Below are 115,343 nucleotides of genomic sequence, written 5' to 3'. Positions count from 1 at the left end.
GGTCTTACAAATTTTCAAAAAATCAGTATGGATATTTCAAGCTCAAATCTTTACAATCTCGAGACAATCAAACCCTATATCAAAAGACTCAATAATGCGACTTTAAATAATTGGCTTTTCAGAAATGTTCGTTACGATTCGTTAAAAATCAACTCATTAAAGTTTTACAGCACGCTTGATTATCGTTTTTTAAAGAATCTACAAAAATCCCTCGAACTTGATGCGGTGATTGTGTCTCCCAAAGTTTATCTTTCTCCGAATCTTGAGCCTATCAAGGCTACAAACGCACTCGTTTATGTCAAGAATGAAGATATTGTCTTTGCACTCAAAGAACCCACATTTACAGATATTAAACTTGATGGCTCCGAAGTAAGATTAAGTAATGTTTTTGCCCAACCACTAAGCGTCAAAATAAATATCCTCTCAAACAATGTCAAGATTAATGATGCTTTGGCAAATCTGCTAGGAAATTTCCAAATTCCGCTGCCCATTCGAAGTGTAGATTCAAATCTACGCGTGAATCTAGGGCTTGATATTACACCTCAAAAGGCAAATACACAGGTATTAGTCAATGGTCATATCATCAGCCCACAATCAACGCTTCAAATCAGTCAAGGGCAGAAAATCGATGTGAGCGGACTAAATATTGCATTTAAAGCTGATAGTAAAAAAAGGAGTATTTCTGTCAATCAAACCAAAGTCAATTATGCTAATAGCATCAAAGGCACTCTCAATGTCGATTGGGATCTGAATACCCTCGCTTTAAAAGCAAATCTTGGCATTGATACTTTCGCACTCTCAACAAAAAATTTTACTACCTCATCAGCGACTCTGCCCAAAATCCCCAAAGATGCCGATGAGACCACACAACGCATCATCAAAGCGATTCATCAAGATTCACAAGGAGGGGCAGGAATAGAGATTCTAAAAATTGATAAAAAACAGATTGCTTCTATTGATATTGTCGGGGATTTAGCTCACCAAACAAAGATTCTTAGCATACCCATATTTGGCGTTCAAATGTCCATTGCTGATAAAAACAATACTATCACATTGCAAGATTTAGACAAGGTCTATACATACTCTCCTCTTTTGCAATATGTCGGTATCAAAAAAGGCTCTATCAGCCTTAATACGCAAAATTTTGATACTATTGATATTGCCATAGATGTTGATGACTTAGCATATCCTATTTATCATAAAGATTCTCAACGTTTAAAACATATCAGTATGGAAGGAAAAATCGGTGCTAATGGTATTTTAATGGCTTCTAAAGATAAAAAATTAATATTTATTAAAACCAATAATACGATAAAAATTATCCTTAATGATTATAATTTGAAAATTGATGAAATCTTTAGTAGCTCTATCCCTGTGCTTGCCCAACTCAACGAAAAAAGTGAAGAAAAACAAAAAATCACTCCAGAACAATACCAAGCAGAACAAGATTTTATCCAACTCAAAAGACGTTACGAAAGAGAGCATAATATCCAACCCTACCTTACCTATGTCGAAGCGCGTAATATGAATTTTTACTTGGATAATTTTATGATCCCTACCGACATTGTCGCTATATCATTGCGTGATGGCATTATTCGTGCTGATGCGACTTATGGCAATGGTGTAGCAAATGTGGATATTTTTCACTCTATCGCACAAATTAAGCTTAATAATTTTAGTGATAAATTTTTGAATCAAGTATGGGATAAAGAAATTTTTTCAGGCGGTTTGTTTAACTTTAGAGGCGTCTATGAAGAAGGTGCATTGCGTGGCAAAATCTCCATGCAAAACACTATTTTTAAAGATTTTGCTATTGTGCAAAACATTTTGGCTTTGATTGATACAATCCCCGCATTAGTTACTTTCAGAAAGCCGGGTTTAGGCTCAAGTGGCTATGAAATCAAACATGGAGAAGTCTTTTTCTCTGTAAAAGATCAATATTTTGCATTAGAGACAATCAATCTTATCGGGACTTCTATTGATGTGAAAGGCGAAGGTTTTATTAATCTTGAAGATAAAACGCTTGATATTGCCCTTGAAGCTTTTACAATCAAAACACTTGCAGATATTATTAGCAAAATCCCTATTGTTGGTTATGTGATTTTGGGTGAAGATGGCAAATTCTCGACAAATATTGCCATAAAAGGGACACTTGATGATCCCAAAAGTGAAGTGGGTATTGCAGAAGATATTTTGACTGCACCCTTTAAGATGATTGAGCGTATTTTCAAGCCGCTTGATGATCTTGCTCAAATGTTTATTGGAGATGAACAATCTAGTGAATCCTTACCGCAACCTTCATTTTCAGAAGAGAATCTTCCCATTCAAGACTTTGACACACCCGAACATTTAGAGCAAGATTTTCAAAATCAAAATGAAGTTACGCCTACTCCACAAGAAACAGAAGACACTGATTCTGATGCTTCCAGCGATCATTCCGATAAAGAAAAAAATAATCAGATTCACTGAAATTTGATATAATCAAAAATAAAAAGGATAAAAATGACACTTTATGACGCCCAAAATGGAAAAATGTATCAAGTTTTATCATTAAACACACAAGATAGCGTTTTAAAAAATCGTTTTATTACTTTAGGCATTACAAAGGGCAAGACATTCCATGTAACTGCGCGTTCCATAGGTTCATTAGCCATCGCAATTATGATTAATGGTGTGCAAATTGCCTTGCGTGATAGCGAAGCACAAAAAATCGAAGTGCAAGAGGTCAAAACGCAAGAAATTGCCCAGATTCAAAGTAATGATGATTTGCTACCCGCAGTATAAATTTTTAGAATTTTTTAGGATTAAATAAATGCCAAAAGTTCCACAAAAATCCACAAACACAGAATCTGTTTTACCCAAAAAATCCCAAAGGACAGCAAAAAAATGGAACAAACAAGACATAGAGCAGATTAAACAATTATTCCTAGAGCATTACAAAGACGCTAAAACAGAGTTGCATTATCGGAATCTCTATGAATTACTTGTTGCTGTTATGTTGTCGGCTCAATGCACTGATAAGCGTGTCAATATCGTTACACCTGCGCTTTTTGAAAAATATCCAGATGTTCAGTCTTTAAGTCAAGCCAATATTGAAGATATTAAGATGATAATTAAATCTGTTTCGTTTTTTAACAATAAGGCTTCACATTTACACAAAATGGCGAATCAAGTAATGCAAGAATTTAACGGCGTCATTCCCACCACACAAGCAGAGCTAAAAACATTAGCGGGAGTTGGACAAAAAACTGCCAATGTTGTCTTAATAGAGTTCTTTGAACAAAATTATATGGCAGTGGATACGCATGTTTTTCGCGTATCTCATCGTTTGGGATTAAGCAACGCAAAAACCGCTCTACAAACAGAATCAGAGCTTGCTAAACTTTTTGGTGATCACTTGTGTATTTTGCATCAAGCCTTTGTTTTATTTGGTCGCTATACTTGCAAAGCTCTTAAACCAATGTGTGAAAGTTGTTTTATTGCTCCATTTTGTCAAAATAAATCCAATTTTAAACCTATTTAAGTTAAAAAATATTATATAATTACATAGACTCTTAGTTTTTGTGGTGAGGTGAAGTTATGGACATTATTCATAGTAGCTTTTTTGATATTATTAAAAAAAGTATCAATCAAGTTCCACGAGATTCAATTATGCCTCTTAAAAAAGGTTATTTGACAAAGATCAGTATGCTAGGCACACACAACGATGTTTATTTGCTTTTCAATAAAGAATTTTTGCAGATTATGTGCAAATACTTTCTTGATGAGCATGATCCTGATGAATTGACATTAGAAGATATGGCAAGAGAACTCGCAAACTTAACCGTTGGACGAGCAAAAGTAATGGTGGAGGAAATGGGAAAACATTTTAACATTTCTACACCCGAATATTTAGGACATCGTTTGATTAGCAATTATGACCATGGTTTGCATTTTAGACTTGAAGAAGGAAGGTGTAGCATCTATATGAGAAGGACAAACTAAAATGGCTAGCGAAAGCATTTTAGACAAACAAAGAATCCATACTGCTAAAGAAATTGAGCTTGCGACCTATTTAGAAGATATGATGAAAAACTATACCGGTCTCTTGGATATGGAGGTAGTTTTCAATGCAGAATTAGGCAACACAAAGATTCCTTTGGGTGAAATTTTACGCTTTGAAAAAGGCTCAATCATTGACTTAGGCAAACCTGCAGGGGAAAGCATCGAAACTTTTATCAATGGACGAGTGATTGGTAAAGGTGAAGTGATGGTGTATGAGCGAAATCTAGCCATTCGTATCAATGAAATCCTCGATTCTAATGCGATTGTTTATTACCTCACTCGTGAGAATAACAAATAGCTTCTTTTATAATGAGATTATTAATTATACTTTGCCTGCTAGGTTGCCATATCCTATTTGCCAATACGCAAGTTAATCATATTGATTTTACCCAAAATCCCGATACTTTCGAGCTGACAATCCATACACAAACCCCTTACAATCACAATCCCAAACTCACAGAAAAAGAAAACTACAAAGGTATTATACTGCCACAGATTCAAGCTGCCTCCAAAAATCACCCTTTAAAAAATTTTTTCCTAAGCGAAGTGCAAATTTTTAATATTCAAGACAATCTCTATATACTAGGCATCGGCGACCCACAAACGATAAAAGTAACTATGCGAAAATCTTCAAAAGGTGATATGATTAAAATCATCTTCCATGCAACTACCCCGCCCAAATCACAATTAGACCTCTTGGTCGATAAATCCCTCAATGAACCTCTCATCGCCCCTACCCTTGAATCTGTCAATCCACCCATACCCACACATCAAAATCCGACAGATTCTGTAATCTCCAATACACAAAATCCACAGCTTCAGACAACCCTACCACTTAAAAATGATCTAGGTATTGACACATGGCGTTATATTGCTGTGCTTGGCGTAATGGCACTTTTAGTGTTGGTTTTATGGATTGTCAAAAAATATATTGTGAGCAAGAAAAATTTCCCGGGCTATTTGGGTAAATTTAACACCAAAAAAGAACATTTTGACCCGACAAAAGTCGATATTGTCTCGCAAAAAAATATTGATTCTAAAAATCGGATTCTCACCATTGAATCCAATGGCTACCGCTATTTGCTTCTGATTGGTATGAATAGCACTACACTTATTGATCGCTATCCGATTCCTCAAGATATTAGCACACAAGAGCAGATTATGCTTGATGATCAATTTGCAAGACTCTTAGAACAAAAAAAAGAACGTTTATCCCAATACCTACAAGATGATGAAAAACCTTCAAGAAGAAAATAACTCAAGGCTTTTTGTATGCCTTATTTTTTCGCTGATTGCGCATTTTTTAGTATTAAGCATTCTTTTTTTTCAGATAAATCAACTACAATTCAAAAAAGGCACTTCCCTTGATCCAAAAATGAAAGTAGCAGGATTCCAAATTATTGGCAATGATGATATTTTCTCACCGCCTAGTCAATCTTCCAACTCTTCTCAAGCATCTTCTTCTCAAACAATCCCAACACTACAAGATTCTTCACAACCCCATAGCGAATCACCACTTCAGACACCAGAAACACCGCGTTCTATTGATCTAAACTCTCTTAGTCTTTATGATGGAAAACACACAAACAAAAACAAACAAGATACACCTAATCCCAATCCTAGCCATATCAAAGCTTTAGCAAAATTCCCTAAGGTCGATAGCACCACTAGAAGAGATATTGAGGAGCTTTATGGTGAAGAGTTTGGCGACTACGGATTAGCCGAACAAGAATTTCTGATTAATAATCTACGCGACATCGGGCGCATCACACAACGTTATTTACAATACCCTCCAAGCGCGATTCGGCTAGGACAAGAAGGCTTGAGTGCGGTAGAATTTTTCCTCTATCCTAATGGCGACATTAGCGATTTAAAAATCATTGTTTCTTCAAACTATATGCTGCTTGATCGCAATAGCGAACGAACGATTGAAATCGCCTATAAAGATTATCCACACCCTACTACCAAAACGCGCATCAGAATCTTTGTCAATTATGGAATCTACTATTATGGGTATTAACTATCTTCTATAATTTTTATCTCTTCTTCATTTAAATCATAAAGCGCATACACCAAACTATTAATTTCAGATTCTAGCTCGCTTGTGTTGGTGGTGGAATCTTTTGCTTTGATTGCTAGAATCTCATCGACTAAAGCAATAATAGAATCTGCGATGTTTTGGTTTTGTTTTGTGATTTTGGGGATTGGGATTTTATTTATTGCATAGCTGTTAAGGTGCATTGTTCGGATAGAGTTTGAAAAAATAAATTTATAGCAATACCAATTAATAAGATTTGAATTCAAAATAGCCCAAGCTAATTTCACATTTATATCCTCAAAAACAAGCTGATTAATAGTATTTAAAACTAATACCTCACGATTTGGAATACAAGCAATAATTTTTATATGATTCTTAGGTTTAGTGATATGAGCTACTATGTCTTGTGTCAATAAAGCATTTGGCAGTATCTCCCCTGCATTGTGTTTTTTATCGCAAAAACCTTTGATGCCCACAATCCCAAAACGATTGATTTGTTTGCCTCCTATGTAGGCATAGCAACCCTTTTCTTTGAGATAAGACTGCATAGAACAACCCTTTATGTTTTTATGATATTTCTCAAGCTTATAGTGTGATTGTGCCATTTTTATCCCTAAACAAATCTCTTTTTCGCTAAGTCCATTGATAAATATTCCCCCAAACTTCTCAATGAGTTTTTTATCAATCACTATGGGAGCAGTGGTGGTTGTGTTTTTCATATTTTGGGCATGGCTAGAATCTTCTTGATTCTTCTCTATTTGAAAAGATTCAAAGTTTTGTTTATTGTCTTTATTTCGCAAAAAGGGGTTTATCCCCTCCTCACTCCCCTTAACCCGCGAAAAAGTCTCCGCTTTTTCGGCAATCAAGGGGAGAGCCTCGCTTGATTCCGCTTCTAGCTTCAATCGTGCGGAGGCACTACTGCCTCCTTTTTCCACGATTTCCGCACCACGAATCGGGCGAGATTCTTCACTTTGCTCAGAATGACAAGGGATTTGAGACTTACTCGCATTACTTAAAAAATGTGTTTTATAGGTTTGGGTTATGATGCCCTTTTGTCTAGCAAAAATTACCATTTCAAGTAAAACATAGCTCCACGCCTTGCCACAATCTGCAAGTAGATACATACTAGGCTTGATAAATTCCCTTACATCTTCCCATTTAGCGACATAGTTGAGTGATTTTGGCACGATAAGAGTATTAATGCCTTGAGTGCTTAGGATTTTATCGCTAAGATATATAAACAAAGCTGCGGTGTTGGTTTGTGAAGTTGAATAAGTCTTTTTATACATTTCTCTTTCTTGTGAGGTAAGCTCTACACCATACGGCGGATTCCCAATCACCAAATCAAACCCCATAAAGTCTCCATTACTATCTAACACTTCAGGAAATGCAAACCGCCATTCAAAGGTGCTTTGGTTGCTTTTGAGATTCTCATATTTTTGCAAAGATTGCACAAGCTCTATAAGCTCTTTTTCTACAAATCCCGCAGAATCTTTGGGGATTTCAAGGGTTTTGTGGAAGTTAAAGGCGACAATATAATCATTGAGCTTCTTTTTGATGTCAGAATCTAAAGGTTGATTTTTAATTTTACCCTCATCAACACCACAATATCCAAAGTTTTTGAGGTAGTTTGCGAGATTTTCTTTAAAGATTCTGTATTCATTGCTCATTTTATAAAAAAGCTCTATGATAAACTCTTGGCATTCTTTGATTGTCTCTTTGTGCAGTGCCTTAAGGTCAGCGTTGGTCTCGTTTTTGTAATTATTTACTGCATTTTTGTAGTCTTCTATCTTTTGGGGGAGTTTGTTTTGCAAATCATTTGCAATAGCCTGAACTTCACTTGAAAATTCCAAAGTCGCCTTTTTTGATAAAATATTTTTAAGCCTTTTAATCAATGCGTCTTTAGTCATATCCAGTGTAATATTGCTCACAAGACTATTCCCACACTTGATATTAATATCAATATTGGGCAAAGTTTCTAGCATTTTATTCGGAATGTCTTTATAATAGCTAGATTTAAGGAGCTCAATCCACAGGCGAAGCTTGGTAATCTCGCAAGAGTTTGGGTTAATATCTACACCAAAGAGGCAGGATTCAATGAGTTTGCGTTTGGTATAAAAGATAGTCTTTTGAATCGTATGAAATTCTATATTTTCATGCGCTGGGAGTGTGTAGGTAAAAAGCGCGTTATTAGAATCCCTAATCACAATTTCATCATTTATCACTTCTAGCACAATGTTTTTTAAGAGATTAGAATCTTCATCGCAAAGGATTCTAAGCTCAAATTTAAGGGCTATCATTTCATTAAGTGCAGAGACGAGAAAATGCCCGCTACCCACAGCAGGGTCGCAGAGCTTGATACTATCAAAGATTGCATTTGCTTCTTTGTAGCCCTCTTTAGAATCTGTGAGCTTATCAAGCCTTGTTTTAAGAGATTCTAAGTCTTTACAATCCCAATTCTTAGCAGTATTAAACTTCTCAATCACTACTCTTTGTAAAGATTCCTTGCACATAAAGCTAGTGATAAAGCTAGGGGTGTAGAAGCTCCCCTCTTTATAGCCATTGAGCTTTTCAAAGACAAGCCCAAGCACAGCTGAATTGATAAGTTTGTCATAGTTAGTCTTAATGTGATTTTTTATATCGGCTTGTGTGGTAGTAAAATCATAAGCTTGCAAAAAAGCAAACAGATATTCTAAAAGTGGGAGTTTAGTAAATTGATAGGATTTATCCTTATAGAGGATAGAATCTTTATACACAGCCAAAGGCTTAGAATCTAAAAGCTTGATTTCTTTGCCCTCAATCTCAAGCGATGTTTTATCAAAAAGGCTTGAGTTAAGATAAGGGATATTTGCAAGAGCTTGTGGAATCCCTGCATCTCTTTTGTCTTCTAGCTTTGCTAAGACATCAAAAAAGAGCGTGTCAAGAGTGCTAAAGTTAGGAATAGATTCAATGCTTAAAAATGGCTTGCTGATATGCTTAAAACTAAGGAGCATTGAATCTAAAAGTCTTAAGAATAAAAGGCGGTTATTCCAAGTGGTAAGGAGGCTGAAAATCTCCTCAAAATGACTCTTTCGCTCATAATTAAAGACATTGCAAAGTGCGTCTAAAAGGGTATTTGTCGTGTGGCTAGGCTGGATTAGGATTTTACCATTTTGACTTATTTCTTCCAAACCCAAGATATAGAGCAACTCATTATAGAATCCAATATTTAGCGTATTAGCATCAATATAGCTTTTGGCTTTGAGTAGCACAGCAGGGCTTAGGGCTTGATAAATGAGTGCTAGAGTGGAGGCATCGGGGATAGATTCTAAGCTAAAATGCGTATAGGGTATATTGTAGTCAAGTTTAGGTAAAATCGATTTTAGTTCTTCATAAAACGCCCTTGTGCTGATGTCATTACCCCTACCCTTTTCGTGATTAGTAAAGGCTTTTTTGATAGCACTTTCTTTGCTTAATGGTAGGTAGGCTTTAGCATCAATCAGATAAAAATCATTATAATTGGTTAGGATAATATGTGTTAGGTTGTTGTTTTTATGCGTAAGATGCTCTTTGAGATAATAAAGGATAGACTGATAAAAGGCTTTAGATTCTAAAGTTTGAGTATTTTCTTGGGTTTGTATGGGGCTAAAATCAAGTGGCAAAGTAGGCTGAAATAAATCTACTAAATCTTGCTTACCCCCCCCCCCCGCTAGCTACAAACTCTTTGCTGTTTGGATTCTTACATTCTATAATCACTCGCACTTCCCCTTCCTCATAAATGGCTAAATCAATTTTATCTTTCGTATTACATTCATAACCAAAACAATTTTGCAACACATCGCGTAAGATATTTTTCGCAAAGTCTTCTTGAGAAGAGCTAGAATCTTTGGCAGATTCTAACTTTGTGCGGTAAGATTCTAGACTCTTTGTAAAGCTAGAAAGTAACTCTGTAGTGGGAGACAAGGGCGTGTATGAGGCGATAAAGCTTTGAAGTGATAAAGGCGTGTAAATCATTTGTATCCTTTGTTAGGGTTAGTCAAGCCGGTGTAAAAATGCCTTTATATGAGTAAAATCATACTTTACAAAAAGGCTTAAAGCGATTTTAGAGACAATTGCTTTTTATTTTAGGTGTGTTCGCTTCAAGAGATTCTAAAATGGCTTATTCTTTCTTTGAGTTTCTAGCTTATAGAGTCTAGAATCTGCATACTTTGTATTGCATTTGTCATTTATTTGTCTGTCATTGTTCTAAAAACGATGTTAAAATCTCCGCATGCAAAACAGGCTCAAATTCAAAAATACGATATTCTGCAAGATTCTGTAAGCAAAAAGGATCTTGCTTTGAAAATGCTAAAGCATCGGCTTTGTCTTTAAATCGTCCGATGATAATCCCGCCATCTTTAGGGTTTCTTGGACCAGAAGCAAGCAAAATGCCCTTTTCATAGCCCTTTTTGAGATATTCTCGATGAGAAGCAAGCACTTCTTGCACTTTTTCATAAGGCTGAAGATAATCCACCATACACACAAATAATGCACTCATTTTCTACTCCTTAATATTTAGATATTGGATTTAACTATTTTGAGCTAATGCTTCATTATGAGTTTGCTCGCCTTGAGGCTTATTGTATGTCTTAAAAATCTCTTGCGTGATTTTATAACTGCAAAATTTTGGACCACACATTGAGCAAAACTCGGCATCTTTAAAAACTTCTTGAGGCAAGGCTTCATCGTGATATTCACGCGCTCTTTCAGGATCAAGAGCTAACTCAAATTGTTTGTTCCAATCAAAGCTATACCTTGCATCACTCATCGCATCATCTCTGTCTCTTGCACCAACACGCCCTCTTGCAATATCAGCAGCATGTGCAGCAATTTTATAAGCGATAATCCCCTCACGCACATCATTTGCATTAGGCAACCCCAAATGCTCCTTAGGCGTTACATAACACAGCATCGCGACACCTTTCCACGCCGCCACACATGCTCCAATCGCACTTGCAATATGGTCATACCCAGCCGCAATATCTGTAACTAAAGGTCCTAAAACATAAAAAGGTGCTTCATTACAATATTCTTTTTGTAGTTCCACATTGCGTTCAATCTGATTGAGTGGCACATGTCCGGGTCCTTCAATCATCACCTGCACATCAGCATCATAAGCCCTTTTTGCTAATTCTCCCAATACTTTTAACTCCGCAAATTGTGCTTCATCACTTGCATCAGCCAAACAGCCCGGACGCAAAGAATCCCCCAATGACAGCGACACATCGTATTCTTGGCAAATTTTTAGAATCTCATCAAAATACTCATAGAAAGGATTCTGTTTATGATAGTGCAACATCCAACTTGCCATAAGACTTCCTCCACGCGACACAATACCCATCTTGCGTTTAGAAACTGCAGGCATATGTTCTAATAAGAATCCACAATGAATAGTAAAATAACTCACGCCCTGTTTTGCTTGCTTTCTTAAGACATTAAGCATCGTTTCAATATCAAGCTTTAAGACATCATTTTTGACATCGTGAAGAATCTGATACATCGGCACAGTGCCAATAGGCACACTTGAAGCAGCAATGATTGCCTCTCGAATCTTGTCTAAATCTCCTCCTGTGCTCAAATCCATCACGGTATCTGCACCATATTTGATAGAAACTTTAAGCTTTTGCACTTCCTCGTTAATATCCTCTACGATTTGCGATGAGCCGATATTGGAATTGATCTTTGTCCGCAAAGCGACACCAATACCCATAGGTTCAAGGTTATGATGATTAATATTTGCAGGGATAATCAGCCTGCCTTTTGCGACTTCTTTCATAATGAGTTCCGCAGGAAGATTCTCAAGATTTGCAATATAACGCATTTCTTCTGTGATAATTCCCTTTTTAGCATAAGCCAATTGTGTCTTGATGGGATCATTTTGCCGATGAGCAATCCATTGTTTTCTCATTTTTTTCCTTATTGATTTTATTTCTTACGCACTAAAACTATCAAAAATAGCAAAATATACCTCAATTTATTTAAGAAAAAGTTAAATAATGAGTATATAGGTAACAATTTTAGCTAAAATTTTGATTTTTTGTGCTAAAATAACGCAATTAAAAAATTTTTTTAAACATAAACACAGGAAAAAGATTTGACTTTAGATGATGTATCGTTAGTAATGATGGCAGCAGGAAACTCTACAAGATTTTGTGAAGCATATCCTGTCAAAAAACAATGGTTGCGCATCGGCGATGATCCTTTATGGCTTTTTGCCACACGCAAACTCGCAACTGCTTTGCCTTTCAAAAATACCTTTATCACCGCTTCACCTGAAGATTTTTCTTATATGCAAAAAATCAGTGAATATCCTATTATTAAAGGTGGTCAAACGCGTTGCCAATCATTGAAAAATGCTCTTCAACATATCCAAACACCTTTTGTCTTAGTCAGTGATGTGGCAAGGTGGGATACTGATATAGCAGTCGTCAAAACGATGTTAGAATCTATTGATGATGATGTGTCTTGTGTCGTGCCTTATATGAAAGTAGCAGACACGACTTTTTATGAAGGATCATATCTCCAAAGAGAATCTTTAAAACTTATCCAAACCCCGCAACTTAGCAGAGTAAAAGACTTAAGAGAATCTCTTAGCGTTGATAAAGATTTTAGCGATGAAAGTTCTGCTTTGCACCATTTGGGTAAAAAAATCGTATTCGTGCAAGGCAACGAACGAATGAATAAACTCACTCACAGAACAGATATATGGCAACACCAAAAGCGTTTAAATCCCCCTTGTGCAAAAATTTTTGTCGGTAATGGCATTGATATTCACGCTTTTGAAGAAGGGAAAATAATGAAGCTAGGAGGTGTCAAGATAGATTCTCCTCTTGGCTTCAAAGCTCATAGTGATGGCGATGTCGCTTTACATGCTTTAAGTGATGCGATTTTGGGAGCAATCGGAGCAGGTGATATTGGAGAGTGGTTTCCTGATACAGATGATGCTAATCGCAATGCAGATTCTAAAAAAATGCTCCAAAAGATTTATAATTTTGCCCAAAGTGTGGGATATGAGATTATTAATACAGATATAACTATACTTGCTCAAACGCCCAAAATCACACCCTATAAAATAATGATGCAAGAGTGCATCGCTAAAACTTTAGGGATTAAAAAATCCTGCGTCAATATCAAAGCTACGACAACAGAGAATCTTGGCTTTATTGGACGCAAAGAAGGCGTGTGTGTGCAAGCTAATGTCAGTATGCGATATATTGATTGGAGATTTCAAGAATGATTTTGTCAAGGAGGTTTTTTGTGAATGGTATAAGAGATTCTATCAAAAAGGTGAAAACACAATGAAAGTATTAATTATCGAAAATGAAATTTATCTAGCTCAAAGCATTTCTAATAAACTAAGTGATTTAGGGCTTGAATGTGTGATTGCTCATTCCCTCAAAGAAGCACAAAAAGATCGCTATGATGTGATTCTGGCGTCCTTTGGGACGATTAATGAAGGCTATATCGAACTAAGCAAACAATACCCAAACGCGATTATTATTTTAATGATTGCTTATATCAATGATGACACCGTCATTAAACCTCTCAAAAATGGCGTAACAGATTACATTGTCAAACCTTTTATCGTTGATGAGCTCATTCGCAAAATCACGCATTACAAAGCTTATCGCGAAATCAACGAAGAGATTAAATTTTATCGGAGCTATTTTAATTTTATTGAAAAAGAGCTTGGCACTCCCGAACCTTTCTTATACAATCCTCCCTTTGTTATCAAAACAAATTCTCAACGAGGCGCAGATATTTATGCGATGAAATATGCTCGCGAGAAACATATCCAATTTTCGTTTTTTTCCCTCAAAGAAGAATCATGGAAAAGCATTTTTAAAAACCCACCAAAGAAAAATGAAATCTTCTACATTACCAATCTTGAAGAGCTAAAAAAGAGTGATCGTAAAGATTTTTTAGAAGCAGCCCTCAAATGCAATGTAATTGTTTCTATTGTCTCTACTGAAAAAATTGCATTCCCTCAAGTCATTGACATTTCTCAACAAACAAGCAATATCGTGGAGCTTAGCGGCGAGATTCTCTCTGTCAAAGATTATGAAAAAATCATCATTACGAAATTTGAAAGCCGTTATCCCGATATAGAGCTTGCCAAAAAACTCGGTATGAGTCGCAAAAGTCTATGGGAAAAGCGTAAAAAATACGGCATTATCCGTAAGAATAAAAATGTCCAACAATAAGCAAGACTTGATTAAGCACCTGTTTTTAAGCGTGCTTTATAGTGGGTATTCTCCCAAAGCTCCCGGAACTGCTGGAACTATTGTAAGCGTTATTTTGGGATTGCCGATTCTGTATTTTTCACAAGAGACATTATTTTTACTTGCTATTTTCATAGGGCTTTTAGCGATTAAACACATTGATATTTATGAGAATCTCACGCATACGCACGATGACAAAAGTATCGTAATTGATGAACTTGTAGGCGTATGGTTGGCAATGGCTTTTGCAGGTTGGGGGATTTTCAATATTTTATGCGCGTTTGTTTTTTTCAGAATCTTTGATATTTGGAAACCTTCTTTTGTCGGTAGAATTGACAGAGAAGTCAAAGGCGGACTAGGTGTCGTTGGTGATGATGCGCTCGCAGGTGTGCTTGCAGGGATTGTGAGTTTATTGATATTATGGGGTTTGAGATTCTTAAATGTGGATTTAGGGATTTAACAAGCTAGATTCTAAACCTTACCAAACTACACGACTTCAAGCCATTGAGGAAGATAAGCAACGAAACGATCTTGTATTAAAAGATTTTCCATCAAATCCCCTTTGAATGCAACACGCTTAAGATTCTCTTGTTGGCACACCTCAACAAGTGCGCGTGATAGAATCTCACACATTGAGCTTACCACACTATAAGCCATACCCTCGATTTCTAATCCTCCTAAAAGGTAGCATAATGGCAAACGCAAGGATCGTTCAATCTCAATGCCCATTGTATCCGCATCTGTATGAATGACCTTAAAATCTAGCTGACTGACATGGGGGAAAAGATAATTTTGCGCATACTGCAAAAATTGTTCTTTACACTCTTGTGTCCAAGAAATCTTACCGCCAAACATCGCATTCACCACAACAAAAATATCGCTAAAATTGTGGCTAATGCGTGAGTGAGAATCTGCAATGCTCATCTGATGAGATTGAAGATATTGCTCATAATTTTTAATGAGTTTTGCACCGAGTTTATTTTTGCTTGCAATTTGCGTGAGTAAAGTAGAAAGATTGGATTCAAACTGCAGATTCAAAAATTGCTTACAAGAATCTTGGGTATAAATTTTTGTCGGAGCATCGTAACAAAGCTCAAGGCATAATGTCTGCGCCATTGGCTGATCATCAAGCTTATCAATACGGCGAAGAGTTTGGAGGGTTGGAAGCTCTTTAATATAAGCTTTAGCATTATTCAAAGGCTCTTCTATGCGTCCAAAACTATCCCAAAAATACGGCTCACTACAAGCGATACAGCCATGCCCTGCACGGACAGGCCAGCTCGTCTTAGCATTAAACTTGATTTTAGGGCAATTATTAAAAACATAAGGTCCTTTGCAGCCAACTTTATAAAGACAATACGCATTTTCTAGATTCGGATCGTCAAAGCTTTGGGCAAAATCACCGGATTCAAATTTTGCCTTGCGTTCGCACATATCGTGTAGATTCTTACCATAGCTCCACAATGGACGATTGAGCCTATCTAGTGGCGGAATCTCTTGTAAAAGGATATAGTAAAAAATACTCCCTATAATGTTTGCTTCACTCGGTGGGCAACCCGGGATATTAACGACAGGCTTTGAAAGAAATTCTTTAATACCCACTGAACGAGTAGGATTTGGAAAAGCTGCTTGCACTCCGCCAAAACTCGAACAAGTCCCCACAGCAAAAATTGCTTGGGCTTTTTGTGCAATATGTTTGCATTCTGTTTCACCCGTAACACTATCCGCTCCAGAAGTCATAAAATACGCATCTTTGCCTAAAGATACGCCTCCTTCAATCACCAAAATAAAATCCTCTTTGCAAGCATCTTGGAGAGATTTTTTTGCTCCAAAACCACAAGCACCCATAATCGTTTCATGATAATCAAGGCTCATATATTCAAAGATTAGAGAATCTATCCCGGGTTTATCAAGTCGCAATAAACTTTCACTGCAACCTGTGCATTCTGCCATATGCAGCCAAACGAGCTTCATAGGTGGCTTGCGCAAGAGAATCTCTTTGCATATTTCTACGCCCTCTTTAGGGATTCCAATCAAAGTGCAAATTTGAGCAACCCACTCTTGGTTAGTATCATGCGTAATCACGCGAAGAGGATATTTTTGAAGTGATTTGAGATGAGTAGAGAGTTTTTCTAAAATAAGCATCTTATCCATAAGGCAATCCAAAAAAGAAAATATTTCATTGTATCTGATAATTTCTAAAAATGGCGTTAATTACTTTATGCAGATTCTGACTTCTCGTGATATTCAATCCTAGCACAACATTAAAATAACCACGATTGACAGATTCTAAAATCAAAAAAAGAGTATAATTGCCTCTTAATTTTAAGTCAAAAATCCAACAATATTGGAAATCTATGCTATATATGATAAGACGACTCACACAAACAATCAGATTCTATAAAAGGCGTATAATTTACAAGCTAATAGCACGCAAAAAATGTAAATTTACCACACTTCGTGAAAAAAATGGGAAACCATCTTATAAGTTTTTTTATGATGATGCAGATGAATTTGTAGAAGATTTTGTTATGCGTTTGGGCTATACCAAATACCATTATGACGATATTGATTTGCTGATGTTTTTACAAATCCCCCATATCACAAAAGAGGATATTTTAGAGTTATTTAAATGTATTATATTGTGTAGGATTTGGGCGGTAAAAACCGAAACTGATGAGATTATAATAACAACAGAGATTATGATTGATAAATGTGATGAAAATCTCTCTCTAGATTCTTCCAAGCCCACTTACATCAAAGAATACTTTAATGCTATGGGGCAGCTTTTCCTCGCAGGATATATAGACTTTGGCTGCGATTGGGACGATGATTACAAGAGACGCGACTACCCGACAAACTTATCTTACTACAAGGAAGACAAATATCAAGCGTGGATTTATTTTCGGGATCATTTTCTCTACAAAGAAGCATACGCAAAAGGGTGGGAAGATGATATTTTCATTTATGAGGATAAAGAATATACAGAAAAAGACTGCCCTCGTGGGACCTACATTGATGAAGAGGGCAAAGAAGTAGCTTGCTACAAAGGATATAGCACGATGTATTCTCCGACTTCTTGGGATACACCTAAATACTGGTCGCAATACAATATTTGGGCGACAATCACTCCCAAGGGCAAACGATACCTTTATGACATTTTACAACCAAGAATCCATGACAAATACAAAGACTTAGAAGTAGAGATTAATAATAAAGGCGAGATTCTACAATGGTTTGGAGAAATTAACCGATAAAACTCTATAACTGCATATTTTGGGCTTTTGAGCAGAATTTTATAAACTTTTACCCTAAGTTTGATACGAGAATCTTAATCCTTAGTTTCTACTTCTTCGCGGTATTTGCATTTAGGACATTCGTAAATGTGTTTTTTGCGATAATCTCTTTCGCACATCATTTCTCCACATTGCGGGCATTTTTGATTGACAGGCTGAAATTTTGAGATAAAGTTGCATCGCGGATAATTACTGCACCCAAAGAACGCGCCTCTTTTACTGAATCTTTGCACGATTGCTCCGCCACATTGTGGGCATACAACTCCCTCCACACTTTTAGGCTCTTTGACTTTGAGAGATTTAGTATTTTTACAATCCGGATAACCGCTACACGCGATAAATTCACCATTGCGTCCAAACTTTTTCACCATTGGCTTACCACATTTTTCACACACACCTTCTTGAGAAGAAGATTCTAAAGATTGGGGTGATGGCTTGATATATTTACATTTAGGATAACCGCTACACGCGATAAATTCACCATATTTGCCATTTCGTTGCACAAGCTCCTTCCCACACTTTGGGCATATTTCACCCGTAGGAATGGCAACTTTTTGCGAGGCGATATTACTTTTACCTTTCTCAATCTTTTGCATAAAAGGCTCATAAAAATCCCACAACACCTCTTCCCAATGTGCGTTTTGTTGTGCAATTTCATCAAGCTTATCTTCTAAGGCTGCACTAAAATGAGAATCCACAATCTCATCAAAATGCTGCTCAAGCATTTCGGTAACCTTAAATGCACTTTCTTGCGGGATAATTTGCTTTTTCTCAATCTTAATATAATCCCGCGCGACAAGCAATGCAATAGTCGGAGCATAGGTCGAAGGACGCCCAATCCCCAATGTTTCAATCGTCTTAATAATACTTGCTTCAGAGTATCGCGCAGGAGCTTCAGTAGATTTTTGATGAGATTCTAATTGTTGGATAGCGACTTCATCGCCCTCTTTGCATTCTGGCAATAATTTATCCTTATCATCATTTTCAATAATTTTATAGAATCCGTCAAATATCAGCTTGCGCCCATTTGCTTTAAATTCGATCTTATGCGGACTATTTGGAGCACTAAAAAGAATACTTTGCGTTTCAAAGAGCGCATCTTGACTCTGTGAAGCAAGGAAACGATAATAAATCAGTTTGTAAAGCTTGTATTCGTCTGGCTTAAGGTAACTTTGAGCGATTTGAGGCGTGAAGTCAAGATTTGTCGGTCGTATCGCTTCGTGCGCTTCTTGAGCGGCTTTAGATTTATTGGCATACACTTTAGGTTTGCTAGGAATATATGCTTTTCCATACATTTTTTCGATCACTTGTAATGCAGCCTTTTGAGCCTCTTTCGCGATATTGAGACTATCTGTCCGCATATAAGTGATAATCCCCATAATACCATTATTTGTTTCGACACCTTCATAAAGCCTTTGGGCAAGACTCATTGTGCGTGAGGGAGAATATCCTAATTGACTTGAGGCACTTTGTTGTAAAGTAGAAGTCATAAAAGGCGGAGGAGTGGGAATCTTTTTATTTTTTTTGCTGATTTGAGCAATGATAAAATGTTGCGACTGAATATCTTGGAGTATCTCTTGGACTTGATTAGAATCTTGCAAAGAAAGCTTTTCAAGTTTCTTTTTATAAGTAATCAATTCAGATTCTATTAAATGCTCACCAAAAGCTGCAGTAATCGTAAAATAAATCGTAGGTTTAAAAGCAAGAATCTCTCTTTCTCTATCTACTATAATCTTTAATGCCGCGCTTTGCACTCTTCCAGCAGACAAACCTCTTTGAATCTTTGAAGAAATCAATTGTGAAAGCTTAAAACCTACGATACGATCAAGCAACCGCCGAGCTTGCTGTGCATTAACCTTGCTCATATCAATCAAGCGTGGATTCTGTAGTGCTTCGTCAATCGCACTTTTTGTGATTTCATGAAAAACAATGCGCGGAAAATCTTCATAAGACTTGCCAATAGCTTGTGTAATATGGAATCCAATCGCTTCACCCTCTCTGTCTTCATCGGTTGCGATATAGGTAACTTTTGCCTTTTGACTAGCAGACTTGATTTTAGAAACAATCTCACTATGGTCTTTATCAATTGCATATTGAGGGATAAAAGAATGATCTTTAATCTCTATACCCAAAGTGTATTTAGGCAAATCTCTAATATGCCCCTTAGAAGCAAGAACTTCATATTTATTTCCTAGAAAATTTTTAATCGTTTTAGCTTTAGCGGGCGATTCAACGATAATCAGATCTTTCATAATGCTCTTCCATAAAACAAGGTATCAATCATTTAAGATCTCAATTCTAACATAGAATCTTGAAATTTAGTAACAATCTACTTAAAAAAATTGGAATGCCTTTTGCTTTATCGGCATTAATAAAAAAAGTTTTAGCAAAGGATGCAAAATGAGTTTTAGGATAAACACTAACATTTCAGCCCTTTCTGCACACACAATCGGTGTTCAGAATAATCGGAGTTTGCATAGCTCTTTAGAAAAGCTTAGCTCTGGATTAAGATTAAATAAAGCGGCTGATGACGCTTCAGGTATGGCGATTGCAGATAGTTTGAGAAGTCAAAGCGAAAGCTTGGGACAAGCGGTAAGAAATGCCAATGATGCAATCGGTATGATACAAATTGCTGATAAAGCAATGGACGAACAAATCAAGATTCTTGATACTATTAAAAATAAGGCGATTCAAGCCGCTCAAGATGGTCAAAGTAACGAAACAAGAAAGGCATTGCAAAGTGATATTATCCGTTTATTAGAAGAGCTTGATAATATTGCAAATACTACAAGTTATAATGGTCAGCAAATGCTTTCTGGTGCATTTTCTAATAAAGAATTTCAAATTGGTGCGTATTCTAATACCACTATTAAAGCCTCAATCGGACCAACAAGCTCGGACAAAATCGGACATGTGCGTATGGAAAGCAGCTCATTTGGTGGTATCGGTATGCTTGCTTCTGGGGCAGCCTCGAATCTTAGCGAGGTTATGTTGAAGTTCAGACAAGTTGATGGTAAGCATGATTTTGAGATTGAAACCGTTAAAATTTCTACATCAGCAGGCACAGGACTGGGTGTTTTAACAGAAGTTATCAATAAGTATGCTGACACACTCGGCGTGCGTGCATCTTGGAATTGTATGGCGACAGGCGATGTGCCTGTGCTTTCTGGGACGGTCAAAGGCTTGGTCATCAACGGCGTAACAATTGGTAATGTCAATGATGTGCGCAAAAATGATTCAGATGGACGATTGATTAATGCGATTAACTCTATCAAAGAACGAACAGGTTGTGAAGCTTATACCGACATCACCGGGCGTATTAATGTCCGAAGCCTTGATGGACGCGCTATCTCTATTCAAACCGAAGGAGATAGTGGAAAAGTCTTTGGTGGAGGAAACTTCGCGGGAATCTCCGGCACAGAACATGCAATTATCGGACGCTTAACGCTCATACGAACAGATGCGAGAGACATTATCGTCAGTGGTGTTAATTTTAGCCATATTGGATTCCATTCCGCACAAGGTATTGCAGAATATACTGCCAACCTCCGATCTGTCCGTGGAGAAATGGACGCAAACATTGCATCAGCTTGCGGAGCTAACCCCAATGTCGCTCAAGCAAACTTGCATTTTGATGGTATCGGGGCTGGGGTTACAAGCCTTAGAGGTGCGATGGTCGTTATGGATATGGCAGAATCTGCACGGATTCAGCTTGACAAACTCCGCGCAGATATTGGTTCTGCACAGATTCAGCTTGTTACGACAATCAACAATGTCTCTGTTACACAAGTCAATGTCAAATCTGCAGAATCTCAAATCAGAGATGTGGATTTCGCTGAAGAATCCGCTACATTCTCTAAGCACAACATTTTGGCACAAAGTGGTAACTTTGCAATGGCACAAGCTAATGCTGTCCAACAAAATGTGCTTCGATTGCTTCAATAGTCTAAAGCAAGCAGGATAGAATGCAAGATTTTTTTAGCCTTAATCTTTCTGCTTTGGGGGTGCGCTCTCCTAAGCTCGCCCTTAAACTACATAATTTCATACCCAACCAAAACTTTGAAGTCTATCAAAGCAATGACCCGCTTAATATCAATATCATTGACAAACGCACTAACACGCCTCTTTTTCAAACTAACCCCATTGAAGAGACAAATGCAAAAATCAAAGCATTTAGCTCTTACTCGCATTATCCTTATTTGTATTGCTTTGGGATAGGCAATGGCGTATTTTATAAGGTTTTATTGCAAAATGAGCTGCTAAAGCGCATTGTTTTATTAGAACCTGAACTTGAGATACTTTTTATCGTCTTGCATCTAATGGATTTTTCTGATGATATACTTTCTGGACGCATTATTTTTTTAGATGCTAATGATTGCGATTTTAGTCGTATTGATCTCCTTTTTGCGACAAATCGTGATGCAAAAATTTACTCCAAAGTCTATGATTTGCATATTTTTAATACTTACTACGATAGATACAACACGCTTTATATTCATATCAATCAGCTTTTTATTCGCGCGATTGAACATAATGTCGTGAGTGTTGGTAACGATAGTCGTGATTCAATCATTGGCATCTCTCACCATATACAGAATCTCCCTGATGTTATCAAATCCCCGACTTTAGTAAATCTCCTTGGACAACTCAAAAATAGAGAAACTGCCATCATTGTTGCAACAGGACCGAGCTTAAATAAACAACTCCCTCTCCTTAAGCAGATTCAAGATTATGCTACGATTTTTTGTATTGATGCTTCATTTCCTATTTTGGCAAGAGAAGGTATCAAGCCTGACATTGTTTTCTCACTAGAACGCGTGGATCTCACAGCTAGATTCTATGAGGATACGCCAAAAGAAGCACACAAAGGTGTCATCTTTGCTATCACTTCAATCGTGCATCAACGCCTTAAAGACGCCCTTAAGGGAGATGAGATTCAATATAGTTTGCGTCCTTTTGGTTACACAAATTATTTTGATATTGCCGAATATGGCTATATTGGAATCGGAATGAGTGCAGCAAATATGGCGTATGAACTTGTCGTGCATTCACGCTTTAAACGTTGTATTATTATCGGGCAAGATCTTGCTTTTGGAGAAGATGGCACATCACACGCACAAAATGCAGTGTATGGCACAAATGAAATTAACCCTAAAACAATGGAAGAAAAAGGGCAAAAAGTAATGGTGGAAAAATACGGCGGGGGTGGAATGGTCGAAAGCACTCGCATTTGGAAACTCTTTCTTACATTTTATGAGCGTGATATTGCCAATACGCCTTATCCGATTGAAGTGATCAATGCCACAGAAGGCGGGGCAAGGATCAATGGTTGTAAAGAAATGCCTTTCGCACAAGCTATCACTCTTATCAATCAATCGCAAAAAAAATCCCCTATAAAACTCTCTCCACCCACACCTGAAGAATATCAAAAAAATCTTCAAAAAATCACAGAAAAAACGCAGCATTGGATTGCATTTGGCACAGAAAAGAAGGCTTTGATTGAAGAAGTATTCTTAGAAGTTGCCGCTCTTACGGAGAGATTCGAACTTCTCAACAAAGAGGGGCGTTTGGAAGAGCTAGAAGCAAAAGAATTGCAAGATTGTATTGACAGAATCCAACAGGTAAAAGAACTCTTTGATCAAAAAGAATTCCGAGAGTGTTTTATGGACGCGCTACAATCATATATTTTTCATCAAGAAATGGACATTGCGCGCATTTTAGTAATGCCTACTTACAACGAAGAAAGCAAACTTGTCAAACAAGCAGAGCTTATTTACGCGCACAAATATTGGCTTTTTTCACTTGCAGGTGGAATGGATGTTGTCATTGAAATGGTAAAGCAAGCTTATGAAAAATGGGAAATTTGAGAGTAGATTAATGATAATTTGATTGCATTATTGCATCAAGTCATTAAAGCTAATGAAGATGTAGGCGACATAGAAGTTGGGGAGGAGATAGGACTTCATTTAGCCGTGATGGCTTTTAAACCGACAAGATTCAAAGTTTGTTTGCTCATCAAGCTCCCGCCACGCACATAAGGATTTTGATAATCATAGACCAAAAATCCCGCCTTAATCGCATTTTGACGAATGGGAGAACTTTGCGAATAAGTAGTCAAAATCCCTTGTGGCTTCAAAAGAGAAAAAAGTTTGTAAAAATACTCCTCGCTCCATAAGGTGGGATTTTTCGTGGGACTAAAGGCATCTTGATAGATGATGTGGAAAAAATCTGATTCGAAATATTGCAGATACTCTAGTGCATCGCCTTTATATAATTCAATGCAAAATTCCATATTGTGAGACAAACATTCATCATAACGCGTAATACGAGAATCTTGCCCTAAAGTTTCTAAAATCTGACATATATTAAGAGATTCTCTAAACATTTCAGGATAAGTAAAATCTAAAAGCTTTGTGAATATTTTTTTGTCAATTTCAGGTGTATAAATCTTGAGCAACCCCTTAAAATGATGCTGGATACAAAATGCAATAGTTGCAAAAGTATTATAACCCAAACCAAAACAAATATCCAAAATATGAATCTGTGAGGGCAAAGGCTGCCAATGCTCAAAAGCAGGAGTGATGTGCTTGTATATCGTCTCACTCAATGCTCCATCTTTAAGGCTATGGTAACATTCACTGAAAGTTTCATTATAAGCACTCCAGCTCCCATCAGAGCTTTCTCTCTGCCACTTTTCACTCAATATCTTTCACCTCATAACCATGAGTGAGAATCCACCAACTCAATGCAGTCGCTTGTTGCAAACGCTTGTATAGACTTGAAGCCAGCTCTTCATCATTATTGCGTGCTATTCCGTCTTTAAAATATTCTAGTTTGCCATTTTTATCATACATAAAACGATCCGTAGCAATTGTAAAATACCCCAATGCTACATTTTTCTCGACCAATGCAATCACTTCATTGCTCACCAAAGGTCTCCCAAAGCTTGGATAAGCATAACCATCAGGAGCGACTATTTCAACGATAGTTGGAGTAATATCAATATGTGAGCCAATGTTGTTTCTTTTCTTTAAATCAAGTGCTGGTGAATAAACAATCAAAGGTATAGTTTTACTCACTTTGGCACTCATATCAATCTTAGGAAATTCACGATCATAGTGATTACCCGTGATGACAAAAAGAGAATTGGGCATAGTCTTTGAGAGGTCTTGTATAAATTTTGTAATCACCTTATCTTGATACCAAATGCTTCCAATCAACCTTGAATCTTTCTTTTCATACGAAGTGTGTTTGAAAAGATTCTCTATCTCTTCAAGCGGAACATTAAACTGCTCCAAAGGAATATCATAAGGCGGATAATGTGGAGAGGTAAGTATCATATTAAAAGTTGGGCGATAACGTTCTTTAAAAATATTTCCACGAACAAAAGCGAATAAATGATGATCATAAGCCCCCCATGCACCTTCGTAAGGCAATGGATAGCCATTGAGCTTCGCATTATGGACAATATGTGTGCTGTCATAAACTTCATCAAACCCTTGCAAATGGGCATATTGCTCAAGGTTTTGCCACATACCCAATCCGCTATAATAAAAAGTGTTTTGATAGCCTAAATCCTTCAGTATGATGCCCGGGGCAGTCGCAAAAGATTCTAATTTGCCCAGCATTGATCCAATGGGTAATTCAGTCTGAAAAAGCCCTGTAAGATAAACATCGATATTTTTCATTGTTGTATTGGCATTTTCTAAAAACACACCTATTTTGACTCCATGGGAATCTTCGAGCAATGACTTCAATCCTGATGTCAAGCCTATCTCATTATATTCTTCACTGAAATGATATTCACTCAAACCATCTACAATAATATAAAATATATGTTCGATCTTCACATCTGAATGATTATTTACCTTCTTCGTCAAAAGCTTTTTAAGATCATAACTTGTATTTTGATTATCCAAATGAAAATACTCTCTTGTCGCTTCTAAAGGAGTTTGAGATACATAATCACTGAAATGAGAATTAGAAATTTTACGATGATCTTTATAGATTAAATACAAATTTCTAAATGCCCCTGTGCTGACTTTACTTAAAAATTGATTATCAATAGGTTTGATAACTTGACTAAAATCAACCCTTTTAAAGCTAAACCCTCCATGAAATGAAAATACCATCATCAATGCAAAAATAACAAATAAAATAAATGCTGCAATCGATGATTCTCTACGAGTAGAACGCGAATGAATTGAGCTTAATGGGTCATAACCATAATCGCGCACGATTTTAAAAAAAATCTTGCTGTATATTGCTATAAAAAGAATCCCCAGAACAATACCTATCAAAACTTTGGGTGCGATAGTGTATTCTTTTTGAATCTGCGGATTCGCAAAAATTTTACCATTACCAAACAATGCGCCATAAAGATTAGCATTAAACACATCGCCATATATTTCAAAAAAGACAATCTCATACATTCCGACAAAAATACTTAAGCCCAACACAGCTAAAACATAAAGCCATAATATCACCCATCGGAATTCTGTCCAAAATAAAACTAAACCCAGTGCAAAATAACCTAAAGTAAAAATAGCAATACTGCTTGAATCATACCGCAAACTATTGACAAATGTTTTCCAATATTCATAAAAATCTTCTACATTGCCTATATCATCATAATAAATATTGCCATATATGATAAAAACCACATTAAGAATAAAAAAAATAAAATATAAGAAAAATGCAAAAAAGATTGATTCTACAAGCAGTTTTTCAAACCACTTTTTTTTCATTGTTTCCTCCAAATAAAATAATTTAAAATAACACAAAAGCTTGCCTTCCATAAAGATTTGGAAAGCAAACAAAAACCAAGATTCTAAACCTTGCAAAATAAATTTTCAGTAAAAAATAACTTAAAAAATATTTTTTAAAACTTTTGAATCCGTATTGACGCATACAAGAAACCGGAGCATCAAGAGGGACAAAAAAGATTCGATAGAATATGGCATAAAAATAGAAATAATATTTTAATGGGGGGGGGGGCAGCAAAATCTCTTTGTGTTATTGTCATAAAATAACATTCCTTAGATTCACTACCACTCCCTTAATCAACTTGATAATTTGCAATCTTAACAGATTCTAAAACACTTATCTAAAGTGCTTTAGTAAAATTTACAATACGTGCAACGCCTTCTTTAAGCTGCTCTAATGAACAAGCAAAAGATAAACGAACAAAACCTTCCATACCAAACGCACAACCGGGCACGAGAGCCACCCCTTGATCTTCAAGAATCTTATGGCAAAACGCCATTGAATCATTGCCATATTGTGGGAGCTGTTGAATATTGATAAAAAGATAAAACGCACCTTGAGGTTTATTGACACTCAAACCTTGAATATTATTAATCGCATCGCAAGTAAAATTCATACGCTCTTCAAAAGCTACACGCATTTCTTCAATTTCATTATCCGCTTCACCCTTGAAAGCTACCACTGCAGCTTTTTGTGTGATAGAATTAATATTTGAAGTGCATTGACTTTGCAAATTATTGATAAGCTGAACAAGTTTTCTGTCTTTGCTTGCAAGATAGCCTATTCTCCAACCTGTCATAGACACAGACTTGCTTAAACCATTAATAGTGATTGTGCGTTGCATCATATCATCACTGATTGCTGCAACCGAATAAAACTTCACTCCATACACAAGCTTTTCATACATTTCATCACTCACCACCCAAATTTTCGTCCCTTTAAGCACCTCGGCAAGAGCGGCAATCTCTTCTTGCGTATAAACCATTCCCGTAGGATTTGAGGGCGTATTAAGTATGAGCATTTTGGTTTTAGGGGTGATTGCCTTTTTGAGCTGACTTGCTGTAATCTTAAAATTACTTTCTTGTGTTGTTTGCACAATCACAGGCTTACCACCACTATAAATGACAAGCTCTGGATAAGTAACCCAATAAGGCGAAGGAATGATCACTTCATCACCCACATCGACCAATGCTTGAATCACATTGAAAAGCGAATGTTTTGCGCCATTACTCACGAGAATCTCATTCTTTTCATATTTTAAGCCATTCTCACGCTCCAACTTTCCCTTGATAGATTCTAAAAGCTCGGGGATTCCAGCCACAGCGGTATATTTAGTGAATCCGCTTTTTAAAGCTCTTATTGCTTCATCTTTAATAACTTGTGGAGTGTCAAAATCAGGCTCTCCTGCTGAAAAACTTAAAACATCTTTCCCTGCTTGCTTAAGCTCTCTTGCCAAAGTGCTGATAGCAATTGTGGTCGATTCTCCTAAAGATTCTATCCGCCTTGCGTATGATTGCCCCATTTTTATGTCCTCCATTGTTTTTAAAGTAGCAAAACCGCGAAATTATAGCACAATTTTAAAGTATTGATTATTCTTTAATATCTGCAAGTTTGAGTGTAAATTCAATTTCACCTTTGCTTAGTCGCATTTCTTTAGCAATCGCATCAATACTCCAACCATCACGAAACATTCCGATAATACGCTTTTCATCGATATTTGTGCTTGATGTCGGAAAATAACCAAACTCACGAATCTTTTCTTCAATATGCACTAATCTTTCTCCGATATAGCCCTGCTCTTTATTGACTTGTGCTTCGAGAATCTCAATCTGACGATACACATTGACCAAAGCATTATTCACCGCATCAATAGATTCTGTTTTAATGCGTGTGTTTAAGGCAGCACTACTAAGCTGATTTTCAAGTTCATTGTCCTTGACCCATTTGTGAATCTTGAAAATCTCATTATTCAAATCTTCAAATCCCTTTTCAAACCGCCTCAAACGTTTGTTTAAATCAAGACTGCGCGTATAGCTAAAGAAAGACACGAGACACACAATACCAATAGCGATTAAGCCAAAAATCATTCCTATACTGCCCATTGAAAAGCCAAACAACATAACTTATCACTCCTCTTTAAATCTATCTTAAACTTTTAGAATCCAAAATCATCAGCCGCTCTCTCTCTGCAACCAAACTATCAAAATCGCCTGCATCATTTGTATGAATGCGTTCTATTCGCATAACTTGTGGGTGCAAAGCCAATCCAAAAAGACCAATATATCGCTGGGGAAAAATAGGCAAGAAAAGCCGCAAATAATAAGCTTGCTGCTCATTAAAAGTTGGCTTAGGCATACACAATACGCTATGCCCTATATGGCTTATCATCTCTTGAGATTCTAATGGGATATAAGTTTTGGTTTTTTGATCAAGGATTTGTTCCAAGCGATCAATTTTTTTATAAATTTCAATCAGTAGCTCTAAAAGCACTTCATCAGTCTCTTGCATACGATTTTTTGATTTTAATTTATTAAGCCATTGATTCAAAACACCCTGTTTTTGTTCTGCAAGCGTAATAAACTCTTTTCTAAATTGCTCTTCATTGGCTTCATTGACTTTTGAAAAATCAATTTCTAGCTCACAAGGAGCGATTCTTGTTTGGATTCCCAACTCGTCAAGCAACTTTTTAAAGTCCATAAATCCGTCCTATCGAATCAAACAAAATAAAAAAGAAAAACAAAACACCCAAATAACCATTGGTTACAAAAAATGCCTTAGGAATATTTTTAAGATTTGTATGGACGAGATATTGCTCATAGCAGAGCATTAAAGCAGAGCAAAAAACACCCACATAAGCTATGATAGAGAGTTCAGCCTCCCAGACAAACAAAAACCAACTGATTATAGCAATAATATGACACAGACGAGAAAAATAAAGTGTTTTGCGTTCGCCAAATTTCGCAGGAATTGAATGAAGATGATGTTGTTTGTCAAACTCAATATCTTGCAAAGAATATAATAGATCAAATCCAGCCACCCAAAACATCACTCCGACTGACAAAAACAAGCACCAATACGGAATCTCTCCTAGTATGGCAATAACGCCAGCAATCGGAGCAAGTGCCAAGCACAAGCCCAATACCCAATGAGCCAACGCACTAAAGCGTTTCATATAAGAATATAATGCCAAAATGAGCAAAAATGGAACAGACAAATAAAAGGCTAAGGAGTTAATATAATAAGACACCACAATAAAAACAATAATATTTATAAGATTAAAGCATATCAAAGAAACTAAACCTATGCGCCCATCGACACTAGGACGATTACTTGTGCGGGCATTACGAGCATCTATATCTCTGTCTTTCAAACGATTAAAACCCATAGCAAAATTTCTTGCGCTAATAAGTGCCAACGCGCATAAAAATAGGGTTTTCCAACCAAACCAAGGAATACCATGAAGCTGCATACTTGCTACTATCATCGCAATCAAAATAAAAGTGCTTGAAAAAATAGTATGCTCAAATGCAACTAATTCGCTAAAATCTTTTAATGTCCCTTTGAATCTTTCCAACATTTACCCTATCCATTTCTTAAACTGACTTAAACTTTCTCCCAAAATATTCATCATAATTTGATAAATTTAAAGCTTTAATGACCAAAGATTCTAAGACATATAACCAAAAAATAAGCTAAAACTCCGCAAAAATCATACAAAATCATCAGATTGTGTTATTGTTTTGTGCGTTTTTTATGATAGAATCTACTTTATTCAAAAGCTTAAAGGACAATCATTGCTCGCATTGCTCAAAATGGAGTCAATTTTTGTTCTTGCAAGATTCTAATGAGGACTAAAACAAATGGACAAATTAAGCTATATTGACATCGGCATTTTGGTGGTGCTTATACTGCTTTCTATCAAGGGTATTTGGCAAGGGATTATTCGTGGGCTTGCGAGTTTTTTAGGAATCTTGCTTGGGATTTTTTTTGCTTCAAGATATTATACAAGTATGGGAGATTGGTTTGCCCGCACACTTTATGACTTTAATACACCCGAGATTAATGCACTCATTGGATTTCTTATTACTATCACATTGATTTGGGCAATCTTTTTGTTACTCGGAGAATTTCTTTTTCGGATACTTAGATTTACACCATTAGGAGTGCTTGATGGAGCATTAGGCTTAATTTTTGGCTTTTGTAAGGCATTTTTGATTATCTCCATTATCGTCTTTGGTATTACACAAATCGAATGGCTTAAAAACTTTTCACAAAATATGGAGCAAAACAGCTCATTATTTCCCTTGATGAAAAAACTCTCGATTCAAATAATGAATCTTGACCAAGTGCAAGAAGTCAAAGAGAATCTTGGAAACATCAATACACAAACGCTTACCGATACGATTCAAGAAAGTGTAGAAAATGTTAAGGATAAAGTCGAGGCAACCGCAAAAGAAGCGCAGGATACAATCCAATCAAAAATCAATCCTAAAAAAGAAGATTGATTATTCGTAATTTAAAAAATAATTTTTCTAAAGGAAGGAATCGCCAAAACAATGTTTTCAAACTTTTACACACAACAAAGAATCAAAAAACGAGATCTTTTGCGTGATAATGGGGCAAATCCCTATGCTAATAATGTCGAGCGCACACTAAAAAACGCTGCATTTTTAGAAAAATACGCTTATCTCTTAGCAGATACAGATTCTGAAGCTCATACCACAGGACAAGAATCTCCCTCGCAACCCACAGAATCAATCGTAGGGCGTGTGCGTTTTATCCGACTTATGGGCAAAGCTTGTTTTATGAAGATTCAGGACGAAAGTGGGATTCTTCAAGCATATGTATCTAAAAATGATATAGGTGAAACCTTTGAGATTGTCAAAAAGATTCTAGAGGTGGGAGATATTGTCAATGTCAGTGGCTATGCTTTTGTAACTAAAACAGGTGAGCTTAGCATTCACGCTCTATCATGCCAGATTCTCACTAAAAGTATTGTGCCTTTGCCAGAAAAATTTCATGGCTTAAGTGATATAGAATTACGCTATCGCCAACGTTATGTAGATTTGATTGTCAATGAAGAAGTAAAGAAAACTTTTGAATTGCGCAGTAAGATTATTTCTTGTGTGCGCAGATTCTTTGAACAAAAAGAATTTTTAGAAGTCGAAACTCCCATGCTCCACCCTATACCCGGTGGAGCAAATGCACGACCTTTTATCACACATCACAATGCGCTCAAAGTAGATAGATATTTGAGAATTGCTCCCGAGCTTTATTTAAAGCGACTTATTGTTGGGGGATTTGAAGCTATCTTTGAGCTCAATCGTAACTTTCGTAATGAAGGAATGGATCACTCTCACAACCCAGAATTTACGATGATTGAGTTCTATTGGGCATATAAAACTTATAAAGACCTCATTTGTCTTACTCAAGAGCTTTTTAAATTTATCCTTGATGAGCTCAAACTCCCCTCTACTTTAGAACACAATGGGCAGTGTATCGATTTTACACACTTTACAATTTTGACTTACACACAAGCTCTTGAAGAAATAGGCGGGATTCCCAAAGCAATCATTGAAGATAAAAATAAACTTTTACAATTTCTACAAGAAAAACATCTTCAAATAGAATCAAATGCACCTTATGGCAAACTTCTTGCCGAAGCCTTTGATGAGTGTGTCGAGCATAAACTCATTAATCCTACTTTTATTGTTGAATACCCTATCGAAATTAGCCCTTTAGCACGGCGCAACGATCAGAATCCAAACATTGCAGATCGTTTTGAGCTTTTTATCGGGGGTAAAGAGATTGCTAACGGATTTAGCGAATTAAATGACCCCTTAGACCAATTTGAACGTTTTAAAGAACAAGTGAAAGCAAAAGAAGCAGGCGATGAAGAAGCTCAATATATGGACGAAGACTATGTATGGGCATTGGCTTATGGTATGCCACCCACAGCAGGAGAAGGGATTGGTATTGATCGCTTGGTAATGCTTTTAAGTGATGCAAAAAGTATTAAAGATGTGATTTTATTTCCTGCATTAAAGCCAAACTAAAACAAAGTTTAAATATAATGATACAAAATCATCATAACTAATAACTACTTCAAGATTAAGGAGAATAATACATAATGGCTTATTTGATTGAAAAAGAAGATGCACAGATTTTTGACCTTATCAATCAGGAATGGCGACGTCAAAATGATCATTTAGAAATGATTGCAAGTGAAAATTTTACTTTTCCTAGCGTGATGGAAGCAATGGGCAGTATATTGACTAATAAATACGCCGAAGGTTATCCCTTTAAACGCTACTATGGGGGTTGCGACTTTGTCGATCAAATCGAAAATATTGCAATTGAGCGAGCAAAAAAGCTTTTTGGTGTGCAATTTGTCAATGTCCAACCTCACTCTGGTAGCCAAGCAAATGCGGCTGTATATGCAGCTTTGCTCAAACCTTATGATAAGATTCTCGGTATGAATCTAAGCCATGGCGGACATCTTACTCATGGGGCAAAAGTCAGCACGACAGGGCAGCTTTATCAAAGCTTTTTTTATGGAGTTGAGCTTGATGGACGTATTGATTATAATAAACTTGCCCAACAAGCAGAAGTCGTCAGACCTAATATCCTTGTGTGTGGATTTTCAGCTTATACACGCGAGCTAGACTTCAAACGACTCCGAGAAATTGCAGATTCTGTAGGGGCATATTTAATGGGTGATATTGCCCATGTAGCAGGATTGGTAGTTGCTGGTGAATATCCCAATCCCCTTCCTTATTGTCATATTGTTACTACTACGACACATAAGACTCTCCGCGGTCCGAGAGGAGGGTTGATTATGACCAATGATGAAGAAATTAATATTAAAATCAATAAAGCTGTATTTCCGGGTATTCAAGGCGGTCCTTTAATGCATGTCATTGCAGGAAAAGCTGTAGGATTCAAAGAAAATCTCAAGCCTGAATGGAAAACCTATGCCAAACAAGTCAAAGCCAATATCCAAGCTCTTGCAAAAGTGCTTGTTGCAAGAAAATATGATCTTGTCAGTGGAGGCACAGATAATCACTTAATACTAATGAGCTTCTTAAATAAAGAGTTTAGTGGTAAAGATGCTGACTTGGCTCTGGGCAATGCAGGCATCACGGTTAATAAAAACACCGTTCCGGGCGAACACCGTTCTCCATTTGTAACGAGCGGTGTTCGCATCGGTTCTCCTGCATTGACAGCACGGGGTATGAAAGAAAAAGAATTTGAATGGATTGGGACAAAGATTGCTGATATCCTTGATGATATAAACAATACTGCCCTGCAACAAAAAATCAAAACCGACATTAAAGACTTTACTAAAGATTTTAATATCTATGATCAACCAATTTTTTAGGGAGGGTGGGCTATGACTGAAATGGATTTGAAACTTATCAAGATGGATACATCGCATTACTACCAACGCGTAAATGGTCTAGGGGTAAAAGTAAATTTTATGGGACGGATTCTCTACGACAAATACGAAAGAGTTGATGCAATGCTCACCTCGATGTTAATCAACAAACATTTTCGTAAAGAGATCACTATTGCCCACTCTCTCTTACTTGCCAATGGCAAAAAAGTTGAAAATATTGTGTTTGATTATAACGGACGCAATCCAGAAAGATTCTATCATCGCGCTCAATTACTATTGCGTGAAGAAGGTTTCTTAAATTTTACAGCATTCAATAGCAAGACACCCGGTCATTTGCATTTATACATTCACAAAGGACATACAGAAATTGGCGAAGGAAAAAGATTAGGTAAAACACTTTCAATGAAACTAGCCCAACACTGCCCCAAAGAATGGAAAGTCTTTCCCAATGACGAAATGCCCCTTAATTTTAATATCTTAACCTTGCCCTATGATGTCTATGCGAAAGAGCGTGGGGCTTCTTGGGCAAGGCATATGTAATCAAATATATGTAAGGAGTAAATTATGGAAACAAAAAGAGAACTTAATGATATTCTAATCAACGATGAAGAATTCCAAAAACAAAATCGCACCAAAAAATTGATTATGATGATTGCAATGGCACTCATCTTTTTGAGTATTTTAATTGCCGTTGTATTCATCATCACACGCGAAGAGGAAGATTTAACAGAACAAACCATTGCAACTGAAGGAGGGCTTACCCCTATCAATAAGGATTCTGACCAATTTGTAGATGTCCCACTAGAAACAAATGCTTCTACCGAGGATCCTTTCCAAAAGATACTTGATGATATTCGCACACGCAATAGTGGCAGTGATGCAGCAAATAACACACAAGTTGCTAGTGTTGATAAACCTCGCACAGATTCTAAGCCTCCTGTCGTTTTGCCTCCTAAAGATGTTAAACCTGCGCCCGTTGTCAAACCTGCAGAATCTAAGCCTACGCCACCTCCTGCAAACAAACCGGCAACGCCAACAACTCCTCCCGCAAAACCTGCGCCCGTTGTCAAACCTACAGAATCTAAGCCTACGCCACCTCCTGCAAACAAACCGGCAACGCCAACAGCTACCGCTCAAACCAATCCTCCTGCTACACAAACAAATACACAGCCTGTGAGCATTACAAATGTTTTCAATGATATTTCTACGCCCACAGATACCTCCAAAAATGGACAAGTAGCAGAAAAAGGATTCTATATCCAAGTAGGATCATTTGCCAACAAACCGAGCGATGAATTTCTCAAAAAAATCAGCAATTACAGCTACCGCGTCTATGCAGGCACTTCAAATGGTCAAGCTACGACAAAATATCTCATCGGTCCTTATAATTCTCGTATTGAGGCAGGACGTGATTTACCAAAATTTACCACACTCGTTACCGATCCTGTGCATTTCGAGGTTAAATAATCCAATCTTCCGATGAGTAAATCATTTGGTATTATCGGTGTAGCGGGCTTTATAGCCCCTCGTCATCTCCAAGCAATCAAGCAAAATGCTTGTGAGCTCCGATGCGCAATGGATTTGCGTGATTGTGCCGGAATCCTTGATTCATATTTTCCCCAAGCAGATTTTTTTGTCGAACCTGAACGTTTTGATCGCTATCTTGACAAACTAAAACGCAACCACACACCACTTGATTATATCAGTATTTGTTCGCCAAACTACCTTCATGACAGCCATATCCGCCTTGCTCTAAGAAACCAATCAAATGCCATTTGTGAAAAACCTATCGTGCTTAATCCTTGGAATCTTGATGCTTTAGAATCCCTTGAAGAAGAAACACAAAAACACATTTACACGATTTTGCAGCTCCGCCTCCACCCAAGCATCATTGCATTAAAAAAACAAATCCAACAAGATTCTCAAAACAATCCTCACCAAATCTACGAAATTGATTTAAGCTACATTACCGCTCGTGGCAAATGGTATCATATCTCTTGGAAAGGTGATGAGAGCAAAAGTGGAGGCATTGCAACCAATATAGGAATACATTTTTTTGATATGCTGATTTGGATTTTTGGCACACCCAAAATCAGCATTGTGCATCATCTTGATGAAAAAAATGCAAGCGGTTATTTGGAGCTTGCATCAGCAAAGATTCGATGGTTTTTATCTATTGATGAAAATCTTCTTCCGCCGTCCTTACACGAAAATGAGAAAAAAAGAGTCTTTCGATCCCTCACACTCAATCAACAAGAATTTAATTTTAGTGAAGGATTCACTGATTTACACACAAAAAGCTATGAAGAGATTCTATCAGGTAGAGGATTTAGATGTCGTGAATCTCGCGCAGCGATTGAGCTTGTCCATCAGATTCGCAATGCCACTCCCATAGGATTAAAAGGGGATTATCACCCCTTTAATCAAAGGCTAGGCTTATGATTTATATCCACGATACAAGTATTATTGATAGTAATGTAAGCATCGGAGAAAACACTAAAATTTGGCACTTTTGCCATATACTTTCAGGTGCTGTCATTGGAGAAAATTGCTCTTTTGGGCAAAATTGTATGATCGGGACAAATGTCAGAATCGGAAACAATGTCAAAGCACAAAATAATATCAGCATTTATGAGGGTGTAACTATCGAAGATGATGTATTTTTAGGTCCTTGTGTCGTTTTTACAAATGTTATCAACCCTCGCGCCTTTATTTCACGCAAAAATGCGTTTAAACCCACACTTCTCCAAAAAGGTTGTTCGATTGGGGCAAATGCGACTATTGTTTGCGGAGTAAAAATCGGGCAATACGCCTTAATAGGGGCAGGAAGCGTAGTAACCAAAGATATAGCAGATTTTGCCCTTGTCGTAGGCAACCCCGCTAAACAAATCGGCTGGGTAGATAAAGCTGCCAACCGACTGCATTTTGACAAGAATCATATCGCTTATGATAGCTATGACAATACCAAATACCTCTTGCAAGACGAACAGCTGATACTCTGTGATGAGGATTCTCAATGAATACTTCTGCACCAAAAGCCCCCTTGCCTACGCTTGAAAATATACAGATTGCAATCATAGGCTTAGGATATGTGGGGCTTCCTCTCGCTCTTGAATTTGGCAAACACTATCGCACATTAGGCTTTGATACTTCACAAAAACGCATTAGCGACCTCCGCACTCATATTGATCGCACACGACAAATCACAGAATCTGATTGGGACCAGTCTTGCTATCTTAAATTTTGCGATGACGAGCAGGATCTTAGCACTGCAAATATTTATATCATAGCTGTTCCTACTCCTATCGACACACATAAAGTCCCCGATCTTTCTCATTTGCTTCACGCGAGCGCAATCGTTGCAAAATATCTCAAAAGGGGCGATGTCGTGATTTACGAATCGACAACCTACCCCACTTGCACGCAAAATGAATGCGCAAATGTCCTTGAGCAAATTAGTCATCTTAAGCTTAATAAAGACTTTTGTCTCGGCTACTCACCCGAACGCATTAATCCTAGCGATCGCACTCACACACTCACATCAATTAAAAAAATCACTTCAGGCAGCACCGATGAGGCAGGAAAATTTATCGATAAACTCTATGCGTCTATTATCACTGCAGGCACACATCTTGTCTCATCTATCGAAAGCGCGGAAATGACAAAGATTATCGAAAATGCTCAACGCGACTTAAATATCGCCTTTGTGAATGAAATCTACATCATTTGCGAACATTTAGGAATCAATGCGCTAGAAGTGCTTGAAGCTGCAAAAACAAAGTGGAATTTTTTACCCTTTTCTCCCGGTCTTGTAGGCGGGCATTGCATCAGTGTCGATCCTTATTATCTCACACACAAAATGAATGCAATGGGCTATCACCCACAAGTGATTAGCTCTGGACGCTTGATTAATGACGCGATGCCTCAATTTGTCGCACAAAAGATTATCAAATTAATGATTCAAAATCGCATTGAGATTCTAAACGCACAGATTCTGATACTTGGCATCACTTTTAAACCAAATTGCCCAGATATTCGCAACTCACAGATTCCCATTGTCAAGACACAGCTCGAAGATTTTGGTGCAAAAGTCAGCATTTATGACCCTCTTGCAGATTCTCAAGAAGTAGTAGAATCTTATCACATCTCACTTTTGTCGGTATTACCTTCACATCAATTTGATGTGATTTTTCTTGCTATCGCACATGATGAATTCTTGCATCTCTCCCACAATACACTCGGTAAAACTCATCATATTTACTACACACTTACTCCCCACAAACTCGAACCACTCGCATAAAATTGCCAACATAAATAGGCAAAAAATCCTGCACAAACGACACAAAGCAAATAATAACACTCCTTACGCCAAATCGAGCCAAAACACAGCCCGATATAGCACAAAAACAACCATTGAGGTGTATAAAACTCAATCGCATCTAGTTTTAAGTCTAATGCCCAAATAAATACAGAATCAAACACACCGCCTACTCCCACTAAATGCAGAATCAAACTTAAGGGGAAAAAGATAACAAAAATAAGCGTAAGCGGGATTGAAACAACACTCAACGGAGTAAAATAAGGGAAAAACCAATGCACAATGAGCTGCATATTGAAATACAGATTCGTATTAAACACGATAGGCAATACCACCCATTGTGAGAATCTATCGTGTGGTAGGGTGATATATTTTACAAAGAGAAAAATAAAAAATACGCCCATGACAGACAACACAAACCCTATACTAAAAAATAAATGCGGAAAAAGCACGAGACACAGGCAAACAACCACCAAAAGAAACTTAAAGCTTAAAAGTCTTATACCACTATAAAGCATCAAAAATCCCACCAAAGCCATCACAAAAGAGCGCAAAAATGACGGCGAGAAATTAAGCACTAAAAGATATAAAAACATACAACTAAGCGTAATGAAACCAATATCGTAAAACTTATTGCGATAGCTAAAATGCCGATGATACCACCCATAAAAGATTCCCAAGAATCCCCCTATGACGATGCTTAAGATTCCCAAATGAAAACCGCTAATAGCAATCAAATGCGCCACACCGAGTTTGTTACTCAACATTCGCAAATCATAAGGCAAAAAATCCGCAATAAAAAGCGTTTGATATAACCGAGCCAAAAGATTCTCTGTGTGTTGAGAAGCAATCCAAGAACGAAAAGTATCGCGATAGTCTCTTTGAGATTCTAGGCTGATACGATAGGAGATAAAAAAACAGCTTTGCAGATATTGCCTAAAATCGCATTCTAACGGTTTGCCATAGATTCTCACAAAACGATGAGAAAGGTCTCTAATGTCTTCCTTACTTGTTGTATAGAAAATCGCCCCTTTTTCATCACGCAATTTCAACACTTGATAGGGAGGCTTATTATCCTTGCTCTTTGTGTATTGTGCGATGACTTGTGCATTAATGGCTTTGGGATAGGGCAATGACATATAGTCTTGATAATGATAATAACGCAAAGTCAAACTACACATCAAAATAAACGCACAAATGATAAAAAACCCTATCCACTGCAAAGGAGAGCTAAGTAGCTCCACACCAAAAGGTGAGGATTTATCTTTTTTGATATATGATTTTTGCACTAAAATATATCAGGCATATCAGGTGCGCGCTGCTCAAGTTGCTGCATAAATACCTCTCCGTCAATGCGCGTCTCATTCATTTCGTGGCTTATCTCTTGTGGCATATCTTCAAAACGCGTAAAACGTTTGTTGAAGCGGATTTCAATCGTTCGTGTTTCTCCATTACGATTTTTTGCGACAATCAATTCCGCCGGTTCGACTTCCCGCTCTTGATGCTCGGGTTTAAAATCCTTTTCCTTGCCTTCTTTTTTAAGCCTTGCATATCGTTCTCTGTCTGCGCGTTTTTTATACACATCATCACGATACAAAAATAATATCACATCTGCATCTTGCTCAATCGCTCCAGAATCTCTCAAATCAGAGAGAATCGGGCGTTTATCATCACGCGCTTCCACAAGGCGATTAAGTTGAGAAAGTGCAATGATTGGCATTTCAAGCTCACGCGCCAAAGTCTTGAGACCGCGTGAAATATCTGAAATCTCATGTTGTTTATTCTCACTCTTAGCACCAGCCATTAATTGCAGATAATCTATAATAGCAATATTGACTTCAGGGTGCTTACTCTTAAGTTTTCTTAGCTTACTGCGTAATTGAGAGATAGTGAGCAAACTCCCGTCCTCGACAAAAAAACTTGATCCAGCCATTTTATCTGCCACTTCGGTAAGTTTGCTCCATTCGCTATCAGTCAGATTCCCTACACGCAGATTCTGCAGGGCAATAGAGCTTTGCGCACTCATCATACGCAATATTAACTGCACAGCAGGCATTTCCAAGCTAAAAATCGCCACCCCGCAACGCTTATTTAAAAGATGTTGGGCAATATTCAAAACAAGTGTGGTTTTTCCCATTGAAGGGCGCGCGCCGATGATAATCAAATCCCCTTTATTGAATCCAGTCGTGCATTTATTGAGTTCTCTAAAACCTGTATCTAAGCCCACGACAATCTGATTACCCCGATTTTTCAAATCTTTCAAAAAATCAAGTGCATTATTGACCATCATTTTGGCATCTTGAAACTCTCCTTGTGCCTTGCCCAAAGAAATTTCATAAACCTTTTTTTCAATATCTTCAATCAATGTTTCCACGCTGTGTGTGCTATCCATAGACTTTTCACGCAACAAGTTCGCCAAAGAATGCAAGTCGCGTTTCATACTTGCTTCTTTAATTTCACTCACATACGCTTCAATATTTGCAATCGGATTTGTCGCAAGAATACCAACCATTTCCTCTTGTGTGATTTGCTTTTCTTTTGGCATTTTCTGCATAATCAAATCACTATCAATAGGCAAACCACTATGATGCAAATACAGACAAGTCTCAAAAATATCACGATGTAGGGCATAAATAAAATCGTGAGATGTCAGCTCTGAAGAGACAGATTCAAAGATTTCTGGTGAAAAAATAATCGAAGAGATTACTACTCGCTCAATATTGATAATATGCTCTTGCACAATACCCCTTTGTATTAGAATCTAAAAAGTCCAAAAGGATACAATGTTTTTGGTTTAAAAGTGCTAAATCTGATAAAATGCTACGACCATTGCAAACAAAATCGACTTCCCACATCAATCGTGCTTTGCACATCAATCTCAATGTGATATTGCTCACAAATGCGCTTTACCAAAGTCAAACCGATACCAAAACCGCCTTGAAAATCATTGTAACGATGATAGCGATCAAAAATCTTATCCAAATGTTCTTGGGCTATGCCACAACCCGTATCGGCAATACTTAACTGCCCTTGCTCAAGATTCACAATCACTTCTCCACCTTTTTTATTATATTTGATTGCATTATTTAAAAGATTATCCACCACACAAGTGATTTTCTCGCGACTTGCTACAATCGTGCTTGATTCAATACTTGCGCGTAAATGGAGGGATTTTTGCTCAAAAAATGCAGCAAAATACTCCAAACGCTCTGAAAGCAGCACATCAAGTGCGATAAGCTGCGGATTATCATCAATGACATGGGGGAAGTTATACACAACAAGATCTTTGTAAAGATGGCTCAAACTCTTTGATGCGAGCTTGATGCGTCTGATTTTTTGTAATTGTGAAGCATTGAGATTCTGTGTGCCAAAAGTCTCGATACTCATTAAAATAATACTCAAAGGCGTATTGATTTCATGCGTAGAATCTTTAATAAAAGCATTCAGAGAATCGATTTTTTCTTGCAAGGGTTTGAGTGAAAAACGCACCAAAAAATACGCCACCACGCCTGCTAGGGTAATAGATAGAATCAAATAAACAAAGATTTTAAATTGTAAAAATAAAATTTGAGAATCCAAAGCATCAGTTTGGATAAAAACCTTATAACGCAGATTCTCACGCGTCTTGGAAAGCGGGTATTTGTTTTTTGTCTTAGTTTCTTTGACTTCTTTTGAATCTTTGGATTCTTTATTTTCTTTAGAATCTTTATCTTGCACATTTTTATCATTTGAAACTCTAGGCTCTGGGGAAACTCTAGGCAATCTCTCGTGCATCGAAGGTTCAATAATCACCTTATTATCTCTTTTGGCAAAACCCTGTGAAACTTCTTTTGGTGTGAGTTCAATACCGATATTATCAAAAATAATCTTGCCTTGCTTATCGTAGATTCTCAAAGGTTGGGTGATTTCATCACTAATGTGTCTCAAAGCTAGAGGAATATCATCTTTATAAGTATGCAAAATCTCATAAGCTTCGATGCTCACTTCGCGTGCATTGCTTACTTGCTGGACAAAAAGATGTTGCTTTTCTCTGACATAAAAAAATCCAAAAAAAACACACAAAAAAACGCTTGTCGTCCCCAAATAAAGACAAAGAATCTTGATAATCGCCTTTTTGGAATTATCCGACATAGCAATACCCTCTCCCGCGTTGATTGAGGATACAATCTTTACCCAATATTTTGCGTAGATTCTTGACATAAGCGCGCAAACTCATTTCGCTTGGCTCTTGTTCATATTCCCATAATGTTGCAAAAATCGTTTCTTGGGAGACATAAGTATTTTTGTTTTGTAGAAGCAATGCAAGCAAAAGCGTCTCTTTTTGAGTGAGTGTAACCACTTCTCCTTGAGCATCATAAAGCAACTGCCGAAGAATCCCAAAACGAAAACCATTAGGCAATGCGACAAAATCATCATCTTTGTGAGCAAAAGAGCGTTTTAATAATGTCTCAATGCGATATTGCAGCTCTAATAATTCAAAAGGTTTCTTGATATAATCATCACACCCCGCCTTGTAGCCATTCTGCAAATCCTCAATGCTATCAAGCGAAGTGATAAAAATTGCGGGTGTATTTTTTCCACATTCTCTTAACTCTTTAAGCAAAGAAAAGCCATTGCCTTGAGGCACTTTCACATCAAGAATCCACAAATCAAAACTATGTTCATAAGCAGTCTCTAACGCTGTATTTGCATCTTCACAAAGGGTTACTTGATAATCTCGCTCTTGCAAAAATTCCATTAAAATTTCAGAAAGCACAAAATCATCTTCTAATAATAAAATTTTTGTTGCCATTTTTCGCTTCCTTCAATCGGTCGTATGATGAAACTTTTCAGATTCTAAAAATCACAGAATCTGAAAAATCTCATTAATCCCACAAAGATTCTATCAGATATGTAAAACTTAAAAGGTGAGGAATCCCCCACCTTGAGATTATTTTGTCTTAGGATCTTTTTTAGAATCTTTCTTGGGATCTTTAGAAAATGGACATTTTTTATTTCTATTTTTAAATTTATCCAATCCCGATTCTTTGAGCTCCTTAACGGTCATTGTATCAATTTTCTTTTTCATTGCTTCACGCGCTGATTGCTCATAAGCTCGTAATTCTTTTACTTTCATATTTTCAGTGGCTTTTTCATATTGCGCCTTGAGCTTTTCTTTAAAACTTTGTGCATCTTTTTCTTTCATTTGTTTAGCGCGTTTGATGATTTCAATCTTATAATCCGGATAATCTGCTACTTTAACGCTACCTGAAAGCTTGATTAGTTCATCTTCTGTGTGCTTGCTAAAATCTGCTGCATTGAGCCAGCCACATAGACAAACTCCCATTACACTTGTCAATAATATTTTTCTTATATTCTTCATTTTATCTCCTTTGTAAGAATAATTTTTTGTCTCAATTGACAAGGGAAGTGTATAACGATAAAGTGAATTAAATATGAAACTTTTAAAAATATTGTTTATAAAGTAAATTTACACACGCTGCCAAAGATACACAAACCACCAAAGGCTTGATAATCTTTACACCATAACCTATAGCGATTCTTGAGCCAATATTTGCTCCGACAAACTGCCCTAGAGCCATTAATAAACCAACGCTATAAAGAATCTCTCCGCTTAAAGCAAATATCAAAGTAGAAGCGATATTTGTCGTGAAATTAAACATCTTTGCTTGAGCCAAAGATTGGGTAAGACCAAATCCACCTAAAACAATCATGGCTAACATTAAAAATGAACCTGTCCCCGGACCAAAAAATCCATCATAAAAGCCAATCCCTCCTAACACCAATGCTAAGGGAATAACTCCTATCAAGCGATGAGAAGAATCTTCTGTGATTTTAGGAGAAAATAAAAAATAAAAAGCGAAAATAATAAGCAAAAAAGGTATGCACTTACTCAAAAAGTCTGCCGAAAAGACTTGCACACTCAATGTCCCAATCATAGCAAATACAAATACGACAGCAATAAAGGGTAGATTCTCTTTGATCTTTAAATGTCCCTTTTGATAAAAATGAAAACTTGCCGAAAAGCTCCCAAAACAACTTTGCAATTTATTTGTGCCAAGTGCCTGCAAGGGTGGAATCCCCACAGCAAGTAAGGCAGGTATGGTAATCATACCTCCACCTCCTGCAATAGAATCAATAAAACCCGCCACGAAAGCTGCCGCAATTAAAAACATCACCACAGATATATCAAGCTCTATCATTTACACACCTAAATCTAATATGCGAGGATTAATAGAATAAAATTATAACGTATTGTTGTCAATTACAATAAAAATAAAGAAGATAAAAAGAATAAAGGAAGAAGAGAACCTCCTCCCCCAAAGAGAGGAGGAAAAGGAGTGTCTCAAGAGGCTTTTAGTTAAGCAATCTTAAAATATTTTGTTGGATTGCATTTGCTTGAGAAAGCGCATAGCTTCCAGATTGAGCAAGGATATTAAGCTTGCTGAATTCTGAACTTTCAGCTGCAAAATCCACTTCACGGATACCAGATTCAGCTGCTTTAACATTCACTTGAGTAATAGTGATGTTGTTGACTGTGCTCACCATTTGTCCTTGAACAGAACCGAGGTCAGCTCTAATCTTATCAAGCATTTTAATCGCAGATTCTGCAATATCCATTGTAACCATCGCACCTCTAAGGCTTGTAACACCAGCTCCTAAGTCTGCACCACCGCTAGCGATTACTGCATTGTAGTTTGCACCTGAAGCAGATTTTACATCAGCATTAAACACACCTGTTACATCTCTTAGGTTAGTTGTTGTTTGAGCGACTTTCAAATCATCGTCATAACCTGTCGCAGAGATATTAATCCCTGAAACCACAACATCTCTCGCATCAGTTCGAACAAGTGAAAGACGTCCATAGTTTGTAGAACCAGCTGTAATATCTTGCCCACCATTAAGTGTAGTAAGAGCAGCTTCATCGTTGCCCACAGCACCTTCTGCACTCAAATCAATACCGCGTCCGTCTGTGCTTCGTAGATTCAATCGACCAAGATTATCTGTATAAGCTTCTACACCTGTATGCATTGTCGCAGCGTTGAATGCTTGCACCAAACGACCATCGCTATCGTTTTTCTTAATCCCAATCACATCACCGATAGAAATACCATTAATCATCACACCTTTCAAACTACCAGAGACAATGAATGTGTCTGAAGTTGTAATGGTATTTGCTTGAGCACGGATACCTGTTTTGTCAGAGTTTTTGTTAATTACTTCAGCTAAAACACCGATACCTGTTCCTGCAGAAGATGAAATCTTCACAGATTCTAAAGTTACATCATTAACACCATCAACATTTTTAAATGTCATAGTAACTTCACCAGAGCTTGTAATAAGCGCACCTGTTTCAATTCGGATTTGTCCGATCTTATCAGATGTAGTTGAACCAATTGATGCTTTAATAGCTTGGTTAGAATACGCACCTACTTGGAACTCTTTATTTGTAAAAGCACCAGAAAGCAAAGCCATACCATTGTAAGTAGTAGTGTTACCAATGTTGTCCAAACCTTCAATCAAACGTTTAATGTCCATTTGAATCATTGAACGAGATTGTGTGCTTTGTCCATCTTGAGCAGCTTGCACAGCTTTTGTTTTGATAGTATCAAGAATCTTGATTTGTTCGTCCATCGCTTTATCCGCAATTTGGATAATCCCCATACCATCATTTGTGTTTCGGATCGCTTGTCCCAAAGCACTTGCTTGTGATCTCAAGCTGTCAGCAATGGTCATACCTGACGCATCGTCTGCTGCCTTGTTGATTCTAAGACCTGAACTCAATTTCTCCATTGAATTCTTAAGAGCATATTGAGTAAAAGTAGATTGAGCATGCGCATTAAGCGCGTTAATGTTTGTATTGACTTGGAAAGCCATGATTAACTCCTTTTAAAGTTTTCCTTACGCATCCTTGCGTTTGGTTAAGATACATATCGACTATGACAAAAAAATTTTAATCCATTTTTGAGTATTTTGTGCATATTTTCTTAATATTTTTTGATTTCGCTCGCAAAATAGGTTACTTTTAGAGACAAATAATCCCTAAATACGACATTTTTTATATTTATTTACTCTTGTGATAGCATAATTAACTCTACTAACTTCACTAAAAGTTAATTAAAATTTAACTTATACTCAAGGAGACTTTGTTATGGAAGATATATTCGATCCTAAATCTTTAACAATGAGTGTGCTTGCAGCACCTAGTATGGCAAATTTTAGCGGAGTGATGCATGGGGGAGAATTAATGAGACTCCTTGATCAAGTTGCATACGCGTGTGCTACTCGATATTGTGGCTGTGGGGTTGTTACTATTGGTGTTGATGATGTTGTTTTTAAACACCCTATTCCTATTGGCTCATTAGTCATTTTTCTCGCCAGAATAAATTATGTCGGTAGCACAAGTTGCGAAGTAGGCATCAAAGTAATCAGCGAAGATATTAAAAATCGTTTTGTTACACATTGCAATAGTTGTTATTTTACAATGGTTGCCATTGATCCCACAGGTAAAAAAGTCAAAATCCCACCTTTAGAGCCTACTACTGAAGATGAAATCCGTCGCTTTGAGGCAGCAAAGAAACGCAAAGAATTCAAAAAAGAACTAAAGAAGAAAAACTCGTAAGCTTAAATACTTAAACAACATTAATAACAATGAATATTCCCTTCTCGGGAAATCAACGCTTGGGCTTCTTGCACCGAAGAGCGTTGCTGTAAATATGCCGACATAGAAGGGAAAAAGTGAATCAAATAGCCTATAGTTTTACTTTTATCATGGGCTTGAATCAATGCCTTAAGACTTTTTTCATCATTTTGAAACAACAACCGATTGAAAAGAAACTCATTTCTGTTTAAACGAAAATACACCCTACCATCTGACATTATTTCAAGAGATTTTGTAGGGCTAAGATCACTTAACACCAAAGCATTTTGCTTATCAAAAATCACATTTGCTCCGCATATTTTTTGCTTCGATTGCAGTGTTTGAAACATTCTTTGCATCATTTCAAAATTTGTATAACAATCCCTATCTGCGATTCCTAGCACAATAAAACGATCAAAATCAACTAAATGCTGACCTAGCCACCTTTGGTCATGAATATCTATGCGCCTTTCTTGAAAATCCAAAGAACGAATATCAAACACCTCATCAAGACGAATATTAAACATTTCAGAAGGGACACCTGCATAACCCTGCGACTTGAAAGCTTGATAAGCCAAAGACAACATAAAATCAATATCTTCAGGGAGCAAACATTCTTGCTCTAGCGAAGCAGCATTATCACGATCTCTTTGTAAGCGACCATTAATATCTTGAATCTGTTGATATTCTTGTGGAGACAAAGCCAAAAGCACTTTGGTATAGCCTTCTTCCTCTATGGGTTCTTTTTCAACCAATTCAATAGTGTTAAACTTTCTACTATCTGGATTCTCAAGCACAGCAACCGCATCTTGATAAAGCTCAAATTCATTAGAATCAATCGCATCACGATATTGAGTAAGCTCTGATTTGACTAAACGCACAATATCATCGAATTGATCTTGATATTTTTGCACATTCAAAAGCGCGTAGGCAGATAAAAGCATTGAAGTAATATAGTTCTTAAAAGAAGGCGCATCAAAACGATGCTCGACAATCTGATAATATTTAAAATCTTTTTGCAAATAAGCCAACGCATCACGCACAGAATCAATCAGCTCATAATCCACAAATGCCAAACTCAAATAATCCAAACCATAACAATAATAACCCATTGATTGCGTTTCAAAGACATTTTTAAGCGGATTATGACTAATCTCAATGATTTGTCGCGCCTCATTTTGTGAAGTTACAAGTGCCTTGTCTTTGGAAAGATCATAAGCTTGTCTTAAACGCTCAAAACGCTCATACATATTGCTTTCGTTATCTGCAGACATTTCAGTAACACTAGGATACTCAAAAAGTTTGGATAATACCCTATCCATAGGTGCTTCATTAGATAAACTAGCTTCTAAAAGCAATGCTAATACTCTACTATAAACTTCATAATGTTTTTTAGGTAAAAAGTCTTTATAGGATTCTAAGTCTTTCTCAACAGCTGCACGAAAAACTTTTTTGACATCTTGTTGGGCTTGATTGGGTGGCTGATTGGCATTTTTTTCAAGCTGATTTAATCCAAACAACGCAATAAGGCGATGTTGAATCTGGGATTCTATAATAGCACTAAGCTCTCCTGTGCCTTTAGCAGCTTGATATTGTTGAGTGAGCAAAGCTTCAACATTTTGCGTATCACCCCCTTGATAACCCAAAAATAATGCGGCTAAGGCTAGTTCAATTTGTATGCGGAGATTTTCTAGCGCAACGATACCTTGATATTCTTTTGAAGAATTAGTCAAAATTTCCCATTCTTTTTTCAGTCGCAAGACAGATTCTAAAGTCGCAATCTGTATCGTGCGGGTTTTGTTTTCTCGATAGGCTGCCTCATAAATTTGAGCAATCTCATGTCGTTTTTCTTCCACGACAGGAAGAGAAGAGATTTGCGTATCCAAATAAGGAATACTTTGAGAATCTGCCTTACTATCATCTGCAGGCAACATCGTTTCGATAAATATTTCTTTAGAGGTAATCAATATTTCTTTAGGAGGGTCATACATATTATGAATAAATATCTTATCCATAAGAGTTTCTAAAGTATCATTCTCTTCTAATACCAAAGGGATTTTTGTAGGGATTTGAGAATCTAATGCTTGTGTGTCGTTTTCTTGATTCCGTCTATCACAGCCACTTATTACGCACACACTGATGATCCCGATGATACCTAATCGCACCTTTGCCCACAAATCAAACTTAATCCTCATAATATTCCACCCTGATAAACAAACTTACTCTATATTTTAAAGCTTTAATCATACCCCTAAATTCTTAATCATTGTAGCTTTGCAAAGGATTTTGCTGTGAGACTTTTAGTCTTTAAGATTTATAAACAGAATCTAGGACATCGCGATAAATGGCTTTCCCCACTTGACTTTTAGCAAAAGCGACAAAATGATGATTTCTTACACTTGGTTTATTGTATTCCAAAGGTTTTTTAGTGAGACAATCAAGAATCACTCCACCTGCCTCTTCTAGCACGATTTCACACGCAGCTATATCCCATTCACTCGTGCCATTAAAACGCGGATAAATATCAGCCCTACCCTCTGCAAGTGCGCACACTTTGAGTGAAGAGCCGTATTTTTGCACCTTAAGCTGATATTTTTGCATAAACTCTTGCGTCTCTTTTGTGCTATGAAACATCGAATCACAAGCAATGATTTCAGAATCCTCAATGATTCTCTCTCCTGTAAGTTTGCATTTATTTTCTTCTAGCCACATCAAAGTGAGATTGTCAGATTCCAACGCAACCTTAAGTGATTCTTGCTCATAAGTAAAACTCCCAAAGCCTTTTAGAGCGATAAAAAGCTGATGAAACACAGGCGCATAAACGACACCAAGAATCGGACGCTTTTTATGAATTAAAGCGATGTTGATTGTCCAACCGCCATTTTGCGCTAAAAAATCTTTCGTGCCATCAAGCGGGTCAATCAGCCAATAATATTCTAAATCTTTGCGTTTTTCATAATCCAAAACCGCCTCTTCAGAGCAGACTTGATAGGGCGAATGTGCTTGCAATTCTCGCATAAGCAGTGCGTTAGATTCTAAATCCGCTTGAGTGATAGGCGAAGAATCACTTTTAAGTTTAAAATCCTCCAAACCATAATATTGCAAGGCTACCTTCCCGGATTTAACCGCAATCATAGCGCATTGATAGAGTAAGTTTTTCATTGTTCCACCTTGTGTGTTTATCGCATATTTGTATCATATTTATACTTAAAACAACGCGACACCGCACAATCAATGTTCGCTTTAAGCTTACATAATTATTATTTGGATATGCTTTAGATTCTCTTCAAAGTTACGAAGATAAACCTCCTTTTTCCACGCCTTGTTACATAGTGAAAAAAGATCTTCATTGTGCCACTTCTCATAAAGCAAAAATCTCTCAAATTCATCAATACTACAAGTCTTGCTCTTATCAAAGAAGCTATCCCTTAAAGTTTCAATCCCTTCTGTTAGAAATTTAAATTTAAAAATACACAAGTCAATATCATCACTCGCAAATGCCTTTGCGACCTCTTCGCAAGCATTCACTTCTAGGGTATCATCACTATCTAAAAATAGAAGTATACCCCCCCCCCCCGCTTCTATTGGCATAAATGACGCCATTATTCCTAGAGGCAAAAGTCCCCATATTGCTTTCATTATATAAAGGGTGAATCCTATCATCAAGCTTTGCAAAAGATTCTATAACTTCTCTACTTTTATCAGTTGATTTATCATCTACGACAATAAACTCTATATTTTTATAACTTTGTGCTATACAGCTTTCCAAACATCTAGCAATATATTTTTCATTATTAAAATTTGGAATAATGATAGAAATTTTCAATGACTTCACTTCTCAAATCTCCAAATCACTTTTAAAGTCAATCTCACACCAACCTCCTTTAATCTCCACCGCTTTAGCATTATCAAACTTATCAATCAAGCCTTGCAAAAAGCTTGTCATATACATATTTGCAAAATCTTTGCTATCATACATTGCACCCCTATCCAAATCATCATAAAATGCCAAAACTTGTGGCAAAAACTCATATGAAAACTTAAAAAGCCCGATATACTGCCCCTCTATTTCCTCATAACTCATAGGTTTTTTGCCAAGCTCTTTGATTTTTCCAGATTCAAGCTTCAATGTCTCCGCATCATCAAGAGGATTTTCAAATCTCTTTTCCCACAATGTGCGCCAGTCCTTATCCACAACGATATTTAAATCTCCTTGTGATTGCGCTAATGCCCGCGCAATATCCGCGCTATACACAATATCCGCATACGAAATCACCAAATCCTGCTTTTCCCTCACGCAAGATTCTAAAAATTCTCGCGCGCAAAAAAGCGTTTGCACCATATTGGTTTTATCATATTGAAGATTTTGATAAATTTTTTTGATGCCAAATTGCGATTGCACATAGCCTTTCAAGACCTCAAACAAATACCCGCCAACTACTGCAATTTCATCAATCCCCGCTTCTCTTAGCGCACTAATCTCATAATCAATAATTTTCTTTCCGCGATATTCCACCATACATTTTGGATTCTCTTTAGTTAATGGCATCAGCCTTGAGCCAAATCCCGCAGCTAAAATCAATGCTTTCATTTATCCTCCTTTGTCAAATCTCCTTAGCTTTCAATGCTTTATGATGCTAAAAATTCCTCTATCGCCTCACAAAGTTTCTCTACTTTCGAATCTAACTTATCCGCGACATTATTTTCCAGCACATAATGCGCTTTAGGCGTATCATAAGACAAATCCACTCCTACGACATTCTCTATCTCCCCTTTCATCGCACGAGAATACAAAGATTTTTTATCTCGTCTTAGTAATTCCTCCATAGAACACTCCACGAATACCTCAAAATAACGCGCAATATGCGAACGATTAAAAGCATAAATCTCATCAAATAACGAAATAGTCGCACATACTACGATTAATCCATTCTTTGAAAGAAAAACACACAATCGTGCTATCAATCGTGCGACTTTCAAACGCTCCTCTTTGCTGAATCCTCCTTGCCCAAAGATTTCTCTTATCTCATCGCCATCAAGCAATATGACATTGGGGTGTTTTTGTCTTAATTGAGTGCATACTTCTTTGGCAATAGTCGTCTTTCCCGCTCCGGCTAAGGCACAAATCCAGACGACTGCTCCTTGTTGTGTTGTGTTATCTTGCATCATTACTCCTTTGTGTGGGTTTGTTCTTTTTTATTCTCATCACTCATTTCTTCGCATATCTTTAAAAACGCTTGATAATATTGCCACGATTCTATAATATCCGGACGCACGGAGCGCAAAAAGCTTAGGTGTTTATCAAAAACTGCTTTTGCCTTTAAGGCTATTTGTGTGTGCTGCGTAAAGTATGCTAAGATGTCAGATTCTTTGACTTGCTTAGAAACTTCTAATTTTCTTTGTTGCTCCAAGCGTGGGATAAACCTTAAAAAATACTCTCGTATTTCAGCGCAAAGTGTTGTGTGATTTTTAAGAATCTCAAAGTCTTCTTTTTCCACACAAAGAATAATGCGTCCTAAAAAACTTTCTTGCTGAAAAATAAATGATGTGATGTCCAAAAAATTTCCTAAAGCATTTTGATGCTGGTCAAGATAGACTTCATCGACAGGCACTCGCGCATAAATCCTCTTATCAATGCAATAGACATTATCCATCAAATGCAACTTAATCATTCCGCTTGGGGTTTGTATCTTAAAAACAAGCGGTAAAAAACCTTCATAATGGGATACACTCATTGCCAACTTCTCTTTATCTGAAGCACTGGGGGGGGGGAAGTCAAATGTATTAGCCAAAGCATTCATTGTCTCAAAGGCTTTTTCACCGACAATTTCAGACATATCAATGCAAGTGATAGAATCATCTTTGAGATTTATGAGACTTTTTCTTAATGCTGTATCGTGAAAATCTGTAAAAATATATTGAAGCATACCTTGCACGACATCGAGACAAGGTGCATCTTCATTGCCAAAAGTCGATTGCTGCACAGACACATCAAACCCATTATAGCCGACTAGATTCTCACAAATAAAATCAGGTTCAAGCATAAGATTGAGATTCTCTTCTTGCGCCTCTTTGAGCCGCTTTCTTCGATAATTTATCCCGCTTTTGATGACACTGATAGGATCGCGGACAAGATTTAGAGCTTTCGTGCTGGGGATAAGCGCATAAAGCTTTTTGCCCTCTTCGTTATCAAGGTATTCTCTCACACTCACATATCCAAAATAGCAAGGAGCAAAAGTGCAATGAGTAAGAATCTGATTCCAATATTCTTGATAAATGGTTTTCACATTTGTCGGAGCTCGCACATAGTCCATTCCTCCGCAAGTTAAGACACAATGATTAAGTCCTCGATTGCCGCTTGCATGGCTACCAAAATACATAAATTTATAATAGGGTGGCAATGGGATATTAAGCTCCCATGCTACTTGTGGGCTAATGCGTGTATAATCTAATGTCTTAGGGTCAAGCAATGGAGGATAAGGGTGATTAGCGTATGTTTCGTGAAAACTTGATGAGCCAACCCATTCTTTTATCTTGTCGTATTCATTGATAAAATATGTGAGAAAATCAGAATCTGTAGTAGCAATATGATATTTTTTCAAAAAATCATACATTTCTCCTCGGCGAGGAGAAGCAAGGGAAACAAACATCATATAGTTTTGCACTCTGCGATAAATTCCACCTTTATGCGCCTTTTTATCCACAACATATCCTAAGGCACTTTTAATACCTTGCTGTTTAAGAATCTGAAATGTTTTGCTCAACGCTTACTCCTTAGTGTTAATTTGCCACGCAAACTATTTATTACCCATTAGCCAACTTTCCTTGCGCTCCAGCACCTTGTCGTGTATTTGATGTCAAATTCTTTGGGCAAAGCTTCTTGCATTTTGGCTGTGATGTTGGCAAAAATCTCTTGCCCCTCTTTGGTTTCCAAATCCCAATAAGGATTCTTGACGCTTTTCCACGCATTGAGATAATTCTCTAAACTTTGGTGAAAATAAAAATCCTCTTCAAGATAAAGGATATTATCAAACAGCTCTTTATGCTCTTCGATAATCGGTCTTTGGTCTTCTCTTCTTACACCTCGTGTGTAGTTTGGCACGATTTCCATAATCACATTTTCCGCCGCTTCTTGAATCTTATCTTTCAAATCCCGATGATTCCACATACAAGAAAAATAACAATTCTGCTTAAGCAGTCGGTGCGCTTCTTTGAGGGCTTCTACCCTATCCATGACATTAAAGCTACTCCCAAAAGTTACCCAATCAAAACTCCCACTCTTCAAAGTAGAATCCACACCTGTAGCCCTCACCCACTCTATCTTTTGCCCTTTAGTGCGCTCTAATCCAATCTCACGCATTGCGTCATTTGGCTCGACACTCACGACTTCACACCCACGCTCCAAAAGCATAATGCTTAGATTCCCTGTGCCTGCGCCAATATCGGCTACTTTTATGGACTTCGCACCCTTGTCAGAGGCTAAAGCTATGAGCATATCAATACTTTTTGGTGCGTAATTAGGGCGATAGCTGTAATACTTTGCATGTTTTGTATAATCCCAAACTTGTTCTACGATTTTTTCCATTGTTGTGTTCCTTATCACTCTTAAGGCTAGAGCGATAAGGAATCACATCATGCTTTCCTCACACTCCAAGCCCGAATCTTATAGGGGATTTCTATGATGTCTAATCCTTTGATTTTAGATTCAATCATTACTAGAATCTCCTTCCACCTCTGCTCTCCCGCTTGAGCTTGAATATCATTGACAGAATGCCACGCTCCAAGATAACGCGCTTTGTCCATTACCTCAACATAATCACATTCCATAAAAAAATAATCCTTAAAATCACCCGTGGAGAGCAGAATCTCTTCCCATTTTTTTACATTTTGTGTCCCGCTGCTCACTCGAGCAAGCTCTGGAACAATATGTTTAATCTCTTCTTCAATTTCATAAAAGATTGAGCCTTCTACAATATGGCGTGGATTCCACAAACAAGTGAAATATGCCCCCCCCCCCCCGCGGGATTCTGAAGCCTTAGAATCTTTTAAGATTCTCGCAAATTCTGGCAAAGATTTTGCAGGGTCAGTCCAATGGAATGAGCTTGCCATAATCACCCAATCCGCGATTCCACTTTGCACACCTGTTTCCTCTCCGCTGCCTTTTTGCCATTTGATATTTGTGCCTTTGGTGTAGGCAATGCCCTCCTCGCGCATATTGTCATTTGGCTCTACGGCAATCACTTGCATTCCAAACTCGCTTAACATTTTGGTGAGCTTCCCTGTGCCTGCGCCGACTTCTACGATTTGTAGATTTTCCAATGGCTTTTGCGTATCATTGATACAAGCAATCAATTTTGACAACAGCATCGGACTATAAGCGGGGCGATTATGATAATGTTTCGCCACTTGCGTAAAATCACCTTGTTTCATTTCAAACCTCCTAAAGATAAAATTGCAGATTCTCTAAAATCTCTCTGCGAGATGATATGTCGCTTCATTATGTGCATTCTTGCTCCTTACAAATTGATAAAAACTCTTGATAATAGCTCCAAGATTCTATAATATCCGGACGCACGAAACGCAAAAATTTCAAATGCTCATCAAAAACATCTTTTGCTTTTACGCATAAGTCCTTGTGCGCTTTGAGATATGACAAAATATCCCTTTCAGTGATTGTTTTTCTTTTTTGTGCTTCGATTTCTTTTTGCTGCTCTAAACGCGGGATAAAACGCGAAAAATATGCCCTCGCCTCATCACACGCTTGTTGGTGATTCTTAAAAATCTCAAAATCTTTCTTGTCCATACAAAGAATAATGCGCTCATAAAAGCTCTCTTGCCCATAAAGAAATTGTGTGATGTCTTGATATTTTTCAAAAGCCTCTGTGTGAAAATTTTCACGAGAACATGTCATACCTTGATCAATATAGATTCTTGTATCAGTGCTCCACACCTTATCTGTGCAATAAATTTTCATATCTAGCCCACAAGTGCAGAGCGAAAATGTGAGCGGTAAAAGCCCTTCATAGGCAGAAATATAAGCTTCAAATCGCTCTTTGTCTTGTGGATTAGGCGGAGGGAAGTCAAACTCTTTGGCAAGCGTATTCATCGTTTCAAAGGCTTTTTCACCGACAATTTCAGACATATCAATGCAAGTGATAGAATTATCTTTGAGATTCACCAAACATTCTCTTAACTCCGTGTCATGATATGTGCATGCTTTCTCCCACTCATTAAACAAACGAGGTCTTATCGCGTTAAGTTGCGGATAAGAGGGAAAATCTTCATATTTTTTTGATAAACCTGTTTGTTCATCGCATGCTACATATCCGATAAGATTCTCACAAATCTCATCAGGATTACACGAAAAATCCAACACTTGAGTTTTGTCTGCATCTCTTCTGCAAGGATAATTGACAAGATTCTTAAGTGAGCCGATAGGATCTCGCACGATATTCAAGGCTTTAGTTTGTGGAATCAAAGCAAAAAGTTTTTCAAGATTTTTATCGCTATACATATATTCTCTCGCTAATAAATACCCAAAGTATTGCGGGGGGGGGGAGCAGAAATATAAGCATAGTTTCTCATAATCTCCAAGAAATAGCAAAGATAAGCTTGTTTTGCCCAAGAATCCCATTGATTAGAATATTTGATGAGTGTATAATCCAACCCTTTGCAATACCATAAAAAGGTTTGGAATCCCCTATTTCCTGTCGCATGACTGCCAAAAAGAAGAAATTTATAATAAGGAGGTAATGGCAGATTCAAATCCCATGCTACTTGTGGGCTAATGCGTGTATAATCCAATGTCTTAGGGTCAAGCAATGGAGGATAAGGGTGATTAGCGTATGCTTCGTGAAAACTTTGAGATTTGAGCCACGCTTTAATAATATCATAGTTTTGTGTGATAAATTCTACACTTGCCTTACTCTCTAATAAAATATGATATTTTTTAAGCATAAAATAAAAAGTCGGGTTATAACCGGCTTTGATAAGAGAAACAAACATCATTAAAGATTGATAATTATGATTGCGTCTTATCTTGGGCTTGATTTTTTTGATTTGATGAGCAAGAGCATATTTGACACCTGCTCTTTTATAAATCCTTGTAGTTTTGGATTGTTTCATAAAATTCCTTACTTTGAATAACTTTGTAATAATCTTATCCAACAGGTGATTGCCTCATCACTTGTCATCTTTGGAGTGCGTTCAATATGCCACATCACGCCAAAAATAGGGCTTGTGCGATGACGAAATGACTCTATACTGCAATCTCCCGCCTTGCTTAAAGATTCTAATGCTTCCCCTAATCGCGTGATTCCGTAGCGGTGGAAGGAATTAACTCGCAAAGATTGTCCTTTTGAATCCACGACATTATGTGGCTCAATGTGTCCGTCCAAAGGCTCTAACTTTGAATCAAAATAATGCGCAATCATCTGCGCCCCGCGACAGATTCCAAGCAGAGGCAAACTATATCGCAAACAATGCGTAATAATCTTACTTTCATATTCATCACGCATTAAAGACAGGGCATTAGGATTAAGTGCGTTTAAGTCATTCCCACCGCTTAAAATTACGCCACTTAAATGCGGTGCGTATCTCTCAAATGCAATTTCATAGCTTAATGGTAATGGCAAAAATGCCCCTAGAGATTCTCTGAATAATTCCCCCCATTCCACACTTAAAGCTTCGCGTATTTCATAATAACTCGTATTTTCAAGCAGTCTTTGTGTGATGCCAATCCATTTTAGAGACATACGATTTGCTCACTTTGACATTCAATCAGAATCTTATGCGCTTTTGAATATTTTTCAAAAGCTCTCTCCCCCACACCAATCACTGCAGGCAATCCAAGCTCACTTGCGCGAATTGCCATATGAGAATTTGCACCGCCATAGCAGGTAATCAATCCTGCGATTTTTTGCGCAAATAAATAATCATAGCCCGGATCTGCGGCATAAATCAGCACGATTTTCCCCTCTACTTCTTGCTCATTTTCTAATGCAATATCAGCCATAACGCTTTTTTGCGTGATAAAATTTGGGGAAATATGAAATTCAAAGAAACTAAACACTTCATCAGGATTACGCAATAAAGGAGGGAGCTTCAAAGCTAAAGTGAGATTATGCTCCTCTTTGTGCAAGGCAATCTCACCCAAAAGCCTATCTTTAGGGCTTTTGGAATATAAAGAAGAATAAAGTGTAAGGATATTTTTAATATCCAAATGCGCCATATCTTCTTTATCAATGCCATAATGCACACCCAATTCACCAATCAATGAAATCACATAAGAGAGTAGTTTTGTAAAAGCAAATTTAGCAGATTCTCGTCCCTCAATAGCAGCTTTTAAGAATGCAAAGAATCCTTTTGCATCAATCTTTAAGCCATTTTCACTTAAAAGCTCATTGAGCTCTTGCATTCTTGCATCATCTAAAGAAAATTCACTCTCTATGACAGAATCTGGCGCAAAATGCAAATGACCAAAATAAGATTCAAAGGCTTCATCATAACGAGGCGAGAGGATATTATAAGTCCCTGCACGCAAATGCCCAAACTCTCTCAAAAACTCCTCTTTGTTCTCCTCATTCAATCTTTTTGTAAAAGAGCTTAATTCCTTGCTCACGGTTTTGAGAGAATGTAAAAAAGAATGCTTTTCTTTCTCACTCAAAAAACCAATTTCAACAAGTGAATTAAGCATCTGCATTGCGACAAATCCCGCCCTAGCGATACCCGCAAAAGGCAGTGTGCCATATCTTTTACAATTCTCAATCAACCAATAAATCTTATCAATCAAAGAAAGATGAGAATCTTTAAGCCTTTCATAGACGCTTTTTAGATTCTCAATCTTTGCTAAATCCTTGACATACAAACCCGAAGAGGGATTGATAATGGTATTAGTAAGATTCAGCAAGGCAAATTCGATTCGTTTAGTCTCATTTTCACTAAAGCCCTCATTAAGAAGTTTTTTAAGCTTTTTAGCAATATTGAAGTCATAGCAAGAAAACACAATGCCAAATTCAATCTTGTCGTGCAATTCTGGACGATTAAGTAAAGAATCAAGATAATAATTCATCAACTTTCTTGCGATTTTTTCATCTAAATCTTTAGGAATAAATGAATTAAAAGAAAGCCGCACATCAATGTAGGGCATACCCAAAAAAGAGTGCATAAGCGGGTGAGAGCGTAAATTGCGATAGCCATAATTATCTCTTTGATACGCCCAAATATTATCCGTGATAATCTCTTTATATAAGCTAAGAGCTAGTCTTTTAGGGCGAAGCCCGATGATTTCGGCAGGATTCCAATCAGGCATCACACCAAAAATCGCCCTATCTCCTAACACATCAGGACTAGCATAACAAAAAGTAGAAAGCCTCTTATGCAAACGCACTAAGGCTTTTTTATCAATTGTATGAAAAAAATTACTTTTATTACACATCACCAAAGGACGCACTTGCAGACAAAACAACATCTCTTGATTAGCATAAGTGCCAAAGGCAAACTCCACATCAAGATGATAGCAAGAAAAAAGCGATTCTAGCTCTTTCATCATCACGATAATAGCCTTAAATCGCTCATCTTTAGGCAAATCAGCCTCACGAAAATGAGTGAAAGTAAAATTTTGCTTATTACTCCCGTCTGTTACTAAATGGCTTTGCCCACTCACATCATATTGCACACAAAAATAAGGTGCGAAATTATCCTTATCCACGCTAAATGCCACGCCACACAAGCTAATATTCTCAAGCATAGGTTGGATTAGAATCTCATCATCACTGCAAGGCATAGAATGCCCAACGGCTTGTAACGCCTCTAAAATCGCCTCATCAGATTCTAACGATACATTTGCAATGCTTAAAAATGCGCCGGCATTTGAGTGAAGCTTGCTGTCTTCATTACACGAGGAGCTACGAACGATAAGTTTCTCACACGCATTTTCTTGACTAAAAAAGCTCTTGATTTTCTTTAAAACTCCTACTTCATTGGCTTTCAACTCATCAAGGGAAGTGCGCATTAAAGGCAAGATTTTTGCACTTTTCAATACATCTTGTAATGCGATAAGGTTACGCGCTTTGGTTTGGAATGCAATAGGCGACATCACTCATTCTTCTTTAAAGTAAAATAAAAGAGAGATTTTAAACACATTTCTCTTATCGCAAAACAGCGACTAAAAGACAATAGCACGAGCAAATCTCAACTTGATGAGCCATTCTACAAAAAAAAAAAACGATTCAAGGGGCGCAGATTCTGATATTTCAATGGATAAAAAGCATCAATTAATAGGAATATTTAGAATCTATTACAATGAGCAATATTAAAAGCACACTAATGATTTGAGGCAATCACTTGCTTAAGAAGAATAAAAATCTAGGGTTACTTACTAAGAATCTTTATTATAAAATGATGAATGTCCTGTCCTACACGCACATTAATCTCTAAATCTCCGGGTTTGATCAGAGAAGGCTTGATGAGCAAGAATCCTCCACGTGGGGATTGGGAAGATTGGAGTGTATTTTTTTGCAAATAGCTTGAGACAATAATAGCCTTTTTCATACGATCATCTTCTAGCTGAATCTGTTGTTGCAGACTTCCACGCGCTGAAATAGCCCAATAATCACCAAAAAATGCTCCCGCCCCATAGCCACGATACACAAAAGGGACAAAAACATTTTCAGCGACAATAGGTCTCGGGGGGACATAAAGATGATAAGATTCAACAATGAAGCCATAATCCAAATAGCTCTCTTTCACCTCATTGCTACTTAAAATATGTAAAGGCTTGCCCTCTTGCGAAGCTTCCACGCAGGTTTGATCAAAATGCACGGGTTGTGCGGAAAGATTCTGTGCGGAGACAAAAAATGCAAAGGGTATGCTATTTGCCCCGCCAAGCTTTTCTTGAGCAATTTCTAAGCGCACCTTTGAATGAGGCTTTGCCGAATCTATAATTTGCACACCTTCTTGATAAGAGCTTACAGATGGGACTTGAACCCGATAAGTCGTGCAGCCACATAGCAACACGCAGACAATAAAAATTCCGCATTTTAGCATTGTATTATCTATACCTATCAATATCCACTTTCTTTGCTTTTTGCTCCTTCAATGCACATCAAGATGACAGAAAATAGATTTGCCACCACTGCACCAATAACAAGCGCGGTAGCAATTTCAATATCTCCAAAAACTTGCAAAAACACAAAAGCAGGTATCAAGTGAAAATCCGCCACAAGAGAGCTTGCAAACATTTCTGCAGAAAGTGTATTTTTCACGCCTACACGAATAGTCGTTGCGATAAAATTAATTGCTGTGGCAATAAATAAAATCACAATATTGCTTTCATACAAGAATCCTAGTGTGAAAGTCAAACTCATAATACTAAAAAAGACGAAAAATACTTTACCCCAATCCATTTTTACTCCTTATAAACGTCCTTGCTCATACATCGCACGCAAACGCTTTTTCTCTTCTTTCTTTTTGAGCTTCTCAACTTCTTTTTGATAATATTTCTTTATGTCAAAGCCAAACATCAAAGCCAAACGAGGCGCGACAAACATTGAGCTACAAGTTGCTACAATCACCCCTACAAGCATTGGCAAAGAAAAGCCGACAATAATCTCTCCGCCAAAAAGATACAAAGTCAGCACAACAAAAAACACCGTCAATGAAGTGAGTATCGTCCTTGAAAGTGTGCAAGAAACAGCCTCATTGATTACATACTTCATATCATCTTGCCGTTTGCGCATCATCTGCTCGCGGATTCTATCAAAGATAATAATCGTATCATTGATAGAATATCCTATGATTGTAAGCAATGCAGCCAATACATCGAGATTAAAATCAATCCCCGCTAGAATCACAGCACCCGATGTGATAATCACATCATGCACCAATGCTAAAACGCCCGCTAAAGAGAATCTCCACTCATAACGAAAAGAAACATAAAGCATCATTGCAATAAGGGCAAAAGTAAGCGCAATGATACCATTTTGTTTGAGTTCATCACCGACTTTTGGACCAACGGTATCCATTCGCCTAAGCTCAAATTGTCCGCTGGGAGAAAGTAAATCCATAATATACTGCGATAAATCCTCATTCACAGCGGTTTGGATATAGGGGATTCTGATTAACACTTCTTCTTTTGCACCAAATTCACTAACTTGAGAGTTTTTCAAACGCTCATCTTGAGCAAGCAATGTCCGAATCTGTGCTAATGGAGCTTCTTTTTCATATTGAAGCTGCACGATTGTGCCGCCTGCAAAATCAATCCCGAGATTAAATCCCTTCACGCCCAAAAGTGCAAAAGATGCAATAATAAGCAACAGAGAAAGGATTAAACCATATTGGCTGTATTTCACAAAATCATAAATTTTGACTTTTTTAAAGATTTCCATTGGATACCCCTTGAACCTGCTTATCAAGCTTAACACCAAACCACAAAGACACATTCCCACTTTTATTGATGCGATTAAGCAATGCTTGATAAATGCCATGTGTGCCGACAATAGCTGTCAGAATCGAAGCGGTGATACCAATACCCATTGTGATTGCAAAACCTTTAATCGCACCACTCCCAAAAGCATAAAGAAGAATCGCTGCAAGCAATGTCGTAAGATTCGAATCAAATATTGCTCTTGAGGCATTAGCATAGCCCATTTCTATTGATTTAGAAATAGAGAATCCTCCGCGCAATGCCTCTCTGATTCTCTCATTGATAATAATATTTGCATCAACTGCCATACCCACCGTGAGGACGATGCCCGCCATACCCGGCAAAGTGAGTGATGCTCCCAAAAATGCCATTACTGCAACAATCAACAAAATATTTACAAAAAGCGCGACAACAGCAATCACACCCGCAAAAGCATAATAAACAATCATAAAAATAACAACCAACGCAAAACCGCTTATCAGAGCCAACAAAGAAGCTTTGATGCTATCCTCGCCTAAACTTGGACCAACGCTGCGTTTTTCAAGCACTTCCATTGGTGCAGGTAATGCCCCACTCTTTAAAGCAATGGCTAAATCACTTGCTTCAGCCACACTGAATCCTCCACTGATTTGTCCGCTTCCTCCACCAATCCTTTCTCTAATTACAGGTGCAGAAAATACTTTACCATCGAGCACAATTGCCATTCTTTTACCCACATTTGCGCCCGAAAAATCTCCAAAAATCTTCGCCCCTTTTGAATCAAGACTAAAGCTTACAATAGGTTGATTATTTTGATCAAAGGCTGCCCGTGCATCAACCAGCATCGAACCATCTAAAATGGGGATTGCTTTAAGCAAAATGGTTTGGTTGGGCTTAGTTTTTTCTTGCTCTATTTGGGATTTAATCTCTTCAATCTCTGCTTCTACCTCTACTTGCTTCTGGGCAGAATCAGAATCTTGAGATTTCATAAGCTGCTCAAGTTGCCTTTGGTGAGAAATAAGCAAAGATTCAAGATTAGCAAGATTTGAAGCATTTACGAAAGGTAAAATCACATCGCCGTATTTTTGCGCCTCAATATCACTCATAATGCTCACACGAGCATTACGCTCTTCATCGACTGCCATCATTTGCAGATGAGCGGGTTTTGCGATTAAATCCCTTGCTCTTTGCTCCTCTTCAAGCGTCTTGATACCCGGAAGTTGCACAAGAATATTATCTTTGCCTTGTTGTGTAACGCTTGGCTCAAGCAGCCCAAATTGATCCAAACGATTGCGTATTGTTCCGATGGCTTGTTCAATCGCACTCCGCTCAATCATCTCAATATATGTCTGTGTGAAACTAATCGTATAGAATCCTTCTCTTTCTTCAATATATAAGCCTTCAATTTTATCGAGAATCTTTTGCATCTTTGGTTTTTCTTCAGTATCCAAGAGTTCAAAACTGATACGATCATCAAAAGCTTTGAGATTATCAATCAGAATCTTATCGCTCTTTGTGTCAAAAACGATTTGAGAAGCTAATGATGAAAATTTCGCCTTTACTGCCTCTTCGGTTTTCACACCCAAAAGAAGATTTAGCCCTCCCTGTAAATCTAACCCTAGAGAAATCTTATAACCCTTAGTGTCAAAAAAAGAGGGAAAGGAAAAAATAATCCCAAAAAGCGCGGCACAAATTAACGAAAAAAGTTTGTAATTAAAGCCTGAAGAAGGCTGTGTGGATTGTTTTACCATTTTATGAAGCAGGTGTCAAGTCAGCATTAACTTTGTAGGCAATAAATTCTTTTGATAATTTTACCACCGTATCATCATTTAAACGCACGCTAAAAAAGTTTTCTTCAGGCTTTACAATCTCGCAAATCAATCCGCCCGTTGTGATGATTTTATCGCCTTTTTGCAAAGCATTAATCATTTCTTGATGCTTTTTGCGTTTCACATTCGCTGGACGAATGAGCAATAAATAAAAAATAGCGATAAAAAATACGATAGGGAGCAACGACATAAGTGTTTCTTGCATTCCTGTTCCTTGCATGTTAGTCCTTTGTGTTAAAATTGAATTGAGATTCTAACTTAGAATAGTTAAGATTTGGCTTTTGAATGCGTTTTGATTTTGTCATAAATGATCAAATAAACCGAACCTAGAATCCCTGCAATACTTGATGAAAGTAAAATTGCTATTTTAGAAACATCCATAGCTTGTGCTTCGTCAAAAGCAAGGTTGGAAACAAACATTGACATTGTAAAGCCAATCCCAGCGAGCATTCCTGCACCCAAAATATGACTCCACGAAACACCTGCAGGTCTTGAAGCGATACGAAATTTTTCGCACAAAAATGTCAAACCCAAGATTCCAATAGGCTTACCAACCACAAGTCCTAGTATAATACCTAACATAATATGATCAATATGGAAATTAATCTCTCCGCGTATATCCACACCTGCATTAGCAAACGCAAACAAAGGCATAATAAGAAACGCGCACAGAGGTTGCAATGCGTGTTCAAGTCGCAAAAGAGGATTTTGCACTTTGATGAAATCTTGCCCGATAGAATCAATCGCATTCACCTGCTCGGTATCAAGCAAGATATTTTTACGCTCTTTGTCCTTATTTGCAAACACTTCTACCATACGATTTACAAGCGGGATAAATTCACTCGTCTCAATCTTTGGCTTGACAGGGATACAAAATGCCAAAAGCACTGCTGCAATCGTGGCATGTACTCCACCATGATGCACACAAAACCACAAAAAGACTCCTATAATCAGATAAACACCCAAATGACGCACACCCAAACGATTGATAAAAGCTAAAAGGGCGACAATCACCCCTGCGGCGATCAAATAATCCACATGCAATCCCTCCGCAGAAGGATAGAAAACCGCAATTACGACAATTGCCCCTAAGTCATCAGCCACCGCGAGAGTTACAAGAAAAACCTTTAAAGCTAAAGGGACGCGTTTGCCAAGCAACAAAATCACACCTAAAGCAAATGCAATATCAGTCGCCATTGGAATCCCAAAACCATGATAAGAAGGTGTGCCCATATTAAGCACATAATAAATCACGCCCGGGGCGATCATTCCACCCAATGCGCCAATCACTGGAAAGGCTGCTTTTTGGAATCCTGACAAATCACCAAAAAGCACTTCGCGTTTGATCTCAAGCCCTACCATGAGAAAGAAAAGTGCCATTAAAACATCATTGATCCAATCATGCAATGTGAATCCATAAAATGTGCCATCAAAACTAAAACCAAAAGGTTTTTCCCAAAAGGTTTTATACAATTCAGACAAGGGGGAATTTGCAACGATCATCGCACACACAGCGCAAAAAAACAAAAAAATACCACTAAAACTTTCTGCCTTAATAAAATCATTTAAAGTTTGTGAAATCCTTTTAGAATAAGGTTTTTTCTCGCCCATTACATCTCCTTAAATTTTTATCACATCAAATCGCATCAGTAGCAGATTCTTTAAGTTTTTGTATCTCTTCATCTTCGGATACACTAGCCACTTCGTTAGTCGTTTTCATCGTGCTAAAATACATGGCTAAAATCCCCAATACTACTGCAATGCTTGAAGCAATGAGAATGGCAATTTTTGATAAATCAATGCTCATTATATCATTTTCATAAGCAAGATTTGCTACAAACATTGACATTGTAAAGCCAATCCCTGAAATAACGCCGACAGAAAAAACATGCGAATAATTCAAACCTTTAGGGCGTGTAGAGAGTTTTAACTTTTCACCAATAAATGAGAAAAGCAAGATTCCAATCGGTTTGCCCACAACCAGCCCAAGCACTGTTCCAAGCACAACGCTATTAAGGCTTAAATCAAGATTCTCACCAATATGCACACCTGCATTAGCAAATGCAAACAAAGGGACAAAGAAATACGAACACAATGGTTGCAAGACAATTGTCAAATGAATAAGTGGATTCTTAGCATAGTGCGAATATACACCAATCGCGTCAAGCATATGCACTAATTCTGATGTCTTGGCAATATCAATCTTTTTTTCAATATTTTCCGAAGAAGCCATAAAATTCTTGATATTTCTGATACAAGATTGAAAAAAAGTTGCTTTTTCTTCTTCAAAAGTATGTAACACATCAGAATAATTGTTGGTTGCAACCTTGATTTTATCAAATTCTTTCACCATACCTAAGAAATATTTTTTCGCCACTCTCGTTCGACCCGGTATTGCCATTGCCAAAATAACAGCTGCAATAGTTACATGAATCCCACTATGATGGACACAAACCCACAACAACGCGCCGACTAAAAAATACAAAGAGAGATATTTATTATCGCGATAATTCAAATAAATCAAAATGCTCACAAAAAATAATGAAGCATAAATCCACTCCATTTGAATATTTTCAGAATAAAAAACCGCAATCACGACAATTGCCCCTAAGTCATCAGCCACTGCAAGAGTCGTAAGAAAAATTTTCAGAATCTTAGGCACACGATCACCCAAAATCAAAATCACACCTAACGCAAAAGCTGTATCTGTGCTCATCGCCACACCAAAACCATGCTCATAAGGAGTGCCCATATTAAAATACAAATAAATCAAGACAGGACAAATGATCCCGCCTATTGCTGCAAAAACCGAAAAACTTACTTTTTTGAATCCTGCAAGCTCTCCATAGAGCATTTCCCGTTTCATTTCAAGCCCAACAAGCAAAAAGAAAAACGACATCAAAACATCATTAATAAAATCTTTAAAACTGATTTTTAATATTTTATCGCCCCAAAATCCCCCAAATTCAGTCTGAAACAATGAAAAATACGCCTCGCTATAAGACGAATTAGCGATAATCATCGCCGCAAAAACACTTACTCCGAGTAAAATCCCCCCAAAAGATTCGTGCGTGATAAAGCGGTTTTGCCCCTCTTGAAGCCTTTCTTTAACATAAGCGTGTCGATTGGAATGGGATAAATTTCTCTTTTCTGCCATTTTCATTGTATCAAGATTCCTTCAAATTGCGCTATGCTGCCTAAAAATAGACTTAAGTCTTATTGAGACTTTATATTATCTTATTTTAATAAACTTTAAGGAAACTTTGATATTTAAAACATAAAAATTTCATAAAATGAACGCTGATAAAGAGGATAGACAACATAACCTCTACATTTTACATCAGCCTTTGGATTCCCTTTATCTAAAGAAGATAAAAATTGCATATAGCCTTGCACTTGTGTTTGATGATTTTCATGCCCTTGAAGGCTACTTTTGTAATCTAATACAATCCGTTCTTTATCATTATATAAAAGCGTATCCATACGATACAACTTATCTTGATGGATAAAACTCACCTCACACAGAATCTCCTTATCACGGCTGATTTGCTTAAATTCTTCACTTTGCAAACACGCGTTAGCTTTGGATAAAGCATCACTAAGCGCGGAAGAATTGCAATAGAATCCGTATCGATTAAGAAGTCTTGTGTGAACATCATCATCTGACATATTGTAGGCAAGCTTCATTTCAAAGACACTATGCAAAGCTTCGCCAAACTTAATATTATTCCATTGGGCAGCATTTAATATGCTTGTAGTCTCTTGTTCATTCCTAATAAATTCACTTTGCTTCCCATGATAGGACATTTCTACAACCTGTGGCATAGAGTGAGATTCTAATTCAATCATAGAATCTTTTGAAATCGGCGTTATCACCCCTTGCAATGTCGGCTTTAATGACAATCTCTCATAAGCACTTTTCTCATTTTTTTGCAAAACGATTAACCCCTCTTTTGCTCGTGTAAAGGCGACATAAAGCACATTCAGTTCTTCTTGTTGTTTGCGCTTTTTTTCCTCTTCAAATACATTTTTATATTCTTCATCAAAGTCTTCACGCCCTTGCATCTTGTAATAAATTTGATGCAAAGAAACCTCTTGATATTTGTAGAGAAATTTTTGTCTATCACTTTGTGAGCCCGAGAAACGATCGACAAGAATCACATAAGAAAACTCTAGTCCTTTGGATTTGTGAATCGTCATTATTTTCACCCCACGATTGCTTTGTGCAGGAGCAGAACACATCATCACGGGTAAAGATTCTAAAAACTCATCAATCGATAAAAAATCACAACTTAGCTCTAAAAATTTTAAAGACACATTATTTGCGATATTAAATTCCTCAATAAGCGTGAGAAGTAGCTCTGAAGGTTTGCGTGTTGCTTTTAAAGTATAAAGAGCTGATTGGGGTGAAAAATCATCGTTATATGCCTTCCCCAAAAGCTTCAAGAGATTCTTAAGATAAAACGCACTATCCCTGTTTTGAATAAACAAAAGAGCGTTTAACAGAATCTTTACTTCTTGTTTGCTAAAAAGCGAGGAGCTCATTTCGGTAGCAAGCTGGATAGAAGGATTCTTTGTGTTGATAAACTCTTTCAAGAGCTGAATATCATCGTTTTTAAATACCAAAATCGCAATATCATCTTCACTAACGCCAGATTCTAAAAGTGTATTAAGCTCCTCATACACAGCGGCTTCTAACGGATATTCACCGCAATTTTGCACTTTCACATATCCTTCTGAAGAGGCAGATTCTTTAGGATATTTGCTTGGGACAAATCCCTCATAGCAAGGTGCAAAAGTCGTGTTATTAAAAGCAATCACAAGCGGGCTTGAGCGATAATTATAAATCAAATGCGATTTTTGCAAACGCTTTGAAGCCTCCTCAAACACACTTGCAAAACTCCCACGAAACATATAAATACTCTGTTTTTCATCACCCACTACAAACAAACTTCGCTCACTCAATCGCCCATTACCTGCGCAAATCTCGTCCATTAAAGGCTTAAGAATCTGATACTGCATCACACTTGTATCTTGAAACTCGTCCAAAAGAATATGTGTGATCTTATCATCAAGTCGAAAATAAAAAAAATCCCTGTCTATTTGATGATACAAAAGCTCATAGCTTTTCAATGTTACATCATCAAATGTCAATAAATTTGCTTTGCGCAAATAAAAATCTCGTGTGTTTTTATAAATCTGCACATACGATTGCAGCCATTGCAAAACTTCAGATTCTTTACTGATAAAATAATCTTTCAAAAGATTTAGAATCTCTTGACGCACATTATCCATTGGTGATAAATCAATTTTTTTTAGCCAAGTGTGTTCTTGCCATTCTAAGAGAAATCTAGGTGATTTCATAATCTCTGCAAGAGAAGTTTTTTGAAAATGTTTAACCACTCTTGGTGTAGCGTTCGGAACACTTCGAATCCAAGATGCCATAACTTGCATTTTTTGAATAATTTCTTGGGCAATATCATGACTTGATGCAAGAAAAACATTTTGCTGTGATTTATCAATCTCTTCATAAGCCTTATCCAAATTCATAAGCATGGTCAAAAATTGATTCAAACTGATATTGTGGCTAAAACAAAAACGAGCTATTTGTTGCGATGATTGTTGATTAAGCTGTGATAAAAATTCATCATTGATTTCATTTATTGGTGCATTTCCAACTTCAAATCGATACGACACACCCGCATACCAACAAAATTTCTTTAACACAGAATGAAAAAACGCATCAATAGTCATAATACGCGGTTTGCTTTGGGCAAATTCTTCATAAATATTCGACATATGATCCTCAATGTCTTGATGTGTAAGCCCTTCTTTGATAAGTTCTTGATAAATGATTGTTTGCGCATAGTCGCCATTTTTGAGAGAATCTTTAAGAATCTTAAGATGCTGGTGGATTCTGTGATACATTTCATCAGAAGCCTTTTTGGTAAAAGTAAGCGTGAGAATCTGATGAGGATTTGCCCCACAAAAAAGCAAATACACAAAACGTAATGATAGGGCAAAAGTCTTGCCACTCCCTGCCGATGCTTTTAAAGCTAAAAACTGCTCCACAACCTTTGCCTTTATTGATAAAAATATTTAGAATCTAATCATAAGATTAAAACTCTTAAAACTCACATAAAATCATAAAGTTGATTGCACTTTGCTAAACTTTTATGATACAATAACACTAAAAATAATCTATCTAAAAATATCTGAAACAATATTTAAGGAGCAACAATGTCAAAAAGTCTTTATGACACATTAGAGATTAACGAAAATGCCTCAAGTGAAGAGATTAAAAAGGCTTATCGCAAGCTGGCACGCAAATACCACCCTGATATTAATAAAGAACCCGGAGCAGAAGAAAAATTTAAAGAAATCAATGCTGCTTACGAAGTGCTAAATGATGAAAATAAAAAAGCTCAATACGATCGCTTTGGTGATGCAATGTTTGGCGGACAAAATTTCCACGATTTCTCACGCGCTCAAGGCAACAATGTCAATCTTGATGATATTTTATCTTCAATCTTCGGACATCAAGGGGGGTTTAGTGCAGGAGGCAATAGTTTCCGATTTAACGGAACGGGTTTTGGATTCGATAATTCTAGCTTTGGTAATTTCGGACGCCATGAAGCAGTCAATCTTGATGTGCAAGATCAGATTCAAATTCCCTTTGAAAGTGCTGCTTTAGGGGGAAGTTATCATTATAACGGACAAAGCGGTGAGTTTGATATTAAAATACCTGTGGGTATTAAAAATGGTGAAACAATCCGTTTGCGAGGCAAGGGTGCTTCTCAAGGAGGACGAGTGGGTGATCTTCTTCTTAAGGTCAATGTCTTAGAATCTGCCACATATCAAAGTGATGGTGATGATTTAAGCAAAGCCTTTGACATTCCTCTTAAAACCGCACTTTTTGGTGGAAAAGTCAAAGTTCAAACACTTTATAAAGAAGTAACACTCACTATTCCGCCTAATACCAAAAACAATCAAAAGTTTCGTATCAAAGCGCAAGGTATCAAGAATCGCAAAACAAATATCATGGGGGATTTGTATCTCAAAGCTAATATTATTATTCCCCATACAGACACCTTATCACAAGAGCTGAAAACGATGCTCCAAACCCAACTGCCCGAATAAAATTATTAGGAGGTATCCCATGTATAGTTATGATGAACCCGTTTATCTTATCAGCGTAGTCGCAAAAATCTTAGAGATTCACCCTCAAACTTTGCGTCAATATGAAAAAGAGGGGCTTATCCAACCCGGACGCACAGATGGCAAAATGCGTCTGTATTCTCAACGCGATATTGACAAAATTAAAACAATATTGCGTTTAACGCGTGATATGGGTGTGAATCTTGCAGGTGTAGATATTATTTTGCGCCTCAAAGAACGGCTTGATGAGCTTGATAAAATGACAGGCGATTTGCGCGAAGATTTAGCCAAGCATAAAGGCAATAAAAATGTCCTCAAAACACAAGAAAGTTCTTATGAAATTATCCTTTTTTCAAAAAATCGTTAGGATATTGTTTTGATTAATCTCGCCCATATTTTGCGCCCCAAGTCATTTGAAGATTTTATCGCACAAGAACATATCATTGCGCCACACACACCTTTGTATCAGATGATACAAAACAATACGCTTCCTCATTGCTTCTTTTATGGTCCTCCCGGTAGTGGTAAAACTACTCTTGCCCAGCTCATTGCTAGCACCCTATCAAAACCATTTGGAATGTTTAATGCGACAACCTTTAAAATTGAAGAATTAAGAAAATTCCTCAAATCTTATCAACATTCGCTCTATCAGCCTTTGATTTTTATCGATGAAGTCCATCGTCTCAATAAAGCACAACAAGAAGTTCTCTTACCAATTATGGAAGATTATGAAGCGATTATCTTTGGCGCAAGCACCTACAATCCCTACTATACACTTACAAATGCTATACGCTCACGAAGCTTTCTTTTCGAGCTTAAACCACACAATAACGCACAATTAGAGCAGATTCTCTCTCATGCTATGCAATATATTCATCAGCATATCAACACGCATATCACGCTCACGCCACAAGCACAGGATTATTTGATTCAATCAAGTGGTGGAGATGCGCGTGCTATGCTTAATCTCCTTGATGCTGGGCTTGATTGCTTACCTCATCAAAATCAATCTTTAGAGAATCAACAAATCACTTTAGAGCATTTACAATCCTTGCGTCCAACGAGTCTTAATGATGGTTGCGGTGATGATGACATACATTATAATCTCATCAGTGCGATGATTAAATCCATACGCGGGAGTGATGTCGATGCAAGCATCTATTACCTTGCGCGTCTGATTGCAGGGGGTGAGAATCCAGAGTTTATTGCAAGACGCTTAGTGATTCTTGCAAGTGAAGATATTGGCAATGCTAATCCACACGCACTCAATCTTGCGACAAGCACGATGGTCGCAACAAGTAAAATCGGCTATCCAGAATCACGCATTATCCTTGCTCAATGCGTGATTTATCTTGCAAGCTCCCCCAAAAGCAATACTGCTTATGAAGCAATCAATCAAGCCCTAGAAGCGATTCAAAAAGGTGAGATTCTGCCTATTGTGCCTCATATCCTACCACATTCTAAAGATTATCTTTATCCGCACCAATTCGGCGGTTGGGTTGATCAGCCTTATTTACACAAAGATTTAAAATTTGTTCAAGCCACGCAAAAAGGATTTGAAAAAACACTCAATGAATGGCTCGATAAAATCAAACACCAAAATACCAAAGATCAATGAATAGATTCTGTCTTTTTTTAAGCATGATAATCTGTGTGTATGCTTTAGGCACAGATATTGACATTAATCCCGATCGGCGCAATTGGCATATTGAGCTTAAGCGCATTGCTGCTAATCTTAGCTCAACCTCTATACGCAACCAAGAATATTATACGAGCTTTTCAGACAGCCGTATTACAGGTGATTCTCAATTAATGATTCAGGGGTTTTTTGACTTAGGGATTGACTTTTATGCACCGCGATATGTCGTGTTTAACTCTATTAATGCCGATTATGGACGCACTATTATCTATCCCAAAGGCGAGGCAAAAATCGACAACCGCACTATTGATCGCATTGTCCTCTCTTCTGACTACACACACAGAATCTGGTATATTCCTCGCTTTATAGGGGGCTTTGAAATTGGTCCTTTTGTCAAACTCAACTATCAAACAGAATTTGACCCTCCGGTAGGATACGACAGACGACAAATCGTGCGGGGTAATGGTGGGATAAAATTCTTTGATGGATTGTATCTCAAGGATTTGCATTTAAATATTTTTGGCGAAAAAGATTTTGCCCTTACCACAGCTTCAGAAAGTCTCGGTTGGGAAGGCGGAATCAAAATCGAATATACATTAAGCAAATATTCTAAAATCTACTACTACACAAACTTTAGACACTATATTCATAATTCTGCCCCTGCTTCCTATAACCCACTTTATCAACTCGAAGTAGAATTACGCGTAGATTCTAAATTTTACAAAAAAACTGCGCTCGCGCCTTTTATCAAATACTATGCCCTACAAGGACGAGATATTAAACAAACAGGAAGTAGTCTTTTAATCGGATTCTCTTTTTCTTTCGGTTACACTTTTATCGATGCGACAAAAAAACCATTCTCTCCTAGCTCTGATTAAAGCCCATAACGAGCGATTTTGTGTTTTAAGACTTCAAGATTCATACCCAATATATCACTTGCTTTTTGAATATCATTGTGAGATTCTAAGAGTGTTTGAGCAATAAGCTCCTTTTCTAAATGTGCGATTTTATCATTTTGCTGTGTTGGGGAGCTTAACCCAAATGCTTGAGCGCGACTTTTAAGAAACAAATCTTTGACGCCTATTATATCTCCCTCACTCAAGATTCCCGCACGCTCTACGACCGAAAGCAATTCTCTCACATTACCGGGCCATTCGTATTCAAGCAATGCTTTTTGAGAATCCTCATCAAAATATTTCGATGTCAAGCCATATTGCACACATACATTCTCTAGTTTCCATTGAGCAATGGGCAGAATCTCCTCTTGACGCTCCTTGAGTGGGGGGATAGGGATAGGGATAGTCTGCAAACGGAAAAATAAATCCTCACGAAATTCATTTTTTGCAATCTTTGCTTGAATGTCTGCATTTGTCGCGGAAATAAAACGCACATCAATTTTAATAGGCTTTGAGCTCCCTAATCTTGTAAGACTTTTTTCCTGCAAGACTCTCAAAAGTTTTGCTTGTAGCCCAAGTGGCATTTCGCCGATTTCATCTAAAAACACACTCCCACCATTGGCATCTTCTAAAATACCCGGTTTCGCGCTTGTAGCGTCTGTAAAAGCTCCTTTTTCGTATCCAAAAAGTTCAGATTCTAATAAATGCTCCGGAATTGCTGCCATATTAATAGCAATAAAGGGAGCGTTATGACGATGAGAGTTTTGATGAATAAAATGCGCAAATACATCTTTCCCTACGCCACTTTGCCCCAAAAGCAAGACATTCGCATCAGTGCTAGCAACCTTTAAAGCAATTGTTTTAGCAGATTCTAGTTGTGGAGAGGTTGAAACAAAAGTTTTACTCTCATTGTGTGCTTGAGGATTGACTTTAGGCGATTTTTGCGCAATCTGTTTGACTTTATGACTTCTCTGAATTGCCTCAATCAGTGTATCAATCTCAAAACCTTTTATCAAGAAATCCTTAACACCTAGCCGAATGGATTTGATTGCATTTTGCACCGAAGCATTTCCGGTAATCACAATCGCCTCGTAACGCCCGCCAAGCTCTTGTAAAAATGCCAATCCATCCATTTGCGGCATATTAATATCAGTAATCACCAAATCAAAACTATCATCGAGCTTTTTAAGCGCATCTTTGGGATTCTTGAAACTCATAATTTCATATTCAGGATAGTCCTCAAAAGCAGTTTCTAAAGACTTACGATAATTGATGTCATCTTCAACAATTGCTATCTTCAAGCTTTCTCCTTTGATAAAATTTTAAGTATTACACTTTTGTCCAATAACACTGCACGAGCTCGTGTAGGCACTATTTCTAAACTCACGCGAGAAGTTAGAACATTATCTTTACCATTTGCAGATTCTCGTATATTGACTTCATTGCTATAAAGACAATCCAAAACCTTCTCCTTTTCTTGACGCAAAATATACACAATAAAATACGGCATATCGTCCATAATCTCATAATCACTGACATCAATCTCACATTCTTTGGCAACACGATAGCCATTGCGTGAATCACCCTGATAGTTCATCACATGGGAGACACGATAACGTTCTTTTTGCGCTAAATGATTCTGACTGACAATCTTATAAGAAATCAAAACCTCCACTTCCAATCCGTCCAAAGTATCATTATAAGGTATTTCATCTAAGATACTATGAGCGTTTAGTATGACCCAAAAAAAACAGATTGAAAGGAAGATTCGCATTAAATCAACTCACCAGATTCACCCTCAATGATGTCTTCATCTTTTGGTTCTTTGGGGCAAACATTCGCATAAGCCACTTTATCATTGCCAACATTCACGATTTTAACACCACTCGTATTGCGTCCTGCTTCACGGATTGCTTCAGTATCAACGCGTATCATTTTACCCGAACTTGTGAGCACCATTAAATCCATATTTTCATCATTGATATTCACAACGCTCACGAGCTTACCTGTTCTTGCAGTAAGCTTCATTACAATCACACCCTTACCTCCACGAGACTGCAAACGATACTCTCCTGCTAATGTTTGCTTCCCGATGCCTTGTTCGCTCACGGTTAAGAGTTTATCAGTATCACTTGTAATCGTAGTCGCACCAATCACATAATCTTGATTTGCTTTAAATCTGATACCTGTTACCCCACGGCTTGCACGTCCAATCTCACGCAATCCTTCGAGTCCAAAGCGAATACACATACCCTGATAAGTCGCTATGAATAATTCTTTAACATTAGAATCTATAATATTTGCAGTTACAAGTTCATCATTTTCATCAAGATTAATAGCGCGGATTCCCACACTTCTAATATTGCTGTATTCTTTAAGGTTTGTGCGTTTCACAACACCATTTTTTGTGAAAAATACAAGTGATTTGTCTTCATTGAAGTCTGTCGTGGTGATAGTCGCCATGATTTTTTCATCTGCTTGAATATTAATGAGATTGACCACCGCTTTACCGATAGCAGTCCTTCCCGCTTCGGGAATCTTATATACTTTCAACCAATAAAGTTGCCCTTTATTTGTAACAAACATAATCGTATCATGCGTATTAGCCACGAAAAAAGATTCTATAAAGTCATCATCATGCGTATTACCGCTTACCTTACCCTTACCCCCTCGATTTTGCTTCTCATAAGTTTTAAGTAATACCCGTTTAACATAACCTCGATGACTCATAGTAACGACTACTTTTTCATTAGGAATCAAATCCTCAACATCAATCGCATCATAATCCTCTTCGATTTGTGTGCGTCTTTTTGTGCTAAATTTTTCTTTTACTTCAAGGAGTTCTTCATTGATGATTGTTCTTAGTTTTTCTTCACTTTTGAGGATTGATTCTAATTCGGCGATTTTAATTTGGAGCTGGGTATATTCTTCAGTGATTTTATCACGCTCAAGCCCTGTCAAACGTTGTAAGCGCATTTCCAAAATCGCTTTAGCTTGCAGTTCGCTTAAACGGAATGTATCCATAAGAGCAAATTTTGCTTCTTCAGTATCTTTCGATGCACGAATCATACGAATAATCTCATCAATATGATCAAGCGCGATAATTAATCCCTCTAAAATATGCGCTCTCGCTTTGGCTTTCTCAAGATCAAAAATCGTCTTGCGGATAATCACGGTTTTGCGATGCCCTACAAAAATTTGCAAGAGTTCCAATAGGTTAAAAATTTTAGGCTCTTTATTATTGATAGCAAGAAGAATAATACCAAATGTGCTTTCCATTGCGGTAGATTTGAAAAGATTATTAAGCACAATTTCGCTCATCGCATCTTTTTTAAGCTCAATAACAACCCTTATGCCGTCTTTATCGCTTTCATCACGCACTTCAGAAATACCATCGACAACTTTTTCTTTAGCAAGCTCGGAAATTTGCTCGACAAGCTTTGCTTTATTTACTTGATAAGGCACTTCATCAATCACAATCACATCTTTTGTCTTCGTCTTTTCAATATGCACTTTTGCACGCACACGAATACGCCCTCTACCAGTGCGATAAGCTTCTAAAATACCTGCCTTACCATAAATAATCCCACCTGTAGGAAAATCAGGTCCTTGCACAATGTCTAATAATGGCTCTACACTTTGAGGATTATTTTTATTGACATAAATCAGCGCATCAATGACCTCATCAATACGATGAGGCGGTATAGAAGTCGCCATACCCACAGCAATACCACTTGAACCGTTCACAAGAAGGTTGGGAAAACGCGTGGGCAATACATCAGGTTCTTTTAATGTATCATCATAATTGGGTAAAAAATCCACCGTGCCCTTGTCAATATCATGAAGCAACTCTTCTGCTGCCTCCGTCATCTTGGCCTCTGTATAACGCATAGCGGCTGCACTATCACCATCAATAGAACCAAAGTTTCCTTGCCCATTGACAAGTTTTAGACGCATTGAAAAGTCTTGCGCCATTCTTACAAGCGCATCATAAACTGCTGTATCTCCATGAGGGTGATATTTACCGATTACATCTCCAACAATTCTTGCACTTTTTTTGTATGATGCTTTAGAAGTTACTCCTAGCTCACTCATTGCATATAAGATTCTCCGATGCACAGGTTTTAGTCCATCTTTAGCATCAGGCAAAGCTCGCCCTACAATGACACTCATTGAATAATCTAAATAACTATTTTTTATCGAATCATCAATTTTTATATCTACACTATTATATTCTATCAAGCTGTCCATTATTACTCCATTTATGTATTTTAGTCTGATTCTTAGCTTAAATTCTATCCCAAATTCTCTAAAAATCGGCTTACTCAAGCCAAAAAGTATTGTATAATCACCGCAAATTATAAGCATTTCAAACATAAAAAAGGATTTTTATGCACGAATTGATATTATTAAGCCTTGTAGCCTTTTTTGCTGCCATTACGCCGGGTCCCGATTCTATCCTTGTCCTTCGCTCAACGCTCATTTTTGGGACAAAGCAAGGCTTTCAAGTTTTATTTGGTATTGCCACAGGGTGGTTACTTTATTTTGCACTTATTTATGCTGGATTAAGCTATATTCTAAACATTCCTTTTATACAACTTTTTTTAAGTTTTATAGGTGGATTGTATTTGCTTTATCTTGCTTACAATCTCCTTATACTCCCTCCTTCAAACAATGAAATAGAATTTCACAATGCCCAAAAAGATGGCTATTTGCGAGGGCTTATTGTAAATCTCTCCAATCCTAAGGCGATTATTTTTTTTATTTTCTTGCTCACACCATTTTTAACCTTCCAACATGGAATCTTTTGGAGCTTTATTGTCTTATGGTGCTCACTTTTTATCGCTTTTTGTTTTATCATTATGATCGGATCAATAGCACGAAAATATATCTGTGCAAAATACTTTTATTATATTGACAAAATTTGTGGAGGACTTTTTGGAATCTTTGCATGGTGGCTTTTATTTGAAGCAGGCAAAACTATAGGAATGATTTAAACTAAAACTTCTACGACTAAGGAAAAAAGGTGGTACGCCCAAGAGGATTCGAACCTCTGACCTACGGCTTAGAAGGCCGTTGCTCTATCCAGCTGAGCTATGAGCGCAAATGAGTGGTACGCCCGAAGGGAGTCGAACCCCTAACCCCCAGATCCGAAGTCTGGTGCTCTATCCAATTGAGCTACGAACGCATTAATCACAGAGAGAAATTTATGGGGTGGGAGATGGGGCTCGAACCCACGACCCTCAGAGCCACAACCTGATGCTCTAACCAACTGAGCTACACCCACCATAATTTAATATTTAATGAAGTTTCTTAATGGTCGGGGCGAAAGGATTCGAACCTTCGACCCCTTGGTCCCAAACCAAGTGCGCTAACCAGACTGCGCTACGCCCCGCCGAATACGCCATATAACCATAAGGGCGTTATTATAATATAACCTCTCTTTTTTGTCAAGTAAAACCCATTACAATAATCTTTAATTTACTATACAATCAGACTTGTGATTTTGTAGCCTAAAAAGGCAAATACATAAGACACGATGCTTGTAAAAAGAAAGAGATAGAGGATATATCGTTTCCCTCCAGCTTCTTTGCCAAAAACAATACTTGCAGCAAAACAAGGATTATAAAACATAATAAACAAAATAAATGCAATCGCTGTTGGCACACTCACACTTTGAGCCAAAACCTCCCGTAAAGGCAAATCATTATCCTCATCAATATCATCACCCAAAGCATACAAAACACCCATTGCCGAAATAATCGTTTCTTTAGCAAGCAAACCATTCAACAAAGAAACTGAAAATTTCCAATCAAAATCCATAGGTGCAAAAATAGGCTGGATAAATGTCCCAATGCGCCCCAAATAGCTTTGCTCAACGCGTTGTGATTGGAACAATCGATTCTCTTGGAGAATCTGCTCTTCGAGGGTATCAATCTCCTCTTGATTCTTGCTCTCACTGATTTGAGATTCTAATACCTCCACAGACTGAAGATACGCCTCCTCTAATGCCTCATTTTTGGGGAATTGTGTCCCTATCCAAATCACCACAGAAGCGATTAAAATAAATGTCCCTGCTTTTTTAATATAGCTCGTAGCCTTTTGCCACACGCTAAAAGTGATGAGATTCAAGCTAGGAAAACGATATTTGGGCATCTCCATCACAAAAGGCTCATCATCTCCCTTAAATGCAGTAAGTTTCAGAATCTTTGCCATACATAGCCCTACTAACGCACCAAAAATATAAATCATATATAAAATATTACCCGCTGATTCTGGTGTAAAAAATGCTCCGATAAAAAGCGTATATACCGGTAATCTTGCACCACAGCTCATAAAGTTAATGATAAAAAGTGTGAGCATTCTGTCATTGCGATTTTTAAGCATTCTTGTGCTCATATATGCCGGCACAGAGCAACCAAAACCGGTTACAAGCGGGATAAAACTTTTACCATGCAAACCAAATTTATGAAAGAATCCATCAAGCAAGAAAGCCACACGAGACATATACCCTGTGCCCTCTAAAAGCACAATCCCAAAAAAAAGTATCAAAATATGAGGCAAGAAACTTAGCACAGCTCCAACACCAGCGATAATCCCTCCTGAAAGCAATGAGGCAAGAAAATCATTGGGGATTATCTCCTCAACCCATTCGCCAAACATATCCATACCCTCTTCGATCCATACCTTAGGAAACTCACCTAAATAAAAGGTAATCTGGAAAAGCAACCACATCAAAAAAAGAAAAATAGGTATGCCTAGATATTTATTAAGCAAGACAGAATCTATTTTTTGTGTTTTATTTTTGTGTTTAGGAGCTTTAATTGTCATCGATTCTAAAGCCGCTCCTTTGGCAAAGCCTAAGGCATCATTCAAAAAAATATCTTTCATATTTTTATCATGACTTTGACGATAAATATTTTCAATTGATTTTTGCACTTGCGCACTTAGCTCACCCCAACAGCCCTTATCATGAAGAGCTTGAGCAATAGTATTATCTTGCATCAAAAGCCTTAGCGCAACATCACGCAAAGAAAAAAACATCACACTATGAGTGCGCATCAAAGATTCAATTTCATCAAAATGCTTCTGTGCTAAAAAATTCTGAATCTTATCAATCTCATCTTCTAAGAAACTTGCATACACGCGTTTAGAGGGTTTCAATGGCTGCAGACTAACTTCAATCAACTTATCCAAAAGCAATGAGAGATTTTCACCGCTAAAAGCCGACACATTCACGCATTCTACGCCAAGTATCCCCCCTAAACATTTTGTATCAATACTGATACCTTCTTTTTTTGCCTCATCACTCATATTAAGAGCTAAGCACATCTTTGAGTGAATCTCCAAAAGCTGTGTTGTCAAAAACAAACAACGTTCTAAATTTGTAGAATCTGAAATATTCAAAATCACATCATATTTTTCATTTTCCAAAAATGACTTTGTGATACGCTCTTCAAATGAATATTCGTTCAATGAGTAAGTGCCGGGCAAATCGATAAATTTTAATTCATAACCCTTGTGGATAATCGTCGCTTCTGATTTTTCTACCGTTACGCCTGTAAAATTTCCTACCTTAATGTGCGTCCCACAGATTTTATTCATCAAAGAACTTTTTCCGACATTGGGTTGCCCAACAAGAACAATCGTGATAGATTCCATTCAATATCCTTGATATATCTCATAAAGACAACATTTTAGCCATTTGCATTAATGAAGTCAATAAAATTAGTATTTATTCTTATTTTAAAGGTTAAAATGCGAGTTTCAATCCGAGATTAATATTTGTCATATGAGGATAATACCGCTGCGACCCGCCGTGTGTATTAAGCACATTGAGCAAAGCACTCAAATGCTCGGTAAAGCCAAAATCTAGCAGAAGATTCACTTCATTGACGCGATCATACCCACCTTGTGTGCCAGATGAATTTTGTTGCGGACAAAATCTCGTGCTGCCATACACAATAGCAAAATTCACTCTATCCATATCAAACATCACTTTTCCATACCATAGATTCGCATCAGCACCTTGCATCAAAGCCCTTCCACCCCACATAAAAAACGGACTGACATTATTGCCCAAAGTATTTAAAGACCCCCAGCCAATATTCGCTCCTGTGCCGACATATCCCACACTTGCTTCCGCCATTTGCTTGACACCGACAAAAGCTTTGAAGTCAAAATTATAGCCATTGCCATTTTTGCCATTCAAGATTCCATGATACTGCTCAAAACTCGTTGCGAAATGCCCACTCGCTCCAAGATAAGATTTTGAAGTGTTGTAACGCAAGGAGACTTTTCCCCCCACAGCACAAAAAACTTCAGGATTAGCAATGCCATAAACTTTGAAGTTTAGCCATTCACCCACATAATATTTAAAACTTGCATTACTTAAGCCTAAGACATTATAAGGATTGACCTCATAGAATCCTGTCATTTTGTTGTATTGCACATAGCCATTATTTTTGACCCAAAAAACTTCAATCAACGCATTAGGCAAAGAGCGATTGCGTAGCCACACGCCATCAATGAGCCTATCTGCCCATTCAGAATCTGCAAAAACGCGTCCGACCTTGATACTCGTATTGCCATCGAAATATTCTATATAGGACTGCCCCAGCATCGTGCGATCATTCATATAAAAATCCTTTGAAGCATCGCCTTTGCCGTATCGGTTTGGATTATTTGATAAAGGTTCAGCAGACCATTGGGAATAGCGATCATTTTCATACAAAACGCCTGTCGCACGAAAACTCACCGCCACACGGAGATATTTCCAAAATGCCGAATGATAAGCCAATCCTACACTGCCTACCAAATACCCGGCATCACTCGTTTCGTCCTTTTTGTGATTGTCTGATTTTGCTCCCATTGTCCAATTACCATAAAAAGTAATATCACCACTAGAAACACCATTTTTCAGCGCATCATCAATACTATCATATCCCCACATTCCGCTTATTAAAAGCATACAAATCAATACATTTTTAAGTTTTTTCATAACTCTCACTTTATATCCATAGATTATCAATCAAACGCGTTTTGCCCACTTTCGCCGCAATAAGAAAAATACTTTTCCCTTGCTCAATATGCGTGATATACTCCAGCTGATGATTACGAAAAGTTGCATAAAACAGCATCAGCCCATCATATGAAAGCTCTTTAAAAGCTAAAGATTCTAATTGCGATACTTGTGTGATACCTTGCGCAATATATGTGCGCACTCTCTGTATCGTTTGAGGGATACGCAAGGCAATTTCTCTCTCTTTAGGGCTAAGATAAATATTGCGTGAGCTAAATGCCAAGCCATCATCATCACGCACAATCGGACAAGGCACAATAACTATCGGTAAAAATAAATCGCTTATCATTTTTTGAAGGATTAATACTTGCTGTGCGTCCTTTTGTCCAAAATACGCACGATGTGGTTGTATCAAAGAAAAAAGCTTTAGGACTACTTGCAGCACACCCGCAAAATGTGTAGGACGATCAAAACCCTCCAAAACATAGCCCATTTTTTTAGGGGGATTGAGCGTGATTTCATCTCCGCAATACATTTCTTCTACACTAGGGATAAATACCGCATCTACACCGCTTTGTTCACATAATGTAATGTCTTTTTCCAAGTCGCGCGGATAGGCATCAAAATCTTCATTTGCGCCAAATTGCGTGGGATTGACAAAAATCGAGACAATCGTATGCGCATTATCTTGTATGGATTGTTTGATTAAACTTTGATGCCCTTTGTGCAATGCGCCCATTGTCGGCACAAACCCCACACTTTGGGTGAGGCATAAGCGATACTCTCTCATCTCTTTAATCGTTGAAATTACTTTCACAATCTACTCCTTGCACTTTCTGTCTCTAGCAACTTTTTATCATCAAATTATAGAGTCGATACATTAAGAAATCAAGGGATTTTAAACAATAAGCGCAAAAGTTTTTATAAAACTTTTTATATTACTTGCAAATATAAGACGCGCTTTCAGAATCACCTACCTCGTATAATTCTTCTTTGCTTAATTCCTTGCCGTTACCACATTTTCCGTTGATAGGCTCATCATCTTCATAATAAGCCTCTAAAAGCAGATTCTGATTCTCATCATAGAATCTACTGAAACCATTGAACTTATCATCTTTTAAAAGTGATTCGCTCTCAATATTGCCATTTTCATAATATTCTCTTGCTACACCTTCTGCCTTGCCATCTTTAAATGGCATATCCCATTTCAGACTTCCACTTTCGTAATACCCTTTTAGCAAGCCATTTAATTTATCATCTTTATATGGCGTTTCAATAAAAAGTTTTCCACTGTCATAATAAGTTTTAGCTATACCATTTGCCTTACCATTTTTAAATGGTGTTTCAATCCAAACAAGATTATCATGATAATACCTCACTGCACAGCCATTTAATTTATCATTTTCATCTTTACACTCTCTTAGATTCTCTACATTAGGAAAGCTCAATGCCAAAGTTGCCGCTAACAATAATGTTGCCACTAATCAATCCTCCTTTTATTTTGCTCCTACTGAATGTGCTTGCAAATATCGAGTGCTTCAACAAAGCTAACACTTGCTCTGTATAATTCCTCCTCATTGAGTTTCTTGCCATTACCACATTTTCCGCTGATAAGCTCACCATCTTTGAAATTAACCTCTACCAGCACTTGATTTTCATTATACAATCTAGCTATGCCATTTACTAAAGTCTCTTTGAAAGGCATTTCGCTCAAAAGCTCTCCATTTGCGCCATATGCCTTTACTAAACCATTGAGTTTGCCATTTTGATATGGCATTTCACCCATCAAAGTCCCATCTTCGTCATAAACTTTACTCACACACCCACTGATTCTATCATCATCGCTTTCGCATACCTTTGGATTCTCGGCACAAGATACGACAAACATCAACAAACATACTATAAAGAATATTTTTATCATTGAAATCTCCTCGCCATTCTTTAATGCTTTGATTGGAGTAGTCGTTTTTGTCCTCGCTAAACATTGATTTTAGAATTTTATTGATACTTTATATCAAAGAAAGGATTTGTCTGACTACTTGTAAAGGATTTTCTGCTTTGTAAATGGGGCGTCCAATGACTATAAAATCACTCTGTGCAAGTTTAGCATCTTGCAAAGTCGCTACGCGTTTTTGATCATTCGCTGATTCGCCGAAAGGGCGGATACCCGGTGTAATCGTTAAAAATCTCTTATCAGTAGCCCTTTTTATTGCCAAACTCTCACTCACAGAACACACCACGCCATCAATCCCTGCATTATAGGCAAGTTTGGCGAGGTGAATCGTATGAGAAAACACATTAGCATTATAAATCTCTGCAAATCCCTCATTATCAAAGCTTGTGAGCGCACTCACACCAATGACTAGCGGAAAATCATTGTGCTTAGCTTTAAGCATTGCGATAGCCTTCATCGCCTCAAACCCACAACTTGTATGGATTGTGAGCATATCCACACCGATTGCATAGCATTCATTCAGCGCATCAAGCATCGTATTAGGAATATCATAGATTTTCAAATCAAGGAAGATTCTGTAATCTCCCATTTTTTTAATCGCTTCAAGCCCCTTGACACCATCACGGATAAAGCTTCTTAGTCCGATTTTAAGCCAAATCTTGGATTTTTGAGAATCTTCTAAGGCTTGAAGCGTCTCTAAAAGGGTGAGATTCTGTCTTTGTGAGGGATTATCAAGCGCGATGCAAAGTTCCATCACACAGCCTTACTTTTTGTCTTGTGCAAACTATCAAGGACGCCATTAATAAGCTTTGGCGCATTGTCTTCTCCACCATAGATTTTTCCTAGCTCTACTGCTTCATTAATCACCACAGGTGCATCGGTATCAGTATAAAGAATCTCATACGCACCAAGCCTTAGCATTGCTCTCTCCATACCTCCTAGCCTTGAAAATTCCCATTCTTTAAGGTGAGGTTGGATTCTAGAATCAAGCACCGCTAAATGCTCAATCACACCTTTCAAAAGCCCCATAGCAAAAGTCTGCTGATGATTTTTGATTTTCCTTTCTTTGAGCATATCCGGAGCTAATTCGATAATATCATTATTGCCTAAGTCATAGGCATAAAGCATACCTACAACAGCTTCTCTTGCTTGTGTGCGTGTCGCCATTTATACCCCGATATTTCGGTAAAGATTGATAAGCTCAATCAAGCCAGACATCGCCTCAAAACCTTTGTTTCCTGCTTTTGTCCCTGCTCGCTCAATGGCTTGTTCAATATTGTCCGTTGTCAAAACGCCAAAAGTAACAGGCTCGCCATATTTAAGCGTAACATTAGCAATCCCCTTTGTCGCTTCAGCAGACACATAGTCAAAATGCGGAGTAGAGCCTCGTATCACCGCTCCAAGACAGCAGATTCCGTCATATTCGCTTTGTGAGAGAATCTTTTGTAAGGTAAAAGGTATTTCATAAGCACCCGGCACTAAATACAAATCCAATAATTCATCTTTGCCGCCATGTCTTAAAAAAGAATCTTTTGCGCCTTCTACAAGTCTGTCAGTGATCAGATGATTAAAACGTGATGCGATAATCGCAATTTTTTCATTGCCTAAAAGTTGGAGTTTCCCCTCAATAATATTCATTGTATCTCCTTAAGATTGGGTTAGATTCTCAATTTCTAAAAGTTTATAGACTAAATCTAAAAGCTGCTGTGTTTGCACCATATTAGGTCCATCACTCAATGCCTTTTGTGGCTCAAGATGTGTTTCCATAAAGAATCCATCGACACCTACTGCCGCAGCCGCTTTTGCTAAATAAGGCACGAAAGAGCTATCACCGCCACTTTTGCCTCCTGCAGCTCCGGGCATTTGCACACTATGTGTCGCATCAAAAATCACCGGTGCAAAGGCGCGCATTATCACAAGTGAGCGCATATCGACCACGAGATTCCCATAGCCAAAAGTGCTTCCGCGCTCTGTCAGCCACACGCCATATTTTTGCGCTTCTTCATAAGTCGCTTGTGTGCCTCCACGCGTTTTAATCGCCTTTAAGACGCTATGTTTCATATCTGCAGGATTCATAAACTGCCCTTTTTTGATATTGACGATTTTGTCTGTCTTTGCTACTTCTACAATCAAATCCGTTTGTCGGCACAAAAACGCAGGGATTTGAATCACATCTGCTACTTTTGCAATATGAGGAGCTTGATAACTTTCATGAATATCTGTGATAATCTTATAGCCAAAATCTTTCTTAATACGCCCGAGAATCTCTAAGCCTTTCTCTAAACCCGGTCCGCGATAGCTCTCAAGACTCGTGCGATTAGCCTTATCAAAGCTTGCCTTGAAATAAAAATCAATTTTTGGGTGATTGGCTAAAGGCTGTAAAGTCTCGGCTATCGCGCAAAGTGTTTCGTATTCTTCAATCACACAAGGTCCGCTCATTAAGATCATCATTTCTCCTTTGATTTAATCGTATTAATGGGGCGGAACTCTCTTTTTATCATATTATAATTAAGAATCTCACCCGTTTCAATGATGTAATACCACCCATAAACATTAAGCTCTCCCCTATCGAATCGCTCCTCCACAAAAGGATAAGTCATCAGATTCTCTAATTGATGTTCAATATTCATTTGCTCCATAAGCCAAGTGCGTTTAGCTTTAGAATTAGGCTTCAGCGCATCGACTTTTTGCTTGACAGGTTCTAAAAGCTCTATCCATTTCTTGACATAAGGAGCATTATTAAGCTTTTCTGGAGGTTCATAAATCGCAGAACAAGCCCCGCAATCACTATGCCCACAAATAATAACATTTTGAATATCTAAGATGCTGATAGCATACTCAATGCCCGAAGTTGTCGCTAAATATCCTCCGCGTATCCCTTTGTCTTTGCCAAGATAAGGCGGCACGATATTGCCCATATTACGTATGACAAACAAATCTCCGGGCAAGGTATTTGTAATCAGATTCGGCACTACACGAGAATCTGTGCAAGTAATCAAAAGCGTGTGAGGATCTTGATGTTTTTTAAGACTTTCGTAAAGCTCTTTATGCTCATTATAATCTTCTTCTCGGAACTTAATTGCTCCCTCAAATAATTCTCTCATAGCTTATTCCATTAGTTTTAATATCGTCATTTAAAAAAGATATGGCATTATATCAAACTTAAAAACAATATTTCACTATATCACTACAAAATATTTAGAGGCAGGAAGTTATGGGCGAAATTTTAGGCGCGATTATTAATTTTATTGTTGAAAGTGTAGGGAATCTCGGCTATATAGGGATTTTCATAATGATGTTTTTAGAATCTAGCTTTTTTCCTTTTCCCTCCGAAGTCGTGATGATACCTGCTGGTTATTTAGTCTATAATGGCGAAATGAATGCTATTCTTGCTGTGCTTTGTGGGATTGGTGGTTCTCTTGTAGGGGCACTTTTTAACTATTACCTTGCCTTAAAATTCGGGAGAGAATTTCTTATTGCTTATGGTAAATATTTTTTCTTCACAGAAAAAACGATGCAAAAAATGGAAGATTTTTTTGCGAAATACGGACATATCAGCACCTTTATCGGGCGACTTATCACGGTAGTGAGACAATATATCTCTTTGCCCGCAGGTTTAGCACGAATGAATCTTGCCAAATTCTGTTTTTACACCTCTTTAGGAGCAGGGATTTGGGTCATTATTTTAACATTCATTGGCTACTATATTGGTGTCGTGTTTGGGAATGGATTCTCACTTGAAATGATTTTGCATACTTTTACCTCACACGATCTTTCGCCTCAAGAGATGGCACTTCGGGGCTATGTCCAAACAGCTGGGCTTATTGCCTTGGGGATTGTCGTTTTGGTGTTGTGCTTGTATATTTTTTATAAACGATACAAAAAATACACACACGCAAAAAAATCACAGCCTAAAAATAGTGAGGTGTAAAAAATAAATATCGCTACACCAAAGATTTAACAAGACATTTTATAATCACATTTTAAAAAATGCAATCATAATTTTGTATCAATCATAAAAACTATCTAAGGATACTATAATGAAATTTGAAATCTCTAATCAAGCCCATCTGCCAACAAAATTTGGCGATTTTTGGGTAAAAAGTTTTCGAGAATTTATCCCCAATCAAGATACCCCCTTAGAACATCTTGTCGTGTATAGCAAAGAACTCGGACAAACACCTCTTGTGAGAATCCACTCTGAATGCCTTACAGGTGATGTCTTTGGCTCAAAAAAATGTGATTGTGGGAATGAGCTTGCGTTGGCAATGCAACAGATTGCTCAAAACAAACCCGATGGAGGAATGCTTGTTTATTTGCGTCAAGAAGGGCGAGGCATCGGGCTTTTCAACAAGATTAACGCTTATCATTTGCAAGATCAAGGATTTGATACCGTTGAAGCAAATGAAAAGCTTGGTTTCCCTAGTGATATGCGTAATTATGACATTATCAAAGAGATTTTTAAACACTTTGACATCACGCAAATCAATCTTTTAACCAACAATCCTAAAAAAATCTCCGCCCTCTCACCCTATGCGAAAGTCGTTCGCCATAGTATTATCACGCCGACTAATCCGCACAATGAAAATTATCTCACCATTAAAAAGCAAAAAATGGGGCACTTACTTTAGATTCTATACCAACAAAGGATATATGATGCACACGGCAAATACACAAAATTTCCCTCGTCTTGTTAGTTTTGATGAAGTACGAAAGATTCTGCAAGATATACCCTTAAAACCGCTCGGTGTGCAAAAGGTATTTTTCAAAAATGCGCTTAATAGAATCTTGGCAGAAGATATTATCGCACAAAATAACATTCCACCTCTCCCTACTGCAGCAATGGACGGCTATGCGATTTTTTGGGAAGACAGAGAGCAATTAGAATCTCAAGGTTTAACCCTACTCCCCGATAATAAAGCTGGAAATCCCTCACTTCCGACACTCAAAAGTGGCTGTGCAATCAAAACCTTTACGGGCTCACAAATGCCTATAGATTCTGATACGCTTGTGATCGTTGAACACATTGAAGAAAGGGAGGGACGCATTTATCTCAAATCCTCCCTCAAAACTGATGAGATTAAAAAATCGCAATGGGTGCGTCAAATCGGTGATAATTATCACAAGGGAGATATTTTACTTAAAGCTGGAAGCAGAATCGGTGCGTTTGAGATAGGACTGCTTGCCGAGCTTAATCAAAGCTTTGTGCTTGTGCGTCAAAAAGTGCGTGTAGGTGTGTTATGCGTTGGCGATGAGATTCTCGAAGTAGGAGAATGTAGCACACAAAATAACTTTGTCCGCAGTGTCAATACACATTTGCTCGAAGCGATCATCACACAAATGGGAGCTGATGCGATCATTTATCCTTTATTAAATGACGATAAAGATCAAATCAAGCATTATTACCAACAGGCGTTAAATGAATGCGATATTATCATTAGCACAGGCGGTATGAGTATGGGGGATTATGACTATACACAAGAGGTTATGCAAGAGCTTTTGGAGATTCAGTTTAAAGGTGTGCGGCTAAAACCGGGCAAACCCGTGGCATTTGGAATCAAGCATCAACAAGATTCTAATCCCAAACTTGCCTTAGGATTGCCCGGCTTTCCAAATTCGTGTGCGGTTACTTTTTATCTTTTTGGCAAAATACTTATCAATCGACTTCAAGCCACTGATGAGATGCCCTTGATTCTTCAAGCGACTTTGGCAGAAGATGTCAAACGCAGCGATTCAAGAATGGAATTTCGAGCATGTGATCTTCGCATTACACAAGGTCAAATCTTTGTAAGCTTTGCAAGTAAAAAATCTCTCCAAAGCTCAATGATTAATAATCTCACACAAAATACAGCATTAGCGATTCTTCCAGAAAATGGTGCAAATATGAACGCGGGAGAAAAAATAGAAATTATGTTATTGGGCTATTCTAAGCTTTAAACTTAGAAAAGATATGCTATGCTTTAAAAAATAAAAGGATAATGCAATGATTAGAGTAGAATTTTTAGGTCCAATGAGTGATTTACCTCCTAAAGAAATAAACGCACAAACTCTCCAAGATCTGAAAAATGAACTTTTGCGTGATGAAAAAATCCAAAAATGGCTGCCTATCAGTGCAGTTGCAATTAATGATGAAATCATTGAGGATTTATCTTATCCTTTAAAATCAGGTGATAAAGTGCTGATATTGCCTCCCGTGTGTGGTGGATAATGCTTGAAATTTACGATGGTGCATTACCAACATTCGATATTTATCAAAAATGGGAATGTTTTGCAAGTAAGAAAAATCTTGGTGCATTCAGTCTTTTTACCGGCATTGTGCGTGAAGAAAATGGCATTGTAGGGCTAAGTTTTGATATTTATGAACCTCTTTTACAAAAATGGTTTTATCAATGGCAAAATAATGCACTCAATCAATTCCAAGCGTGGATTCTGATGGCACACGCTAGAGGTGATGTGCCTAATGGACAAAGCTCATTTATGTGCGCAATCACCGCTTCACAAAGAAAAAATGTCTTCACTCTTTATCAAAACTTTATCGAGGATTTCAAGGCAAACGCACCGATTTGGAAATACGATATAATTGATGGAAAGAGAATCTACGCGCTAGAGCGAAGTAAAGCCTTAAAAGGCAGTGGATTACTGCAATGAATCCGATTATTTTTGCTTTTAGCGGGCAAAGCAATAGTGGCAAAACGACTTTGATTTGTAAGCTTTGTGAATACCTGCATCACACTCGAGCAAATGTGCAAATTGGCATTATTAAGCATGACCCCAAAGACAAAGCGCAATTTGACACACCGCAAAAAGATAGTTATCGCTTTTTTCAATTAAGCTCTGCTGTGGGTGTGATTTCGCCAACACGCACGACACTTCAGATTCACCATGCACCACAAAGCACTCAAGATTCTCAAGAAATCCAAGCCTTTCATCATGTATTAAAACATTTTGCACATTATGACTATGTCTTTATCGAAGGGCTTAAGACTTTGCCCTACCCACGCATTGTCGTTGCAAGAGATCATATAGAATCTGCATACATACCCTACGCAAATGCTTTTGCCATCCATAATGTCGATAATCTCTCAATTTTACCTCCGCATATCAAGATTTTAGACCTCAATGACATAGCACAAATTGCAGATTTTATTGACACTTTTACTACAATAAAGGACAAATAATGGAGACGATAAAAATCGGTATTTTGGTTTCAAGTGATCGCGCATCACAAGGTGTTTATGAAGATATTTCGGGTAAAGCTATACGCGAGATTCTTAGTGATTTTATTGCAAATCCTTGCGACTTTCACTATATCCTTACCGAAGATAATCAACGCGCTATAGAAACACATCTAATAAATCTTTGCGATGAGATGGGGTGTGATTTAGTCGTTACAACAGGTGGCACAGGACCAGCTAAACGCGATGTAACCCCCGAAGCGACACAAAATGTATGTGAAAAAATGCTCCCCGGATTTGGCGAGCTAATGAGAAGTGTGAGCTTGCAATATGTGCCTACAGCCATCCTTTCGCGTCAAAGTGCAGGGATTCGAGGCAAATCACTGATTATTAATCTGCCCGGCAAACCTAAGAGTATCAAAGAATGCCTTGAGGCAGTTTTTCCTGCTGTGCCTTATTGTATTGATTTGATAGAGGGAAATTATATTTATGCAAACGAAGATTCTATCAAAGTGTTCCGTCCAAAAACTTCTTAAAGATTCTGTGCAATCTCACAAAAACACAAAGGATAACAATGCAACTTACTCACCTTGATAAACAAAACAATCCCACAATGGTTGATGTCAGCAACAAAAATATCACCATGCGTGAAGCTTATGCAAGTGGTATCATCACGATGAGCGCACAAGCTTTTGATGCTGCCCTCAATCACACAGGCAAAAAAGGCTCAATCACACAGAGTGCGATTATTGCAGCGATTATGGGGAGCAAAAAGACAAGTGAGCTTATCCCGATGTGCCACCCTTTGCTGATAAATAAAATCAATGTAGATATTACGCCCGATGAACCAACTCATTCGATTAAAATCGGTGTGCTTGTAAAATGTGAGGGCAAAACAGGCGTAGAGATGGAAGCTCTCACAGGTGTAAGCATTGGACTTTTGAGCATCTATGATATGCTCAAAGCAATTGATAAAACAATGCGCATCAGTGATATTTGCCTTGAGCGCAAAAGCGGTGGGAAAAGTGGGGATTTTCATCGTGATATTTGAGATTATTATTTCAGCCTTGCTTGGCTTAGTGATTGCACTCAATCTTGCTTTTTTCTTGTGGTATGTCAAAAAAACTACCTTTCGCCAACAAAACGATGCGCAGATGATTAATCAATTAGAATCAAGCAGACAAACTCTTCTGATTGAACTATCTCACAGTCAAGCCAAACTTGAATCACTTGAGCAAAGTTATATTAAACGTCTTCAAGATATGCAACAAAACTGCGAGATTCGATTACAAGAAGAAAAAATCCACTCACAAGAAATGTTGCTTGCATTTCAAGAGCAACACACAAAGACGCAAGAAGAACAGAATCAAAATAAAGAAGAGTTAAAAAATGCTTTCAAAGCCTTGAGTGATGATATTTTAAAGCAAAATACACAAAGCTTCACACAATCCCAAACCCTTTCTCTTCAACCTCTTAAAGATGAAATTGCACGATTTCAAAAACAAATCGCGCAAAATCATATTGATGCGATTGAGCGAAATACGCAGCTGCATAGCCAAATCGAGAATCTTTGCAAACTCAATGTCCAGCTTTCCAATGATGCCAATAATCTTGCCAATGCCCTTAAGGGTGAAAATAAAACACAAGGGAATTGGGGAGAGATCATCTTGCAACGCGTGCTTGAGCAGAGTGGTTTGCAAGAAGGGAGAGAGTATGAACTTCAAGTCAATATCCGCAATGACGAAGCAAATCTCTTGCGCCCAGATGCAATCATCAGACTGCCTAATAATCGCTGTGTGGTGGTGGATTCTAAAACTTCGCTGATTGCGTATGAAAAACTCTGCAATGCGCAAGATTCTGAAGAATCACTCCATGCGCAAAAAGAGCTTATCGCTTCAATACGGGCACATTTTACCAATTTAAGCACTAAAAATTATCAGCAATTCATTCAAGGGCAAAAGCTTGACTTTGTGCTGATGTTTATTCCGATTGAAGGAGCATTCTTAGAATCTCTACGGGCTGATTACACGCTTTATGAACGAGCGTATCAAAAAGGTGTGGTGATTGTCTCACCTACGACTATTATGGCAGTTTTAAGGGTGATTGACAACTTATGGCAAATGGAATATCGCAATAAAAATGTAGATAAGATTTTTGAAGAAATTAAAATTTTATTCACGAGAATCCAACGATTTGAAGAGGTTTTAGAGGTGTTAGGACGCAATATTGACACCATATATAAAACTTATGGCAATGTGATGACAAAATACAATGGACAACAAGGTATCGCCAAAAAAGGCGAACAAATCACAAAACTTTTAAAGGGTGCGGGGATAGAGACATTAGAAGATTCTGAAAATATAAAATCTTCTTTAATGATAGATCAATCATAAATTAAGTTATCGACAAATATATTTCACTTGAATCTTTGCCTGCACTTCTTGCTCTTTAGGTATGGGCAATTCCCAACTAACATCAGCACTCGCACTCATATTAGCTGTCGCTTTTAAGGCACGGGGCTGGATTGAGACATTATTATTAAGCGCATCAGCACTTGAAAGATGGCATTTTTTATTGAGCATTTTGGCATAATTTTTTGTCGCATCATTAGCGAGATTCAATGCTCCATCAAAAGCCTTGTCTTGTGCTTCTTGCCAAGCTTGTGGCGTGGCAATCACACTCACATTAGGCGCAAGGAAAGTCAAATATTTATTTTTATTGATTTTCTTATCAATACTAGCGATAAGTTGATCATAATCCTTTTTTTGCTTTTGAGGCACATCGCATTCGAGATTAAAATTAAGTGTATAACCTACCGTGTCTCGTGCTGCACCATCTTTATATTGGATATTTGGGTGCAAATCGTAATTCCCGCCTTCACAAAACTCATTAGCCTTACTTAAAGTGATAATATCATTTAATGTATTGGCAATATCTTTTTTGACGGCTGGTTCAATCTCTCCACCCTTGCGCAAAGTATCGCTTTCTGTGATGCGCACTTGAGCCTTATAGGCATTAGGTATAATATTTTGCGTGTATGAAAAAGTCTTATACACGCAAAGTGCGCTTGTAGGGCATTCATTAAATTGCAAGGCTTTCTTGTCATTGTTGCAACCACTGAAGATAAACATTGAACCCAAAAATACAGATGATGCGATAAGAGCGGATTTTCTCATTCTGCCTCCTCATAATGAAAATATTCTTGAGATTCTAGCGATTTTGGGTAAAGTTTCAGTAATCCATCAAGCCATCTTTTGGCAATATGAGATTGATGTTTTTAGGCAAATATCCTAGCAAACGATCTAAAAAAATAGCATTAGAGAGCATATCGCCGAGCAACAAAGTGCGCTTGATTTCAAAATTTATCTGTGTGTCCCTGATGAGCGTTGCCACAAACTCACTCATAGAATCTAAAAAACCATAAGCAAGGATAACATTCTCCATTTGTGCGCATTTGAAACTTAAAGAAGAACGGATAGCGCGATTATAATCCAAAGTAAGCGTGTTTTGTTGATCTTTGAGAAGATGAAAATCAATGCGTGGTCCTCTGTCCCTGACAAATGTATTTGCCAACGCAAAAAGTGTATTTTTGCATTGCATCATATCATCTGAATCTGTAAAATTCAAAATCTGTGCAGCAGTGGCAAAAAGATCTGTGAGATTGTGTGAAATATGACTTTTCGGAGATAAATTCAGCAGTTTAAGGGCTTGATTATGTGTGATATGATTAAAATTATCTACCAAATCTTTGCCGCTTTCGTAAGATTGGATAATATCTTCTATAATCAAACGAGGATTGGTTTCAAAAGCAATATCTAGCATACTTCTTGAAATCCCTGAATCGCACACCATAAACACACTTGAATGGCGAGTGCTAAGATAAATGACGAGCGTTCTTTGAGATGGCTCTTCTTGAGCGATATGCGCAGATACCAGCGAAGATAAGTCTTTTCCTTTGATGCTAGTATCGATAAACACACCATTTTGGGCTACACACAGAATCTGCTGTGCAGGCAATATGGAGTGTCGAAAATCAAAGGGTTGCGATAAACCTTGTTCTGCATAGGACAAGAAAAAATAATCAATGTCCTTTTGCAAAAGCTTTGCGCCTATGAGTGCCAAGATTATATCATAAGGCAAACTTACCAAAACTTCACCTTTTGGATTTTGAGGGAAATTCTGTTGAAACACTTCTTTAGGCACAAGGCATACAGAGGGTTTTTCAAAACTTGCAAGAGCATCAATTTGAGCTTGATGAATACGAAAATAAGTCTTTAATGAAGCAATATCACAAGCGACACACATTTGATTTTGCGGAAGCGGTTGGAGACTCAAAGTCTTGATGCCATATTGCGTGTGCAAAATGATAGGTTGATGATTGCAAAGCTCATCGATTGCGTGATTTAAAAATGACGAAAAATCTGGCGGCAAAAGTAACTTTTGATTGAAAGATGCTGTATTGGGTTGCGCATAAAAATCACTTGAGCTATCGAGAATCTGACGCGTTTCAAGAGCATCAAAATAATAAGTTTTGGGTTCTAAAATAATCTCATCGTGAGCAATATCGCAAAGAGGCAAACCTAGAGTTTCTTGCAAACATTGGATAGGATTATGATTTTGCTCAAATAATGTATAAAAAGTCTCATTAGGCACAATGGGCTTAATCTCCAAAAAACGAAAATAAAGCGAAAGAGGAAGTTTAAGCGAAATTTGTTGAGAAAACTCAAGGATTCTCTGACGCGAAGAATCATCTGTTTCTGATGTCGTAATGTGTGCCATTAATGCAGGCACATCTAAAACAATAAAATGCGTTTGAGAATCGAGAGCATAAAAAGCTGCAGTCAAATTAAAATGATGCGCTTCTCTTATCAGAATCTTGAGGAAAAAATCCGCATCACGACTTGAATTAGCAAAAATAAAATCATAAAACATAACTTAATAGCCCCTAAATGAGCCATTAGCGACTTCTTGCAAATCCCTATCATCGACTTTTTTGACAATCACATTATTTTCTTGTAAATACTGAATCGCTAGAGATTCCATTTGTTTTGCGCCTTCCTTGACTGCATCAGAAAGTAAAAAAGCCGTCTCCTCACCAATCACTTCAGGGATAATGCCGATAATCTTGACTGGTGGCAAATCACCATTTATAGCTGTTAGCCGCAATGTTTGAAGCATCTCGACTTCATGGGCACTCCCCGCCCAAGTGATGATATTTGGCACATTGTCAAAATCAAAATAATACACATCTCCGACATTGGCGTTATTCACACTCACACAATCAAGAATTAAAACTTTATCATAAGATGTGATAAGAGGTATAAGCATTTGAGCAAGTGTGCCACCATCGACAATTTCTACTTCATTCTCTCCGCTAAAAGCATAATTGAGCTTGAGAAGATTAGAGAGATGCACTCCAATCCCCTCATCACCAAAAAGAATATTGCCGATGCCTAGCACTAAAATTTTCATTCAAATATTGAATCTTTACTCAAACTTTGACTTCATCTGTATATCGCATACCGCTAACAATCGCATCAATACCACCATTAGGATATTTGATTGAATTCCACACAGCAAAATAAATATGCACAGGAATAAATATGATAAAAAACCAAGTGAGAATATGATGAATATTTCTCACATTTGCCAAGCCTCCACAAAGAACTTCAACCCATTTAAAGCATACTGATAAAATCGCACCTAGCCCATCATGATAGACATTATAATATAATACAATGCCGGTGAGTGCCATTAAAAGCACCATAATCGCAAGGAGCAGATAAGTAACAAACTGCAAAGGATTGTATGCACCATTGATATGAGGATGTTTGCCTATAAAGAGATAAGCTTTAATTTGAGCAATCCACACTTTAGGGCATTTAGCTTGAGCAAAAGAAATGCGTTCAGGTAAGGATTTCTTATCAAAAATAAAAAGATACAACCTAAAACAAGAAATTGCAATCAAAACAAAGCCTAAAATCAAATGCACACTACGAATATAAGCCTGTAAATAAGAAGTTTGTGCAGGATTCATTGTATGCTCTGCAATGACTTCTCCCGCTATCATGCCTTGCAATGTAGGTTGTGTAATCTCTGGGTGGGACATCACAAAAGGATAAGCGATATAGAATCCTGTCGCAATCAAAAGAAAAATAGAAAATGCTCTTATCCAATGGAAGATTCTCGTTAAGCCGGAGAACTCTTCGTGCATATGGAGCTCTTTTTTAAACATTTCAACCTTGCTCATCATTTCCTCCTTTGAGATTCTTTATTGGATTTTAGCAAATGAAGGCTCGACTTTATATTTGCTCAATTCATTACCTTGAGTATCCATAACATGCACTGCACACGCAATACAAGGATCAAATGAATGGATATGTCTGACAATTTCTAAAGGCTGTGTAATATCCTTGACTTTTGTCCCGATAAGACTCATTTCATAAGGTCCTCTATTGCCTTTAGAATCTCGTGGTCCCGCATTCCAAGTCGAAGGAACAACAGCTTGATAATTTTCAATCACGCCATTTTTGATACGCGTCCAATGGCTCAACATTCCGCGAGGCACATTCCCGATATAGCGTCCTTTGTATTCTTTGTTTTTATCAATCACATAAGGTGCGCATGTCGCCTTATCACCGGAGGCAACATTTGCAACAAGTGCGTTAAAGGCTTTGATTCCATTATCAGCAATCACTTTACATTCAATCGCTCGTGCAGCTGTGCGTCCTAATGTGCTAAACAACGCTTCGGCAGGAAGCCCTGTAACACGCAAAAGCTCATCAACAACAGGTTTGATATAAGGATTCCCACTTGCATAACCTACAAGCACACTTGCTAAAGGTCCTACCTCCATTGGCTCACTATCATAGCGAGGTGATTTGATCCAAGAATATTTGCCATTTTCATCAACGACTTTAGAATCTACAAGTTTGCCATCAGCTCCAATTGTTTGGGCATCTTTAAAGCCTGTATAGTTTGGCTGTGTCTTGCCATCATAAGGGTGGAGAGGCTCATTATCAGCATACCAAGAGTGTGTTGCTTCTTCTGTAATTTTGCTTTCATCAATCGGATAAACCTTACTCAAATCGCCATTTTTGATAATCCCACTGCTAAGCAAGAACTCATCAGCACCGATTTGCATTTCTTGATAACTGATAAAATTCTTTACACCACAACCTTTAAGCACAGAATCTTCATTGCGATAGGCTTCTGCCGCCATAATAATATCAGCCCAATAAGCACGATTCACAAATTCACATACATCTTGGTATTTTGTGAGCCATTCACCCAATCGGCTAGGATCTAAAATATCCATTACAGAAGTAACGCCACCCACGGTTAAACTTTGTGGGTGAGGATTCTTTGCGCCAAAAATCGCCATCATTTGGGCGACACTTCTTTGGACTTCAAGAAGCTTGAGATAATGTGAAAGAACAATCAGATTCTGTTCGGGTGAAAAATGATAAGTTTTATGTCCCCAATACGCATTTGCAAAAGGTCCTAAAGCCCCTTGTTTTACAAAATTCTTCACTCTATCTTGAACAGCTTTGAGCTCATTTTCGCCCGTATTCAAAGGGTTAGGAGTATATTTAAAGGCAAGTTTAGCTGCTTGCGCACAATCGGCATTCAATGCAGAAGTAATATCACACCAATCAAGCCCATGAAGTGTATAAAAATGCACAGGGTGATCGTGGAGAAATAACGATATATTCATCAAAGTTCTTGTGAGAATCGCATTAAGCGGAGGCGTAATGCCTAAAGCATTTTCCACAGCCATAATACCTGCTTTATAGTGTGAATAAGTGCACACACCACAGATTCTTTGCACAATAAAACCAGCATCTCTAGGGTCTCGATTCTTTACAATCGTTTCTAATCCACGCCATAATGTTGAAGTTGAATAAGCATCTTGAATCACATTATTTTCATCAACAATCACTTCAATCCTCAAATGCCCTTCGATTCTCGTGATTGGATCTACAATTATACGTTTTGTCATATTTCACCCCTTATTGTGCTTTTTGTGTCGAACTGATAACTGCATGTGCAGCAATACCCACTGCTGTAACACCCAAGACAACTGCGCCAATGGTATCTGCCGTCTTATCCGCTCCCAAGCCACTATAGCTTGTCGCATAAAGTCGATTGCCAATAGGCTCTTCAAAAGGATTCATCGTATCCCAAAACTTTGGTTCAGAACAACCGATACAACCATGTCCTGCTTGAATAGGCCAACTTACATGCTGGTTAAAACGCAATTTGGAGCAATTATTAAATGTATAAGGTCCTTTGCAACCTACTTTATACAAACAATACCCTTTTTGAGCATTTTCATCGCCAAAATGTTCGACAAATTGCCCCGCGTCAAATCTTCCTCGGCGTTCGCAAAGATCGTGGATTCTCAATCCATAAGCCCAAGTGGGGCGATTATACGCATCAAGCGTAGGCAAAGTGCCAAACAAAATAAAATGCAACACATTACCTACGATATTTTTCTCACTTGGAGGACAGCCGGGCACATTGATAACGCTCTTATTTGTGATTTTGCTAAGTGGCTGTGCATTTGTAGGATTGGGATAGGCTGCTTGAACCCCGCCAAAGCTTGAGCAAGTCCCTATCGCAAAAATCGCTTTTGCATTTTCGGCTGCGTGTCGCGCTTCTTTCGCTCCAGTGCGTCCCTGTGCGCCTATTGTAAGATAAAATTCACTACTACCTTGAGGAATCCCACCTTCCACCATAAGGATATAATTACCCGCATATTTTGCAATCGCATTCTCAAGATTCTGTTCAGCTTGATAGCCTGCCGCTGCCATCACGGTTTCGTGATATTCAAGACTGATATAGTCAAAAATCAAAGAATCAATGGTTGGCGCATCACTTCTAAGCAAACTCTCACTGCAACCCGTGCATTCCGCCATATGCAACCATACAACCGGGAGGCGATTAGCCAATTCTGCAGCCTTTGCTGTGAGTGGAGCAAAGCTTGCAGGCAATGCCAATGCAGCCGTCATCATTCCAGACCATTTGATAAAATCTCGACGAGAAAAACCTCCAGATTCTAACTGATTTATCAGATTCTTATCAGCATTATGATGAACAGGAAGCTTAGATAATTCATCAAGTCTGCGGGAAGCCTTTTCAAAAAGCTCTTCGTTGCGTGTTTGTGTTTCCATAGAACTCCTTTCCTTAAGCAATTTTATGTATTTGGTGTTGTTTGAGGCATCAAAAGCATTTCTCATTTTACACTAATTTTGGTATTTTTTAGTTTTTGAAATCACAGAATCTACCAATAAAATATCAAAAGTAAAAAATACTTTTACAAAAGTTACCAAAAGTTATATTTGAATAAAGCGAACGATAAAATTCATATTTCTAAGTCATTTAGCAAATAAGAAATTTGAAGCATCAAGCATCTTTCTATGAGAAATTAAACGATAAAATTTATCAAAAATGATTTTATTTTCTGACTTATTATTTTGAGATTTATACCAAACTTTATTGGTGTTATGATGTTTTTGATAATTCGTTTAAAAAATCAAGTGTATAATTCAGAAACTTGTAAAACTTTAATGCTTAGATGAAGTTTTGCAAAGTTCTTATCTTTACGATATTTTCAATAAGGAGTTTGAAATGGCAAAGTATTTAGAGCTTACCAGTGATAATTTTGACGCTGAAGTCTCAAGTGGTGTAGTAGTGGTTGATTTTTGGGCGCCTTGGTGCGGACCTTGTAAAATGCTTTCTCCTGTGATTGAGAAGCTTGCAAATGATTATGATGGAAAGGCTAAAATCTGCAAAGTAAATACAGATGAAGAAGATGAGCTTTCGGCAAAATTTGGTATCCGCAGTATCCCAACAATTTTCTTTATGAAAGATGGTGAGATCAAAGATCAAATCACTGGAGCACAACCCGAACAAAACATTCGTCAAAAAATTGACGCTCTTTTGTAATCATACTAAAAAGAGGGATTGGGCATAGCTTATCCCTCCTACAACTCTATACAGATTTTACCAACTTTTACCAACAACCTACAACGACACAACTTTCATCTTGCTTGTGCAGATTCTATAAATTTATGCTAGAATCCTACCTTTTACATCTCAAATCAAAAAAGGCACAATTATGGATATATGTTTAAGCGCAGATGACAAATATTCTCCGATGTTAGCGACCACAATCGCATCGATTTTGCACAATGCCGATGATGAGGATATTTTAAATCTTCATATCATCTCAAATGGCATCTCCGATGTGAATCAAAAGAAAATTTTGACTTTAAAAACAATCAAAGAATGTAATATTACTTTCTATACCCCCCCCCCCCACGATAATTGAGCTATACCGCACTTGGTCCGAGAAAATCCCCCATTCCAAATGGCTACATCATACTGCTTATTTAAGATTAGCCATACCTTCAATAATCCCTCATATTGATAAGATTCTATGGCTTGATTGTGATATGGTCGTGAGAAAAAGCCTCAAAGAAATCTTTGATACAAATATAGACCATCATTTAGCACTCGTGTGTCAAGATAATATTTTCTCCTATCGTATAAAACACCCTCATAAATACAAGCCCAATGGCTTAGACTTCTTGCAATGGCTTGATTCTGTGGGATTAGATTCAAGCGTAAATTACTTTTGTAGTGGCTTTTTATATATTAATGCCAAATTATGGCGAGAGCAAAACTTGCATCAAGCATTTGAAGAATATGTTGCACGATATTTTACTACTATCACTTATGGCGATCAAGATATACTCAACTTCGTCCTACGAGACAAGCTAAAGTATGTGAACAAAATGTGGAATTTTATCCCCTGTATAGATTCTGATTATTATCCTACAATCCCTCCACTTGAAGAGATTAATATCTTGCATTATGCTGCTAGTAAACCTCTTAACCCCCTATGCACAGACAAGTTCTATATCAATGAGTTTTGGAAATATTTCTTTATGACGCCCTATTTTATTGAGAATCCAGCCCCTTATATCGACATCATTATCGCCCAAAAGACAAATGCGCATAATCAACGCATCAAAAAACTTGCTAAAAATCTCACTTGTTGGATTCCTATCGCAAAATGGCGAAGAGGTTGCAGAGAAAAACTTTTGATGCAAAAAGATATTTTATACGCATTAGATTCTTAAGTTACGCCTTCATTGATTGATGCTAGGCTCGGTGATGCTGTCTCTATAACTTTCCCTTTTTGCATCACCAGCACCCTTTGGCAAAATCGCTCGATAAAATGCTCATTGTGCGTGATAAAAAGAAATGCACAAGGATAGATTTTTTGCCACTGCTCCAAAAAATCTAAGATTCTCAACGAAAGCAGATAATCCACATTTGAAGTCGCCTCATCGAGAATAAGCAAACTAGGTCGCACCAAAAGTGCGCGTGCAAGGCAGATTCTCTGTGCTTCTCCCCCTGAAATCATTGCAGGATAGCTTTGCAATATCGCCAAATCCAAGCCCAGACTTTCCAAAAGTGGCGAGATTCTCTCCATTTGAGCTTTTTCATCATAGATAGATAGTAAATACACCAAAGGCTCTGCAAGGCTCTGCATCAAGGTCAATCGTGGATTGAGCGAACTTATCGGATCTTGAAGAATAATTTGCACTTGTGTATAAAATGCCCTCCTTTGTGTGAGATTCTCTAAATCGATAATCTCCCCTCTAAAGCGCACTTCACCGCTATCCTGCCTTGTGATACCAGCAGCAATACGCGCTAATGTGCTTTTGCCACAGCCACTTAACCCCATTAAGCCCACGCGCTCATTGTTATCAATGCAAAAATTAATGTCCGAAAAAATCGGCTGTTCTATGATTTTCCCCAAAAAACGACTTTTTTGATAGGCAAATGAAACATTTTCAAATGTGAGAAGCATAGATGCCTCCTTGCAGTTTTGAAAGCTTTTCAATCAGAATCTCCTGCAGATTCTCGCGTTTAAAAAGTCGTGCGTCAAGCATTTCGTGGATTTTCCCTTGTGCAATGAGATAGATTCTATCCGCCTTTTGCGCAGCGATATTTAAATCATGCGTGATAAGCAACATACCAAAGCCACGCGCTTCTTGAAGTGATTCAAGAAGGGAGAGAATCTTATTTTGTGTGAGAGTATCTAAATCACTCGTGGGTTCATCAGCAAGTAAAAAAGGCGCATTGTAAAGCAAACCTAATGCAATCATCACCCTTTGGAGCATTCCTCCACTAAGTTCAAACGCATAGCAGTCTAACACATCTTTTTCCAATCCCACTTCTTGCAGGAGAGATTCTATCTGTGCAGGATTATAAGGCTTTTTAAGCACATCTAGGCTTTCTTTAAAATGTGAGCGCATTGTCCAAAGGGGATTGAAACAAGTGCGCGGATTTTGCATAATACTCGCAAATACTTTGCTACGCGCATTGTGAGAATCTAACGGCTTGCCATCAAGCAAAATTTCACCACTTTGTAAGGTAAGATTAGAGGGTATCAATCCTTGAATTGCAGACATACAGAGAGTTTTACCACTCCCACTTGCTCCGAGTAAAATCGTCGTGCGATGACTTTCAACACACAAATCAATATTACTAAGCAAAGCATTTTGTGAATCTGTCTGTGAAAACCCCACGCTGACCTTGCTCATTTGCAAAATCATTCCACACCTTTATGTATAGAAGACAAATCCGTATCAAAATAATCTCGCAAACTATCGCCAAGCAGATTAAACAACGCGATTGTGATAAACAACGCCCCACCCGGATACAATACAAGCTCGGGATTACTCCACAAATAATCCTTGCAATCACTAAGCATTACACCCCATTCAGCATTTGGTGGCTGCACACCCAATCCCAAAAATGACAAGCCCGCAATATGTAAGACAATATGCCCGATGTCCATAGTCGCTAATACAAGGCATTGACTGATGACTGGCACAAACATATTTTGCTTGAAACTCTGATAATTACTTAAACCAAAAGTCGGTGAGAGGAGGACAAATTCTTTACTCTTCAGATGAAGCACGATACTACGCACGATACGCGCATACCAAGCCCAATGTGTAAGTGCAATAGCAAGAATCACATTTTCCAAACCACTGCCCAAGATTCCGACCAAAAATAAAGAAAGCACGATTGTAGGGAGACTTAAGAATATATCACAGATTCTCATAATCACCTTATCCACCTTGCCACCCACAAAGCCACACATTCCGCCAATACTAATGCCCAAAAACAGAATCAAAGAGAGGATTAAGAATCCTGCGCTAAGCGAGATTCTCCCACCATAAAGAAGACGCGTAGCAATGTCTCGACCCAAATGATCCGTCCCTAGCCAATGTGCAAAACTCATCGGGGCAAAAGTATTTTCCAAATCCATAGAATCTGGAGCGTATGGGATAAAAAAGGGTGCAAGAAAAATAAGTGCAAGAAAAAAGATGATGCCCACTAAAGCAAACTTACCGATGGGCGAAAATCGTTTGCGTGGAGTATGCGTTGAGAGAATCGACATTGTATCCTTTCAAAGTATAGCTTAATGAATAAAATTATAGCATTTTATCATCTACAAAACGGGTTCTTCATTAAAAACAAAAAGCAATGCCACGCATCAAACCTCATCAAAAAAGTCTTATTGTAAGAATCTTTTAGAATCTATACAAGTAATCTTAAGAATCAATCTTTAGCACCGCTAAAAACGCCTCTTGGGGTAATTCAACCTTGCCAATTGCTTTTAATCGCTTCTTGCCCTCTTTTTGTTTTTCAAGTAGTTTGCGCTTCCTTGTAATATCGCCTCCATAACACTTAGCCGTAACATTCTTACCCATTGCCTTAATCGTCTCACGCGCGATAATCTTACTCCCCACACTCGCTTGTATTGCGACTTCAAAAAGTTGGCGTGGGACAATTTCTTTCATAGATTCTACTAATGCCCTACCCTTTTCATAACTTTTTGCCCTATCTACGATAATAGAGAGTGCATCGACCACTTCTCCCGCCACACGAATATCAAGCCGCACCAAATCCCCTGTGCGATAACCGATAGGCTCATAATCAAAACTCGCATAGCCTTTTGTGCAAGATTTTAATTTATCATAAAAATCCATCACAATTTCATTACTTGGTAACGCATATACAAGCATTACGCGTGTTTGTGTGAGATAATCCATTTTCTCTTGCACACCGCGCCGATTGGCAAGGAGAGTAATAATATTGCCTAAATACTCGCTAGGCGTGATAATGCTTGCCCTCACATAAGGTTCTTGCATATAGTCGATTTTTTGCGTTTCGGGTAATTGAGCGGGATTCTGCACAAGCACCTTTGAACCATCGGTAAGATAAACTTCATACACGACCGTGGGAGCTGTAGCGATGAGGCTAAGTCCAAATTCTCGCTCCAAACGCTCTTTGACCACTTCCATATGCAATAATCCCAAGAATCCCACACGGAAACCAAAACCTAGCGCGATGCTTGTCTCTGGCTCAAAACTAAGAGCCGAATCATTGAGTTTGAGTTTATCAAGCGCATCGCGTAATTCTTCAAACTTATCTGTCTCAATCGGATAGATTCCCGCAAACACAAAAGGTTTAGCAGGACGAAAACCATCTATGGGCAAATCTGTGGGTATTTTAGAATCTGTGATTGTATCTCCCACTGCCATTTGCGTAACCGACTTTAAGCCTAAAGAGATAATGCCAATCTCCCCGCACGCAATCTCTTGAGTCGAGATTCTGTGCAAAGGATTGGGATAATAAAGTGCCAAAACCTCATATTTTTTGCCACTACTCATCATCAAAACTTCTTGCCCGACTTTTAATGTGCCGCTTTTAAGCCTCACTAACCCCAACGCACCCAAATAGTTATCAAACCACGAATCATAAATCAATGCCTTTGTCGGAGCGTTTTCATCTCCACTAGGTGGAGGGATACTCTCGATAATACGCTCAATAAGCTCTTTAATCCCTATACCGGTTTTCGCACTCACTTCAAGTGCAGAGGAGCAATCTAGTCCAATGGTAGATTCTATCTCTTCCTTGACTTTTGCCACATCAGCTGCGGGTAAATCGATTTTATTAATCACGGGCAGAATCTCTAAATCATTTTCCATTGCCACATATACATTTGCTATCGTTTGAGCCTCCACACCCTGACTCGCATCGACTACGAGCAATGCTCCCTCACACGAGCTAAGCGAACGAGACACTTCATAACTAAAATCCACATGCCCGGGCGTATCAATGAGATTTAAAATATAAGTTTGTCCTTTATAGGGATAAGTCAAACGCACTGATTGTGCTTTAATCGTAATACCTCGCTCTTTTTCAATATCCATAGTGTCCATAATCTGCGCAGTCATTTCGCGCTCACTCACCGCTCCACACTCTTGAATCAAGCGATCGGCAAGAGTAGATTTACCATGATCAATATGCGCGATAATAGAAAAATTACGAATAAGCGTCTGTGGCGTGTTCATCATTACCTACTTTAATAAAATTAAAGTGTGATTGTAGCACAAAACTAAGGCAGATTCTCAAACACTTCTAATGCCCTTTTCACAACCTTATCCATATCATAATACCGATATTCCCCAAGCCTCCCGATAAAATGCACATTTTTTAACTCTTTTGCCCTCTCTACATAGGCTTGATATATCGCCTCGCTTTGGACATTAGGCACGGGATAATACCGCTCTTGCCCCCTGCTCCATGCTTTAGGGTATTCAAAACTCACAATCGTATGGGGAGTTTGCACATCAAGAAAGTATTTATACTCACCAATGCGCGTATAGTCAAAATGATTAGGATAATTCACCACTGCACAACTTTGAAAATAAGGCTTTTCAAAACGTATAAAATCAAATTTTAAGCTCCGATAGGGCAGCTCCCCTAATTCATAATCAAAAAATTCATCAATCGCCCCACTATAAAAAATCCTCTCGCATTCTATCTTGTCTTTAATATCCCTATAATCACATTCAAGTTTAAGGGTGATTAATGGATTATCAAGCATCTTTTCACACATTTTGGTATAGCCTTCCATAGGGATACCTTGGAATCTATCATAAAAATAACCATCATCGCGACTAATGCTTACAGGCACACGCTCAAACACACTCAAATCAAGCTCATCGGGGCTACATTGCCACTGCTTTAAAGTATAGTGCAAAAAAATCTTTTCATAAATATATGTGCTTAACACCTCTAGTTGAGGGTTTTTGCGGATTTCTAATATCGAGACTTTTGTGCCATAAGGATAAGATTTTAAGAGTATAGATTCTAAATTTTGCGCCATTAATGGAGGGAAGCACTTATACAAGGCATTAAGATTAAAAGGCACAGGGATTAGCTTACCCTCGACAAAGGCTTTGACTTGGTGCATATAAGGATAGAATCGACTAAAACTTGTCAGATATTTCCATACTTTTTCATCATTAGTATGGAAAATATGCGTGCCGTATTGATGCACCAAAATGCCTCCATCATCATAATCATAAGCATTTCCACCGATATGAGGGCGTCTATCAAGAAGTAGCACTTCTTGCTTTTTGACATTTGCTAATCGCTCTGCTAGTGTGATACCTGCTAGTCCAGCACCTACAATAAGATTCTGCACTTTCATTCCTGCTCCTTTAAGGTTTTGCTTGATAGTTTTTGATTGCATGTAAATTTTTCATATAATGTGAATCCAAAAAGACGCACAACATTGTATTTTTTAAAAAGTCGGATACTGAATCTTCTCTTCAATGTGCGCTGCATCATATCGCGTTTATAGATAAAATCTAACGCATCAGAGCTTTGCATAAATGCTTTCATAATCCTATCACGACAGATGATATGCCAAGGGAGATGAAGATTCTGTATTGTGTTGTAAGTTTTATCAAAAAACTCTTGCGCATTAGAATGCTCTAAAGAAAAAGTGTAGAGCAATTTAAAAGGCAATCCATATCGTTCAATAAAATCAAATTTTTTATACCATTGATAGATTGAAATAAAAGTATCAATCGGTTCAAGTGGAAAAGCTTGCGTTTGGTTCAATATACCCATAGTAGAATCTTCTCTTTGCCGATAATGATACGCACCTGCATAAATAAAACACACTTGAGGAGTAAAACATAAATAACGATATAAAAAATCCGAATCTTCAGCATTGCTTCTATGAGGAAATCGAAGTTTATAAGATTCTACAATATCTCTTTTGAATAAAACATTCCATGCAAAATATTCAAAAAATCTTATCGTATGGGGAGATAGGGTAAATACACCTTGTTTGCATAATGTAAAAAACCATTGGGCATTATAGGCAGGATACTCAAATACGACATTGGTATTTAGCACAATATCGCCATATTTTAAAGCACTCATAAAATCTCCTATATAACTTATATCAATATAATCATCAGAATCTATAAAGCAAACAAACTCACCTTTTGCTACATCTAGCCCTGCGTTTCTCGCTGCACTTTGCCCTTTGTTTTCTTGCTCAAAGTAGCAGATTCTAGAATCTTTATTTGCGTATTCTTGCGCAATGCTCCCGCTTGAATCCGTGCTGCCATCATTGACTAAAATAATCTCTAAATGTTTATAATTTTGATTGATTATAGAATCTAAACACTCTTTAAGATAATCTTCTACATTATAGATAGGCACGATTACAGAAACTAGAAGGGTGGCATCTTGCATTATGCGACCCTCACATACAGAGAGTGTGAAAATCTCTCTATTACCCTAAGATATTTGAGGATAAAAGCATAAAAGACTACATTATGCCCCCCCCCCCCGCGAGAATCTTTCATTGTATAGCTCTCATAAAATGTAATGCCAAAGAGTTTGATGAGGCTATGCTCTCTAAAAAGACGCACACGAAAATAGGATTTTGATTTTTTCGCATAAAACTTTAATATCAATACAAAAAGTTGCAAAGGTGAATGCAGCAAAGTATTCAAATATTTTAGGCTTGTATGTATGTGCTCAAAATGTAAAGAAAGGGCATTATCATTTGTTTTAGACAAAGTATAAATCTCTTTACCCTTAGCTGAAAGTATCCTATTAAGCTTACAAAGTGAGAATATGCTCCCTCCTCCTGCACATATCGCATCTGTAAGCTCTGTAGCAATGCTATACCCACGCGCAAGTGTGAGATTATAGAGATTTTCTAACTGATAGCTTTTGGCAAGGCAAAGCACATCAAGCAAACCTTTGTTTTGATCGCTCCATTGTGTTTCGCTCCAAGCAAGAAGGTTTTTTTGATGCCCGATGCGGTAGCAATAAGTAATCTCTGCAATCGCATAGAATCTTTTCGCAGCAATCATAGCTTTCACAAAAAATACAGGGTCTTCATAGCGCGTATAATGCGGGTGGAAAATATTATTATCAAGCAAGAATGTTCGCTGATATATGAAGCGTGTAAAGCCAAAATCAAATTGATAATCCCTATATTCTATAAAACCATTTTGCTTAAAGGTATAGCCAAAGAGCATCTCATCAAAATCTGTGTTTATCACACCATTTTGATAATCACTAAAGCAACCTCCACAAATAAGAGCTTGATTTTGCCTTGCGGCATGATAGAGTGCTTCAAGTGTTTGAAGTGTGGGATAAAAATCATCAGGGTCGATGAAGCATACAAACTCTCCCTTTGCGATACGCAAGGCTTTATTCCTCGCTTTACCCACACCTTCATTAGCCTTATGAATGGCTATTATACGCTTATCACTCTGCGCATAAGATTCTAAAATCTCCCCGCAAGCATCACTGCTGCCATCATTAATGCAAATAATCTCTATATCGTGTAAGCTTTGTTGCGTTACAGAATCTAGGCATTCTTTGAGATATTTCTCGACATTATAAATGGGGATAATCACAGATATAAGAGGGTTTTGAGACATTATACCCCTTTCAAAAATGTAAAAAACACATCATCAATACACATTTAAGCACCTAGATGTGTTTTCCACACGCGAATGCCAAAAAGATAAAATCGCTTGATATTGTCTTCTTGTATCCAGCCAAACCATGGGCGCATATCTTTAAGCTGCCATAATCGAAATTTCTTGATTTTTGTGCGTGAAGTGAGATTCTTATGCACAATAAACACATTAAACAATCTCTCTGCCAAAAAGCCATAAATCCTTGATTGGCGAGGTGTATAAAATGTAATATCGATATGTTTTTGTGCCTCAAAAAGCACATCAAACAAAAAATCACAATATTCAAAATAAAGCTCTTTTCTCATTACAAACATATTACACCAACTCAAACGCTGCCCTTTGGTAAAAAATACTTTCTGTAACGCCTCCTCATAATGAGGATATTTATTTCTTATGATCTCAAGCACAATATCTAGGTCTTTGCGATGATGGTCTTTTGCATAAATTTCATACTGATTAAAAAAACGCGCACTCTCCCAACCATACGGCACAACAATACGCTTCGAGACAATAATATCTGCTTGCTGCAAGTTTTGCTCTATAATCCTAGGATTAAGCCCAAAGGTATCAATGAGACGCGAGGGTGCGATTCTGATGTGATTCACATCATTATAATTTTTGAGTGGGATTTTTGCCCCAAAATCCAACACCCTACGATAATGAAACAATCCATAATAATCTGCATCGAGATTCTTCCATGCCCAATACATTGCAGTAAGCTCACAAAAGTAGGGATTAAGCTCACTGATATGCTCCCCGGTATTATCATACCAAAGAGTAGTCTTTGCCCTTTTGCACAGATTCTCTAGTTCATCTTTTACCTTCGCATTTGCTCCTTGCGCTCCAAGCAAAATAGGCTGCAACACTTCATTTGCAATAATCGGACTGGGTTTGTGATAACAAACTAAAATTTTTATATTCATTCTTTCTCCTATATTTCTTATGTAAAACTTTCAGGGTATTTTTCTTGGGGGGGGGGGGGCGAAACACATTTTTTATACACTCGGATAAAAAGAAAATAATACCGCTCATATCCCCTAGAACACTCTTTTCTAAAGATTTTTTCATCAGTAAGACTTAGGGGCATTTCTTGCACACGCAAATGACAGCTTTGCTCCTTATATCTAATCCACACATTAAACAATCTCTCCGCCAAATATCCAAACACGCGTGCTTGATAAGCATCATATTGTTGATAAGGGATAGAATCTTGAATCGTAAAAAGAATATCAAAAAGCCATTCGCAGTATTCAAAATACAGCTCTTTACGCCAAATCGCTACATTGCAATAATGCACTGCCGCACCTTTTGTAAAAAATACTTGTGTGATAGAATCTGCCATTTGGGGATATTTTTCTTGGATATAAGCCAAAGCTTTGTCTAAATCCTGCACATAATGATCTTGTTTAAAAGTATCATAAAAACTAAGATGCGCTGGGGCAATATGCTTTCGCTTAGGGATTATTACATCGACTTGATGCGTTTGCAAAAAACCACTCACCATATCAGGCTTGAGAAAATATTTTTTCTCAATAAAATAATGCGGGATAAGGTATTTATAAAGTCTTCTTTTCGAAGGTGTAGGAGCGAAATCCAACACTCTACGATAATGAAACAATCCGTAATAATCTGCATCGAGATTCTTCCATGCCCAATACATTGCAGTAAGCTCACAAAAGTAGGGATTAAGCTCACTGATATGTTCCCCGGTATTATCTTTAAGAAGCTTTGTGCCTTTTTTCTCACACAGAGATTCTAACGCACTGATAGTATCAGCAGAAGCGTTTTTTGCTCCGACCAAAATAGGCTTTAGAATCTTATTTGCAATAATCGGACTGGGTTTGTGATAACAGACTAAAATAGAAATTTTAGGAGAATGAGGGTTTTTTGTGTTTTTTAGTGAATCTTTAGATGTTTGCCTTGCACAAAGAAACTGCTTAACGGGGGGGGGGGCATAGAAGTTTTATTGCTTGAGATAATATCAAATTTAATTTCTTTGCAATTACTAAAGAATTGTTCATTTTTATAAAACCTTAAGTGATACTTTAAAATTGTTTATTTTAATCTAAGAGCTTTTAAATTTTCCTTACATAATGATAAAGACCTTAAATTTCTACTCTCTCAAGCAGTTTGAGTTTGAATCCGCTTAATGCAGAAAATTCATTTTTACCCGAACTAAGCAGCCTAAAATCTTCCACTTCAAGCAATCTTAGAATCTGCGCCCCTACACCAAAATCTTTCATATCCTCACCCTGATTGCATTCACTACTCAAAAACACCAAATAGCCACCTTCTTGCTGAAGTTTGGCAATACTTCGCATCAAATCCTCAAACTCTCCCCCCTCTTCGAGCAATTCCAAATCAGTTTTGATATGGTGAAATTTGATTAATGGACTTTGCCCCCCGCCCTCTTTTGAATCAAATCTAAACACCGTATGCCTACGCTCTAAATAATCACGAAATACATTCTTTTCACATTCCGTGCCTAAAAAACGAGCTTTTTGTGAAGAAAGCTTATAGACAAGATTCTCATAATTAAGACGATATTGGATAATATCTGACACATACAGAATCTTCAGATTGTGTTCTTTAGCAAAATCAAGTAAAAATTTATCTCCTCGCCCTGCCATCGTGCCATCTTTTTTCATAATCTCACAAATCACACTAATAGGCACAACTCCTGCAAGCCTACAAATATCGACACTTGCTTCTGTATGCCCTGTGCGCACAAGCACGCCGCCTTCTTTAGCAATCAACGGAAAAATATGTCCGGGTCGCACAAAATCACTCGGTTTTGCATTACTATCGCACATCAGCCTAATTGTCATATCGCGCTCATATGCTGAAATACCTGTTTTTGCCTCTTTAGCATCAATCGAAACCGTGAAAGCCGTCTCGTGATTACTATTATTCTTTTGCACCATTGGGGGAAGATCAAGTTTTTTAGCAGTTTCTTGCGTGATAGAAACACAAATCAACCCTCGCGCTTCTTGAGCCATAAAGTTTATCTTTTGAGCAGTGGAAAAAATCCCTGCCATGACCAAATCGCCCTCATTTTCACGATCTTCATCGTCCATTATGATAATCATCTCGCCTTTTTTAATCGAATCAATAGCTTCTTTGACGCGTTGCTCATACATTAAAAACACCTTTAATAAAATACAGATAAAAATTATTATGGCGAAATTGTAGTGAAATAAAATAAACTTTGAAAGATTCTCCCTAAATCAGAATCTAGGGAGATAGAGGGGATTAAGCAAGTTGAGCTTTTAACATCCAAATAGCTTTTTGAAGCTCTGCTACTTTGTCATCTGCATACGCTGCAGTAACCTTATCATCTGCCTTATCAGCTTCATCAGAGAGATTCTCAAACGCTTTTAAGAAATACTCATAATCTTTCAAAATAGCTTGTGCAATCTCTTTAGAATGGAAAGTTGTTTTACTTTCTTCTTTGATTTTAGCTACTTTGAGCATATCTGCAAGTGTTACATAAGGCACTTCACCGATTTGCAATACACGCTCTGCCACATCATCAAAAACATCAGCAAACTTTTCATAAATTTCTTCAGTAGCTTTATGAGTAGGGTGAAAATCCATTCCTTTCACATTCCAATGAAAATTATGCACTTTTACAAAAAATACTGCTGCATCTGCCTGAATCTGTTTTAAACTTTCTACGATTTTTTTACTCATTTCCGATCCTTTCGTTGATTTTCCCTCGTGCGTTATACGCTTAAAGGATTAGATTGATTCTAAAAAGGATTAGTAAATAAATAGAAAATTACACTGATACGGCTTGACAAACTTCTACAAAATCATTATAATAACGCCCTACTTCAAGAGGCTTTTTACATTGGGGTATCGCCAAGCGGTAAGGCACCTGGTTTTGGTCCAGGCATTCAGAGGTTCGAATCCTTTTACCCCAGCCAAATCTTTCAATAAATAGCTTTTTATATGACGCGGGGTAGAGCAGTCCGGTAGCTCGTTGGGCTCATAACCCAGAGGTCGGGGGTTCAAATCCCTCTCCCGCAACCAAATAGAAAACATAGAATCCAAACTCCAATCCCACAGCCAAAGATATAAATTCTATCAGAAGAAGAGAATTCCTTTTACCTTAAGATTTAAGGGTCAAGAAAGTTTGATTTCATGGGAGAAAGACAAAGGAACTAGAGTATGAAAAAAGCAGACAAAGATTTTATAAAAAGATTTGACCTATGGTTGTTGCAAGGGCTACCAAAAATAAATAATGATACAGAATCTAAAAATGCGATAAATCACAAAAGACTTAAGATATATAAATATATATTCAATCTTGGTAAAATCTTTGCTCTACTAAGCTTTTGTTGCGGGATATTAGTGTTTCTAGTGGGCTTTGATGAGAGGCTTAAGAATAAAGATTTTTTAATTGATTTTTTGCCTTGTGTAAATATGCTGGGCATATTGTTTTTTGCTTGTTGTTGTGTAGTATATATTTTTATTTTTTTAAATTTTATTTCTTTTAGAATCACAAAACAAATACCCTTAAACAATGTTACACCTTATAGCAAAGTTTCAAGACTTATTAAATTCTTTATGCAATTTTTTTCGATGATTGCTGTTGTTGTGCTTTGTCTGTTGGGCATA

110 protein-coding genes and 6 tRNA genes (2 of these 116 running past the window's edge) are annotated in these 115,343 nt (G+C 37.6%); 42 read left to right on the top strand and 74 right to left on the bottom strand.

Going from position 1 to position 115,343, the window contains the following annotated elements; genetic code table 11:
• The 7 genes in view from LS68_RS07475 to LS68_RS07445 are tightly spaced (at most 56 nt apart) and all read left to right on the top strand, a layout consistent with a single transcriptional unit that may run on beyond the window.
• Positions 1-2,469, top strand: partial view of a DUF3971 domain-containing protein gene (locus tag LS68_RS07475; protein ID WP_081950947.1) — the 3' portion only. 603 nt of this gene lie to the left of the window's left edge; 2,469 of the gene's 3,072 nt are visible here — the last part of the coding sequence; its start codon lies beyond the left edge, outside the window; the stop codon is at positions 2,467-2,469.
• A gap of 33 nt (positions 2,470-2,502) precedes the next feature.
• Positions 2,503-2,784, top strand: coding sequence for a FeoA family protein (locus LS68_RS07470; RefSeq protein ID WP_052100457.1), 282 nt, complete (start codon positions 2,503-2,505; stop codon positions 2,782-2,784).
• 28 nt (positions 2,785-2,812) lie between these two features.
• Positions 2,813-3,523: an endonuclease III gene (gene nth, locus LS68_RS07465; RefSeq protein ID WP_052100455.1), complete on the top strand. Its 711-nt coding sequence runs from the start codon at positions 2,813-2,815 to the stop codon at positions 3,521-3,523.
• A 56-nt stretch (positions 3,524-3,579) separates the two neighbouring features.
• Positions 3,580-3,984 (top strand): chemotaxis protein CheX, encoded by a 405-nt coding sequence (locus LS68_RS07460; RefSeq protein WP_034372168.1) that lies wholly within the window; start codon positions 3,580-3,582, stop codon positions 3,982-3,984.
• Between the two features lies 1 nt (position 3,985).
• A complete protein-coding gene (gene fliN, locus LS68_RS07455; protein ID WP_034372166.1) occupies positions 3,986-4,342 on the top strand; it encodes a flagellar motor switch protein FliN in 357 nt (118 codons plus the stop codon).
• 11 nt (positions 4,343-4,353) lie between these two features.
• The gene (locus LS68_RS07450; RefSeq protein WP_138091322.1) at positions 4,354-5,301 is read left to right on the top strand and encodes a hypothetical protein; all 948 of its coding nucleotides are present in this window, start codon (positions 4,354-4,356) and stop codon (positions 5,299-5,301) included.
• Positions 5,276-6,064, top strand: coding sequence for a TonB family protein (locus tag LS68_RS07445; RefSeq protein WP_034372164.1), 789 nt, complete (start codon positions 5,276-5,278; stop codon positions 6,062-6,064). Before LS68_RS07450 ends, LS68_RS07445 begins: the two co-directional genes overlap by 26 nt.
• Here LS68_RS07445 and LS68_RS09690 read toward each other — a convergent pair.
• The 4 genes from LS68_RS09690 to thiC form a co-directional block, all read right to left on the bottom strand.
• Entirely contained in the window at positions 6,061-9,723 is a 3,663-nt protein-coding gene (locus tag LS68_RS09690; RefSeq protein WP_199741495.1) for a class I SAM-dependent DNA methyltransferase, read from the bottom strand. The two genes, LS68_RS07445 and LS68_RS09690, sit on opposite strands and share 4 nt — an antisense overlap.
• A 31-nt stretch (positions 9,724-9,754) precedes the next feature.
• A complete protein-coding gene (locus tag LS68_RS07435) occupies positions 9,755-10,075 on the bottom strand; it encodes a hypothetical protein (RefSeq protein WP_138091320.1) in 321 nt (106 codons plus the stop codon).
• A gap of 223 nt (positions 10,076-10,298) precedes the next feature.
• Positions 10,299-10,598: a YciI family protein gene (locus LS68_RS07430; protein WP_034369575.1), complete on the bottom strand. Its 300-nt coding sequence runs from the start codon at positions 10,596-10,598 to the stop codon at positions 10,299-10,301.
• A gap of 30 nt (positions 10,599-10,628) precedes the next feature.
• Entirely contained in the window at positions 10,629-12,008 is a 1,380-nt protein-coding gene (gene thiC, locus LS68_RS07425) for a phosphomethylpyrimidine synthase ThiC (protein ID WP_034369572.1), read from the bottom strand.
• Positions 12,009-12,194: 186 nt separating this feature from the next.
• On the opposite strand from thiC, the gene LS68_RS07420 reads away from it, so the two are divergent.
• The 3 genes from LS68_RS07420 (at position 12,195) to LS68_RS07410 (ending at position 14,782) form a co-directional block, all read left to right on the top strand.
• The gene (locus LS68_RS07420) at positions 12,195-13,337 is read left to right on the top strand and encodes a bifunctional 2-C-methyl-D-erythritol 4-phosphate cytidylyltransferase/2-C-methyl-D-erythritol 2,4-cyclodiphosphate synthase (protein WP_081950875.1); all 1,143 of its coding nucleotides are present in this window, start codon (positions 12,195-12,197) and stop codon (positions 13,335-13,337) included.
• 61 nt (positions 13,338-13,398) lie between these two features.
• Entirely contained in the window at positions 13,399-14,304 is a 906-nt protein-coding gene (locus LS68_RS07415) for a response regulator (protein ID WP_138091338.1), read from the top strand.
• Complete coding sequence (locus tag LS68_RS07410) at positions 14,291-14,782, top strand: phosphatidylglycerophosphatase A (RefSeq protein ID WP_052100142.1); 492 nt, start codon at positions 14,291-14,293, stop codon at positions 14,780-14,782. Before LS68_RS07415 ends, LS68_RS07410 begins: the two co-directional genes overlap by 14 nt.
• Before the next feature lie 26 nt (positions 14,783-14,808).
• On the opposite strand, the gene LS68_RS07405 is transcribed toward LS68_RS07410, so the two are convergent.
• Complete coding sequence (locus LS68_RS07405; protein WP_034369570.1) at positions 14,809-16,476, bottom strand: hydrogenase small subunit; 1,668 nt, start codon at positions 16,474-16,476, stop codon at positions 14,809-14,811.
• A 158-nt stretch (positions 16,477-16,634) separates the two neighbouring features.
• On the opposite strand from LS68_RS07405, the gene LS68_RS07400 reads away from it, so the two are divergent.
• A complete protein-coding gene (locus LS68_RS07400) occupies positions 16,635-17,579 on the top strand; it encodes a hypothetical protein (RefSeq protein WP_199741494.1) in 945 nt (314 codons plus the stop codon).
• Between the two features lie 74 nt (positions 17,580-17,653).
• Here the strand turns inward: LS68_RS07400 and topA are convergent, their stop codons facing one another.
• On the bottom strand, positions 17,654-19,870 hold the full coding sequence (gene topA, locus LS68_RS07395; RefSeq protein WP_138091318.1) for a type I DNA topoisomerase: 2,217 nt from the start codon (positions 19,868-19,870) through the stop codon (positions 17,654-17,656).
• Between the two features lie 148 nt (positions 19,871-20,018).
• On the opposite strand from topA, the gene LS68_RS07390 reads away from it, so the two are divergent.
• On the top strand, positions 20,019-21,563 hold the full coding sequence (locus LS68_RS07390) for a flagellin B (protein WP_138091316.1): 1,545 nt from the start codon (positions 20,019-20,021) through the stop codon (positions 21,561-21,563).
• Between the two features lie 20 nt (positions 21,564-21,583).
• Positions 21,584-23,485 carry a motility associated factor glycosyltransferase family protein gene (locus LS68_RS07385; protein ID WP_138091314.1) on the top strand — a complete coding sequence of 634 codons (1,902 nt, stop codon included), beginning with the start codon at positions 21,584-21,586 and terminating at the stop codon, positions 23,483-23,485.
• A 95-nt stretch (positions 23,486-23,580) separates the two neighbouring features.
• Here LS68_RS07385 and LS68_RS07380 read toward each other — a convergent pair whose 3' ends face one another.
• The 6 genes from LS68_RS07380 to mqnP all read right to left on the bottom strand — a co-directional run bounded on the left by LS68_RS07380 (position 23,581) and on the right by mqnP (position 29,961).
• Entirely contained in the window at positions 23,581-24,321 is a 741-nt protein-coding gene (locus LS68_RS07380; protein ID WP_241993709.1) for an MnmC family methyltransferase, read from the bottom strand.
• Positions 24,314-26,365 (bottom strand): sulfatase-like hydrolase/transferase, encoded by a 2,052-nt coding sequence (locus LS68_RS07375; protein ID WP_241993708.1) that lies wholly within the window; start codon positions 26,363-26,365, stop codon positions 24,314-24,316. The genes LS68_RS07380 and LS68_RS07375 overlap by 8 nt, the downstream gene beginning before the upstream one ends.
• Before the next feature lie 359 nt (positions 26,366-26,724).
• The gene (locus LS68_RS07370) at positions 26,725-27,906 is read right to left on the bottom strand and encodes a pyridoxal phosphate-dependent aminotransferase (RefSeq protein ID WP_034372291.1); all 1,182 of its coding nucleotides are present in this window, start codon (positions 27,904-27,906) and stop codon (positions 26,725-26,727) included.
• Positions 27,907-27,973: 67 nt separating this feature from the next.
• A complete protein-coding gene (locus LS68_RS07365; RefSeq protein WP_241993707.1) occupies positions 27,974-28,504 on the bottom strand; it encodes a hypothetical protein in 531 nt (176 codons plus the stop codon).
• Positions 28,505-28,526: 22 nt separating this feature from the next.
• Positions 28,527-29,081 carry a hypothetical protein gene (locus LS68_RS07360; protein WP_034372295.1) on the bottom strand — a complete coding sequence of 185 codons (555 nt, stop codon included), beginning with the start codon at positions 29,079-29,081 and terminating at the stop codon, positions 28,527-28,529.
• Positions 29,071-29,961, bottom strand: a complete 891-nt coding sequence (gene mqnP, locus LS68_RS07355; protein ID WP_034372297.1) for a menaquinone biosynthesis prenyltransferase MqnP — start codon at positions 29,959-29,961, stop codon at positions 29,071-29,073. The genes LS68_RS07360 and mqnP overlap by 11 nt, the downstream gene beginning before the upstream one ends.
• 283 nt (positions 29,962-30,244) lie before the next feature.
• Here mqnP and LS68_RS07350 point away from each other — a divergent pair, with 283 nt between their 5' ends.
• From LS68_RS07350 to LS68_RS07315, 8 genes are all read left to right on the top strand, one after another.
• A complete protein-coding gene (locus tag LS68_RS07350) occupies positions 30,245-30,889 on the top strand; it encodes a CvpA family protein (protein WP_052100466.1) in 645 nt (214 codons plus the stop codon).
• Between the two features lie 51 nt (positions 30,890-30,940).
• Positions 30,941-32,440, top strand: a complete 1,500-nt coding sequence (lysS, locus tag LS68_RS07345) for a lysine--tRNA ligase (protein ID WP_034372300.1) — start codon at positions 30,941-30,943, stop codon at positions 32,438-32,440.
• A 74-nt stretch (positions 32,441-32,514) separates the two neighbouring features.
• The gene (locus LS68_RS07340; protein ID WP_034372302.1) at positions 32,515-33,765 is read left to right on the top strand and encodes a serine hydroxymethyltransferase; all 1,251 of its coding nucleotides are present in this window, start codon (positions 32,515-32,517) and stop codon (positions 33,763-33,765) included.
• A 12-nt stretch (positions 33,766-33,777) separates the two neighbouring features.
• Positions 33,778-34,323, top strand: a complete 546-nt coding sequence (locus LS68_RS07335) for a DUF1882 domain-containing protein (protein ID WP_034372304.1) — start codon at positions 33,778-33,780, stop codon at positions 34,321-34,323.
• Positions 34,324-34,347: 24 nt separating this feature from the next.
• A complete protein-coding gene (locus LS68_RS09945) occupies positions 34,348-35,250 on the top strand; it encodes an SPOR domain-containing protein (protein WP_138091310.1) in 903 nt (300 codons plus the stop codon).
• A gap of 12 nt (positions 35,251-35,262) precedes the next feature.
• The gene (locus LS68_RS07325; protein WP_034372310.1) at positions 35,263-36,225 is read left to right on the top strand and encodes a Gfo/Idh/MocA family oxidoreductase; all 963 of its coding nucleotides are present in this window, start codon (positions 35,263-35,265) and stop codon (positions 36,223-36,225) included.
• Positions 36,222-36,803, top strand: a complete 582-nt coding sequence (locus LS68_RS07320; protein ID WP_034372313.1) for an acyltransferase — start codon at positions 36,222-36,224, stop codon at positions 36,801-36,803. The genes LS68_RS07325 and LS68_RS07320 overlap by 4 nt, the downstream gene beginning before the upstream one ends.
• The gene (locus LS68_RS07315; protein WP_138091308.1) at positions 36,800-38,083 is read left to right on the top strand and encodes a nucleotide sugar dehydrogenase; all 1,284 of its coding nucleotides are present in this window, start codon (positions 36,800-36,802) and stop codon (positions 38,081-38,083) included. Before LS68_RS07320 ends, LS68_RS07315 begins: the two co-directional genes overlap by 4 nt.
• Here the strand turns inward: LS68_RS07315 and LS68_RS07310 are convergent.
• From LS68_RS07310 to LS68_RS07280, 7 genes are all read right to left on the bottom strand, one after another.
• The gene (locus LS68_RS07310; protein WP_241993705.1) at positions 38,044-39,390 is read right to left on the bottom strand and encodes a ComEC/Rec2 family competence protein; all 1,347 of its coding nucleotides are present in this window, start codon (positions 39,388-39,390) and stop codon (positions 38,044-38,046) included. The two genes, LS68_RS07315 and LS68_RS07310, sit on opposite strands and share 40 nt — an antisense overlap.
• Positions 39,390-40,841 (bottom strand): replicative DNA helicase, encoded by a 1,452-nt coding sequence (locus LS68_RS07305; protein ID WP_034371760.1) that lies wholly within the window; start codon positions 40,839-40,841, stop codon positions 39,390-39,392. Before LS68_RS07305 ends, LS68_RS07310 begins: the two co-directional genes overlap by 1 nt.
• Before the next feature lie 80 nt (positions 40,842-40,921).
• Positions 40,922-42,301 (bottom strand): HAMP domain-containing sensor histidine kinase, encoded by a 1,380-nt coding sequence (locus tag LS68_RS07300; protein WP_241993704.1) that lies wholly within the window; start codon positions 42,299-42,301, stop codon positions 40,922-40,924.
• Positions 42,222-42,893: a response regulator transcription factor gene (locus LS68_RS07295; RefSeq protein ID WP_034371755.1), complete on the bottom strand. Its 672-nt coding sequence runs from the start codon at positions 42,891-42,893 to the stop codon at positions 42,222-42,224. Before LS68_RS07295 ends, LS68_RS07300 begins: the two co-directional genes overlap by 80 nt.
• A 138-nt stretch (positions 42,894-43,031) precedes the next feature.
• The gene (locus LS68_RS07290) at positions 43,032-43,463 is read right to left on the bottom strand and encodes a DUF1104 domain-containing protein (protein WP_052100391.1); all 432 of its coding nucleotides are present in this window, start codon (positions 43,461-43,463) and stop codon (positions 43,032-43,034) included.
• A gap of 82 nt (positions 43,464-43,545) precedes the next feature.
• Complete coding sequence (locus tag LS68_RS07285) at positions 43,546-44,304, bottom strand: TSUP family transporter (RefSeq protein ID WP_138091306.1); 759 nt, start codon at positions 44,302-44,304, stop codon at positions 43,546-43,548.
• A 154-nt stretch (positions 44,305-44,458) separates the two neighbouring features.
• Complete coding sequence (locus LS68_RS07280; protein WP_138091304.1) at positions 44,459-45,979, bottom strand: flagellin A; 1,521 nt, start codon at positions 45,977-45,979, stop codon at positions 44,459-44,461.
• Positions 45,980-46,253: 274 nt separating this feature from the next.
• Between LS68_RS07280 and LS68_RS07275 the strand changes: the two genes are divergently transcribed.
• Positions 46,254-46,724 carry an acyl-CoA thioesterase gene (locus LS68_RS07275; protein WP_034372053.1) on the top strand — a complete coding sequence of 157 codons (471 nt, stop codon included), beginning with the start codon at positions 46,254-46,256 and terminating at the stop codon, positions 46,722-46,724.
• A 20-nt stretch (positions 46,725-46,744) separates the two neighbouring features.
• Here LS68_RS07275 and LS68_RS07270 read toward each other — a convergent pair whose 3' ends face one another.
• From LS68_RS07270 to LS68_RS07170, 21 genes are all read right to left on the bottom strand, one after another.
• A complete protein-coding gene (locus LS68_RS07270) occupies positions 46,745-48,937 on the bottom strand; it encodes a hypothetical protein (RefSeq protein ID WP_138091302.1) in 2,193 nt (730 codons plus the stop codon).
• A 112-nt stretch (positions 48,938-49,049) separates the two neighbouring features.
• Positions 49,050-49,904: a 3'(2'),5'-bisphosphate nucleotidase CysQ gene (locus tag LS68_RS07265; RefSeq protein WP_138091300.1), complete on the bottom strand. Its 855-nt coding sequence runs from the start codon at positions 49,902-49,904 to the stop codon at positions 49,050-49,052.
• An 87-nt stretch (positions 49,905-49,991) separates the two neighbouring features.
• Positions 49,992-50,333 (bottom strand): hypothetical protein, encoded by a 342-nt coding sequence (locus LS68_RS07260; protein WP_138091298.1) that lies wholly within the window; start codon positions 50,331-50,333, stop codon positions 49,992-49,994.
• A complete protein-coding gene (locus LS68_RS07255) occupies positions 50,287-50,577 on the bottom strand; it encodes a glycosyltransferase family A protein (protein ID WP_138091296.1) in 291 nt (96 codons plus the stop codon). The genes LS68_RS07260 and LS68_RS07255 overlap by 47 nt, the downstream gene beginning before the upstream one ends.
• 3 nt (positions 50,578-50,580) lie before the next feature.
• Positions 50,581-51,333 (bottom strand): phosphocholine cytidylyltransferase family protein, encoded by a 753-nt coding sequence (locus LS68_RS07250; RefSeq protein ID WP_034371352.1) that lies wholly within the window; start codon positions 51,331-51,333, stop codon positions 50,581-50,583.
• Positions 51,334-51,371: 38 nt separating this feature from the next.
• On the bottom strand, positions 51,372-51,908 hold the full coding sequence (locus tag LS68_RS07245) for an adenylyl-sulfate kinase (protein WP_034371349.1): 537 nt from the start codon (positions 51,906-51,908) through the stop codon (positions 51,372-51,374).
• Positions 51,909-51,910: 2 nt separating this feature from the next.
• A complete protein-coding gene (locus tag LS68_RS07240; RefSeq protein WP_138091294.1) occupies positions 51,911-53,506 on the bottom strand; it encodes a DUF2972 domain-containing protein in 1,596 nt (531 codons plus the stop codon).
• 47 nt (positions 53,507-53,553) lie between these two features.
• Positions 53,554-54,327: a class I SAM-dependent methyltransferase gene (locus LS68_RS07235; RefSeq protein WP_034371498.1), complete on the bottom strand. Its 774-nt coding sequence runs from the start codon at positions 54,325-54,327 to the stop codon at positions 53,554-53,556.
• A 47-nt stretch (positions 54,328-54,374) separates the two neighbouring features.
• Positions 54,375-55,172, bottom strand: coding sequence for a class I SAM-dependent methyltransferase (locus tag LS68_RS07230; RefSeq protein ID WP_138091292.1), 798 nt, complete (start codon positions 55,170-55,172; stop codon positions 54,375-54,377).
• Between the two features lie 67 nt (positions 55,173-55,239).
• Complete coding sequence (locus LS68_RS07225; RefSeq protein ID WP_052100263.1) at positions 55,240-56,256, bottom strand: DUF2972 domain-containing protein; 1,017 nt, start codon at positions 56,254-56,256, stop codon at positions 55,240-55,242.
• Positions 56,257-56,267: 11 nt separating this feature from the next.
• Positions 56,268-56,867: a hypothetical protein gene (locus LS68_RS07220; RefSeq protein WP_138091288.1), complete on the bottom strand. Its 600-nt coding sequence runs from the start codon at positions 56,865-56,867 to the stop codon at positions 56,268-56,270.
• Between the two features lie 8 nt (positions 56,868-56,875).
• Positions 56,876-57,496 carry a gamma-glutamyl-CDP-amidate hydrolase gene (locus tag LS68_RS07215; RefSeq protein WP_034370066.1) on the bottom strand — a complete coding sequence of 207 codons (621 nt, stop codon included), beginning with the start codon at positions 57,494-57,496 and terminating at the stop codon, positions 56,876-56,878.
• The gene (locus LS68_RS07210) at positions 57,487-59,838 is read right to left on the bottom strand and encodes a PEP-utilizing enzyme (protein ID WP_034370068.1); all 2,352 of its coding nucleotides are present in this window, start codon (positions 59,836-59,838) and stop codon (positions 57,487-57,489) included. Before LS68_RS07210 ends, LS68_RS07215 begins: the two co-directional genes overlap by 10 nt.
• Positions 59,839-60,113: 275 nt before the next feature.
• Positions 60,114-60,809: a hypothetical protein gene (locus LS68_RS07205; RefSeq protein WP_158621832.1), complete on the bottom strand. Its 696-nt coding sequence runs from the start codon at positions 60,807-60,809 to the stop codon at positions 60,114-60,116.
• Entirely contained in the window at positions 60,806-61,147 is a 342-nt protein-coding gene (locus LS68_RS07200) for a DUF6394 family protein (RefSeq protein ID WP_034371469.1), read from the bottom strand. Before LS68_RS07200 ends, LS68_RS07205 begins: the two co-directional genes overlap by 4 nt.
• A gap of 9 nt (positions 61,148-61,156) precedes the next feature.
• Positions 61,157-62,128 (bottom strand): protein translocase subunit SecF, encoded by a 972-nt coding sequence (gene secF, locus LS68_RS07195; RefSeq protein WP_034371466.1) that lies wholly within the window; start codon positions 62,126-62,128, stop codon positions 61,157-61,159.
• Positions 62,115-63,896 (bottom strand): protein translocase subunit SecD, encoded by a 1,782-nt coding sequence (gene secD / locus LS68_RS07190; protein WP_138091286.1) that lies wholly within the window; start codon positions 63,894-63,896, stop codon positions 62,115-62,117. Before secD ends, secF begins: the two co-directional genes overlap by 14 nt.
• A gap of 1 nt (position 63,897) precedes the next feature.
• Entirely contained in the window at positions 63,898-64,194 is a 297-nt protein-coding gene (gene yajC / locus LS68_RS07185) for a preprotein translocase subunit YajC (protein ID WP_034370724.1), read from the bottom strand.
• Between the two features lie 47 nt (positions 64,195-64,241).
• Positions 64,242-65,585 carry a sodium/proton antiporter NhaA gene (gene nhaA, locus LS68_RS07180; protein ID WP_138091285.1) on the bottom strand — a complete coding sequence of 448 codons (1,344 nt, stop codon included), beginning with the start codon at positions 65,583-65,585 and terminating at the stop codon, positions 64,242-64,244.
• 25 nt (positions 65,586-65,610) lie between these two features.
• Complete coding sequence (nhaA, locus tag LS68_RS07175) at positions 65,611-67,137, bottom strand: Na+/H+ antiporter NhaA (RefSeq protein ID WP_347232425.1); 1,527 nt, start codon at positions 67,135-67,137, stop codon at positions 65,611-65,613.
• Positions 67,138-67,244: 107 nt separating this feature from the next.
• The gene (locus tag LS68_RS07170; RefSeq protein ID WP_138091283.1) at positions 67,245-70,061 is read right to left on the bottom strand and encodes a RecB-like helicase; all 2,817 of its coding nucleotides are present in this window, start codon (positions 70,059-70,061) and stop codon (positions 67,245-67,247) included.
• Between the two features lie 153 nt (positions 70,062-70,214).
• Here LS68_RS07170 and LS68_RS07165 point away from each other — a divergent pair, with 153 nt between their 5' ends.
• From LS68_RS07165 to LS68_RS07150, 4 genes are read left to right on the top strand one after another with little or no spacing between them, the layout of a single operon-like run.
• Positions 70,215-71,114 (top strand): DnaJ family protein, encoded by a 900-nt coding sequence (locus tag LS68_RS07165; protein WP_034369855.1) that lies wholly within the window; start codon positions 70,215-70,217, stop codon positions 71,112-71,114.
• Positions 71,115-71,133: 19 nt separating this feature from the next.
• Positions 71,134-71,499, top strand: coding sequence for a helix-turn-helix transcriptional regulator (locus LS68_RS07160; protein ID WP_034369856.1), 366 nt, complete (start codon positions 71,134-71,136; stop codon positions 71,497-71,499).
• 12 nt (positions 71,500-71,511) lie between these two features.
• A complete protein-coding gene (locus LS68_RS07155) occupies positions 71,512-72,750 on the top strand; it encodes a replication-associated recombination protein A (RefSeq protein WP_138091332.1) in 1,239 nt (412 codons plus the stop codon).
• On the top strand, positions 72,747-73,649 hold the full coding sequence (locus LS68_RS07150; RefSeq protein ID WP_034369860.1) for a hypothetical protein: 903 nt from the start codon (positions 72,747-72,749) through the stop codon (positions 73,647-73,649). The genes LS68_RS07155 and LS68_RS07150 overlap by 4 nt, the downstream gene beginning before the upstream one ends.
• Here LS68_RS07150 and LS68_RS07145 read toward each other — a convergent pair.
• The 3 genes from LS68_RS07145 to gyrA are packed head-to-tail and all read right to left on the bottom strand — an operon-like array spanning position 73,646 to position 77,918.
• A complete protein-coding gene (locus tag LS68_RS07145; protein WP_034369862.1) occupies positions 73,646-74,968 on the bottom strand; it encodes a sigma-54 dependent transcriptional regulator in 1,323 nt (440 codons plus the stop codon). The two genes, LS68_RS07150 and LS68_RS07145, sit on opposite strands and share 4 nt — an antisense overlap.
• Positions 74,965-75,441: a hypothetical protein gene (locus tag LS68_RS07140; protein WP_034369864.1), complete on the bottom strand. Its 477-nt coding sequence runs from the start codon at positions 75,439-75,441 to the stop codon at positions 74,965-74,967. The genes LS68_RS07145 and LS68_RS07140 overlap by 4 nt, the downstream gene beginning before the upstream one ends.
• Positions 75,441-77,918 carry a DNA gyrase subunit A gene (gene gyrA, locus LS68_RS07135; RefSeq protein WP_034369866.1) on the bottom strand — a complete coding sequence of 826 codons (2,478 nt, stop codon included), beginning with the start codon at positions 77,916-77,918 and terminating at the stop codon, positions 75,441-75,443. The genes LS68_RS07140 and gyrA overlap by 1 nt, the downstream gene beginning before the upstream one ends.
• Before the next feature lie 140 nt (positions 77,919-78,058).
• On the opposite strand from gyrA, the gene LS68_RS07130 reads away from it, so the two are divergent.
• Positions 78,059-78,664 carry a LysE family translocator gene (locus tag LS68_RS07130; RefSeq protein WP_034369868.1) on the top strand — a complete coding sequence of 202 codons (606 nt, stop codon included), beginning with the start codon at positions 78,059-78,061 and terminating at the stop codon, positions 78,662-78,664.
• Positions 78,665-78,694: 30 nt separating this feature from the next.
• On the opposite strand, the gene LS68_RS07125 is transcribed toward LS68_RS07130, so the two are convergent.
• From LS68_RS07125 to LS68_RS07060, 14 genes are all read right to left on the bottom strand, one after another.
• A tRNA-Arg gene (locus tag LS68_RS07125) sits at positions 78,695-78,771 on the bottom strand.
• A 7-nt stretch (positions 78,772-78,778) separates the two neighbouring features.
• Positions 78,779-78,855: transfer RNA gene (locus tag LS68_RS07120), tRNA-Arg, on the bottom strand.
• A 22-nt stretch (positions 78,856-78,877) separates the two neighbouring features.
• A tRNA-His gene (locus tag LS68_RS07115) sits at positions 78,878-78,954 on the bottom strand.
• A 30-nt stretch (positions 78,955-78,984) separates the two neighbouring features.
• Positions 78,985-79,062, bottom strand: a tRNA-Pro gene (locus LS68_RS07110).
• A gap of 89 nt (positions 79,063-79,151) precedes the next feature.
• Positions 79,152-81,329, bottom strand: a complete 2,178-nt coding sequence (gene feoB / locus LS68_RS07105; RefSeq protein ID WP_034371601.1) for a ferrous iron transport protein B — start codon at positions 81,327-81,329, stop codon at positions 79,152-79,154.
• A 91-nt stretch (positions 81,330-81,420) separates the two neighbouring features.
• A complete protein-coding gene (locus LS68_RS07100) occupies positions 81,421-82,668 on the bottom strand; it encodes an Opr family porin (protein ID WP_034371598.1) in 1,248 nt (415 codons plus the stop codon).
• A 10-nt stretch (positions 82,669-82,678) separates the two neighbouring features.
• Entirely contained in the window at positions 82,679-83,506 is an 828-nt protein-coding gene (gene panC / locus LS68_RS07095) for a pantoate--beta-alanine ligase (RefSeq protein WP_034371594.1), read from the bottom strand.
• Between the two features lie 121 nt (positions 83,507-83,627).
• On the bottom strand, positions 83,628-84,170 hold the full coding sequence (locus LS68_RS07090; RefSeq protein ID WP_052100354.1) for a toxin-antitoxin system YwqK family antitoxin: 543 nt from the start codon (positions 84,168-84,170) through the stop codon (positions 83,628-83,630).
• A 26-nt stretch (positions 84,171-84,196) separates the two neighbouring features.
• Positions 84,197-84,610, bottom strand: coding sequence for a hypothetical protein (locus tag LS68_RS07085; protein WP_052100353.1), 414 nt, complete (start codon positions 84,608-84,610; stop codon positions 84,197-84,199).
• 88 nt (positions 84,611-84,698) lie between these two features.
• On the bottom strand, positions 84,699-85,397 hold the full coding sequence (gene pyrF / locus LS68_RS07080; protein WP_034371592.1) for an orotidine-5'-phosphate decarboxylase: 699 nt from the start codon (positions 85,395-85,397) through the stop codon (positions 84,699-84,701).
• Positions 85,397-85,810 (bottom strand): transcription antitermination factor NusB, encoded by a 414-nt coding sequence (nusB, locus tag LS68_RS07075; protein ID WP_034371589.1) that lies wholly within the window; start codon positions 85,808-85,810, stop codon positions 85,397-85,399. The genes pyrF and nusB overlap by 1 nt, the downstream gene beginning before the upstream one ends.
• Positions 85,811-86,281, bottom strand: a complete 471-nt coding sequence (ribH, locus tag LS68_RS07070) for a 6,7-dimethyl-8-ribityllumazine synthase (protein WP_138091281.1) — start codon at positions 86,279-86,281, stop codon at positions 85,811-85,813.
• Positions 86,282-86,290: 9 nt separating this feature from the next.
• A complete protein-coding gene (gene kdsA, locus LS68_RS07065) occupies positions 86,291-87,091 on the bottom strand; it encodes a 3-deoxy-8-phosphooctulonate synthase (RefSeq protein WP_138091330.1) in 801 nt (266 codons plus the stop codon).
• A complete protein-coding gene (locus LS68_RS07060) occupies positions 87,091-87,747 on the bottom strand; it encodes a carbonic anhydrase (protein ID WP_034371580.1) in 657 nt (218 codons plus the stop codon). Before LS68_RS07060 ends, kdsA begins: the two co-directional genes overlap by 1 nt.
• A 110-nt stretch (positions 87,748-87,857) precedes the next feature.
• On the opposite strand from LS68_RS07060, the gene LS68_RS07055 reads away from it, so the two are divergent.
• The 9 genes from LS68_RS07055 to rmuC all read left to right on the top strand — a co-directional run bounded on the left by LS68_RS07055 (position 87,858) and on the right by rmuC (position 94,211).
• Positions 87,858-88,574, top strand: a complete 717-nt coding sequence (locus LS68_RS07055) for a DedA family protein (RefSeq protein ID WP_052100352.1) — start codon at positions 87,858-87,860, stop codon at positions 88,572-88,574.
• Between the two features lie 109 nt (positions 88,575-88,683).
• The gene (gene ribA / locus LS68_RS07050; protein WP_034371583.1) at positions 88,684-89,274 is read left to right on the top strand and encodes a GTP cyclohydrolase II; all 591 of its coding nucleotides are present in this window, start codon (positions 88,684-88,686) and stop codon (positions 89,272-89,274) included.
• 25 nt (positions 89,275-89,299) lie between these two features.
• The gene (locus tag LS68_RS07045; RefSeq protein WP_138091279.1) at positions 89,300-90,580 is read left to right on the top strand and encodes a molybdopterin molybdotransferase MoeA; all 1,281 of its coding nucleotides are present in this window, start codon (positions 89,300-89,302) and stop codon (positions 90,578-90,580) included.
• A gap of 46 nt (positions 90,581-90,626) precedes the next feature.
• Positions 90,627-90,851, top strand: a complete 225-nt coding sequence (locus LS68_RS07040) for a MoaD/ThiS family protein (protein ID WP_034371901.1) — start codon at positions 90,627-90,629, stop codon at positions 90,849-90,851.
• Complete coding sequence (locus LS68_RS07035) at positions 90,851-91,291, top strand: molybdenum cofactor biosynthesis protein MoaE (protein ID WP_034371898.1); 441 nt, start codon at positions 90,851-90,853, stop codon at positions 91,289-91,291. The genes LS68_RS07040 and LS68_RS07035 overlap by 1 nt, the downstream gene beginning before the upstream one ends.
• On the top strand, positions 91,288-91,821 hold the full coding sequence (gene mobB, locus LS68_RS07030) for a molybdopterin-guanine dinucleotide biosynthesis protein B (protein ID WP_034371894.1): 534 nt from the start codon (positions 91,288-91,290) through the stop codon (positions 91,819-91,821). The genes LS68_RS07035 and mobB overlap by 4 nt, the downstream gene beginning before the upstream one ends.
• Positions 91,821-92,354 (top strand): molybdopterin adenylyltransferase, encoded by a 534-nt coding sequence (gene mog / locus LS68_RS07025; RefSeq protein WP_034371891.1) that lies wholly within the window; start codon positions 91,821-91,823, stop codon positions 92,352-92,354. Before mobB ends, mog begins: the two co-directional genes overlap by 1 nt.
• Before the next feature lie 38 nt (positions 92,355-92,392).
• A complete protein-coding gene (gene moaC / locus LS68_RS07020) occupies positions 92,393-92,869 on the top strand; it encodes a cyclic pyranopterin monophosphate synthase MoaC (protein WP_034371888.1) in 477 nt (158 codons plus the stop codon).
• Entirely contained in the window at positions 92,808-94,211 is a 1,404-nt protein-coding gene (rmuC, locus tag LS68_RS07015; RefSeq protein ID WP_241993702.1) for a DNA recombination protein RmuC, read from the top strand. Before moaC ends, rmuC begins: the two co-directional genes overlap by 62 nt.
• Positions 94,212-94,217: 6 nt before the next feature.
• Here rmuC and LS68_RS07010 read toward each other — a convergent pair whose 3' ends face one another.
• From LS68_RS07010 to LS68_RS06985, 6 genes are read right to left on the bottom strand one after another with little or no spacing between them, the layout of a single operon-like run.
• Entirely contained in the window at positions 94,218-94,994 is a 777-nt protein-coding gene (locus tag LS68_RS07010) for an SIMPL domain-containing protein (protein WP_034371885.1), read from the bottom strand.
• Positions 94,995-95,049: 55 nt separating this feature from the next.
• Entirely contained in the window at positions 95,050-96,750 is a 1,701-nt protein-coding gene (locus LS68_RS07005) for a hypothetical protein (RefSeq protein WP_034371882.1), read from the bottom strand.
• A gap of 3 nt (positions 96,751-96,753) precedes the next feature.
• On the bottom strand, positions 96,754-97,290 hold the full coding sequence (locus LS68_RS07000; RefSeq protein ID WP_138091277.1) for a HyaD/HybD family hydrogenase maturation endopeptidase: 537 nt from the start codon (positions 97,288-97,290) through the stop codon (positions 96,754-96,756).
• A 19-nt stretch (positions 97,291-97,309) separates the two neighbouring features.
• Positions 97,310-98,068, bottom strand: a complete 759-nt coding sequence (cybH, locus tag LS68_RS06995; RefSeq protein ID WP_034371879.1) for a Ni/Fe-hydrogenase, b-type cytochrome subunit — start codon at positions 98,066-98,068, stop codon at positions 97,310-97,312.
• 21 nt (positions 98,069-98,089) lie between these two features.
• Positions 98,090-99,820: a nickel-dependent hydrogenase large subunit gene (locus LS68_RS06990; protein ID WP_034371876.1), complete on the bottom strand. Its 1,731-nt coding sequence runs from the start codon at positions 99,818-99,820 to the stop codon at positions 98,090-98,092.
• A 10-nt stretch (positions 99,821-99,830) separates the two neighbouring features.
• Positions 99,831-100,994, bottom strand: a complete 1,164-nt coding sequence (locus tag LS68_RS06985; RefSeq protein WP_034371873.1) for a hydrogenase small subunit — start codon at positions 100,992-100,994, stop codon at positions 99,831-99,833.
• Positions 100,995-101,451: 457 nt separating this feature from the next.
• Between LS68_RS06985 and trxA the strand changes: the two genes are divergently transcribed.
• The 3 genes from trxA to LS68_RS06970 all read left to right on the top strand — a co-directional run bounded on the left by trxA (position 101,452) and on the right by LS68_RS06970 (position 102,968).
• Positions 101,452-101,769 carry a thioredoxin gene (trxA, locus tag LS68_RS06980; RefSeq protein WP_034371870.1) on the top strand — a complete coding sequence of 106 codons (318 nt, stop codon included), beginning with the start codon at positions 101,452-101,454 and terminating at the stop codon, positions 101,767-101,769.
• Between the two features lie 172 nt (positions 101,770-101,941).
• Positions 101,942-102,154 carry a hypothetical protein gene (locus tag LS68_RS06975; protein WP_138091275.1) on the top strand — a complete coding sequence of 71 codons (213 nt, stop codon included), beginning with the start codon at positions 101,942-101,944 and terminating at the stop codon, positions 102,152-102,154.
• Positions 102,117-102,968 (top strand): glycosyltransferase, encoded by an 852-nt coding sequence (locus tag LS68_RS06970; RefSeq protein WP_138091273.1) that lies wholly within the window; start codon positions 102,117-102,119, stop codon positions 102,966-102,968. Before LS68_RS06975 ends, LS68_RS06970 begins: the two co-directional genes overlap by 38 nt.
• On the opposite strand, the gene LS68_RS06965 is transcribed toward LS68_RS06970, so the two are convergent.
• The 11 genes from LS68_RS06965 to LS68_RS06915 all read right to left on the bottom strand — a co-directional run bounded on the left by LS68_RS06965 (position 102,965) and on the right by LS68_RS06915 (position 114,413).
• On the bottom strand, positions 102,965-103,705 hold the full coding sequence (locus LS68_RS06965) for an ABC transporter ATP-binding protein (protein ID WP_034369581.1): 741 nt from the start codon (positions 103,703-103,705) through the stop codon (positions 102,965-102,967). The two genes, LS68_RS06970 and LS68_RS06965, sit on opposite strands and share 4 nt — an antisense overlap.
• Positions 103,689-104,453, bottom strand: a complete 765-nt coding sequence (locus LS68_RS06960; RefSeq protein WP_138091271.1) for an ATP-binding cassette domain-containing protein — start codon at positions 104,451-104,453, stop codon at positions 103,689-103,691. Before LS68_RS06960 ends, LS68_RS06965 begins: the two co-directional genes overlap by 17 nt.
• Entirely contained in the window at positions 104,450-105,307 is an 858-nt protein-coding gene (gene nikC / locus LS68_RS06955) for a nickel ABC transporter permease subunit NikC (RefSeq protein ID WP_034369582.1), read from the bottom strand. Before nikC ends, LS68_RS06960 begins: the two co-directional genes overlap by 4 nt.
• 154 nt (positions 105,308-105,461) lie before the next feature.
• Positions 105,462-107,267, bottom strand: a complete 1,806-nt coding sequence (gene lepA, locus LS68_RS06950; protein WP_034369585.1) for a translation elongation factor 4 — start codon at positions 107,265-107,267, stop codon at positions 105,462-105,464.
• Between the two features lie 44 nt (positions 107,268-107,311).
• Positions 107,312-108,412 carry a UDP-galactopyranose mutase gene (gene glf / locus LS68_RS06945; protein ID WP_034369588.1) on the bottom strand — a complete coding sequence of 367 codons (1,101 nt, stop codon included), beginning with the start codon at positions 108,410-108,412 and terminating at the stop codon, positions 107,312-107,314.
• Positions 108,409-109,473, bottom strand: a complete 1,065-nt coding sequence (locus tag LS68_RS06940) for a glycosyltransferase family 2 protein (RefSeq protein WP_034369590.1) — start codon at positions 109,471-109,473, stop codon at positions 108,409-108,411. Before LS68_RS06940 ends, glf begins: the two co-directional genes overlap by 4 nt.
• Positions 109,473-110,678 (bottom strand): glycosyltransferase family 2 protein, encoded by a 1,206-nt coding sequence (locus LS68_RS06935; RefSeq protein WP_138091269.1) that lies wholly within the window; start codon positions 110,676-110,678, stop codon positions 109,473-109,475. Before LS68_RS06935 ends, LS68_RS06940 begins: the two co-directional genes overlap by 1 nt.
• Positions 110,679-110,722: 44 nt before the next feature.
• On the bottom strand, positions 110,723-111,643 hold the full coding sequence (locus LS68_RS06930; RefSeq protein ID WP_138091267.1) for a DUF4422 domain-containing protein: 921 nt from the start codon (positions 111,641-111,643) through the stop codon (positions 110,723-110,725).
• A gap of 17 nt (positions 111,644-111,660) precedes the next feature.
• Positions 111,661-112,581 (bottom strand): DUF4422 domain-containing protein, encoded by a 921-nt coding sequence (locus tag LS68_RS06925; RefSeq protein WP_277872316.1) that lies wholly within the window; start codon positions 112,579-112,581, stop codon positions 111,661-111,663.
• Between the two features lie 244 nt (positions 112,582-112,825).
• Positions 112,826-113,860, bottom strand: a complete 1,035-nt coding sequence (locus tag LS68_RS06920) for a bifunctional 3,4-dihydroxy-2-butanone 4-phosphate synthase/GTP cyclohydrolase II (RefSeq protein WP_034370007.1) — start codon at positions 113,858-113,860, stop codon at positions 112,826-112,828.
• Between the two features lie 112 nt (positions 113,861-113,972).
• Positions 113,973-114,413, bottom strand: coding sequence for a DNA starvation/stationary phase protection protein (locus tag LS68_RS06915; RefSeq protein WP_034370009.1), 441 nt, complete (start codon positions 114,411-114,413; stop codon positions 113,973-113,975).
• Positions 114,414-114,574: 161 nt separating this feature from the next.
• On the opposite strand from LS68_RS06915, the gene LS68_RS06910 reads away from it, so the two are divergent.
• The 3 genes from LS68_RS06910 to LS68_RS06900 all read left to right on the top strand — a co-directional run.
• Positions 114,575-114,649, top strand: a tRNA-Gln gene (locus LS68_RS06910).
• Between the two features lie 29 nt (positions 114,650-114,678).
• Positions 114,679-114,755, top strand: a tRNA-Met gene (locus LS68_RS06905).
• 138 nt (positions 114,756-114,893) lie between these two features.
• Positions 114,894-115,343 carry the 5' portion of a hypothetical protein gene (locus tag LS68_RS06900; RefSeq protein ID WP_034370010.1) on the top strand. 387 nt of this gene lie beyond the right edge of the window, so only the first 450 of its 837 coding nucleotides appear in the window; it begins with the start codon at positions 114,894-114,896; the stop codon falls past the right edge of the window.

It is taken from the genome of Helicobacter sp. MIT 05-5293 (assembly GCF_000765665.2).
Classification (GTDB): Bacteria; Campylobacterota; Campylobacteria; order Campylobacterales; family Helicobacteraceae; genus Helicobacter_C.
The sequence above is the reverse complement of the archived record's forward strand: the minus strand, read 5'-3'. Positions and strand labels throughout refer to the sequence as shown.

What these genes read in the sequence shown, in the direction of transcription:
- LS68_RS07370 (WP_034372291.1), bottom strand. Translation starts at nt 27,906, where the DNA reads ATGGGGCAATCATACGCAAGGCGGATAGAATCTTTAGGAGAATCGACC.
- mqnP (WP_034372297.1), bottom strand. Translation starts at nt 29,961, where the DNA reads ATGTTGGAAAGATTCAAAGGGACATTAAAAGATTTTAGCGAATTAGTT.
- secF (WP_034371466.1), bottom strand. Translation starts at nt 62,128, where the DNA reads ATGGAAATCTTTAAAAAAGTCAAAATTTATGATTTTGTGAAATACAGC.
- moaC (WP_034371888.1), top strand. Translation starts at nt 92,393, where the DNA reads ATGCAACTTACTCACCTTGATAAACAAAACAATCCCACAATGGTTGAT.
- lysS (WP_034372300.1), top strand. Translation starts at nt 30,941, where the DNA reads ATGTTTTCAAACTTTTACACACAACAAAGAATCAAAAAACGAGATCTT.
- LS68_RS07290 (WP_052100391.1), bottom strand. Translation starts at nt 43,463, where the DNA reads ATGAAGAATATAAGAAAAATATTATTGACAAGTGTAATGGGAGTTTGT.
- LS68_RS07280 (WP_138091304.1), bottom strand. Translation starts at nt 45,979, where the DNA reads ATGGCTTTCCAAGTCAATACAAACATTAACGCGCTTAATGCGCATGCT.
- LS68_RS06990 (WP_034371876.1), bottom strand. Translation starts at nt 99,820, where the DNA reads ATGACAAAACGTATAATTGTAGATCCAATCACGAGAATCGAAGGGCAT.
- LS68_RS07365 (WP_241993707.1), bottom strand. Translation starts at nt 28,504, where the DNA reads ATGTTGTTTGGCTTTTCAATGGGCAGTATAGGAATGATTTTTGGCTTA.
- LS68_RS07085 (WP_052100353.1), bottom strand. Translation starts at nt 84,610, where the DNA reads ATGATAAAAATATTCTTTATAGTATGTTTGTTGATGTTTGTCGTATCT.
- mog (WP_034371891.1), top strand. Translation starts at nt 91,821, where the DNA reads ATGGAGACGATAAAAATCGGTATTTTGGTTTCAAGTGATCGCGCATCA.
- LS68_RS06965 (WP_034369581.1), bottom strand. Translation starts at nt 103,705, where the DNA reads ATGCTTCTCACATTTGAAAATGTTTCATTTGCCTATCAAAAAAGTCGT.
- feoB (WP_034371601.1), bottom strand. Translation starts at nt 81,329, where the DNA reads ATGGAATCTATCACGATTGTTCTTGTTGGGCAACCCAATGTCGGAAAA.
- LS68_RS07445 (WP_034372164.1), top strand. Translation starts at nt 5,276, where the DNA reads ATGAAAAACCTTCAAGAAGAAAATAACTCAAGGCTTTTTGTATGCCTT.
- ribA (WP_034371583.1), top strand. Translation starts at nt 88,684, where the DNA reads ATGAAATTTGAAATCTCTAATCAAGCCCATCTGCCAACAAAATTTGGC.
- lepA (WP_034369585.1), bottom strand. Translation starts at nt 107,267, where the DNA reads ATGAACACGCCACAGACGCTTATTCGTAATTTTTCTATTATCGCGCAT.
- LS68_RS07300 (WP_241993704.1), bottom strand. Translation starts at nt 42,301, where the DNA reads ATGTCAAGAATCTACGCAAAATATTGGGTAAAGATTGTATCCTCAATC.
- pyrF (WP_034371592.1), bottom strand. Translation starts at nt 85,397, where the DNA reads ATGGAACTTTGCATCGCGCTTGATAATCCCTCACAAAGACAGAATCTC.
- thiC (WP_034369572.1), bottom strand. Translation starts at nt 12,008, where the DNA reads ATGAGAAAACAATGGATTGCTCATCGGCAAAATGATCCCATCAAGACA.
- LS68_RS07360 (WP_034372295.1), bottom strand. Translation starts at nt 29,081, where the DNA reads ATGGACTTTAAAAAGTTGCTTGACGAGTTGGGAATCCAAACAAGAATC.
- LS68_RS09945 (WP_138091310.1), top strand. Translation starts at nt 34,348, where the DNA reads ATGGAAACAAAAAGAGAACTTAATGATATTCTAATCAACGATGAAGAA.
- LS68_RS06985 (WP_034371873.1), bottom strand. Translation starts at nt 100,994, where the DNA reads ATGGAAACACAAACACGCAACGAAGAGCTTTTTGAAAAGGCTTCCCGC.
- LS68_RS07460 (WP_034372168.1), top strand. Translation starts at nt 3,580, where the DNA reads ATGGACATTATTCATAGTAGCTTTTTTGATATTATTAAAAAAAGTATC.
- LS68_RS07160 (WP_034369856.1), top strand. Translation starts at nt 71,134, where the DNA reads ATGTATAGTTATGATGAACCCGTTTATCTTATCAGCGTAGTCGCAAAA.
- LS68_RS07385 (WP_138091314.1), top strand. Translation starts at nt 21,584, where the DNA reads ATGCAAGATTTTTTTAGCCTTAATCTTTCTGCTTTGGGGGTGCGCTCT.
- LS68_RS07250 (WP_034371352.1), bottom strand. Translation starts at nt 51,333, where the DNA reads ATGAAAGCATTGATTTTAGCTGCGGGATTTGGCTCAAGGCTGATGCCA.
- LS68_RS06920 (WP_034370007.1), bottom strand. Translation starts at nt 113,860, where the DNA reads ATGTATGAGCAACGCGTCAAAGAAGCTATTGATTCGATTAAAAAAGGC.
- LS68_RS07295 (WP_034371755.1), bottom strand. Translation starts at nt 42,893, where the DNA reads ATGGCAACAAAAATTTTATTATTAGAAGATGATTTTGTGCTTTCTGAA.
- LS68_RS07235 (WP_034371498.1), bottom strand. Translation starts at nt 54,327, where the DNA reads ATGGAAAAAATCGTAGAACAAGTTTGGGATTATACAAAACATGCAAAG.
- LS68_RS07055 (WP_052100352.1), top strand. Translation starts at nt 87,858, where the DNA reads ATGGGCGAAATTTTAGGCGCGATTATTAATTTTATTGTTGAAAGTGTA.
- glf (WP_034369588.1), bottom strand. Translation starts at nt 108,412, where the DNA reads ATGAAAGTGCAGAATCTTATTGTAGGTGCTGGACTAGCAGGTATCACA.
- secD (WP_138091286.1), bottom strand. Translation starts at nt 63,896, where the DNA reads ATGGTAAAACAATCCACACAGCCTTCTTCAGGCTTTAATTACAAACTT.
- LS68_RS06930 (WP_138091267.1), bottom strand. Translation starts at nt 111,643, where the DNA reads ATGAATATAAAAATTTTAGTTTGTTATCACAAACCCAGTCCGATTATT.
- LS68_RS07010 (WP_034371885.1), bottom strand. Translation starts at nt 94,994, where the DNA reads ATGAGAAAATCCGCTCTTATCGCATCATCTGTATTTTTGGGTTCAATG.
- LS68_RS07215 (WP_034370066.1), bottom strand. Translation starts at nt 57,496, where the DNA reads ATGTCTCTAAAATGGATTGGCATCACACAAAGACTGCTTGAAAATACG.
- LS68_RS07415 (WP_138091338.1), top strand. Translation starts at nt 13,399, where the DNA reads ATGAAAGTATTAATTATCGAAAATGAAATTTATCTAGCTCAAAGCATT.
- kdsA (WP_138091330.1), bottom strand. Translation starts at nt 87,091, where the DNA reads ATGATCTTAATGAGCGGACCTTGTGTGATTGAAGAATACGAAACACTT.
- LS68_RS07220 (WP_138091288.1), bottom strand. Translation starts at nt 56,867, where the DNA reads ATGAAACAATCCAAAACTACAAGGATTTATAAAAGAGCAGGTGTCAAA.
- LS68_RS07140 (WP_034369864.1), bottom strand. Translation starts at nt 75,441, where the DNA reads ATGCGAATCTTCCTTTCAATCTGTTTTTTTTGGGTCATACTAAACGCT.
- LS68_RS07315 (WP_138091308.1), top strand. Translation starts at nt 36,800, where the DNA reads ATGAATACTTCTGCACCAAAAGCCCCCTTGCCTACGCTTGAAAATATA.
- nikC (WP_034369582.1), bottom strand. Translation starts at nt 105,307, where the DNA reads ATGTCGATTCTCTCAACGCATACTCCACGCAAACGATTTTCGCCCATC.
- LS68_RS07230 (WP_138091292.1), bottom strand. Translation starts at nt 55,172, where the DNA reads ATGAAACAAGGTGATTTTACGCAAGTGGCGAAACATTATCATAATCGC.
- LS68_RS07100 (WP_034371598.1), bottom strand. Translation starts at nt 82,668, where the DNA reads ATGAAAAAACTTAAAAATGTATTGATTTGTATGCTTTTAATAAGCGGA.
- nth (WP_052100455.1), top strand. Translation starts at nt 2,813, where the DNA reads ATGCCAAAAGTTCCACAAAAATCCACAAACACAGAATCTGTTTTACCC.
- LS68_RS07470 (WP_052100457.1), top strand. Translation starts at nt 2,503, where the DNA reads ATGACACTTTATGACGCCCAAAATGGAAAAATGTATCAAGTTTTATCA.
- LS68_RS07390 (WP_138091316.1), top strand. Translation starts at nt 20,019, where the DNA reads ATGAGTTTTAGGATAAACACTAACATTTCAGCCCTTTCTGCACACACA.
- LS68_RS07035 (WP_034371898.1), top strand. Translation starts at nt 90,851, where the DNA reads ATGCTTGAAATTTACGATGGTGCATTACCAACATTCGATATTTATCAA.
- trxA (WP_034371870.1), top strand. Translation starts at nt 101,452, where the DNA reads ATGGCAAAGTATTTAGAGCTTACCAGTGATAATTTTGACGCTGAAGTC.
- LS68_RS07430 (WP_034369575.1), bottom strand. Translation starts at nt 10,598, where the DNA reads ATGAGTGCATTATTTGTGTGTATGGTGGATTATCTTCAGCCTTATGAA.
- LS68_RS06915 (WP_034370009.1), bottom strand. Translation starts at nt 114,413, where the DNA reads ATGAGTAAAAAAATCGTAGAAAGTTTAAAACAGATTCAGGCAGATGCA.
- LS68_RS07335 (WP_034372304.1), top strand. Translation starts at nt 33,778, where the DNA reads ATGACTGAAATGGATTTGAAACTTATCAAGATGGATACATCGCATTAC.
- ribH (WP_138091281.1), bottom strand. Translation starts at nt 86,281, where the DNA reads ATGAATATTATTGAGGGGAAACTCCAACTTTTAGGCAATGAAAAAATT.
- LS68_RS07375 (WP_241993708.1), bottom strand. Translation starts at nt 26,365, where the DNA reads ATGAAAAAAAAGTGGTTTGAAAAACTGCTTGTAGAATCAATCTTTTTT.
- LS68_RS07210 (WP_034370068.1), bottom strand. Translation starts at nt 59,838, where the DNA reads ATGTCGCCTATTGCATTCCAAACCAAAGCGCGTAACCTTATCGCATTA.
- LS68_RS07150 (WP_034369860.1), top strand. Translation starts at nt 72,747, where the DNA reads ATGAATAGATTCTGTCTTTTTTTAAGCATGATAATCTGTGTGTATGCT.
- nhaA (WP_138091285.1), bottom strand. Translation starts at nt 65,585, where the DNA reads ATGGGCGAGAAAAAACCTTATTCTAAAAGGATTTCACAAACTTTAAAT.
- LS68_RS07270 (WP_138091302.1), bottom strand. Translation starts at nt 48,937, where the DNA reads ATGAGGATTAAGTTTGATTTGTGGGCAAAGGTGCGATTAGGTATCATC.
- yajC (WP_034370724.1), bottom strand. Translation starts at nt 64,194, where the DNA reads ATGCAAGGAACAGGAATGCAAGAAACACTTATGTCGTTGCTCCCTATC.
- topA (WP_138091318.1), bottom strand. Translation starts at nt 19,870, where the DNA reads ATGAAAGATCTGATTATCGTTGAATCGCCCGCTAAAGCTAAAACGATT.
- LS68_RS07045 (WP_138091279.1), top strand. Translation starts at nt 89,300, where the DNA reads ATGCACACGGCAAATACACAAAATTTCCCTCGTCTTGTTAGTTTTGAT.
- gyrA (WP_034369866.1), bottom strand. Translation starts at nt 77,918, where the DNA reads ATGGACAGCTTGATAGAATATAATAGTGTAGATATAAAAATTGATGAT.
- LS68_RS06960 (WP_138091271.1), bottom strand. Translation starts at nt 104,453, where the DNA reads ATGATTTTGCAAATGAGCAAGGTCAGCGTGGGGTTTTCACAGACAGAT.
- LS68_RS07165 (WP_034369855.1), top strand. Translation starts at nt 70,215, where the DNA reads ATGTCAAAAAGTCTTTATGACACATTAGAGATTAACGAAAATGCCTCA.
- LS68_RS07320 (WP_034372313.1), top strand. Translation starts at nt 36,222, where the DNA reads ATGATTTATATCCACGATACAAGTATTATTGATAGTAATGTAAGCATC.
- LS68_RS07325 (WP_034372310.1), top strand. Translation starts at nt 35,263, where the DNA reads ATGAGTAAATCATTTGGTATTATCGGTGTAGCGGGCTTTATAGCCCCT.
- mobB (WP_034371894.1), top strand. Translation starts at nt 91,288, where the DNA reads ATGAATCCGATTATTTTTGCTTTTAGCGGGCAAAGCAATAGTGGCAAA.
- LS68_RS07410 (WP_052100142.1), top strand. Translation starts at nt 14,291, where the DNA reads ATGTCCAACAATAAGCAAGACTTGATTAAGCACCTGTTTTTAAGCGTG.
- LS68_RS07340 (WP_034372302.1), top strand. Translation starts at nt 32,515, where the DNA reads ATGGCTTATTTGATTGAAAAAGAAGATGCACAGATTTTTGACCTTATC.
- nusB (WP_034371589.1), bottom strand. Translation starts at nt 85,810, where the DNA reads ATGGCGACACGCACACAAGCAAGAGAAGCTGTTGTAGGTATGCTTTAT.
- LS68_RS06940 (WP_034369590.1), bottom strand. Translation starts at nt 109,473, where the DNA reads ATGCAAGATGCCACCCTTCTAGTTTCTGTAATCGTGCCTATCTATAAT.
- cybH (WP_034371879.1), bottom strand. Translation starts at nt 98,068, where the DNA reads ATGAGCAAGGTTGAAATGTTTAAAAAAGAGCTCCATATGCACGAAGAG.
- LS68_RS07245 (WP_034371349.1), bottom strand. Translation starts at nt 51,908, where the DNA reads ATGCAAGATAACACAACACAACAAGGAGCAGTCGTCTGGATTTGTGCC.
- nhaA (WP_347232425.1), bottom strand. Translation starts at nt 67,137, where the DNA reads ATGAAAATGGCAGAAAAGAGAAATTTATCCCATTCCAATCGACACGCT.
- LS68_RS07000 (WP_138091277.1), bottom strand. Translation starts at nt 97,290, where the DNA reads ATGAAAATTTTAGTGCTAGGCATCGGCAATATTCTTTTTGGTGATGAG.
- LS68_RS07350 (WP_052100466.1), top strand. Translation starts at nt 30,245, where the DNA reads ATGGACAAATTAAGCTATATTGACATCGGCATTTTGGTGGTGCTTATA.
- LS68_RS07060 (WP_034371580.1), bottom strand. Translation starts at nt 87,747, where the DNA reads ATGAGAGAATTATTTGAGGGAGCAATTAAGTTCCGAGAAGAAGATTAT.
- LS68_RS07285 (WP_138091306.1), bottom strand. Translation starts at nt 44,304, where the DNA reads ATGATAGAGCTTGATATATCTGTGGTGATGTTTTTAATTGCGGCAGCT.
- LS68_RS07200 (WP_034371469.1), bottom strand. Translation starts at nt 61,147, where the DNA reads ATGGATTGGGGTAAAGTATTTTTCGTCTTTTTTAGTATTATGAGTTTG.
- LS68_RS07225 (WP_052100263.1), bottom strand. Translation starts at nt 56,256, where the DNA reads ATGTATAGCGATAAAAATCTTGAAAAACTTTTTGCTTTGATTCCACAA.
- LS68_RS07405 (WP_034369570.1), bottom strand. Translation starts at nt 16,476, where the DNA reads ATGGATAAGATGCTTATTTTAGAAAAACTCTCTACTCATCTCAAATCA.
- LS68_RS06975 (WP_138091275.1), top strand. Translation starts at nt 101,942, where the DNA reads ATGGATATATGTTTAAGCGCAGATGACAAATATTCTCCGATGTTAGCG.
- fliN (WP_034372166.1), top strand. Translation starts at nt 3,986, where the DNA reads ATGGCTAGCGAAAGCATTTTAGACAAACAAAGAATCCATACTGCTAAA.
- LS68_RS07040 (WP_034371901.1), top strand. Translation starts at nt 90,627, where the DNA reads ATGATTAGAGTAGAATTTTTAGGTCCAATGAGTGATTTACCTCCTAAA.
- LS68_RS07275 (WP_034372053.1), top strand. Translation starts at nt 46,254, where the DNA reads ATGGAAGATATATTCGATCCTAAATCTTTAACAATGAGTGTGCTTGCA.
- LS68_RS07450 (WP_138091322.1), top strand. Translation starts at nt 4,354, where the DNA reads ATGAGATTATTAATTATACTTTGCCTGCTAGGTTGCCATATCCTATTT.
- LS68_RS07265 (WP_138091300.1), bottom strand. Translation starts at nt 49,904, where the DNA reads ATGAAAAACTTACTCTATCAATGCGCTATGATTGCGGTTAAATCCGGG.
- LS68_RS07260 (WP_138091298.1), bottom strand. Translation starts at nt 50,333, where the DNA reads ATGCCAATAGAAGCGGGGGGGGGGGGTATACTTCTATTTTTAGATAGT.
- LS68_RS07005 (WP_034371882.1), bottom strand. Translation starts at nt 96,750, where the DNA reads ATGTTTTATGATTTTATTTTTGCTAATTCAAGTCGTGATGCGGATTTT.
- LS68_RS07435 (WP_138091320.1), bottom strand. Translation starts at nt 10,075, where the DNA reads ATGATTTACACGCCTTTATCACTTCAAAGCTTTATCGCCTCATACACG.
- LS68_RS07130 (WP_034369868.1), top strand. Translation starts at nt 78,059, where the DNA reads ATGCACGAATTGATATTATTAAGCCTTGTAGCCTTTTTTGCTGCCATT.
- LS68_RS06935 (WP_138091269.1), bottom strand. Translation starts at nt 110,678, where the DNA reads ATGTCTCAAAACCCTCTTATATCTGTGATTATCCCCATTTATAATGTC.